A 115,343-nucleotide genomic window follows, 5' to 3' on the forward strand; every position below is an offset into this window, starting at 1 on the left:
GAGGCTGCCCAAACTTTCATTAGGACAGCCCTTGATTAGCCTTTTTTTCTGACTTCAGCGAGCTTCATCGCTTGCTTAATCAGCTTACCCGGACGAAAAATAGTTTTCAGGGAAGTTATACAGGAAGCATTTACTTCTTCTTCGGTATCTCTTCCCTGGCTGGAACCGCCTGCCTGGAGGGTAAAGTATTCCCCGACATACACGATCTTACCATCAGCCACATCATCAGCAATTTTAGAGAATGTACTTTCCAGCACAGCGAGAATATCAGCCTTGGAAACCGTTGAAACGCTGGAAGCATATTTGGCCAGGTCTTCAAAAGTAGTCTGGCCGTTTCCTACGATATCAGCGTAAAATTTTGGAGATTCACTAAGATCACGTGGGTTTTTTCTCGAAATAACATTAAATGTAATAGGCATTTTTTTTCATTTTAAAAAGTTAAACAATTTGTATTTTCAGTACGAATGTATAAAAAAAACAGATACCACAAAATGATAAATAAATAAAAAATGGCCTTTTTTATTTCCGGTTAAAAATATTCATCTGCATAACCTTGAAAATTTATCTGCATGATTTCGGAAATTTATCAAGGTAAGTTTGTCATTTTATCTTGATAATTTTTCAGATTTATCCTGATAAATTCTGTAAGGCTTTAGGAAAACATCAGAAAACATTCAGGTCAAACCCTCAAAACGCCCTTAAAAAGGCTGCTGTAAAGGTTTTTTATTTGAAACACAAGGAGACATCAGGTAAGAATGGTATCGGATCATTTATTTCTTGAAAAAAATATGAAAAAGAATGTCAATTTCTGACAAGCAATACTTTTATCCAATTTGATAATAAAGTGAAAACGATATCCTGATCTTATTAAAAAAAATTAAACACCTTTCAAAAACAGACTAAGAATTTATTCAAACGCAGATAAAATTATTAACCATTTTTACAATCTGACTGTACCATATTTCGTGAAAAATCATTAATTTGGTATTCTGTTCTAGCAATTGACTATTATGAAGTAATAAAAAGAAGCAGAATTATGGACACACCAAATTACAGAATGCCTTTTATTCCGTCTGCGTTAATGACGGAGGGGGGAAGCATCGACACCTGCGATATGGGCGAAAGTATTGCCCACAACATCATGCTGTTGATCACCACTAAAAAAGGCGAAAACCGATATGATGAAAACTACGGCAACGACGTCTGGAACCTGGAATTCGACAACGGCGTCACCAGTGCTGTCTGGGAAAACGTATTCATTAAAAGCCTCAGAAAACAGATCCAGGAGTACGAACCCAGGATCGTCAATCCACAGATCGATGCCCATGTTCAGATTGTGGAGCATACTTACGATACAAAAGAACATACCGAAATCAAAAAGAAGGTAAAAATCGCCATCAATGCGAAAATGGAAGCCACGGGAGAGCGTTTCAGCTTTTCAACGGAACTTTTCCTGAGCCCGATGTCGATTGACTAACCGCTTAAACTGTAACCAGAATCTATGAATTTAGACCAGAATATTTATTCCAAGGAATCTGTAAAAGCGAGAATGCTTCAGAACGCCACCAAAGTATGGGGACTGAAAAGCCCGCAGTCACTGGATCCTTTTGTGAAGCTGCTGATCGACGCTTTCAGCACCGAAGTATTTAAAGCCAATAACGAAATACAGACCGTTAATGCCAGGATCCTGGAAAAGCTGGCGAAACTGTTGACGCCATCTATTTATACCCATCCGGTTCCGGCGCATGCCATTGCTTTTACGTTACCTGACGAATCTTCGGAGATCCTGCTGGAGCATACCGAGTTTTTCTTCAGGAAACACATGACTTCCACGATAAAATCGGAATCCGACAAACAGATCAATATTCCGTTTACCCCTGTGGGAAATGTAAGGATCAATAAAATTCAGACTGCCGTGATGTTCGTGGGAAATACCTGCTACAGCATTGACGAACGGCTTAATAAAATCCCGATTGCCCGATTCCAGGGAAGACCGGAAGATTACCGAAAGGTGACCATCGGTATCGACGTCACCAAGTATTCGCAGGAAAACTTCCCGAAGTATGTCAGCATTTACTGCTCCAATCCGGCATTTGAGCATCTTGATTTTACGTACAAGCTGTTGCCGTACATTACCGTGACCAGCAATGGAAACCCTCTGTTTATCAAGGAAGGTTTAACGTATTATAAAAATAAAGAAACGGAAGGGTACGAGCAGATCTTTTACGAGCAGTCTATCCGGAATAAGATCATCGAAGACGTAAAGAGCATCTACAGCCATAAATTTATAGAAGTAAGCGGAATCTCAAATTCCCTGTTCTCGGAGCCGGGCGTATTGCCTGAAAACTTAAGTTTCGTCGATTACAAGGAAGAGATCATGAAACATATAGACGGCAAACGTTATCTGTGGCTTACTTTTGAATTTCCTCCGCAGTTTTCGGCAGAGATCCTGGATAATTTTTCTTTTGTTTTAAATGCTTTTCCGATCTATAACCGCGGCTGGAAAAAAACTGAATACAGCCTCGATATCATGGGAAACAACATTCCGCTGGTGACCGATGAAGGGGAGCATTTCCTGTATGTCGATGAAGTGCAGGACGGCGACGGAAGAAAGTATACAGAAATCCCTTTCACCCCGAACGATGATCTTAAAAAAGGATTATATACGGTAAGGAAAGGCGGCATGGAACGCTTCACCAACAGGAACGCCGTCGATATGATCGCCAATGTACTGGAACTTACCCGGGATGAAATTGCTGCTTTCTCATTGCTCAACAGGGATAATGTAAAAGGCTTGCTGAGTGAAATGTCCGATAAAATGAAATCGATGGTTCAGAAAGTAAACAACGCCAGAAGAACCGTGAAACAGGAACTCAACTATGTCATTATGGAACCTGTTGAAAAAACAGATCACACCTACGCATCATTCTGGATCACGCACTGCACACTGGCCAATCACATGCGCCCCGGAACAGAGCTGTCTAACCAGCTGAAATCGCAGGTTCTTGTCCTTCTTACGGAAACCATCGGCGGGGCCGAAGAGCAAAGAGGAACCGATAGCATCCAGGCTTATAAATACGCACTGACGACAAGAGATAAGATCATCTCTCTCGAAGATGTAAAAAATTACTGCAGAATGGTGCTGAAAGAAGAACTGAAAGAAGTTCGGGTAAAACGCGGAACCATGATCAGCAACAAACCTAAAGAAGGCTTCATCAGAACCGTGGAAGTCGAGATTATCCCGAACAATTATTCTTTCTATGGAAGGGTGTACTGGGAAAATATGGCTAATATTCTCCGCAATCAAATTATTTTAAAGGCTATCGACGGCATAGAATACCTGGTGAAGGTAACCAACGAAGACACCGATTTTTCCTGATAAATAAAACAGAAAAATACCAACTATATAATATGAGAAAAACAATGATGATCGCACTTGCCTTATCGGTAAGTGTGACGGCAGTAAGCTGCAAAAAAGGTCTTGATAAAATTGAAAACGCAGTAACAAAGGCGGGTGAGGACCAGTCCCAGGCTGTTATTGATTTTAACAACAACTTCCTGGAATCGTACAAAAGCAGCTCGCGGCATGTGGAGAATATCGTGCAATACGCTGAAGCCGCTGTAAAAAAATCGCAGGGAGAGACCGTTTACAGCATGCCACTGGTGATTAACTCAATGGATTATTCTTTAAGCAAAATCAAAGGCGTTCCTTCCGGTTTTGACAGTGAGCAAAAGCTGATAGAAACCGAGCTCAATACCTATAAAGCTAAAAAGGAAAGCCTTGAGAAAAAATATGAAGAACTGAAATCCTACATCACTTCCGAAGATTACAAAGACGATAAGGGCGCAAAAGCTCTGGCTTTACAGAAGGAAATCGAAACTGAAGCAAAAGCATTTTTTGCCACCGGTGAAAACATCCTGGCCAAGATAAAACCGGCCACCGAAGCCGCCGAAGAAGTGATCTTAAAAGACCATCCGCTGAAAGATTATATCGTATCTTCAAAATCGGTGATGAACGATCTCGATGCCGTAATGGATGTCCTTGACAAACAATACGCCAAAGGCTTTAATGAAGCGGAAGCACAGAAGAAGTACGACGAACTGGAGAAAGCAGTGGAGGCAAATACCAAAAAAGAATTTACAGCAAGCGGACAGCAATATGCATATAAGAAAAGCCTGTTTGAAAACTTCAATAAGAATGCAACCGAATTCCTTGATAAATACAGGAAACTGATCAGAGATTCGAAATCGACCAAACAGATCCCGGACAGCAACCTCCAGGAGATCAGTTCGGCTTACGACTCCGTTCTGAATTCTTACAATTCTTTTGTACAGTAATAAGTTTTATCTAAAATAACAGATGATATACCGGTGAATCCTTCGCCGGTATTTTTTTTGTAATAAAACTACTTTAAACTGAAATCACGCGACAAATACCGCAAATAATCTAACATTTTTTAGGACAGGAAATTCCATAAAAATTCCGTAATTTTGCACATCGTGATTTTCATGTAAAATCATCCCAAATTATGAGTAAATCAACAGAATATATTGAAGTTTACGGAGCCCGTGAGCACAATCTTAAAAACATCAATGTTAAAATTCCGCGCAATGAACTGGTCGTTATTACCGGACTTTCGGGAAGCGGGAAATCTTCACTTGCTTTTGATACTATTTTTGCGGAAGGCCAGCGTCGTTATATCGAAACGTTTTCGGCCTATGCCAGGCAATTCTTAGGCGGGCTGGAGCGTCCTGATGTGGATAAAATCGAGGGACTTTCACCGGTGATCGCCATTGAACAGAAAACGACCAACAAGAACCCACGGTCAACCGTAGGAACGGTTACAGAACTGTATGACTTCCTCCGTCTTCTATTTGCCCGGGTATCGGACGCCTATTCTCAGACGTCCGGGAAAAAGCTGGTAAGCTACACCGAAGAACAGATCCTGGAGACGATTAAAAAAAATTATAAAGGGGAGAAAATCATGCTGATGGCGCCGGTGGTAAGATCAAGAAAAGGGCATTACCACGAGCTTTTTGTGCAGATGGCTAAAAAAGGATACGGCCAGGCAAGAATCGACGGTGAGCTGCAGGATATTGAATACGACCTGAAACTTGACCGTTATAAAACCCACGATATCGACATCGTAATCGACCGCTGGATCATAGGGGAAAGCGCTTCAGAAGCAAGAATGGAAAAATCATTGCGCACCGCGATGGAAATGGGGGAAGGCCTCATCGGAATTCAGAAGCTGGGAAGCACGGATATTGAATATTTCTCCAAAAATCTCATGGATCCTGAAACCGGCCATTCACTTGCTTTACCCGAGCCTAATACGTTTTCATTCAACTCTCCGAAAGGCAGCTGCCCGAGCTGTAAAGGACTTGGAACGATCAAGAAGATCAACACCGATCACTTTGTTGAAAATCCGAAACTTTCCATCAACCAGGGTGGGTTGTTACCGCTGGAAGATATTAAGTCCAACAAATGGATCCTTTCCCAGATCAAAAACATTCTTGAGGTTTTCGGGCTTGGACTGGCCACTCCGTTTAAAGATATTCCTGAAGAAGCGCTGGATTACATTTACAACGGATGCAATAAAGAATTTAATAAAGACCTTAAATACGCAGGCATAACCAAAAAGATAAAGATCAGCTTCGACGGGCTTATTGCTTTTATGGAAGAGATCATCGAGGAGAGAGAGTCTTATGAAGCGATTTTGCTTGAAAGGCATTTCACCACTGAAGAAACCTGCCCGGAATGTAAAGGCACCCGTCTTCAGCCTTCAAGTTTAAGCTTTAAAATAGACGGTAAAAATATTGCGGAGGTCAATGCTTTAAGTTTAATTGATCTAAAAGACTGGCTTGCCGAAATCAAAGATAAGTTTTCTGAGAAAAACGCCATCATTGCTCATGAGATCTTAAAGGAAATCGAGACAAGGCTGCAGTTCCTGCTGGATGTCGGTCTGGATTACCTGAGCCTCAGCAGAAGTTCAAAAACACTTTCGGGAGGCGAATCCCAGAGGATCCGTCTGGCTACGCAGATCGGTTCGCAGCTGGTTAATGTCCTGTATATCTTGGATGAACCCAGTATCGGACTGCACCAAAGAGATAATGAGCGACTGATCAATTCATTAAAAAATCTTCGTGATATCGGGAATTCCGTTTTGGTGGTTGAGCATGACAAAGACATGATTATGGAAGCCGATGAGGTACTGGATATCGGTCCGAGAGCAGGGAAGTTCGGAGGGGAAATTCTCTGGCAGGGAAAGCCTAAGGATCTTTTGAAAGCAGATACCATCACGGCACAATATATTAACGGAAAAAGAAAAATCGAGATTCCAGCCGAAAGACGCAAAGGAAACGGAAAAAATATCGTTTTGAAAGGTGCTTCCGGAAATAATCTTAAAAATGTAAATCTCAATATTCCCTTAGGAAAGCTTGTTGTGGTAACCGGAATTTCCGGAAGCGGCAAATCTTCACTGATCAACGGAACATTGTATCCGATTCTGAATAAGCATTTTTACAGAGCGGTTCAGGAACCTTTGCCTTATAAAAAAATCGAAGGCCTTGAAAATATCGATAAAATTGTGGATGTAGACCAGACGCCGATCGGCAGAACCCCAAGATCGAATCCCGCCACCTACACCGGAATGTTTACGGATATCCGCAATCTTTTCGCAGAGCTTCCTGAAAGTAAGATCCGCGGCTACAAACCCGGAAGATTTTCGTTCAACGTTAAAGGCGGAAGATGTGAAACCTGCCAGGGAGGCGGTTTAAAGGTTATTGAAATGAATTTCCTGCCGGATGTTTATGTTCACTGCGAAACCTGCAACGGGAAACGCTTTAACCGAGAAACGCTTGAGGTCCGCTACAAAGGAAAATCGATCTCGGATGTTCTGGATATGACGATTGATGAAGCGGTAGAGTTCTTCCAGCCGATTCCTAAAATTTATGCCCGTGTGAAAACGCTGCACGATGTCGGTTTAGGATATATCACTCTCGGACAGCAGTCAACCACACTTTCCGGAGGGGAAGCACAGCGTATCAAGCTGGCTACAGAACTCGCCAAAAGACAAACCGGAAACACCTTATATATTCTTGACGAACCGACAACCGGGCTTCATTTTGAGGATGTAAAGATTCTTATGGATGCCATTAACCAATTGGTGGAATTAGGAAATTCTTTCATCATTATTGAACATAATATGGATGTCATTAAAATGGCCGACCACATCATCGACGTCGGTCCGGAAGGCGGAAAACATGGCGGACAGATCGTTGCCCAGGGAACACCGGAAGAAATCGTAAAGTCGAAGAAGAGCCTGACAGGAGAGTTTTTGAAAAGGGAATTGGAGTAAGAAATGAACAGATTAGAACAGAAAGACGGCCGAAACAAAAAATATTTTGAGATCCGGGAAGACGGAGTTTTTGTAAGAACATTATTTGCCAAAGAACTGAACGAATACAAAATTCATTTTAATGATATTCAGCTTGATGAATCGGTGTTCAGAAAAGCAAAAGATCCTATCCTGATCGGAATTGTAGTTTCCGTTCTTTTAAATTCTATTTTGCTGACCATTTTTATTAACGAAAGTTACAATCTGTCTTACACAACAGGAATGATTGTTTTCATTGTTACGATGATTCCTTGCTTAGTTATAACGGCTATATGCAATAATGAATTTAGAAGAGAAAACTCTAAAAGCCTTGCTGCCCCCAAACCTATCATTTTTTCTTACAATAAAAAACAGATGCCGGAAGTTGATTCCTTTATTTTAAAAATTAAAGAAGCCAGGAAAGACTATTATCTGAAAACATATTATAAAGTAGATAATTTAATTCCGTCACAGGTACAGATTTCGCGAATTCACTGGCTTTATGAAAATGATTATATTACGGAGAGCGACGCAAAATTTATTATTGAGGAGATTAACCATAAGAGGATTATTGAAGGATTATAATGGTTAAAAGTCCGGAAATAATATATGCTTTTATACTCAAACCCCGAAGGCTTATCATTTAAATCTCGAGAATAGGCCGAAAGACCAGATTTGTTTTAGTAACTTTGCAGCTCAATATAATTTTTATGCACAAAGCAGGATTTGTAAATATCGTCGGGAAGCCGAATGCCGGAAAATCAACCTTACTGAATCAGTTGATGGGAGAGAAGCTGGCCATTGTTACCCAGAAAGCACAGACCACACGCCACAGGATTTTTGGAATTTATAATGAAGAAGATTTACAGATTGTATTTTCTGACACACCGGGAGTTTTGGATCCCAAATACGGTTTGCAGGAAAAAATGATGGACTTCGTGAAAGATTCTCTTCAGGATGCCGATGTTTTCCTGTTTATTGTAGATGTTACCGACAAAGCCGAACCTTCAGAATTTTTAATTGATAAACTCAATAAAATCCCGGTACCGGTTTTATTGCTTCTGAACAAAGTAGACCAAACCAACCAGGAAGGTCTTGAAAAGCTGGTTGAGACCTGGCATGAGAGAATCCCAAAAGCGGAGATTCTTCCGATTTCGGCCCTAAATGCTTTTAATACAGACATTATTTTACCTAAGATAAAATCATTACTCCCTGAAAATCCGCCTTACTACGATAAAGATCAGTATACGGATAAGCCGGAAAGATTTTTTGTGAATGAAGCCATCCGCGAGAAAATCCTTTTGAATTACGAAAAAGAAATTCCGTATTCGGTAGAGGTTGTGACGGAGCAATTCAAGGAAAAAGAAGGAATTATTTTCATCGACTCTATCATTTATGTGGAAAGAGATACGCAGAAAGGAATCATTATTGGCCATAAAGGCGAGGCCATCAAAAAAGTAGGAACGGAATCCAGACTTGATCTTGAAAAGTTTTTCAACAAGAAAATTCACCTAAACCTTTTTGTGAAAGTAAAAAAAGACTGGCGAAAAAACGACAGAGATCTGAAGAATTTCGGCTACCGATAGACTAAATAACGCTGAAAAGCCGTTGTATTAAAAGATTTTCATTATATTTAATTTAAATTTTAACTTAATGAATTACTTGAACCGTACACATTCGAATTCAGTTTTTAAAGATATTATTTTATTGGCCGTGAGGGTATTTATCGGGTTTGCGATGTTATCTCACGGATTTCCTAAACTTCAAATGCTGCTCGAAGGCGGTGATATCAAATTCTATGATTTTTTAGGAATGGGACCGACTGTATCTTTAACGCTTACGGTTTTTGCAGAATTTGTGTGTTCAATTCTTCTTATTTTAGGACTTTTTACCAGATTAGCTTTAGGATTTCTGATCTTTACGATGATCATCGCAGGCTTTTTTGTTCACGGAGCCGATCCTTTTGAAAAACGCGAAATGAGCCTGGTCTACCTTTCGGTATATCTCCTTCTGATAGCCTTTGGAGCCGGAAAAATTTCTGTCGATTATATGATCGAAAAACGCAAAAGAGCCAGTGACTGGTAAATAATACATACAAGCAGCAGTTTTGCTGCTTTTTTCTTTGCCGTAATGATTTCACAAAAGATAAAAATTTCCCGAGTAAGATAAATGATCGAAAACGCGGTATTGATTGAATTCATAACAAGTTTAAATTAGATTTTGTAATTTCAGGATTCAAAATTAATCACCAAACCAAATCCTATGCTGAGAACCAATCCATCATTTTCAGACTATTTTGATAAGCTGTACCATAAGAAGTCTTACAAAGAAAATATTACGTTGACCGCTTACGGTAAAGGTGATAAAATCTTCATTCAAAATGAAATACCCAGTGAAATAATGCTCATCAGAACAGGTATTACCAAATGTTATTTTGTGGAAGAAAATAATAAGGAATACATTGTCGAGTTTCTCGGTAAAGGTGAAATAATCGGTGAAATTGAAGTCATAAAAAATATTCCATGCCTGTGTACCATAGAAGCCATGACGGAAGTGACCGTTTATTCTATGCCGGCACCGTATTTTAGGACTTTACTTAAAAATGAACTAAAGCTGAATCGTTTTCTGCTCGCTGTTTTTGCAGATCGTATCATAAATACTTCAAGCCGGGCGTCTTACCAGAAGCTCAGGAGTACGGAACATACGCACAGTCAATTTCTGGAATTAAAATCCAAAGAAATGGAAATCTCAAAAGAACACATGGCCGCTTATCTGGGAATTACGGTTAAAAATTTAAACAAAACCCTCGACAAAATCAAAGAAAACAACAGTGAAGAATAGAAAAATCTTTGGGTATATTTGCAAATAAATGCCGTCGCTTTATGGAAGAACTGTCATTCAGAAATGCATTACCTGAAGATTTGCCTAAAATCGTTGAAATTTACAATTCTACCATCCCTTCAAGAATGGTCACTGCCGATACTGAAGCCGTTTCCGTTGAAAGTAGAATCCCGTGGTTTAAAGAGCATCATCCTGAAACCCGACCGCTCTGGATGGTTGAAGATGCTGAAAAAAACGTTCTGGGTTGGGTAAGTTTTTCTTCATTTTACGGCCGCCCGGCATATAACGGTACGGTAGAAGTCAGCATTTATATGGACGAAAGCTGCCGCGGAAAAGGTTTCGGCAAGAAAGTTCTGCAATATTGCATTGAGAATGCGAATAATTTCGGTATTAAAACACTGCTGGGATTCATATTCCTGCACAATGAGCCGAGTTTAAAGCTTTTCAGGCATTTCGGATTTGAAGATTGGGGAATTTTCCCCGATGTTGCCGTTTTAGATGGAATAGAAAGAACTTTAATCATCCTGGGCAAAAAGATCAACTGATTATCTTGCTTTTTTAGCCTGTTCCACCAGACGTTTGATTCTGGAATCCAGGTCTTCGCTGGAAAGGGTCTGACGGAGGCTGTCTACCTTGATCGGGAAACTGAGCGGTGTAAATGAATTGGCCGATTTCAGAATAATTTTTGATTTTTCAATTCTTTTAAAAGCTTCCACAAGCCGCTGTTCCTGAAGCTGCATATTAAAAACCTCCGTGTAGGCCTGACGCACGAGAAAATTTTCCGGATCATAATCTTCCAGTACTTTAAAAATCAATCCTGCAGAACTCTGCAAAGATTTGTTGGACCTCTGCTGTCCCGGGAAATTCTGAATTACCATCCCGGAGATCACCGCAATATCCCGGAATTTCCTTCTGGCCATCTCTGCCGCATTGATGCTTGAAATAACATCCGTCATCAGATTCTCACGGGTCAAGATCTGTTCTAAATTATCTTCATAGAGCGGAATTTCTTTATCGCTGAAAAGTTCAAAACCATAATCATTCATCGCCATTGAAAATGAAATCGGGGCCAGTTTTGAAATCCTGTAAGCAATTAAAGCTGCCATCACCTCATGTACCAGACGTCCTTCGAAAGGATACATAAAAAGATGGTAGCCTTCGCGGTTTTTAATCAATTCCACCAAAAATTCATTTTCCTCAGGAATATGGGAACGTTCCTCCTGATTCGCGAGTAAGGGATGCAGAAATTTAAGTTCCTTTTCAGAAGACTTCGGATTGAGCGCACCGGATAATTTTTCTCTTAAAAACTGGCCGAGATTCGAACTCAGCGGAAGTCTTCCTCCCAGATAGCTTGGTGCAAAAGCTTTTCCCTTGGATGCTCTTACGAAAACGGTCATGTCTTTGATCATCGCTACTTCCAGGACACGGCCGGCAAGGATGAATTTATCTTCTTTCTTTAACCTTGATATAAAATATTCTTCCACCATCCCGATATAGCCTCCGGAAATAAATTTCACTTTCAGCATGGCATCACTTACAATCACTCCCATATTCATGCGGTGAAGCATGGCAATTCTGCGTGACGTCACTTTGTAGAGGCCATCTTCTCCGATGACGATTTTGTGAAATTCTTCATAGCTTTTTAATGCTTTTCCGCCAATCGTCAAAAAGTCCAGGATATTTTTCCATTCATCTTCAGTCATTTCCTGAAAAGCAAATGTTTCTTTAATTCTGGGATACATTTCTTCGGGATAAAACCCTTCTCCGATCGCCAGTGTCATCAGAAACTGCACAAGAACATCGAAGCACAAAATCTGAGGATCGCGGGGTTCAATGACATTATTTTTAACAGCTTCCTTCAATGCGGAAACCTCGATTAATTCTAATGAATGGGTAGGAACACAATAAATTTTGGACGTCTCAAAAGGGGAGTGTCCACTTCGCCCTGCCCGCTGCAGGAAACGCGCGACCCCTTTCGCAGAACCGATCTGAATAACGGTATCCACCGGCTTAAAATCAATACCAAGATCAAGAGATGAGGTAGATACTACAGCTTTCAGTTTACCGTTGCTGAGATTTTCTTCAATCCAGATCCTTAAATGCGCATCAATAGAGCTGTGATGAATGGCAATCTGACCTGCAAAATCCGGATACGCGTTCAGCAATAGCTGGTACCACATTTCACTCTGGCTTCTGGTATTGGTAAAAACAATGGTAGAATTTGAATTTAAAATGATAGGAACTACTTTATCGGCCAGCTTATGTCCGAGATGTCCTGCCCAGGGCAAAATTTCCACTTCATCCGGAAAGACGGAGAGAATATCGATCTTTTTCTTTTCCCTGGCGGTGATTTTTGTTTTTTTAATGTCATAGGGAATGAGAACCTCCATTGCTTCATCCAGATTACCAATGGTCGCAGTAATTCCCCATATTTTTATTTTAGGAACATATTTCCGGAGCTGGCAGATACCCAGCTCTACCATAACTCCTCTTTTTGACCCCAGTAATTCATGCCATTCGTCAATGATGATTGCCTGCAAACTTGTAAAAAACCGCTGGTGATTTTTCTGTCCGAGAAGAAGATGAAGGCTTTCAGGGGTCGCCACGAGAATATCGGGCATATTTTTCACCTGCTGCTGCCGGACTTTGGGATCCGTGTCGCCGTTCCTTACCCCGACTGCCCAATCGAGTCCGATCTCGTCAATAGCTTCCTGCATGGCTTTGGCAATATCTTTTGAAAGAGACCGAAGCGGCGTGATCCAGATCATTTTCAGGCCTTTTTTGTATTTTTCGGGATGGTTCAGAAAATCGGAAATCAGGGCTAAAAATACAGAATAGGTTTTCCCGAAACCTGTCGGTGCAACAACCATTCCGCTATAGCCGGTTCCAAATTTCCGCCATGTATCGATCTGAAATTTAAATGGTGAAATACCTTTATCCATCATCCAGTTCTGGATGATTTGATAGCCGTTGGTATTTTCGAATGCAGTCAAATTGATTTGAATTTAGATAAAAGCTAAATCGATCTTTAATTAAGAAAAATCTTACTGGTATATATCAATTTTTTAACCAAAACTTCTTACTGCAGAAATTTAAATCGAAAGAATTTTTGATGGTGAAATTGATTTAAGAAGCCGAATACAAGATGAATCAGATTAAAAATTATTGTATCAGTTTTTTAATCTCCTCAATATCATCGATCTCATCGACCGTTTTATCTTTTCGCCATCTTAAAATTCTGGGGAAACGAAGTGCCACACCGCTTTTATGACGATTGCTGAAGCCTATGCCTTCAAAAGCAATTTCAAAAACAAGTTCAGCTTTCACGGTACGAACCGGCCCGAATTTTTCGATAGCATTTTTATTGACGAATTTGCTGACTTCCATAATTTCTTTATCCGTTAATCCTGAATAAGCCTTGGCAATGGTGACCAGTTTATCTTCACTTTTTACCGCAAAAGTATAGTCAGTATAGTATGCACTGCGGCGTCCGCTGCCTTTTTGGGCATAAATGAGAACGGCATCAATGGTCAGAGGATTGATTTTCCATTTCCACCAGTCGCCTTTTTTTCTGCCGGAATGATATAGCGAGCTTTTCTGTTTTAGCATCAGCCCTTCACTGTTGATCGCTCTTGAATTTTCCCTGATCGCATCGAGCTCATTCCAATGGTTGAATTCAATGACGGTGGAGATTTTGATATTTTCAGTATTTTCATTTAACAACAATTCCTCAAGCATTGCCCGTCGTGCGGAGATCGGTTTTTCTCTCAGATCATTTCCCTCAAGCTCCAGCAGATCATAGGCAAAAACCTGGATCGGAATTTCTGAAAGCATTTTCTTCGTTAAAGTTTTCCTGTTCAGCCTTTTCTGTAACTCATTAAAATTTAAAACCTTATCATCCTTTACTGCAAGTATTTCTCCATCGATAACAAAGTTGCCTTTCATATTCTGAACGACATCTTTAATTTCCGGAAATTGTTCCGTAACCAGTTCTTCACCTCTTGACCAGATAAACACTTCATCATTTCTCCGGATGATCTGTCCGCGGATCCCGTCCCATTTGTATTCGATAAGCCATTCGTCCGGCTCGCCCAGTTCATCAAGCTCTTTTTCAAGCGGATACGCAAGGCAGAAAGGGTAGGGTTTTGAGTTGTCGGGGTTTATATTTTCAGCAGAAATCAGTTCGCGGAAAGAAGCTTCTTCCGGTTGCCATTTTCCCATAAGGCTGTGCATTAAAGTACTGGATTCCTGGTTGGTAAATTTGGTTAGAGCATTGATCAAAGTCTTATCTGAAACACCAATCCTGAAACTTCCGCCGAGTAATTTATTGAAAATCAAACGTTCCGTATAATCCAGCCCGTTCCATGAATGAAGTACGAAATCTTTTTTTTCAGCATCACTTTTACTTTTCAATCCAATAATTTCTTGCATCCATTCCGATAATGACCTTTCAATTTTCTGCACTGGCGGAGGAAGTATCAATGAAATGGTTTCACCCAGGTCGCCCACCGAAGAATAGCTCTCCTGAAACAGCCAGAAAGGAAGTCCGGTAATTTCCAGCGCCCACTCTTTCAGGTAATTGGTATTGACATTCCGCTTCGGTCTTTTCCCGGTGAAGAGAGCGATGAACCAAACTTTATCTTCGTCAGGCGCACGTTCAAGATAATCAATGATAGCATCGATTTTAGCATTGGTTTTGTTGGTGCTTTCCAGGGCGTTGATCAGTTCAGCAAAATGTTTCATAAATTTTCTGTAGCTTTTTTGGGCAGCTTATTCCGTCTTCCACTCCCGCTTCCTGGCCTGACTTTTCCCAAGGCATCAGGAGAGCTCCGTTCAAGCCGGGCTGCGTAGGACTGTGTTTCAAACAAAGTCGTCGTTATTGCTTTTCTTCCTTTATAATCTCTTTTTCGGTTTCCTCTTCGTCGTCATCTCCATAAAGTGTCTCCACTACATCCGACTGTATTCCTATTTCATTTAAATATTTAGAGAAAACTTCGGTCTGACCGTGGGTGACGTGTACCAATTCGGCCTCCGTGGCTTTTATGGCCTGCAGCAATCCTTTCCAGTCGGCATGATCACTCATGGCAAAGCCTGCATCAGCACTTCTCCATCTTCGTGCACCCCGCACCTGCATCCACCCGGAACAGATTGCGGTGGCAGCATTGGGGATTTTTTTTATCACATTGCTGTCGAGAAGCGCCGGCGGAACGATCACAATTTCATCCTGAAGATGTTTTACACTTTCCCTGAAATCGGGAACTTCGTAGTCAGGGAGGTCAATTCCCACATTTTCAAAAGCTTCATTCAGCTTACCGATCGAATAGTGAACATGGATTTTTCCCAGGCCTTCCACCGCCTTCATGATTCTTTGGGCTTTTCCTAAAGAATATCCGATGAATACCGATGTTTTCTGGTTTTCCTTGTTCCTCAGTACCCAATTCTGGAGATTTTTATTTAAATCATCCACTTCCAGCCAGTTATAAATAGGAAGACCGAAAGTGCTTTCCGTAACGAATTCATTACATTTTACCAGTTCAAAAGGGGTACTCAGTCCGTCATCCTGAACCTTGTAATCACCGGAAACCACACTTACGTATCCTTTGTATTCCAGACGGATCTGGGCAGAACCGATAATGTGGCCTGCCGGATGAAAAGATACTTTTACCCCATTGATATTGATAGTCTCACCGTATTCAACGCTCTGGCATTCGATATCCTCACTGATTCTTTTGTATAAGATAGGCTTGGTAAAGTGATGACAGAGATATTTTTTCATTCCCCAGCGGGCATGGTCGGCATGTCCATGGGTGATGACTGCGAGATCCACAGGCCTCCAGGGATCAATATAGAATTTTCCCCGGGGACAATATATTCCTTTGTTTGTAAATGTGATTAATTTCAATGGTGTAAGGATTTAACAGATATATTCAAAAATCCAACCAAAAATTTTTATCTCATTCAGAAATACTTTTACTGTGATATGAAAGAATTTCAACCGATTTTACCATTTCATCATGATTAAGATTTCCAAAACCTAACCGAATCGCTGTAAGATTACGGTTCTGATAAAGTAAGGTTTTCGGAATAAAAAGATTATCCTGAATACAGAGCCTGGAAAGCTGCATCAGGTTTACAGGAACTTTCCATTCTGTCCACACCGCTAATCCTCCGGAAGGGATTTTGAAATCTATAAATTCGCTTAAATGCTCCCGAAGCAGAGAAGAAAAATAATCCCGCCGTTCTTTGTAGATTTTAAGAGATTTCTTGAGATAGCGGTTGATTTCTCCTTCAGCGATCAATTCACCCAGTACATGTTCCATTAAAATATCGCCCTGACGGTCTATGATGCCTAGGTATTTTCGCATTTCAGCCATTATATTTTCAGGGGCCACGATAAAACCGGTACGAAACCCCGGGGCCAGGGACTTTCCAAAAGATCCTATATAAATCACCATTCCTTCGGTATCGGCGCTTGCGAGGGGCAGAATCGGGCTTTTATCATAATGGAAATCATAATCGTAATCATCTTCGAGAATGACAAATCCGTACTGTTCGGCAAGATTTAATAATTCAAGTCGTCTTGCTGCACTTAAAGTAACGGTGGTAGGATAGTGGTGATGAGGCGTAAGGTACAGCATCCTGATTTTCTGCCTTTCACAAATTTTCCGGACTTCATCAACGTTGATTCCGTCTTCATCAATGGGTACTGTTTTAATCTTAACGCCCGTCCGCTGAAAGATCATATTAACTGAAAAATAGCTAAGCTCACCCACCAAAACAGTGTCTCCCTGAGACAAAAGAATTTCAGAAACGATATAAATGCTCATCTCCGTACTTCTTGTGATAAGAAGATTATTTTTCGATATGGGCAAACCTCTTGATAAATTTAAATATTGTGAAAGATTTTGCTTAAAAAATTCACTTCCGTCGTGATTATACTGTCCGATTTTATGGGTTTTTCTTTTTAAAATAGAACTGTAAATCCGGGAATACTGATCAACCTGCGTCAGGCGGATATCCGGTGTTCCATCGTTGAAAATATATTCACACTGAGAATGTTCAAAAGGATTATCCAATATATTGGAGGTTTTAAAAGAAAATCCGGTCGCTTTTGGATAGTTTTCGAGATGAGTTTTTTTAAAATGTTTAATCTCAACAGATTGATTCTGATCTTTTCCGATAACGAATGTTCCTTTATTCGGAAAGCTTTCTACCCAGCCCTGAGCCAATAATTCATCATAAACGGATACAATGGTATTGCGGTGAACACTCAGGATCATGCTTAAAGCCCTGGTTCCCGGAAGCTTTGTTCCATACGGAAGAAATCCGCGCTGGATAGCATTAATCAACTGATTGGAAATCTGCATGTAAACAGGAACCTGAGAAGATCTGTCTATGATGATAAAACTTTGATAGGGAATTTTAACCGGACTATTCATTATCTTAAAACTGGCACCATACAACCATCCGGCAATATACTAATTTTGGATTAAAATAAATTAAATGACACTCCATAACCTCCTTGAAAAGATTATTCAGCATAATGAAACGCATGCCAAATGGCTCAATACCTTATCTTATATGGAAAATGCCGGAGCCCGGAAAATTTCTGCCTGCGAGCATCCTACTGAAGTAAGTCTGATTCAGCTAAAGCATGCTGCGGAAGAACACCGACACGCCTATTATCTTAAGAAACAAATCCTTAAGATTACTTCATATACTTGTGAAAATTACCGAAATGAAGAATTACTCGCATCTACTTCTACCAGGCATTATTTACATCACCTCGACATGAAAACTTGTAAATATTTACAGGAAAATTTTAATTTAAATAAAGAAGAGTTAAAATATGCTGCCTATCTTTTTGTAACCTATGCCATTGAAGTTCGCGCCGATGAATTATATCCTGTTTATCAGGAGGTTCTGACAAAGTATTCTTCAAGAATTATGGTAAAATCAATTATTCTTGAGGAAGAAGGCCATTTAGAGGAAATGATCAGTCAGCTTGATAAATTTTCACCGGATTGGAAAATCCACGCAAAGCAGATCCAGGATATTGAAAATGCGCTGAATGCACAATGGATCAAGTCTATTTTAAAAGAAGTTCTTCAGGAAAATTATGTGTAAAAATTTTCTGCCATTCGAAGAAGCGTTAGAAAAACGAAAGCTGAACGGAACCCTGAGGACTTTACAGACCAGACAAAAAGGTATTGATTTTTACTCCAACGATTATCTGGGATTTGCTGGAAACCAAGAATTTCAGAAGATGTTATTGGAAGCCGTTCAGGACAACCCTCGTTTACTGACCGGAAGCACAGGCTCACGATTAATCAGCGGAAACACGGAAATTATTACAGAAACCGAAAACTTTATCGCCAGAGAACATCAATATGAGTCAGCTCTTCTTTTTCCTTCAGGATACAACGCTAATTTAGCTTTATTTTCAGCACTTCCGCAGCGCCATGATTCGATTATTATTGACGAAAAAATTCATAGATCGATACATGATGCCTGCAAAATGTCCAACTGCAGGAAATTAAAATTCAAACATAATGATTGCGACCATCTGGAAAATATTCTAAAAAGACAACAAAGTAAAGTTTATATTGCTGTTGAGAGTTTGTATTCAATGGATGGAGATATTGCTCCATTAGCTGAAATTGCTAAACTCGCAGAAAAATACAACGCAGGACTTATTATAGATGAAGCACACGCTTTCGGAGTTTTCGGATATGGACTGGTCGACAGCCTTAAGCTTCAGAAAAAGGTTTTAGCGACGGTGGTAACTTATGGAAAAGCCCTTGGAACAAATGGTGCGGCAATTCTTACCCATACTGTAATAAAGTCATATCTCATCAATTTTGCTTCCCCTTTTATCTATACGACTTCATCACATGACTTTCAGTGGATGAGCATTTTTAAAGGATATCATTTTTTGAATGCAAACAGGAAATTATTAACTCAGCTTCAGGAAAATATTAAAATCTTTCGCGATCAGAATATAATATCTACCTCCCATGAAAACAGTCCGATACAAGCAATAATTATCCCTGATAATCAACAATTAAAAACATTAGAAAGCACACTGTCTGACAACGGTTTTTTAACTTATGCCATTTTCAGCCCAACGGTAAAAGAAGGAACGGAGAGACTAAGAATTTGTCTGCACAGCTTTAATAAAAAAGAAGAAATAACCGGTTTAACCAAGATTATTAAAGATTTTATTAAAATAAAAAACAGAACATGAGTTTACAAGACAAAAGATCAGAGACAGAAATCTCCGGACAACAAATACTTTTTGTGACCGGAATTGGTACTGAAATAGGGAAAACCGTCTGTTCCGCTGTATTAACAAAATATTTGAAAGCAGATTACTGGAAACCGGTGCAATCAGGTGATCTGGATTTTTCCGATACCATGAAAATACAAAAATGGACTGGTGAAAATACAGTCTGTCATCCTGAAACTTACCGATTGAAGCTGGCCGCATCACCTCATCAATCAGCTAAAGAAGAAGGGATTGAAATTGATTTAAATAATTTTAAAATTCCCGAAACCACCAACCATCTGATCATCGAAGGGGCAGGAGGACTAATGGTTCCATTAAATGACAACGAATTTATAATGGATTTGATTGAAAAACTCAAGGTCCCGGCAGCGCTTGTGGTGAAGAATTATTTAGGATGCATCAACCATACTTTACTATCGATGATGGCTTTACAGCAAAAAAAAATTAATCTAGAATATTTAATTTTTAATGGAAGTTTTCCACCAGACACCGAGAGAATTATTGTTAAAAATATTCATCAAAAGACAAAAATTATAAAAATTCCTCATCTCGAAGAGTTAACAGAAGAACAAATAGAAACCGTAACAGAACAACTGAAAAAATCATGAAAGATCATTCAACCTTAAGAAACGACTGGACAAAAAAAGAAATTGAGAAAATCTACGATCTCCCACTTCTTGAGCTTATATACAAAGCAGCCACTATACACCGTGAATGGCATAATCCCGAAGAAATACAGATGTCTACCTTATTGTCGATAAAAACCGGCGGATGTCCCGAAGACTGCTCGTATTGCGGACAGGCAGCACGATATCACACCGATATCAAAGTTCAGGCACTCCTGCCGACGGAAAAGGTTATTGAACATGCAAAAAAAGCAAAAGAAGGCGGTTCGTCCCGTTTCTGTATGGCCGCAGCGTGGAGAGAAGTCCGTAACAATCGTGATTTTGACCGCGTTATTGACATGGTAAAAGGAGTGAATGACCTAGGAATGGAAGTCTGCTGTACTTTAGGAATGCTGACGGAAGAACAGGCTATTCGTCTACAGGAAGCTGGTCTGTATGCCTATAATCACAATCTGGACACTTCAGAACAATATTATGAAGAGATCATTTCTACCCGGACTTTCGACAACAGAATCAACACCATCAACAACGTAAGAAAGGCAGGAATTACCGTCTGTTCCGGAGGAATTATCGGATTGGGAGAAACACATGGTGACAGGATTTCCATGCTTTTAACTTTGGCAACAATGCCGAAGCACCCGGAATCAGTCCCGATCAATGCTTTGGCAAGGGTAAAAGGAACTCCGCTGGAAAACAACCAGAAAACAGATACATGGGAAATGGTAAGAATGATTGCTGCAGCAAGGATTATCATGCCTTCTTCAATGATCCGTTTAAGTGCAGGAAGAATTGAAATGACAGAGTTTGAGCAGGGCTGGTGTTTCATGGCCGGAGCAAATTCCATCTTTACAGGTGAAAGGGAAACTTTACTTGTCACCCCAAATCCCGGAGTCTCTGAAGATCTGCATATGTTGAAAAATTTAGGACTTAAACCGATGGTGAAAGAAAAAACAATGGTGAATAGTTAATTTTTTTAAATACTTATGAATTTATTCCAACGGGACCAAGCGGTCAACTGGCATCCTTATACCCAGATGAAAACAGCCGATGATATTATTCCCATAGTGAGAGGAAAAGGTATTTATCTTTATGACGATAAAGGAAAGCATTATATTGATGCCGTTTCTTCATGGTGGGTAACTCTTCACGGCCATGCTCATCCGCATATTGCCAAAAGAGTCTCTGATCAGCTGAATACTCTGGAACAGGTTATTTTTGCGGGATTTACCCATAAGCCAGCCATAGAGCTTTCTGAAAACCTCCTGAATATTCTTCCGGAAAATCAAAAGAAAATCTTTTATTCAGACAACGGTTCAACAGCAGTAGAAGTTGCTTTAAAGATGTGTATTCAATTCGCTTATAATCAAAAACATAAAAAGACAAAAATTCTTGCTTTTAAAAATGCTTATCACGGCGACACTTTCGGAGCGATGTCGGTAAGCGGAAGAAATGCGTGGACAAATCCTTTCCGGGAAATGCTTTTTGAAGTGATATTCATTGACATTCCGACTGCAGAAAATCTTGACGATCTTAGAATTTTTATTGAAAATATTTCAGATGAGGTAGCCTGTTTCATTTATGAACCGCTCATCCAAGGCGCGGCAGGAATGCTGATGCATAGGCCGGAAGACCTGTCTGAATTAATGAAATTCTGCAGAGAACAGAAAATTCTGATGATCCAGGATGAGGTTTTTACCGGTTTCGGAAGGACAGGAAAACTCTTTGCCGCCAATCATCTTTCGGAACAGCCGGATATTATGTGTTTTTCTAAAGGACTTACCGGCGGCACAATGCCGATGGGTATTACCAGCTGTTCACAGGAAATTTTTGAAGCATTTCTATCAGACGATCGGTACAAAACATTGTTTCATGGTCATTCGTTTACAGCGAACCCGTTAGCCTGCACTGCCGCGCTGGCCAGCATGGAACTTTTATTGATACCCGAAACTCACGATAGAATTGATCTTATTGTTAAAAAACATTCAGCGTTTTCAGAAATTCTTGGGAGACATCCAAAAGCTGAAAATGTAAGACAAACCGGAACAATTTTAGCGTGGGAAGTGGTCAACAGCAGCCATACTTCTTATTTTAATGAAACCGGAAAAACACTATATAAAGAGTTTTTAAAAAGAGGAATTATTCTACGGCCCCTGGGAAACATCATGTACCTTGTTCCTCCGTACTGTATTACCGCCGAAGAACTTGATTACATTTATGATCATATTATAGAAGTGCTGGACCATTTTTAGAAAACGTACGGATATTCTTGGCTTGCTATTTGAATTTTCAAGCAAAATATTAAAATATGTTATCCATACTTCTTTTAAAATTTGACTGGAAAGAGCTTCTGCTCGGCCAGGAGGAATGGTCATTCCTTCTTGAAATTGCCCTCCGGACCATCATCATGTTTGTGACCATTATCATCGGGTTAAGGCTTTTGGGGAAAAGGGGAGTCAAGCAGCTCTCCCTGTTCGAGCTGGTGGTCATCATCGGACTGGGTTCCGCGGCAGGAGACCCTATGTTTTATAAAGAAGTCGGAGTAGTCTCGTCGATCCTCGTATTTGTTCTGATTATCCTGATGTACACCCTGATCACTTATCTCGTCGGAAAAAGTAAGAAGTTTGAAACCCTTTTAGAAGGCAAATCAATATGTCTCATTGAAAACGGAGAATTCTCTATTGAAAATTTTAAAAAAGAAAATCTCGGAAGTGACGAATTTTTCGCAGAACTGAGACTGAATAGCATCTCACATCTCGGCCAGATCGAGAAGGCCATTGAAGAAATCTCAGGAGAAATAAGTGTATTTTACTTTGAAGATGAAAATGTAAAATATGGTTTACCAATTATGCCGGATTCGTTAACACATGCTTTAAAGATTGTAAAGGAATCGGGATATTATGCCTGTACATTCTGCGGCCACACCGAAGAAAAAGATACCGGAAATGCCGGCAACTGCCCCAAGTGTAAAAAAGATGAATGGGTAAAAGCGAGCAACAGGAAACGCATCACTTAATCAAAAATAAAAAGGCCCCTAACGGAGCCTAAAAAAACACAAATGATGAAAAAAAATTATTTCGATTCACAAATATAATAAAAAATTATAAATGCAAAAACTAAATTCAAATTTATTTATAAAATCATGATTATCTGATCTTTATCCCGCATTCAGCTTTTGTGACGTCGTACAAAAACCAATAGCGAGCAATGCTAACACACTTACAGCGAAAACCTTTGCTGTTTTTTTTATTCCTCTTTCGTTCACTAATTTCTTTTTAAGAATATGAGGATCGCTTATTGCTTTCATGTATTAAAGTTACAAAATTTAAAATAAAATGATATTAATTCTCCACATCAGGATGATAACAAGATCATATCTCTTTCATTTTCATTTTTTAAATAAAAAAATCTCATTCCGAAAGGGAATGAGATCTTGTCTGATCAGTAAATAATATTCTTTAATCAATAAACAAACCTGCTATAGTTTGTGCCTGACTTCCCGTCAATATTTCATCATAAGCCGCAGAACCGGCCGCAGCTCCAAAAGCAGTGGAAGTATTAAACCCGGCCTGGCTAATATTGTCTTCTCCGGCATATACAGGATCGGTCGCAGAAGGCATACCGCCACCGTTTGCAAGTTCTATCCAGCCCTTATTTCCTCGCATTCTCCTGATCTGTGAGGCATGTCTCGCCTCTACAGAATGAATCTGCAATGCAGCCTGCAGAACCGATTTATTAGACATCACATTTAATGCCTGTCCCTTGTATGCGCGGACACCCGTGTCTTCGAAAGCTTGTGCTAATGTCAAAAACTGACTGTAGTCGGAAAAAGGTGAAAAAATTCCTCCTGCTGTAAAATCAAAGGTAGGCTTGGCTCCGGGAACAACATTTAGTGAGGTTAAAGTACTTTTCAGAAACGCTACATGAGCCGACTCATGTTTGGAGATCTGCATAATAACCGGCCTGTCATCACTGGAAATCAAACCGGAAGTAGAAAGTCCTATGGCATAATACTCGTCCTCAAGATATTCGAGAACTAAAGCCAGTTGGAGCGCGTCGGTTAAAGCGGTTTTAAATGTGTTATTATCATTGACAGGAGCTGCCTTTGCAGGAGTGGTCAATAACGCGCCCAATCCTAACGGAATGGAAGCCACAGCCGCTTTTTTACCAATCGAAGAAATGCCGGCAATAGTTTCTGATCTTGTAGCTTTCGATGTGAAAAATTTATCGTCAGAAAGCTTATCTAATAGTTTTAGAATGTTCATAATGTAGATTTTTGAAGTGAGTAATTATCCGATTCCCTGTTCTTTCCATGTGAAAGGCGTCTTTATAAAACCACCTGCTGTCATCACGATGTCTTTAGGTTCTTTCGCAAGATCCAGCCCGTTACTGTTAATGACATCATCACCTGAAAAATCTGCACTGCCCGGATTGATCAGGTTTCTGATGGCTGATGCGTGCCTCGCTTCCACAGAGACAATCTTTCCTGCAATGACCAGATAATCTCCATTGGTAATGTATTTTCCTGCGCCGTTATACGCGGCAACTCCCGTATCTTCAAGCGCTTTTGCCGTTGCCAGAACCGAATTCCTGTCGTTAAAGTTTACATTTGGATACTGAAACTCCAGGGTCGGCAGTACATTGGAAGTAGCACCGCTGATGGCCGCTTTAAAGAAGTCTCTGTGAATCACCTCATGATGGTAGAGATCTGTAAAAATTTCTTTTTCTACGCTGGAAATTCCGGAGTAAAAATTATTTACAACTTTAGTATAAAAATCAGCTTCCAGCTGCTCCAGGGCGTACGCATAATTCAGAATGCCTACATCGCCTTTGCCAAGATCAAAGACATTACTCTGCATGAAATCAAATTCATTATCGTCACAGCCGATTAGGGTAAGCCCTGCCATGGCAAGACCCACACCACTGAGCTTCAAAAAATTTCTTCTGCCGGCATCCAGAGTCGCTCCCTGGTTAGAAACATTGATAGTTTTTTTCATAATATTATTGTTTAAGTGTTATTTACTGAAAAAAAACAGCATAACTTGTATGCTGTTCCAATACTAACAAACCACTACGGCATCAAAACCGTATCTATTACATGAATCACTCCGTTCGACTGATTGACATCAGCGATCGTAACTTTTGCGTCATTCCCTTTCGAATCCCTTACATATAGATCTTTGCCCTTCGTCCAGAACGTAAGCTGTTCACCTTCTACCGTTTTCATCATGCTTTTACCGTTTCCTGCTTTTACCGCTGCCCAGATTTCTTTTGCGCTATATCTTCCCGGCAAAACATGGTAAGTAAGAATTTTAGTAAGCATAGCCTTATTTTCAGGCTTCACAAGATTTTCTACAGTTCCTTTTGGTAGTTTGGCGAAAGCCGCATCGGTAGGAGCCAATACGGTAAACGGACCCGATCCCTCTAAAGTTTCAACCAGGCCGGCAGCTTTTACGGCGGCAACCAGCGTCTTATGATCTTTGGAGTTTACAGCATTTTCAATAATATTCTTTGATGGGTACATGGGCGCACCGCCAACCATTACTGTTTTTTCTTTCATGCTCTGAGCAGCCGCATTACCACCGAATGCAAATGATAAGGCCACCATACTGAAAACTGCGATTTTGGATTTAGTGTTCATTTTTTTAATTTTTAAGTTAATAATGTGTTTGAATTAAAATTTTCCTCTGATTCCATTTACGAGGTAGGTTTCATTTCAGTTTTAGTTTTCATAAAAAAAATCACAAAACATTATAAACCAGCTACTTATTTTTAAATAAAAATCAAAAACGACAAAATAATTTCATTAAATATTAAATTATCTTTTAATAATATTGAAGAATATGAAAGGCTTCATTCATTTTATTAGGATTTTAAAAGATGGTTTGAGTATTGCTTGTTATTTGTTTTATTTTATTACATTTGGAAAGAAAAATATTCGCTATTAAGACACAGTATTCGGAAGAGCAGCTGATCGTTTTGCTAAAAGAGAAAAACGAAAATGGTTTTCATTATTTGTATGACCACTATTCCGGCGCACTCTATGGGGTTATCCTACGAATCGTTCAGTCAAAAGACTATACGGAAGAAATCATTCAGGATGTGTTTGTCAAAATCTGGAATTCAATCCATCAGTACGATCCATCCAAAGGAAGATTCTATACCTGGATGATCAATATTGCCAGAAACACAGCTATCGATTATTTAAAATCCAAAAGCTTCCGGAACGAGCTGAAAAACCAACCGTTACCGGATTTCGTATATAACTCTGCAGAACTTTCCACAACCAACGACACCTCCGATTTCATAGGGTTCAACAATGTGCTGGAAAGCCTGGAAACCGATAAAAAAGAGCTCATCGACCTGGCTTACTACCAGGGATATACCCAGAATGAAATATCAGAAAAACTGAAGATCCCCCTGGGAACGGTAAAAACCAAAATGCGGAATGCCCTTATGAAATTAAAAGATTTATTAAAAGATTATCGATAAATTGAACACTAAAGAATACATATCATCCGGAATTATAGAATCTTATATTCTAGGTCTTGCTTCTCCCGAGGAAGCAGGTATTTTGGAGTGTGTGATGAAGAATAATGCTGAAGTGAAAGCCGCTTTCGAAGAAGCACAGAAAACACTGGAAGATCTTGCCACAGCACAGGCTGTAGCACCTCCGGATGATTTGAAAACAAAGATCTGGAGTAAAATTCAAAAGGAACAGACTAAGGAAGAGATCATTCCCATCATATCCACAGATATTCCTGCCGTCCAGGATCAGGAACAGATAAAAATTCACGGAAACAGCAATTGGAAAACTTTTGCCATTGCCGCATCTCTGTTATTTCTGATCAGCGTAGCCGGCAATATTTTCTGGATGAGCGATCAGGAAAATACGAAGCAGGAATTGGCCAGAATGAATACTGAGAAGAAAAACCAGGAGCTTGCCATGCAGAAAATAAACCGTAAAATGGAGATGGTTTCCAATCCGGATATGAAAATGGTCATGCTGAAAGGCGTGGAAAAACACACAGACTCCAAAGCTATGGTCTTCTGGGATACCAAAACGAAGGAAGTCTACCTTAATGCAGACAAACTTCCTAAAGCTCCCGAGGGAATGCAGTATCAGCTTTGGGCCATTACAGACGGCAAACCGGTAAATGCCGGAATGTACACCGAGGATAAAGACAGCAGAATTGCATTGGCCAGTATTCCGAAAGCACAGGCATTTGCCATCACCCTGGAAAAGCAGGGCGGAAGTCCGGTTCCTACCATGCAAAACATGTATGTAATGGGAGAAATATAGAAATATCATTTTATAAAAAAATAAGGAAAGATCAGCAAATGCTGGTCTTTTTTCATTGATGAAAAATATATGGCGCATAGAGAACGTGATCTATTTAAAGGAGTAAAATTTGCTACCTTTATATACGATCTTAAAATATCATTATGAATAAACGAACAATTAAGAACACAGATTTACAGGTAGCTCCCATAAACTTCGGCGGAAATGTTTTCGGATGGACTTTAAATGAAAAAGAATCTTTTGATATTCTTGACAGGTTTACCGGTGAAGGATTTAATTTTATCGATACGGCAGACACCTATTCCTGGTGGGTGAACGGCAAAGGCGGGCAATCCGAAGAAATCATCGGCCGGTGGGTGAAAAGCCGGGCAAACAGGAACGATCTGGTGATCGCGACAAAAGTAGGCTCCGAAACCAAAGAGCACGGCTTTGACATCAGCAGAAAGCATATCCTGAAATCCGTCGATGAATCGCTGCAAAGACTTCAGACCGATCACATCGATCTTTACTATACCCATTTTGATGATAAAGTAACGCCCGTAGAAGAGACCCTGCAAGCTTATGATGAAATTATTAAAGCCGGAAAAGTGCGCTATATCGCCGCTTCCAACTTATCACCGGAACGGCTCAGGGAATCCCTGGAAACCGCAGAAAAGAACAATCTCCCGAAATATGTCGCCTTACAGCCGCATTATAATTTAATGGAAAGAGAAGGTTTTGAGAAAAACTATGCCCCCTTGGCAGAAGAATTCGACTTAAGTGTGTTTCCATACTGGTCGCTGGCTTCAGGATTCTTAACCGGTAAATACCGCAGCGAAGACGATCTGTCCAAGAGCCAGAGAGGCGAGGGTGCAAGAAAATATCTGAATCCGAAAGGAACGGAAGTTTTAAAAGCCCTTGACGAGATCAGCGCAAAACATCATGTAAAGCCCGCAACGGTAGCTTTGGCGTGGCTGCTTGCCCATCCTCTGATCACAGCACCGATTGTAAGTGCGACCAGCGGATCCCAACTGGAAACCTTATTCGCAGCCCCCAAACTTGAACTGGATAAAGCCGATATGGAAATGTTGAATAAAGCCAGCCAATAAAGCAGTTTATCCCAATAAAAAAACCGTTTAGTGTATCGACTAAACGGTTTTTTTATGTGTGAATGAGCAACAATTACTCAGAATATTCTTTCAGCAGCTGCCGGTAGCTCATCAGGATGGTCGATTTGGAAATAAAGCCGATAAACTTATTCTGGGCATCGACAACAGGCAGATTCCAGACGGCGGTATCATCAAACGTCTGAAGAATCTGCAAAGGCTGATCTTCCGGATGAATGACTGCCGGAGGAGCTTTCATAATCTGAGCTAAAGATGAAGAAACCTCATCATTCGTGAAAAGATAAGGACGAATATCGTCAAGCGTAAGGATTCCACGAAGGGTTTTATCATCATTGACCACTGCAAAAATGTTTTTGTTTCCGTTCTTTACCAGTTCAAATAATTCCGTAATGGGTGCCGTTTCATTGATAGCCTGTGAATATCGGTCAATGAAATCTTCCGTCTTTAGGGAAAACAGGATGTTTTTATCATGCTTATTGGTGAAGATCTTGCCCTGGTCAGCAAGAGACTTTAATTCCGGGGAGATGGGAGAGAACCATTTTGCAATAAGGTAAGACATAATGGAAGCAATCATTAACGGAATAAAAAGATCATATCCGAAGCTCGATTCCGCAATAAGGAAAATGGCAGTCAGCGGTGCATACATCACGCCGCTCATGGCTCCGGCCATCCCTACCAGTACCAGGTTGGTTACCGGAACATCAGCGAAACCGATCTGCTGGCAGATAAGGGCAAACAGGTAGCCCACCGTGCCACCGGCAAAAAGGGAAGGAGCGAAGTTTCCTCCGTTTCCTCCGCTGAAAATAGTGAATGACGTTGCAAAAGCCTTTAGCAACAAGACAAGAATCAGGAAAACGATAATCGTAAAATTGCCGATCTCGAAATACCGGAACAGGCTGTTCTCAATAATCCGGTGCATATCGCCATTGGTAAATGCCTTTACCGTTTCGTATCCTTCGCCGAACAGAGGCGGGAAAAGTACACACAGTAAAGACAGAACCGCGCCGCCGAACATCGCTTTTCGGAGCCTCGACATATTTAATTTCATGATGAAATGTTCCACTTTCTTAGAAATAATCACGAAGTATCTCGCATAAAGGCCGGTAACGATTCCTAAAATTAGATAATATGGAACATTCTTATAGTTAAAAGCTTCTCTGGTATAAAACCTGAAGAGCACATCTTCCTGAAGGAGGATTCTGGAAAGCAGACTTCCGCAGACCGCTGCTACCACAAGCGGGATAAAATCGGTAAATACCACTCCGGTCAGCAGAATTTCAAAAGCAAACATGATCCCGGCAATAGGAGCATTGAAGGCCGAAGCAATACCGGCGGTAGCACCGGCAGCCAGCAACAGCGTTCTCTCCTTATAGTTCAGGCGGTAAGTCTGGGCAAAATTGGAACCTATGGCTGCTCCGGTCACTGCGATCGGGCTTTCAAGACCCGCCGAACCTCCCAACCCGACGGTCACCGCACTCTGTACGATCTGTGAATACATTTTCACGGAAGACACGATGCTTGAGTTCTGCGCAATCTCATACAGGATCGCTCCGATCCCTTTCCGGTCCTGGCCTTTAAACAGCGTCAGAACAATACTTACCGTTAAAACAATTCCCAGGAAAGGAAAGATGATATAAAACAGGATCTGGTATTCGAAGTGAACTTTCGTCGTAATGAAATGATGGATCGCGTGAACGAGCGACTTCAGCAGAACACCCGCCAGCCCGGCAGTACAGCCCACAAGAATTCCCGAAAGCACCAGAAACTGATTCCTGCTTAATCTGTTGTTGAGCCAATGAAGAATGAGTTCGTAACTTCTTGCTTTTTCAAGTCCGTACTTTTGAAAGTCTCTTTTAAACTTAAGAAAGCTCAGAAACTTTTTCTTATGATGAATATTCACTGTTGAGATTTTATCCTGTAAAAGAATATTTACAGTCTGGTAAATTTATGAAATATATCATGAATATTAAAATCAGGAATGATCCGTGGCATCTCTTTTAGGCCTTAAAATAAGCCGGATCGACGGATTGTTGGTAATGAAAAGACGCAGCCAGTTGAATGCCAGACGCACTTTGCTGCTGAAACTCACCAATGGAATGATATGAATAAAAAGCCATGTAAGCCATGCTAAAAATCCTTTAAATGAAAACTTCGGCAAATCGACCACCGCATCAAATTTCGAAATGATGGCCATGCTTCCTTTATCGTTGTATTCAAAAGGAATGAGTACCTTTTCGTCTTCAATCCTTTTGAGATTCTTTCCTAAGTTTTTGGCGTGCTGAATAGCGACCTGCGCGAGTTGGGGGTGCCCCTTCGGATATTTTTCTTCGGTAAGCTGCAGGGCAATATCTCCCAGTGCAAAAATATTGGTGGTTCCGTTTACCTTATTATAGGCATCTACCAGCAGTCTTCTTCCTTTGCCTACACTCTCTTCGGGAATTCCCGGCACTTCCCGGCCAATGACTCCTGAGGTCCAGATCAGGGTTTCCGTTTCGATGGTCTGTCCGTCGCCAAGGATAACTTTGCAGTCTACGTAATCTTTTACTGCCGTATTGAGGATAATCTTTACCCCCAGCTTTTTAAGTCTTTCGTAAGCGGCTTCTTGGGCCATTTTGCTCATCGGGGAGAGCAGGGTAGGCAAAGCGTCGATCAGATAAATATTAGAAAGCCCAAGCTTTATTTCCGGGTATTCCTTTTCGGCAATATACGTTCCCATTTCGGCGATCATCCCCGCAAGCTCTACACCGGTGGGACCGCCTCCGGCGATCACAATGTTCTGGAGCTTCTGTGCTTCCTTTACATTTTTATTTCTTGCCGCTTCTTCAAGGGTCAGCAGCATATAGTTTCTGAGGTAAAGTGCTTCGTCAATCGTTTTCATCGGTAAGGCGCATTTCTTTACATTCTCCATTCCGAAAAAATTAGACTCGGTTCCCAGTGCCAGCACAAGATAGTCATACTTCAAAGCACCATGATCCGTTTCAAGGATATTGTTCTGATGATCTACTTTCACCAGGCTGCCCATGTGGAAATTCACGTTCTTATAATTGGAAATCAATTTCCGGAAAGGATAGCTGATATTGGATGCCTCGATAAATGAGGTCGCCACCTGATAAATAAGCGGTGGAAAAAAATGATAATTGTTTTTATCAACAAGCGTGATTCTGAAACGTTTGTCATTCACGAGAGATTTGGTCAGGTTCACCCCTGCAAAACCTCCGCCGACAATAACGATATGCTTTTTCATACTATTTTATATTGAAATGGTGCCTGAACCAGTCCAATAATAAAGCCAAAAACCAAGTCTGTGGTATTAATTCACGGAAGATTAATGCAATACCCGAGATCGTATTTCTCCTGTTGTTTTTATTTAAATAATATACTCTGAAAAAATCATATGATTTCATCAGTTTAAATGGCTTAAATATGTTCTGTTTTGAACAGGGTAAAAACGTCGAAACGTTTTCCCTAAAACATCGAAACCTTTTACTCAAAACGTCGAAGGGTTTTACCTAAAACCTTTCGACGTTTTTTGAAGAGGGAAAATATGCCGCGATCATCGGCATTCCGGTTAGCGTTTTAAAGATGATCTGCTGCTTTAAGATGATACTGATTAAAGGACGGTTTTCTTATCTTTCCATAAAACAAGCAGGGCACATAAACCGCTTATGGCTCCGAAAATATAAATTGACTGGTAGCTAAACCAACCCGCAATCAACCCGGCAACGGGACCGGCTACTCCTAAAGAAAGATCAAAAAATGCGGAATAGGCACCTAAGGCAGTTCCTCTCATTTGCGGCTGAACTTTTTTAATTGCCAACACTCCCAACGCCGGAAATACCAGAGAAAAACCGATTCCTGTAAACGCACACCCCAGGATGGCCATCCATCCAGACGTTGAAAACCCGATGAGCAATTGCCCGGTGATTTCAACAGCAAATGAAGCGATTGCTACTTTATACCCTCCGAATTTATCAGGATAAGAAGCAAAAAAAAGTCTCGTCACAATGTAAGACCCGCCAAAGCAGAGAAATCCCAATGAGGCGCCGCTCCAGTTTTTATCTGCAAAAAACAATCCTATAAACGAAGCAATGCAGGCAAAACCTATAGATGAAAAAGCCAGAGCAAATCCCTGATTCAGCACTTTGCCGACCACTTTGTAAAAGGGAATACGAACATGGGAAGGATCTGCTGCAACCACAGGCAATCTGCCGGTAAACAGCCCGCTTACGACCGATAAAAGAGCGATCAGGCCAAACTGAAATACAATCCCGGAAAGATCTTTAACCCATATACCCAGCGGTGCTCCCAACGCGATTCCCGCATACATCGCTATGCCGTTCCAGGTCATTACTTTTCCTGAATTCCCGACTCCGAGAAGGCCGATCCCCCAGGTCAAAGCTCCGGTAACCAACATACTTTCACCGATTCCGTGAACGATTCTTGAAATCATAAGCAGGCCTAAAGCCAGGTTTGGGAAATCTCCTGAAAAGCCGGCGGAAAGGTAAATTAATCCGGCTATAAAAATTAAAAAGACTCCGCGATGATGGCTTATTTTCGATCCCAGCGTATCGGTGATCTTCCCGGCATAAGCTCTCGTAAGCAGAGCAGCCAGCGACTGGAGACCGATTGTTATTCCAATGGCAAGGTTTCCGAATTGCAGATCGCTTTTGATGAATCCCGGTAATACTCCCAAAGAGATTCCCATCGTAAGATAAACTGCAAAGACCGAAAGGATCAATGGATAAAGAACGTTTACCAATGATTTTTTTGTCCGGATAATTTCTTTGCCGGAGGTTCCGGCTTGTTTTGTTTTCCTGTGTGTCATACCGTTTTTATTGATTATTTACGGTGACAAAATTATCGCGGGAAAGAAACGGAAGCGATGGCTATTTAAAGGGAATCCTTGGACAAATAATGTTTTTTAATCCTGAACTGAGAAGCGGTATGGCCCGTATTCTTTTTAAAGAATCTTGAAAAATAGGCATGATCGTCATAGCCTAACCGATCGGCGATCTGCTTAATATCCAGATCGGTGTAGTACAAAAGACGCTGCGCTTCCAGAATAATTTCTTATTTGATCCAGTGGCCCGCAGAAAAACCGGTTATTTCTTTTACCATTTCATTTAAATAAAGCGGCGTGATATTCAGTAGTTCCGCATATTCTTTTACCTGCTTGAATTTCCTGAAATGATGCTGAACGAGCTTTTTATATTCAACTGCTGTCTTATACTTCTGCCCGCCGATGACATTTTCCGGGTGCCGGTTTTGCAGGATATTCTGAATAAACATTCCCATGAGACCATCGGTAAGAGAAATTATTACCGAATCACTGAAAGCCTCTTTTGGTGTGTCAAGTATTGAAGTAAAGACTGAAACAAAACTGAAAATAAGATGGTCCGGTGAAATCGGGCAGGCCTGGTAAGCGTTGAGGGCCGTATTTAAAACTTCAAGATAAGGCCTGGTGACCAGAGAAGCTTCTACAAAAACAAGCCAGCCTTCATGATGGTCGTGATCGAGATACTGATGAACCTGCCCCGGAGCCACAAAACATAACGATGGTCCTGATAAGGTAACTTCACGGAAGTCCAGCTCCAGGCTGAAACTTCCTTTCTGCTGAATAATCAGCATAAAATGATCATCACGATGCGGAGCTTTATCTTTAAATTCAAGCCCATGCATACTAATAATTTCAATGCCTGTCGATTTCAGCTCATCCCTGTGAAAAAGTATTTCAGTCTTTGCCATTCCAGTTAAATAATGGTAAAAGTAAAGAATATTCTCTTTTACATGCTTATCTGCACAATGTTTGTACCGGATAAGAAACCAAATCATTAAATATTATCACATGAAATCAGACATTTTAACGGAAAAACACAGGTTAGGAATAGGCGGAGTCGCCATAGGAACCGCTTTCGAACCGCTTACCGACGGGCAGTCTTATGAAGTGCTGCAAAAAGCTTGGGACCTTGGGATACGGTATTACGATACATCGCCATGGTACGGACTTACGAAAAGCGAAAGGAGATTCGGAAATTTCCTGCACGGAATGAATCGCGATAAGTTTGTTCTTTCCACCAAAGTCGGACGATTATTTGTGGAAGTTCCGGAAGATGAGGTGCCACCGACCATGTGGCAGGATCCTCTTCATTTCGACTTCGAGCACAACTATACTGCCGATGCCATTAAAAGGTCGATTGAAGAAAGCCTGGAGCGGACAAGACTCAGCCATATTGATATTGTCTACGTTCACGATCTTTCGGAAGACCAGGTGGGCGACCGCTATCCGTATTTCCTGAAACAGGCGAGGGAAGGGGCATTTAAAGTATTATCGGAACTGAGAGATCAGGGCGTCATCAAGGCCTGGGGAATGGGAGTCAATAAAATAGAACCTATCCTCGATTGCATTGATTCTGCGGATCCTGACATTTGTTTATCGGCTACCCAGTATTCTATCCTTGAACATGAAGATGCGGTGGACAGGCTGCTTCCGGCGGTGAAGAAAGCAGGGGTAAAGCTTGTCTCAGGGGCAGGTTATAATTCAGGATTTATCAATGGAAGACCGAGATATAATTATAAAGACGTTATCCCGAAAGGCATGACTGAAAAGCGTGATAAAATCGAAGAGATCGCTAAAAGATACGATATTGATATTGTAGATGCTGCCCTGCAGTTTGTCCTGGCAGCCGACGAATTTGTTTCCATCATTCCCGGAGCTAGCAAACCGGAACAGGTAGAAGATAATATGAAAGCTCTCGGTAAAAATATCCCTTCCGACTTCTGGAAAGAGCTGAAATCGGAAGGCCTGATCTATGAGAAGGCGCAGGTTCCGGAATAACATACAACTGTTCTCCTGAAAGTCTCCCCAGCGGAGGCTTTTTTTATGAAAGGCCTATGAATAATTAAATGTTACAAAAAGCTTAAATAAAAATTAAAGCCATACAGCCGATAAACAGGGAGATTCATCAAATACAAAGAGGCTGGAATTAAAAAAATGAATTATCCAAACGAATGTTTTTAATTTTTTTTTAAGGAAATGTTAAGCATTATGTCATGTAATGTTATCTGTATATTAACAGGCTGCAACGTGACTTCAGAATACTTTTGTGGTACAAATTTGAAGTATAAAAAAATGAAAAAAGTAATCTGTGCTATTGCATTATTATCTTTCAGCCTTGTGTTTTCTCAGGAAACAAGTTCTAAGATCTTCGGGAGACTGCGGGGTACGAATTCCGAAATGACGATTAAAGTAATTCACGTTCCCACCAACAGTGTCTTCGAAACCAAATCGAATAAGAACGGGCAGTTCAGCCTGGACAACCTGCAGCCTGGCGGACCTTACTCAATTGAGATCAAAGACGGAAACACCACCGTTTATTCCAACACAAATGTGCAGCTTTCTCTGGGAAACAATGATCTTCCCGTGGTAGAGATCGGCAATAAGGAAAAGGTAATCGATGAGGTAAAGCTTACCTCCAAAAGGTCTACGACTGCCAAATTCGGAGTGGGCATCAGCCAGGCACAGATTTCAGGATTGCCGAATATCAACAGGGGAATCCAGGATGTAACGAAACTGGTTCCCCAAAGTGCCAACAACTCGTTCAACGGAACCAACTTCAGATACAATAATGTCACGATTGACGGTTCGATAAATAATGATGCCATCGGCTTCAGCCCTTCATTGGGCGGACAGACCGGAACTTCGGGAATGCCGGGAAGCAGCACGCGCTCCAACTCCATCAGTCTGGATGCCATCCAGGATGTACAGGTCTATATCGCGCCTTACGACGTGAAGCTGGGAAATTTTCTCGGAGGAAGCATTAACGCCGTAACAAGAAGCGGAAGCAACAATGTGGAAGGATCTCTTTATATGTACGGAAGAAATGCAGCCATTACCGGTAACAATCGTGTAGGAGACAATTCTAAAATGCCCAGATCATTCGAAGATTTCATCTATGGAGGAAGGGTAGGCCTGCCGGTTGTGAAGGATAAAGTATTCCTTTTCAGCAATCTTGAATACACCAAAAGAACGGATCCCGTATTCTACAACGCCGGAGATCAGGGATCTCTGGTAGGGACTGCCGTTGCCCAGCAGGTCGCCGACTTCGTTAAAAATAAATACGGTTTCAATGCCGGAACATTTGATCAGTACAACAACTTCTCCGAAAGTGCCAAGCTTTTCAATAAACTGGACTGGAAAATTAATGATAAGCACACTTTATCCATTAAAAACAACACGGTATTTTCCCAGGCTTCGAATCTTGAACGGGATGGCGCCAATTTCCGTTTCTCAAGCATGGATTTCGTTCAGAAAAATACGGCTTCCACCACAACGCTGGAATTGAAAAGCCGCTTTAACGACCGCTGGAACAACAATCTGGTTCTGGGTTATTCATCGATCCACGATTACCGGGACCCGACTTCCCAGAATGCCATGTTCCCACAGGTGGAAATTGCCTACAACGGCGGAACGATCTTGTTAGGAAACGACAGGGAAGCCACCGTCTTCAACATGAAGCAGAAAACCTTCGAGATTACGGACAACCTTACCTATAAAACAGGACATCACACCTTTTTACTGGGAACCCACAACGAATTGTACAATATCGATTACGGCTTTGTGAATGCCCTGAACGGAAGGATTTCCTATAAAAGCTTAAATGATTTTTATAATTCCAATCCGGCAAGAATCAGAGGGACTTATTCTTTTGACGGAGCAGACCGACAAAGCCTTTTTGATAATCCGTATGCTCATTATAAGGTTAATCTTTTATCCGCCTATCTTCAGGATGAAATCAACCTGGGAAGACTGAGACTGACCCCGGGAGTACGCGTCGATTACACCGATCTTCCGAACAAACCGGTCCTGAGCCCAAAAGTAACTTCTTCTCCCGCAGACCCGAATTATGGAAATACTTATACTTACACACCGCTTAGCCAGCTTACCAACGACTATCTTAATAAGCCTACACTTTCGCCAAGATTAGGCTTCAATTTAGATCTTACCCAGGACCGATCTGTTGTATTGCGTGGAGGTTCAGGTATTTTCGTGGGAAGAATTCCTTTTGCATGGCTGGGGTATGCCTACTATAATGATGGGGTAGGTTTCGGAAGCTACGATTATAATGCGCCTACCGCTGCTCAGCTGGCAGCCAACGGTGATCCCCTTACAAGCGGGAATTTCCCGAAATGGCAGAATTCTTCAAAAGTCCAGGTGGATTTAATTGACAATAATTTTAAAATGCCAAGAGTATGGAGAAGCTCTCTAGCTTTCGATTATATTCTGTCCGGATACAAACTTACCCTCGAAGGAATTTATACGAAAGTTCTTTATGATCTTAAATTCCAGCAGGTAAATAAGACGGATAATGTAACGTATTTCAGCTATGATACCAATCATGAGATGCCGATCTACACGACGAATATCAACAGCAATTTCTCCAATGCCTATATGCTTTCCAATACCAAAGAAGGCTACCGGTACAACCTGACGGCACAGCTTTCAAAGGCTTATAATTTCGGATTGAATTTCTTTGTAGCCTATACGTACGGGGACGCAAAAGATATCACCAACGGAATCAGAAACTCCATGGAAAGCAACTGGCAGATGAACCAGTCGCTTACCCCAAACGATCCGAAACTGTCGACATCTAATTTTGCGATCAAGAACAGGGTCGTAGCCAATCTGGGGTATAGCTTCCCGCTTTCTGAATCTAACAGATTATCGGCTAATGTTTACTTCAACGCACAGTCGGGAAATCCTTTTACCTGGGGATTTGTAAACAGTACGATCGCCAATACGGGACAGGCGGCAGGTCTGGCCTATATTTTTAAAGATGCAGCCGAAGCCGCGAAATATATCGTTCCCATAAAAGATGCTTCAGGAAATATCCTTGTTTCCGCAGCACAGCAGGTGGCCGACTATGAGAAATTCATCAGCAGCAATGAATACCTGAACAGCAGAAGAGGGAAATTTACCGAAAGAAACGGAGATTTCACGCCATGGAATATCCAGGCCGACTTCAGGATCATGGATGAGATCAGGCTGAGCCAGAAATCGAAGAATACGCTTCAGATCTCTTTAAGCATTATTAATCTTACCAACCTGCTGAATAAAGACTGGGGTAAAGTGTATTTCGTGCCCAATACCTTTAACTCTACATCAAGCGTAGGACTTACAAAAACAGGAAATATCGCAGCGGGGCAGCCTTCAGCAGGAGATCCGACGTATAATTTTACCACGCCGGGATTACCTTATACGATTGATCAGTTTGCTTCAAGGTTCCAGGCTCAACTGGGATTACGATATAATTTTTAATAATCTCTTTTTACGTTTATACTTTCAATAGAAGTCCGGGAACTATTCCGGGCTTCTTTTTAACAATATCACTAGGTGTTTAGTTATATTTATTATATTTGCTGAATTTTAAAAGATAAAAATTAAATATATTATTACAAGATGAAAAAGTTAATCACAACATTTTCGATAGCAGCAGTGCTTTTCCTGACCACCAATATGGCTAATGCACAGCAGAAGATCGGCCACGTAAATTCTGATGAAATTTTTGCCACTCTTCCTGAAGCAAAAACGGCAGAAGCCTCTCTTGACACATACACAAAAACAAAGCAGGCAGATATTGAAAAGATGATCGCAAGCTTCCAGACCAAGCTGAAAGCAGCACAGGATAAGGAAAAAACCATCAGTGAAGCGAATAAGGAAGCTGTTGTTAAGGAGCTTACTGCTGCACAGACGGAGCTTCAGACTTTGGGAAAAGGTATTGAAGAGGCAAGAACAAAAGCGGCACAGGATATTTCCAAAAAACAGACTGAGCTGTTTACACCGATCCAGCAAAAAGTAAACGGGATGATCTCAACAGTGGCCAAAGAAAAAGGACTGGCCTATGTATTTGACGTTGCAGCTTCACAAGGAAACAGCAATATTGCCTATATGGATGGCGGAGAAGATATCACATCTGCTGTAAAATCTAAGCTGGGCGCAACAGGTACTGCCAAAGCAGCAGGGAAATAATTCAGTTAAAATTATAAATAAAAAAAGCTGGAAATAATGACGTAAAGGTCTATTTCCAGCTTTTTATTTTCAGTTTTCTACTTAGATCTTAATCAAGGGGTCTTCTGCCTGATATCAGATTATAAAGAACAACAATGATTGCAATAACCAGCAATACATGAACTAAATATCCCGTATCCATTCCAGGTACGATACCCAACATTCCTAAAAGCCATACCACAATACAAATGACTGCGACTAACCATAATATACTTCTCATAACTAAATATTTTAAGTGATTCGATTAATTATATACACATATTGTGCCTTTTTATAAAAGATCCGTTAAAAACAGATACCACACAAAAAAATAATCAATTATTGAGAAGAATAATTTAATTTAAATCAAAGAATACCAAAATGGATGAGGGCAGATTCAATACCATGATTATCAACATCTTCAGTAATGTAATCTGCGACTTCCTTCACATGATCATTTGCATTTCCCATGGCTACACCGATCTGGGTAAATTTCAGCATTTCGATATCATTTCCGCCGTCTCCGAAAGCCATGGTTTTTGAAACATCAATATTAAAATACTCACAAAAGTGTTTAATCCCGGTACTTTTGGAAGTCCCTCCACGATTTACATCGGCAAATAAAGGCGTCCATCTCGAAGCCGAAGAATTGGGCATTATATTTTCCATAAAAGTTCTTTCATTCTCAGGTCTCAGGAAAATATTGGCCTGAAGCACATGATCCGTATCAATATTTTCTTTGTCATGAACAGGCGGAACAGGCAGATTAACGTGAGCATACATTCCCACAACCTCTGGCGTAGCATCATTGATCTCAACCTTGTCTTCATACATCAATGAATAACTCAACGGAAAATTCTGTGCATAGTTGACCAGATTCTTTACATCAGCGGAATCAATATATGTTTTATACATTACTTTTCCTTCAGTCGTTACACAGTAAGTACCATTAAATGTTATAAACCCGTCAAACGTAATATGCCTGATGTGATCTAAAGAATTAATGGAGCGTCCTGTGGCGACAATGACTTTAATTCCTTTTTCGCGAAGTCTTATGATGGCATTTTGCGTTGATTGCGGGATTTTGTTGGTTTTAAAACTGATCAGCGTGCCGTCTATATCAAGAAATACGGCTTTTATATTTAATTGATCTTTCATATCCAATTTTGTAATTCAGCACAAAAATACATACAATAAATTGGTTTTTGCTTTAATAATTGTTTATATGAGAAATCATCAGTTGTAAAGATGTGGTATCATGATTTATGGGCTGGGTATAATTCTTGTACCACCTTGGATACACCAAATTTATAATCTTATGAAAAATAAAGAAGAAGCATCAGTACTAAATGACCTGCTGCATATCACCAACGACAGAATTGAAGGTTTTGGCAAAGTGGAAGGGCAGGTCTGGGAAAATTATCCCGATGTAAAATCAGAGTATGCCCGTTTAAACTCGCTCTCAAAAGTGATGAAAAACGAACTGATCAATCTGATCCAGGATGATGGTGAAACACCGGAGGATTCACCTTCTGTCGCAGGAGCACTTCACAGAACATGGATCGATATTAAAAACTCTTTCACTTTGGGAAATAAGGAAGAATCGACCATTGAAAATGTAATCTTTGGAGAAAAAGCGGCGATTGATGCCTATCAGAATGCCATTGACAGCGGAAAACTAAGTCAGGAAAGCCTGGACATTGTTTCTGAGCATTTAAAACATATTAAAGATTCTTATCATCAGTTTGAAAACATGAGCAGATATAAATAATGTCAAGCGTGTACTAATTATACCTCTTAAACAATGCGGGCTGGTTCATTGAACCAGCCCGCATTGTTAATCAAATATTTAATTCATTTTAAAATATAAGCAACCTGTTTCGAAAAGATTATAGATTCCGTATTACTACTGAAAGTTGTTTTTGAGTAAAATCACTCTTGTTAAAATCTTATTTTCCGGTGTACATTTACACTAGCTAATAACCATGGAGACCAGATACCATAACAAACGGGGCGCATCCTGAAAAGCCATACGAGTAAGGAAAAAACCATCATTATGAATCACGTAAAGTACAGGGTGGGAAAATGGCTTCCCTCCGACAGAAATTTCCTGAACCGCTGGATTGAAAAGAAAATCGCCCAGGTAAATGCCAATCCTCTTTCTCTGAGTCCCGCTGTTGAAGACCTAAGAAATGCCATTTATAAGGATGCCGTGCTCTATATGAGCTTTACCAGCATGTATGATGAGATCCCTCAGGGATACAACGATCAGGTAAAAAACTTCGAGACCATGCTACAGATTATGAACCAGATCCTTCGAGAAGGGCCCTGCTACAGCCAGATAGAAGATCAGATCGGGCTGGTAGGATTTCCTATTAATGCTATTCTGGACTGGGCTATGGGAACGCAGGGAGGGTATTTGGCCTTTACCAATTCACTGGTGAATGAAAAACTGTACGCTATTCTGACTGAATGGAAAAATTTCCTTGAATCTCCTGATTCCCGATATGTATTGGTGGATGGTGCTATCGATCAGCCACAGCCAGACTATACTAATCCTGTCGGCTGGTTTTCACCGGTAGCACTCGAAGCTATTGCCAGCATGGATCCGCTAAGAGGACAGGGCAATGACCCTTACGATGCTTTAAAAAATTTCATTTACAATTATCAGTGCCAACCGGATCAGCCGTATTTTGGGTATAAAAGCTGGGACGATTTCTTCACGCGAGAATTCAATCCCGGAGTACGTGAAGTGAGTGTGGAGGATCAGGATCCATCGGTAATTGTGAATGCCTGCGAATCGGCACCTTACAACTGTGTAACCAATGCAATGATGAAGGACAAATTCTGGATGAAAGGCCAGCCTTATTCACTTCTCGACATTATGGACAATCATGATCTTGCGCGGGAATTCGGAGATAACAGTACTGTTTATCAGGCATTTTTGTGTGCCAAAACCTATCATCGGTGGAATAGTCCGGTAGATGGGAGAGTGGTTGCTATTGAAAATGTACCGGGAACCTATTATTCAGAAGCTCCGGCTGAGGGGTACGATCCGGCAGGCCCGAATGATTCCCAGGGATATATTGCTGAATTAGCCGCACGCGCACTGATTTTTATTCAATCTGATAACGATAAAATAGGCCTGATGTGCTTTGTAGCCATCGGAATGGCAGAAGTTTCCAGTTGTGAGATTACCGTTAATGTCGGGGATCACGTTAAAAAGGGAGATCCGATCGGTACATTTCATTTCGGAGGATCTACGCATTGCCTGATTTTCCGCCCGGAAGTGCATATAAATTTTGATTTCCACGGACAGACGCCGAGCCTGAATACGTACAATATTCCTGTGAAAGCCAGAATTGGTGTGGTACAATAACTGAAATCAGCCATAATCTATAATTTTTTTTAATTAAAATTTAAATAAATCTTAGATGAAAATTTCTGCAAAACTTTAGATCTTAAAAATAAAAGTAGTAAATCATTATACAAAGATTTGGAGACTTAATCCAAAGCAAAAGGCAGCTCAACACGAGTTGTCTTTTTAATTTTGATCCACGTTTTTTCAAAGCTTGAAATATCTCCGATTTAACATAATATAAATTATAGGACTTTTATAATTGCAACAAATGACCCTTAATATTACATCATATCTATCTCATTATAAGCCCGTAAACATAAATATTCTGCTTCACGAATCATGACTCGAAAAATATTTTTATATTTGAAAAAGGTATTTTTTCCATTCTTGGTTTTTGTAAAATTAAATGATACCCCATTTATACAAAACCATAAATGATGAAACATTCAGAACATACCGGAAAACATTTCGTTATTCAAAAAGGAAAAGCCATTTGCAATAAAGGCACCCATTTTCCCAACTTTAAAGTTACTAGCCTTCAAAAACATTATTGGAATCATTCAGACGAAAAAGTCGATTATTTAGCGGTCACCGAAGATTATGTACAATTTACACTTATAAATACTCCATTCGGAAACTGTTCCGTGAAAAACGGGCAGCCCTGTAGTTTCTCCCCGGTGGGAAAATGGATAAAAGCTTATGAAAAAGTAAAAGTAATGGGTAAAAGTTGTATCACTGAAGCGTCCGAACTACAATGCTCCATTGGTGGAATGATCAAAGTTTTAAAGCATGGACAAACTGTAGAAATCGGCAGGCAGAATCTTAAAAACGTAAATCCTTTAAAGATCAGCATAATGAATCCTCTTATTAATATTAAAGAGATTCTTAATGAAATTGAAGAGGAAGATTATATCTACGATTTTGAGTAAAATTAGAAAAAATACAAATGGAAAAATCAAAAAGGGGAATTTCGCAAATTAGCGGAAATACTGAAATTAAGCTTGGTGAAAAAACATTTTATAAGGTTAGCAGAATCTATCGGCTGGAAGACCATGAAAAAGTAAAAAATGCATTATGGAAAATTTTATGTCAAGGAAAATGGCTCCTGGAGAGAATTGAAATCTAATCCTTCTACTCCTCTTAAAAAAGGCGATGAAGTTTCATACACTATAACTAATCAAAAACTTGTCGGAAAAGAACTTCTGATTGAGGCTTATTTGTACGAACCCGAAATGAAGGCACCTCCGGGAATGAAAATAAAAGTAATCACAGGCGATTTAAAGAAAATTCGCCGGGTGGATCTTTTTATGGCTGATGATACTCCCATAACGGAAAATACAATTCTGAAGTATAATCAGTCTGTAAAAGTTAAAGTTTACAGGCAGAATATGCCGAAAAAGTTTTTGAAACTAACACTCTACGAAGATGATGCTAGCGGAGCCGGGCACAGTACACAAAATGATAAAAATAAAGTCGCAGAAGTAATCAAAATCACCAATGATAATGGATTTTTATGGCATGAATTTAAACTGAAAGCAGATTTTTCAAAAATAGCAAATGCCGTGATGGATGGAAGTTCTGACAAAATACATGAATATTATGTTTTGGTAGAAAGCGAAAAATATGGAAGCAGAAGCAGTGAAAACGTACATGTCGATAACCCTGATTATATTGTGCATCAGACTTATGAGAACGGAAAGGTAATTGATCATAAGAAAGTGTATGGTGAAACTTTGATAGAGGAAGTTGTCATAAAAGGTAAATACAAAAAGCAAATGGGTGCCGATCCTATTGTAAACACAGGGAGAAGTGTGAGTGTTGTAGGAGCTTCAACAGAAAAGCAAGAGGAACAAGAGAAATGCTTTTGCAATAGAGATTTTGAAGAAAAAGATGTTAGAAAATTTATTAAGCTCTTGAAAGGAAGTGAAACAATATGGGAAGGACAGGCTTTAAAAGGTGGTAAAAGAGCAGAATGTAATATAAATGATAAATCTTTTGCAGCTCTGACAAAAGAACTAAATACTACATTAAATAAATACAAAATTAATTCTTGTATTCAGAAAATACATTTTCTTGCACAGGTTTGTGAAGAAACAGGCACCTTTACATTGTCAGAAGAAACAAAAAGTAAATATGCTTCAAGTCAGAGTATCTATAAAGGAAGAGGAATTTTGCAATTAACTGGAATCAAAGAAAATAAGAATGACAAATTTTATAATGAACCTGGTCCCTACACGTCATATGCTGATTATAAAGGAGACCAAAAAATTATAAAAAACCCAGAAATTGTTGCAACTGATATTCACTATGCTATTATACAGCTTTGGATGGGCAAGATTAGAAGAAATGTATAATAATTAAAGAATAATGAAATATATACTACTCATCGTGACTCTGATGCTATCATGTATAAAACATGATTATAAACTTAAAAAAAATTTCAGAGAACATTCTGTTGGTAATAAATCGGTGATAAAAAAAGCGAGTAAAGAATATTTGGAAGAACTTCGTTTACCATATTGCTTCAAAGTAGACACATTACCGACCAGTAACTATTACCAAACGAATTTAGATACATTTTTAATTCATCATAATTTAAAAAGAGATAATGTTTTAAACATCAATAAAAAGTTTCATAAAAATACTGTAGATTTTATATCGGATAAGCAATCGAATTTTATGCACTATTTATATCACGGAAATGCATATGCTATTAAAAAATTAACTATAAATTCTGAGATTACTGCCATTCTCTATGGATACATATATGATTCAGAAATGATTCAACCCAGAATTGAAATTCAAACATTCGACAAAAAACAAAATAATATAGACAATCTGATCATTGCCTCTACTTTTAGCAGCGAATGTAGCGGATACAGAGACTTTTGTGTAAATAATGATAAAATTATTACTATAAATAATTATTACTATTGCAATGATATTAATACAGAATATAAAAATATTTACAAATTTAAAATAAACGATAAAGGCAGATTTATTTATGCTGAATAAATTTAAAAAGGAACTAAAGAAGATCATCAACACAATGCTCATTTACATTGTGGTTCTTCATATATTCAAATAATAGAAATAAAAGAGTAGATAAAATGAAAAAAATATTCTCTTTAAAATACATTCTACACAAACTTTCGTATTTTGGATTTTTAAAATAAAATCGATCAACCAACAATGAGTACTAAAAAACTATCTCCTGAAAAAAGCCTTGAATTCATTGAAATTCTGAAGATCCGATTCGAAAACAATCGACAAAGACATCAGAAAATTGAGTGGGAAAAAGTTCAGCAAAAACTAGAAGATCATCCTGATAAGCTCTGGTCCCTTCATGAAATGGAAATAACGGACGGTGAACCCGATGTTGTAGATTATAATAAGGCCACGGACGAATATCTTTTCTTCGACTGCTCTCCGGAAAGTCCGAAACGCAGAAGCCTTTGCTATGATTACCAGGCCTGGGCGTCAAGAAAAGCCAACAAACCCGAAGGTAATGTAATAGATAAAGCAGCTGAAATGGGTATCGAAATATTAACGGAAGATCAATACCGCCAACTTCAGCAATCAGGAAAATTTGATCTCAAAACATCAAGCTGGATCAGGACACCTGAGAAAATCAGGGAAATGGGAGGCGCTTTGTTTTGTGACAGAAGATACGATACGGTTTTTACCTACCATAACGGTGCAGAATCTTATTATGCAGCACGAGGCTTCAGAGGATGCATTAGAATTTAATATTTTCATCAGGCACCTATTTCTTGGACCATAAATTGATATGTTTACCGAAATTTAATTTCAGATCAAATAAAATTAAACTATTTTAACATCATAAAAGGGATATGAAAAAAGTAATCTTATTAAGCTCATTGTCAGTTCTTTTACTGAACTGCAACAAAAAGCCGGAAGCCCCTGTGGCCGATACACCACAGCCGGATACAGCTGCCACAACAGAGAAAGCAGTGGATACGCTTACAGCAAAGTCATTCTGCTATATGGGAGTTACAGGAAAAGATACCGTCTTTGTGAGCATTGACGATAACCTGGGAACCATTACCGGAAAAATGGCTACTAAAAACAGTGAAAAAGACAGTAATAAAGGTGAGTTATCCGGATTCAAATCAGGAGATACCCTGAAGCTTACTTACAATTTTGCCTCTGAAGGCAAAACAGGAAATAAGAATGACATCTATTTCCTCCAGACAAAAGAAGGCTTAAATGAAGGGATCGGAGACAGAGACCCCGAAACCGGAACCAAATATGCCAATGAGAAAAAAATTAAATATGCCGGAGGGAGAACCCTGAAAATCGCAGACTGCAGCCTCGTGGAAAAAGCACTGAAATAAGCATTGATTAAACAAAAACAGCCTCTCGTGAGGCTGTTTTTTATAGTTCTCTTTTAATGATTTCAATAAATTCGTTGACGGGCTTGTCATCTGTGTTCCATGAAGTGATCAGGCGGATGGCAGAAGATCTTTCGTCAATTTTTTTCCAGATGTAAAATTCAAATTTCCCGGATAACTTTTCGATAAGATCATGATCCAAAACAGGAAAAATCTGATTGGTAAAGGTCTCCGAAAGAAACTGTACTCCCCTTTCCTTCATGGCCATTTTCATTTTCATAGCCTGCTGATTGGCATGCTTTGCCAGTTCAAAATATAGATCGTTCTTCATCAGCTCAAGAAACTGAATCCCAAGAAGCCTCCCTTTAGCCAACAGGGCACCTTTTTGTTTGATATTAAAGGCAAAATCCTGCTGAAGATCTTTATGGTTGATGACGATGGCCTCTCCTATCAAAGCTCCGTTCTTGGTTCCTCCCAGATAAAAAATATCGGTAAGCGCTGCAACATCTTCGAGAGTCAGGTCACTGGTTTCGGCGGTGAGCCCATGTCCCAATCTTGCGCCGTCCATGAAAAGATAGAGATTATTTTCTTTACAGAATCCCGATAAATTTTCAAGCTCTTTCAGAGAATAAATCGTTCCCAACTCTGTTGAATTTGAAATATAGACCAGTTTCGGCATTACCTGATGCGGAACATTCCTGTGACTCTCCAGAACGGGAATAATATCCTCCGGAGCTAATTTTCCATCCTCTTTAGGAATACTTATAATTTTATGGCCCGTAGCCTCAATAGCTCCGGTTTCATTGTTCAGAATATGCCCCGTACCTGCAGAAACAACGCATTGGTAAGGTTTTAAAACAGAAGAAATAACAATCAGATTCGCCTGTGTTCCGCCGGAAACAAAGTAAACAGCTGAATCCCGATTATTGATTTTTTGTTTGATAAGTTCTTTGGCTTCCAACGAATACTGATCTTCTCCATAGCCTGCCTGCTGATCAAGATTAGAAGACACCAAGGCCTCTAAAATATTGGAATGACAACCTTCCGAGTAGTCGTTTTTGAATGAAAATTTCATGGGGTAAAATTAAAAAATCTAAAACGAACAAGCCTCTTTTATTCGCAATAATTTGTTAGATTTGTAATATAAAGCCTCTAACATTTGAAAACAACACTCACGGAAGAAAACTATCTTAAAGCTTTATTTCACTTGGTAGATGGTGAGAATAAAGTGACGATCAATGAACTCAGCAAATTTTTATCTGTAAAAATGCCGAGTGTCAATAACATGATGAAGAAGTTTGCCGACAAAAACTGGGTCATCTATGAAACCTACAAACCGCTTATCGTGACCGAAAAAGGCAGACGTGAAGCGGCTTTGGTCGTAAGGAAACACAGGCTTACCGAGATGTTTCTGGTAAAAAAAATGAATTTTGGCTGGGAAAATGTGCATGAAATTGCCGAGCAGCTCGAACATGTGCATTCTGCCCTATTTTTTGATAAGATGGATGAAATACTGGATTATCCGAAATTTGATCCTCATGGAGAGCCTATTCCGGACAAAGATGGAAATATCATCGCGCAGGATCTGCAGAAACTCAGTGCCTGTCAAGTCGGGGAAACCGTAACTTTTGCTTCCGTTACGCTTTCTGATGATGCTTTTCTAAACTATCTCACCGAAAGAAATCTGCTTTTAAACAAGAAAATAAAGATCATCAAGATTGAAAATTTTGACAAATCCATTACAGTGGAAGTGGATGGAAGGCAGGAAATTTTAAGCAGAAAGGCGACGGATAAAATTTTAGTTAAAAATAAGTGACAAAACTTATCCACAAAAAAATGTGGATAACCTGTGAATTTTAACATTTAGTTTATTGTTTATACAGATTTTTATTTCTAAATTTACTATGAAATACAACTGAAGTGATACATATTTTGCTTTTTTCACCTTTGAAATCGCAATTAAATTTATAAAAATTTAAGCACAGCATCGTCGGCTGTGCTTTTTTATTGTTGTCTAATTAAAAAAATGAGATGTTTTATCTACTGAATCCGTTCCTAAAGAGCGGATTCTTTCATTGATTTTAAATTTTTTTTAATACATTTGAAGACGGTCTCATAGTTCAACGGATAGAATAGAAGTTTCCTAAACTTTAGATCCAAGTTCGATTCTTGGTGAGACCACAAATACGTATAATATGCTAAAAACAAACCGGCAGAAAGTTCTGCCGGTTTTTAAAAACAAAAATTGATATGGATATGATTAAGATCTGTGTTCCCTGATGATCTCAGCGAAACTTTTACAAATCTACACTTATTTAGAATTGTTATAAATAATATACGGATGATATTTGTCAGCTCCTGCTTTAAATCCCTGGATCCCTTGTCAACTGATCCAATTTTTTCAAAAGTGTAGGAATTCTAAAGTTGCCGGCCATCTCTTCTACCCTTATTTTTACTTCATCGACATCAGCACCTTTAGCCGTAACAAAAAGAGGGGTCTTGCTGTCACCCCTGTAGACGGATCTTCGCTGATCATCCGGAGCACTGAAATTGTTTTTTGCAATTCCGATCACCGGAACAAAACCGTTCAGTGCTTCATACAGATACCCTCCGAGACCTATTTTACCATTATTGTCTAAAGTTACAAACCCGTCAACAATAATCAGATCATCACTATTTAAAGTGATTTGCTTCAGAAGACTTAAAATACAGGGTAGTTCCCGTTTATAAAAAGCACCGCTTTCGTAATCAGAAACAATGGCAGTTTTTTCGGTAAAAACTTCCTGTTCTTTTTCAGAATTCCAGTTTTTAAAGGCGATGCAGACGGTTTTTGCATACTCACCAAAATAGTACGTATCAAATGCGTAAATCATTCGTAAGCTGATGGCTATTTTTCAAAAAATTCCCCGAAATGCCAAAGAATCCCTGAAGGATCATGTACAAAACACTCTTTTCCCCACGGCATTGTTCTCACCGGAATTAATTTTACATCAGGATATTTTTGCGTAAGGTCGAGATCCTGTAGGTATTTCCAGAATTCATCCGTGTTTTCTACTTCCATAAAAAGCATCGTATTGTCTACCCAGTCTTTCACATAAGCATCCTGAAGGTAAAATGATAGATCCTTCCATCTGAATAAAGAAAGATTGGTTTCCAGAATCACTTCTTCGAAACCTAGATCTCTGTAGAATTCCCTGCTCACTGCAAATTTTTCTGATCCAATGAATGGACGAATTGATTTTATATGCATCGTTTTTTTTTAAAGGCAAACTGCTGACCAGTGTTCCTGTTATGTGTGATCTAAATTATTTTTTATCCACCACAATTCTGTCCGGTCTGTTGGCCAGCTCCCAGGCTGTTGCAAAAATCAGCTGAGTTCTTTTCGCCAGCAGATCATAATCGATTTTTTCCACGTCATCCGTAGGCTTGTGATAATCTTCATGGATACCGTCAAAAAAGAAAGCAACAGGAATATTGTTTTTGGCAAAATTATAATGGTCAGACCGGTAATATAATCTTTGCGGATCATTGGGATCATCATATTTATAATTCAGCTCCAGGTTGTTGGTTCTTTTGTTGGCTTCTTCGGTAATTACCTTCAATTGTGAGCTCAGCATTTCAGATCCTATTACATATACATACTGCTTGCCTCTGTTCTCAGGATCATCGCGCCCAATCATATCAATATTCAGGTCAGCCATTGTATTGGCAAAAGGAAATACGGGATTATCGGTATAATATTCAGATCCAAAAAGACCATGTTCTTCACCGGTTACATGAAGAAATAAAATCGATCTTTTAGGCCCTTTTCCTGATTTTTTTGCTTTCTGAAAAGCTTTTGCAATTTCCATGACAGCCACTGTCCCGCTTCCGTCGTCATCGGCACCGTTATAAACCACACCGTTTTTTGTTCCGACATGATCATAATGGGCAGAAATCACGATAATTTCACGAGGTTTTTCCGTGCCTTCAATAAAAGCAAGGATATTTTCCGAATCAGGAAGAACTTCACCCCCTCTTTTTTTCATAAAATCGGAAGGAACTTTCTGATAATAGGAATTCATTGCTTCAGGATGAGGAATTTTAAGCTTTTTATAATAATTCACTATATACTCTCCTGCTCTTTTCTGTCCCGGACTTCCTGTATCCCTTCCTTCCATCTCATCTGAAGCGATCACATATAAGTTTTTCTTTAAATCAGCGGCATTAATTTCCCTGTAGGCAGACAGAAAGGCTTTATTACCTTTGACCGTTGCTGAATTCTGAGAGGGCAATGCATCAGAAGCCGTTTTTGCCGTTTCACAGCTTACCAGTACAACCGCCGACCATATCGGAATTAATAACTTTCTCATTTATAAATTAATTTTTTTAAAAATAACAAAATTTAATTTAAATATCTGTGCATCTGTAAATTTCTTATATTTGATTTAAATGCAAAATATATGGAGAAAATTTACGGATTTACTCACTACTCTTTTTTTTCTGAAATGTCTGAGCTGGCTGTAAAAAACAACAGCTTTGATCTTTCATTGGGTCTTGCAGATTTTGAGATAGACCCGCACCTGAAAGAATATCTGAAAGAAGCAGCCGATTACTCAACCCACCATTATGAACCGCTTGCAGGAAATCCCCTTCTGATCGAAAGTATCATTCGTTATAATCTGAAAAGACCCAACAGCATTGTGCTGAATAATCAGCAGGTTACCATTACACCATGTGCAACCTTTACCTTGTATACCGCACTGAAATGCATTATCAATCAGGGAGATGAAGTGATTGTGGTGCAACCTTCGTATTATACCTACGGGCCTTCCATTGTATTAAATCATGGAATTCCGGTTTATTACGACCTTGATAGCGATTTCAGCATCAACTGGGAAAAACTGCAGAACTGCATTTCGGAAAAAACGAAAGCGATCATCATTAATTCTCCTCAAAATCCCACAGGAAAAGTATGGTCTCAAAATGACTGGAACCGGCTGTATGAAATGATAAAAAATCAGGAAATCTATCTTATCTCAGAAGAAATTTATGATACTTACTGCTACGATGAAACGGCGCATTACAGCTCTTTTATACATCCTGAGCTCAGGGACAGAACTTTCTGTATTTTTTCTTTTGGTAAAATGTTTCATTCTACCGGCTGGAAAGTGAGTTATCTGCTTTCCTCAGAAGTGCTTACTTCGAGATTCAGATGCCATCAGCAGTACATATCCTACAGTGCCAATGCTCCCTGCCAGTATGCCATCGCTAAATATCTTGACATATTTGATCCTTTCAAAAACCAGAAGATGATGCAGATGAAAAGAGATTTGTTCAATATACATATTAAAGAAACTCCTTTTACCGTGGAACACAAAACTGAAGGGGCAGTTTTCCAGGTGGTCAATTTCAGGAATATTTCACAAACAATGACGGATGTTGAGTTTTCAAAATGGCTCACTGTAGAGAAAAAAGTAGCCTGCCTTCCGCTTTCGGCTTTCTATAATTCAAGGAAAAATTCAGATTACGTGCGTTTCAGCTTTGCCAAAAATGATGATCTTATCATAAACGCTTTGGAACATCTCAGGAAAAATCTTTAACCTTAAAAAAAATAAGCACCGCTAATAGCAGTGCTTAATATTGATGATGACCAAAAGTTTAAAGGCTTAAAACCCTTACGTCAATTCTTCTGTTCTTGGCCATACATTCTTCTGTATCATTGGCTACACAAACCGGATGCTGGGAACCATAACCTTCTGCTTCTACTCTGTCGCCGGCAATTCCCAGTTCCAGTAATTTCAGTTTTGCAGTTTGAGCTCTCAAATTGGAAAGTTTCTGGTTGCTTTCTTCATTTCCTGTATTGTCGGTATAACCTCCGAGTTTTATTTTCATCTCAGGATAGGCGTTCATTATTTCCACCAGGTTCAGAAGCTGGGCATCGGCTCCGGTCTTCAGTTCGCTTGATCCGGTTTCAAAATAAAGATTTTCGATGGTAAACCATTTATTCGGATCCAGGACTGCCTGATCTTTGTTTTTAACCAGATTATACATGGTGTACAACTGGCTGTTTTCTCCGATGGAAATTTTCTTACCCTCTTTCAGCTGTATCTCTTTCGGAGTTCCTGTATCGTAAACAAAGTCACCGTTCTCATTCAGATAACCCTTTATTTCAGCGGGAACTACCGCAACGGAACCATTTCCTGAAACAGCGCCGGTACTTTTCATTCCGGTTAAGCTTTCGATCTTTGCTTTTCTGTTGGCTTCTATTTTATCTTTATGCAAAACGGCCAGTGTCGGTGCAATCACCAAGGAAACGATAGACATTAATTTAATCAGGATATTCATGGAAGGCCCTGAAGTATCTTTAAAAGGATCTCCTACCGTGTCACCTGTCACAGACGCTTTATGAGGTTCCGAACCTTTATAATAGGTCTGTCCATTGATATTAACACCTTTTTCAAAAGATTTTTTAGCATTATCCCATGCACCGCCGGCATTATTCTGGAACATTCCCATTAAAACACCGCTTACTGTTGCTCCCGCAAGAAATCCGCCCAGCACTTCAGGCCCGAAAATAAACCCGACCAGTAAAGGAGAGACAATGGCAATGGCACCGGGAAGCATCATTTTTCTAATAGAGGCATCGGTGGAAATAGCAACGCACTTTTCGTACTCGGGTTGTGCCTTTCCTTCAAGAATTCCGGGAATTTCACGAAACTGTCTTCTTACCTCTTCCACCATCGCCATCGCGGCCTGTCCTACTGCGGTGATGGCCAGTGAAGAGAATATAAAGGGGATCATACCGCCAACGAACAGTCCGGCTAAAACGTCCGCTCTGTAGATGTCAATTCCGTCGATGCCTGCAATTCCTACAAACGCTGCAAAGAGCGCAAGAGCCGTTAAAGCAGCTGATGCAATGGCAAATCCTTTTCCGGTAGCTGCCGTGGTATTTCCTACCGCATCAAGGATATCTGTTTTTTCACGGACTTCTTTGGGAAGTTCACTCATTTCCGCAATTCCTCCTGCGTTATCAGCAATAGGTCCGAAGGCATCGATCGCAAGCTGCATGGCTGTGGTGGCCATCATACCGGCTGCGGCAATCGCCACTCCATACAGTCCTGCACAAAGATAAGAACCATAAATTCCTCCGGCCAGAACAATGATGGGAAGAAGGGTCGATTCCATGCCGACGGAAAGCCCGCCGATGATGTTGGTGGCATGACCGGTGGAAGATTGTCTCACAATACTTGAAACAGGCCTTTTGCCCATTGCGGTGTAATATTCTGTGATAATACTCATGAGTGTTCCTACAACCAGTCCAACCATGATGGCTCCGAAAACGCCCATTTTTGAGAACTCGTGTCCACGGAGCACCATTTCATCAGGTAAAATATAATTCACCAGGAAATACGAAGATACCGCCGTTATAACGATACTTCCCCAGTTTCCCAGATTTAATGCATTCTGAACATTTGAAGTAGATGAATCTTCATTGTCGTTTATTCTTACAAACAGAGTTCCTATAATAGAAAATATAATTCCGGTTCCGGCAATAAGCATCGGCAAAAGAATCGGTGCAAAACCTCCGAAGGAATCTTCTGAAACGGTTTCCCTTCCCAGTACCATCGTAGCGAGAACTGTAGCTACGTAAGAGCCGAACAGGTCTGCTCCCATCCCGGCAACATCCCCAACATTATCCCCAACATTATCGGCAATCGTAGCAGGATTTCTAGGATCATCTTCCGGGATCCCGGCTTCAACCTTTCCTACAAGGTCGGCACCGACGTCTGCTGCTTTTGTATAAATACCGCCGCCTACTCTTGCAAATAAAGCAATAGACTCTGCTCCGAGCGAAAAGCCGGTAAGAATTTCGATGGTTCTTTCCATCTCATGAGAATCAACAGGTGCGTCGGGAGCAAAAATCTGTTTGATAATTAAAAACAAAGAACCCAGCCCCAAAACGGCAAGCCCCGCAACCCCCATTCCCATGACAGAGCCTCCGGTGAAGGAAACTTTTAATGCTTTTGAAAGAGATGTTTTGGCAGCCTCAGCAGTTCTTACGTTGGCTTTTGTTGCAATTTTCATCCCTATAAAGCCTGCCAGTGCGGAAAATACGGCTCCCATCACGAAGGCAAGCCCTATACTCCAGTGAGAATCAGCGTTGCTGGATCCCATAATAGCCAGCAAAATGGCTACGACGACGACGAAATAAGTTAAAATCTTGTACTCGGCTTTGAGAAAAGCCATGGCACCGTCAGCGATGTGGCCGCTGATTATTTTCATCTTTTCATTTCCGGCATTTTGCTTACTTACCCAATTGCTCTGAATAAAGGTATAGAGTAAGGCAATCACACCGAAAATGGGTACTAATACGAATAGATCCATAGTTTAATATTTTTTTGGTAATAGAGTAATAAATATAACGAATTATTCTTATCTATTTACTGAAAAATATCATACTTATTTAAAAATCAAAAAGTTAAACGGTTAAGCAAACATTCATCATAATTTTATCAACGAAGTACTTTCAGAACTAATTTGATAAAAAAAGGATAAACGAAAATTCGTTTATCCTTTTTTATTCAGAAGAGAAAATATTTACCCTCCGTAATTATTTGCGTAATCTTCCTGAGAAGCTCTGATCACTGTTTTGGCGTGCTCGGCTCCATATACTTCCTGGATTCTGCATTTTGCAGGCTCATCCGGTAAGTTCTTGTACGTCAGGAAATAGTGCATTAATCGTTTCACTTCGGCTTCAGGCAATTCTGAAATATCTCTGAAATGACCGAAAGCATGGTCGCCGATCATTACCGCAACAATTTTGTCGTCAGCTTCTCCACCATCGATCATTTTGAAACCACCAATCGGAATAGCCTCCATCAAAAGACCTCCTGCATGAATATTATGTGAACTTAAAACACAGATATCAAGCGGATCATGATCTCCCATAGTAACGTCGGTTGCACCTCTTTCGATTGCCAAGTTCATTACTCCTGTATCACAATAGGTTCTTGGAACAAAACCATACAATGCCGGAATAATGTTTGAGAACTTCTGAGGCCTGTCTACCTTTAAAAATCCTGTTTCTTTATCTACTTCGTATTTAATGGTATCTGAAGGAACGATCTCCACGAAAACATTGACAACGTTTGGCGCATCTTCTCCTGCAGAAATTCCGTGCCATGGATGTGCTTTAAAATTTGGAATCATTATTTAAATTAATTTATTTTTTAGTTAAGCTATTATTAAAATTTCTCTTTTCAGATCATCAATGGTAGCTGAAATATAGTCTTCCCCGTTGATAAAATTCATGATAAAAACCGTCTTGAATTCATCCAGGGTAGCTTCTCCGCTTATTTCACGATAAGTTTTATGAAGAAGCTCAATCACTGCATTTTTGGAATCGACTATATTTTTCCAGGAATTTTTTGTGATGTAAAGCTGCTGGGAAGAATTATAATCAAACTCTTCATTAATTGATTTTTCGGTAAGAAAGATAAATTCATGAACAGCAAGGTCTTTATCGAAACGCTGGATCAGATGGGAAGGTTTTATTCTTTCCATGAAAAGAGTCATCCTTTCATAAGACTGGGCCTTGTTTTCGGTATTTGATTTTACGGTAAGCAGTTTGATTTCCTGCTCTTTCAGTTTAATGTAGGTGAATACAAATTGTCTCAGCAACACCAAAAAAGGTATTGCAATAATCAATGCAAAAGCATACGGTAAATATCCTGAAAGACTAGCCATAATTTGAGGTAGCAAAATTACTGATAATTTTACAATAATTAATCAGTCTTTGGCATTATTTGATGTTTAGAATTCCGGTATGCGATCAGCGACAGGATGATAATGAGATAAAAACCGACCATCATCCTGTTGACGAGACTCGGAAACATAAAAAAACGAATAAAAACCGTAACATATATCGCTAGGTAAAGTGCTACATATTTCATGCTTCTTCTGTCTTTTTTCATCAGCAGTTTATAATCTAAAACCGTTACAATAAAAATTAAAAGCAGCAGAAAATAAGACGTATTGAATTCTATAAGTAATTTACTTTTAACATAAGCAAAATAGTCCGGAAAGCTGAAAGGGTCGGGATTTGAAATCGGATACAACTGAACTTTAGTAAACTGGTTCATAAAAAATACAGACCATGGAATCTGATTGAAATACTGTATCGTTCCGAAGGTGAGTGCGAAAAAAAGGAAAGAGCCCAGAATACTCTTTGCCTTCAGCGAAAAATCTTTTTTGAAAATGTATAATATGATTAATAAAAAAGTATAGAAAATAAAATACTCCGGCCGTGTCATGATGCACAAAATACCGAATACCGTAGCGGTCCGGTGATTTCTTTTCACGACGACAAAATAGAAGCTCAGCAGCAAAAGCAGGGTCGATAAACCGTCAGGCGTCGCATGTCGTGAAGTGTCTAAAAGAGGTTTGAATAAAGAGATTAAAATCGTTAGAATCAAAGCCAGATAATGATTTTTAATAATTCCAGACAAAAAAACAAAAACCATGATGACCATTAAAACATAGGAAATAAGCGTAATCAGAAACGTAGATGTTGATGCATCGAATCCAAGTTTAAAGAAAAGAGCATTGATGAAATTATACAATGGTTTTACAGTAAACAGCTGAAGTTCTTCTTCATACGCTTTAGGATTTTCCGATAAAACCTGATAATACGTGTTTTCTCCTTTGGCTTCTTCTTTGTGGGTAAGATCACTTTTACCGGTCCCGGGATTTTTAAGTTTTAGTTCATCATACACTTTTTTGTGAATTTCCTCAATGTTCATATCCGGAAAATTCGATTTGTAGACGATCCCCATGTAGGCTTCAATATCTGCATTGTAATATCTGTGAGTATACAGATAAAATGACATCAGGCATAGATAAAGTGATAAAATAAGAACACTGATACGATCACCTATTTTCAACATATAGTTTATTTTTAATTACGCCAATTTTTTCAGACCAGTATATTTAATTTTTATCTTAACGAAAATAAGTTTCGGATAATTTCTTTCTTGGAGTTTTCAACAACACAGTAAGGCTTCAGTTCAGGCCGGAAACCTCTGAAAAATTCTTCAATCGCCGGAACCTCACTTCCTTCAAAATCAAATATTTTTTTTTCGATATTCTCCTGTATCGCAGCATCAATAATCACGGAAGAGCCTGCAAGCTTTACATATTCTCTTTCATTAAATGTACCGAGTAATACTGATGTTTTTTCATCGTCGTATACTGCAATCGCATTAATTATTCTACTTTGGTACATAAAAGCGTAAACCGTAAGTGCCCCTGAATCACCAAGAGCCTGAAAAATTTTTAGAAATTCTTTTTTATCATTTTCATTTTTGGCTCCGATCATATTTTTAGAAATAAAAGAATAAGCGTCACCGATTTTCATTTTCCTGATCTCTGAAACATCTATTACGTCTGCATCGAGCCTCAGTTTTCTCTTTCTTTTGGGTGAATATCTCTGTCGAACATTTTCGTACTCATCAGGATAAATCAAAAAATTATTCCTTTTTTTCAACGGAGAACTAAAAGAATTTCCGTCATTAAAAGCATAGTACCAAACCTTATAATTTTTTTTTAAATAGGTAAGAAAAAGTTCGTTTTGAGTAGCATCGTCTTTCTTGGAAAATATTCCTAATTGCTGACAAAGCTTAGGATTAATAATCAACTTTACGCCAAATTTTTTCACAAAGGGAACCGGCATCACAACTTCATAATCACCCAAAACGAGAACTTCCCATTTTCTGCACGACGTAATATCGAGGAAAAGCCTGGATGCAGAGTATTTCCTCTGCTCAGAATTTTCTATGCAATTTGTATATTTTTCGAAATCAATTTCGTGATATTTCAGTCGTCTAATCATAATAATCCGTCGTCTGAGAAACTAAAATAGGAATTCTGTGTGATAATAAGATGATCCAAAAGCTGGATTCCCAGTATTTTCCCCGCTTCTTTTATTTTTTGTGTAATGTCTATATCTTCCCTGCTCGGTTTCAAATTCCCCGAAGGGTGGTTATGCGCAACAATAATTCCTGTTCCGAAGTGATCAAAGGCTGTTTTAAACAAAATCCTTATATCCACAATGGACTGACTGATTCCACCTTGTGTAAGCTGTGCCTTATGCACCACTTTATTGCTCTGATTCAGAAATATGGCCCAAAATTCTTCCGTCCGCAAATCAGACAGTTCATCTTTAAATAACAGGTAAGCATCATTGCTGTTCGAAATCTCTTTTTTCTCCGAGATTCCCTGCTTGGCCCTTCGTCTTCCAATCTCCAGTGCCGTTGCAATTGAAATGGCTTTTACTTCCCCCACCCCTTTGAATTTCATCAGATCTTTTACTGAAAGCAGACTTAGCTGGTTCCAATTGTGATTGACAGAAGACAGGATTCTTCTCGCCAGTTCTATGGCCGTTTCGTCCCTGTTTCCGCTTCCCATTATAATGGCTAACAACTCGGAATCTGACAGCGAGCTTCTGCCTTTAAGCAAAAATTTTTCTCTTGGCCGGTCGTCTTCAGCTAAAAATTTAATGGACATTTTGAGAGTTATGGTTAAAAATTAAAGATTTAAACTAAAAGAATTGCCTTAGTAAAACGCATACAAAATGATCGGCAATTTGGATTTGTCTATATATTTTGAGGTGGTATCAAAAGCATTTTTAGAAAGCATCGGACAGCCAAAACTCAGGCAGGCAGGATCCTGAGACTCTTTGTCCGGAACGCAGTAATAAGAGTGAAGAACGATCGCTCTGGATCTTGCATTGCTATTGGTTTCATCAAGACCATCAAGGCGGTAGGCCTTTCCAAACTTACCGGAATAATCCTCTCCGATCTTGTATTTACCCAGTGACGACTGGTGAGACCCTTCAGCATTACTGAATCGTAACGACTGGGAGTTTTTAATAACAGAACCGTCTCCATGGGCTACGATGGCTTTCTGTAGTATTTTATCATTCTTCAGGTCGTAGATAAAATACCGGTATTTTCCTGAATGAATTTTAAAATTAATAAAAATCGCAATCTCCTGATTATAATTTTTCTTTCTCAGGAAGTCTTTGATTTCTACAATTTTAGATTTTGGTAAATCGGAATATGTTTGAGCCTGGTACACAGAACAAAAACCGGAAAACAGTAAAAGAAATAAAAAAATAAAGTGTTTCATCATTTGTGGAGTTTTATTCGATAATCATTCCGTCTTTCATAATCAGCTTTCGGTCGGTGATTTCTGCCAGATTGGGATTATGGGTTACAATAACAAAGGTTTGGTTGTATTTATCCCTTAAATCAAAAAATAATCTGTGGAGGTCATCTGCATTTTTAGAGTCCAGATTCCCGGTAGGCTCATCGGCAAAAATAATCTTCGGTGAATTGATCAAAGCTCTTGCCACGGCTACTCTCTGCGCTTCACCACCGGAAAGCTGATTCGGTTTGTGATGTAATCTCTGTTCTATCTTTAAATCTTCAAATAAAGCGTAAGCCTTTTCAACAGCCTCTTTTTCATTGGCGCCTGCAATTTTTGTCGGCAAAAGTACATTTTCCAATGCTGTGAATTCCGGAAGCAGCTGATGAAACTGAAATACAAATCCTATATTCTGATTTCTGAATTTAGAGAGCTGCTTGTCGTTCATATTGATGAAAGATTCTCCCGCAATCGTAATTTCGGTATCGAATTTTGATGATGTGGTGGGCTGATCCAATGTTCCCAGAATCTGTAAAAGAGTAGATTTTCCGGCTCCGGATTCTCCAACGATAGAAACCACCTCACCTACTTTGATGTGAATATCAACACCTTTCAGCACTTCCAGCTTCCCATAAGATTTACGGATATTTCTTGCTTTAATCATAATTCAAAAATAGTGATTTGATTTGGAATCTGAAATGCAGAAAGAGAATTTTATATTGCCGATTTTAAGAAATCTGAGCCTTTTTTTCAATTCTGTTGGCGAGCCAGCTTACATAAAACAATTGGAAACTGTGATAGATCATGACCGGAAGCAGAAACAGTACTTTCTGATCTTCAGCGATACCGAGGACCATTACGAAGAGACTTCCGTGAACGAGCGATTTTTTTGATCCGCAGAATGTGGCCGTAATAACATCTTCTCTTTTAAAATTTAATTTTTTAGAAATCAGCTTCAGAATTTCGTATACTGAGAAAAACAGTACGACAATACCGGATGCAATAATGATAAAAACGACCAGAGGAACTGAAGCAAAAACATTTTGGGTGAAAGCCTCAGAAAAACTTTCATAGACAATTAAAAGAATGATCATTTTGTCGAATTCCGCGATAATTTTGCTGTACCTGGTCACAACATTTTTTAACAATGGATTCAGAAGTAATCCTAAAATAATCGGAAGCAAAACTTTGATCAAAAGCTGCTGGATAATTTCAGAATTATTAATATTCTCCTGGTCCGGCTGAACAAAAAAGCTCATTAATAAAGGTGTCATTACAATTCCGATAATTCCGGAAACGGATGCATTGAAGATCGCAGAAGTTACATTTCCTTTTGCAATAGAGACCATAACCACGGATGATGATACCGTAGAAGGTAGGCTGGCCAGGAAAAATATAGAAAGCCACGTTACATAGTACGAAGTGTCTTTGACAAGCGGATAAAAGCAAAAAACAAGCAGAGGAAATATGATAAAAGTTCCGCACTGTATTAAAAGATGCAGCTTCCAGTTGGAAATATCTTTTACAATCTCCTTAATCTTGAGCTTTAAGCCGTACAGTAAGAAAATGGCTGCAATGCCCCAATCTATAAAACCTGATAAATTAAAATATTGATTGTACTTATCCTGAAATGGTATCACTTTTCCGGCAATGACCATCGATATCAATAATAAAAGAAAAATATTCTGCTTGTCTAATTTTATAGTTTTTAAATTCATGTATTAAATATAGCAATCATCATTCTAAAACCAAAAAGGCATGATTAAAATTAGCTTAAATTCCATTTAAAAAAAAAGGTTTACCGCATTGCGGTAAACCCTTTTATATGATTTAAACATAAATATAAAATTACAGTAACAACGTCAAAGGATTTTCTAAGTATGTTTTTAAAGTCTGCAGGAACTGAGCTCCCGTAGCACCGTCTACCACTCTGTGGTCACAAGCCAATGAAAGCTTCATGATGTTTCCGACTACAATCTGTCCGTTTTTCACCACCGGTTTCTCGATGATGGCGCCTACGGAAAGAATGGCAGAGTTTGGCTGGTTGATGATGCTGGTAAAGGTTTCGATACCGAACATTCCCAGATTGGAAATTGAGAAAGTAGAACCTTCCATTTCATTAGCCTTAAGACCTTTATTTTTAGCTCTTGCAGCCATATCTTTTACTGCAGCCGAGATTTGAGTGTAGTTCATCTGGTCTGTATTCTTAAGTACAGGAACCACCAGTCCGTCAGGAATAGCTACTGCCACCCCGATGTTGATATTCCCTCTGTGGATGATTTTATCCCCTGCCCAGCTTGAATTCACCTGCGGATGCTTTCTCAATGCAACAGCCGTTGCCTTGATGATCATATCGTTGAAAGAAATTTTGGTATCCGGTAAAGAGTTGATTTCTTTTCTGGCCTCAATCGCTTTATCCATATTGATTTCTACCATCAGATAATAGTGAGGCGCAGAGAATTTACTTTCGGAAAGACGTTTTGCGATCACATTTCTTACCTGCGAGTTCTGGGTTTCCGTATCTTCACCCTGAACAAAACTTAATGCCACCTGAGCAGCAGGACTTGCCGACGGGGCCGAAGCAGCAGCTGGCTTAGCCGCAGAAGGCTGATAATTTTCAATATCTTTTTTAACGATTCTTCCGTTTTCACCTGAACCCTGGATACTGTTGATATCTACCCCTTTGTCCTGAGCCATTTTCTTGGCTAAAGGCGAGATTGCAACTCTGTCTGAAGAAGAAGCATTGGCAGCCGGAGCAGCTTTTTCATCTTCTTTGGATTCTGTTTTCTGCTCAGCAGGTTTTTCTGAAGATGATGCAGCTGCTTTTGGAGCACCAACTCCTGAAACGTCTGTACCTTCAGGCCCGATGATCGCTAACACTGAATCAACAGGCGCAGCACCGCCTTCTTCAACCCCCTGCTTCAGCAAAACTCCGTTGAATTCAGATTCAAAATCCTGAACGGCTTTATCGGTTTCGATTTCTGCAAGAAGATCACCCTCTTTTACGGTGTCTCCAACATTTTTATGCCATTTCGCTACTTTACCTTCCGTCATAGTATCGGAAAGTCTTGGCATGGTAATTACTTCCACTCCCGCGGGAACTTCAGTGGTGGTCTGCTCTATACTGGTAGCATTATTTTCTGTTTTGTGGTCTTCATCCACTTTTTTCTCTTCAGAATCATTGGATTTGGGAGCTTCGCCACCGGTTAATCCTGAGATATCCTCTCCTTCATTTCCGATAATGGCCAAAACAGAATCGACAGCGGCTGCACCGCCCTCTTCTACTCCTACATATAAAAGGGTTCCTTCTACTTCAGACTCAAAATCCTGAACCGCTTTATCGGTTTCGATTTCTGCTAAAATATCTCCTTCTTTTACTTTATCTCCTACTTTTTTATGCCATTTTGCCACCTTACCTTCCGTCATCGTATCGGAAAGACGTGGCATTGTAATTACTTCTGCCATAATTTATTTTAATTTGAAAATTTGGTAATTTGTTTATTTGAAAATTAAAAAAGATATGGATAATAAATCATTTTCAAATTTTCAAACTTTCAAATTGACTTATTATCTTTTAGTTTTCTAATTTGTCTAGGAATGGATAATCTTCCTGAGCATACACATACTCATAGATTTTTTCTGCATCAGGATATGGTGAATTCTCCATAAATTCGATGCATTCTTCCACGAACTCTCTCGATTTGTTATCCGTTGCTTCCAGTTCTTCTTCTGTAGCCCAATTATTAGCCAGAATTCTCTGTCTGATTAATTCAATCGGGTCATCATTTTTGTGTACCGCAACTTCTTCCTTAGATCTGTAAGGTTCCGCATCAGACATTGAGTGACCTCTGTAACGGTAAGTTCTGGCTTCAATGAAAGTTGGCCCGTCTCCTCTTCTCGCTCTTTCAATAGCTTCGTAAGCCGCTTCGGCTACTTTTTCAGGATCCATTGCATCTACGGCAAGACAAGGCATTTCGTATCCAAGACCTAATTTATAGATATCTTCGTGATTGGCTGTTCTTTTAACAGAAGTTCCCATCGCATACTGGTTGTTTTCCACAACGAAAACTACCGGAAGTTTCCAGTTCATGGCCATGTTAAACGTTTCATGTAACGAACCTTGTCTGGCAGCTCCATCCCCGAAGAAACAGATATTCACTGCTTTTCTGTCGAAATATTGGTCGGCAAAAGCGATTCCGGCTCCCAAAGGAATTTGTCCTCCCACGATACCGTGACCACCGTAAAACCTGTGCTCTTTGCTGAAAATGTGCATAGATCCACCCATACCTCCAGACGTACCTGTAGCTTTGCCACAAAGTTCAGCCATAATTCTTTTCGGATCTACTCCCATCGCCATAGGATGGATGTGGCATCTGTAAGCAGTGATCATACTATCTTTAGTTAAATCCATTGCATGGGTAAACCCTGCAGGAATAGCTTCCTGACCGTTGTACAAATGTAAAAAACCTCTGATTTTTTGTTTTAGATAAAGAGAACGGCATTTGTCTTCAAACCTTCTCCACATTGTCATATCTTCATACCACTTCAGGTATACCTCTTTAGAAAATTCTTTCATGTGTTGAGCTCTTGCTTATTTATTATGAAATAGTTGAGCAAAATTATAAAAAAAACTTTGTTTTTATTGTATACCTGCCTATTGTTTTTTGGTTATAATATTATATTTACACCTTCAAACTTAATTATGGAAGAAAAACAGCCTTCATTTGTTCATAAAACCTCAAGAATTATATCCGATTTTTTCAATCCGCTGATTTCCCTCGTCATCTTTTTTATTTATATGAGTATAAAAAATTACTCATTACATACTTCCCTGCTTTATTTTGTTCCGATATCACTGATGATTATCTTACCGATCATCATCTGGATTACTTGGAACGTAAAAACCGGAAGATATACCAATATGGATGTTTCCAATCGCCGGCAAAGGAAAAGTTTATATTTCTTTATTGCAGCATGTGTTATTTCTTATCTTCTTTTTAATTATTTCAGAAACGGTTATGTCGATTTTGTCATGCTTTTTATTCTTGTTTTGCTTTTTGTGATGCAGATCAGTAATTATTTCATTAAAAGTTCCATGCACACGGCTTTTAACCTATTTGTTGCCACTCTGTTTTTTGCCATGGATAAATGGATGGGACTGCTGTGGATGATCATTGCCATTCTTGTAGGCATCACAAGGATTATTTTAAAGAGGCATACGCCAAAAGAAGTTCTGATGGGCGCCGGAATTGCTTTTGTGGTATCTTTTCTATATCTTTATTGCAACATTCAGTTTCAACACTAAGAATTTTATATGAAAATAAACCATCTTACATCTGCGGAAGAAAATCTCATGAAACTATTGTGGAAACTCGGGTCATTTTATCTGAAAGACATCATGGAGCAGCATCCGGATCCGAAACCTCATCAGAATACGGTTTCCACCTATCTGAAAATACTGGCTGAAAAGGGATATTTGTCAACGGAAAAAGAAGGAAGGATATTCAGGTATCATGTTGGAGTTCCTTTTGAAGAATACAGGAAATTCTTATTATCCGAACTTGCTGATCATTTTTTCAATGGATCCGGAAAAGAAATTTTAAAATTCATGATCGATGAAAACCTGGTTTCGGTACAAGATCTTAAAGATTTCAATATTGATATAGCGCCGGTACAAAAGAAAACGCCGGATTTTGAATATGTAAATGAAATTCTTAATCCCAAAAAAGATAAAAAGAAGAGCAAGGATAAAAAGAAGAAAAAAAAGAAAGAGTAGGAATAATTTCTGCTTTCAGTCAAAAAAAAAGCGGCTTCAAATTGAAGCCGCTCGTATTTTTTACCAACGTTTTCCGCCGCCGCCGTTTCCGCCACGATCTCCACCGCCGTAACCGCCGCCGCTTCTGTTGTTACCTCCGTAACCACCGCCGCTTCTGTTGCCTCCTCCGAAACCACCGCCTCTGTTTCCACCAGCGCTGTTACCGAAAGTTCTTCTTGGCTTTTCCTCTCTTGGTTTAGCCTCAGAAACATTAAGTGTTTTTCCGTTGAATTCTTTCTGATTAAGAGCATCAACAGCCTGCTGACCTTCAGCGTCTTCCATTTCGATGAAACCGAAACCTCTAGAACGTCCAGTTTCTTTGTCTGTAATGATTTTTACTGAAGAAACTTCTCCAAATTCTGAAAATAGATCTTGCAACTCATAGTCTTTAGTTGCGTAATTGATGTTTGAAACAAAAATGTTCATCTGAATAAAAAAATTAAAAATGTTAAAAATGATTTGGTTTATAAAAGAAAAACAACATAAAGAATGAACAAATATTGATTCCAGATATAAGACAGGTGCAAGATACGATTAATAATTTCATATCAAAACGTTTTTTCAATTTTTTTTATTAAAATTTTCAATCAAAAGATAATTTTGTTAAAAAGTATTAATTCATCATCAAATATTTATGAATATTTATTAAAACCATAATTATTTTCAAATTTGTAAGAATTTTTAACATCATTATTTGTTCTTTATTCAAGATCATTGACCCAATAAATAATCCTGTTTCTGATTCTAAATTCAAATGACTTGAAGATGCCGGTTTTAAATCTTAAATTTGTACCGGAAACAGTTAGAATTATGAACTATCATACAAGAAAATGGGTAAAACCCGAGGATCTTAATCCAAACCAGTCATTATTCGGAGGCAGACTTTTGCAGTGGATCGATGAGGAAGCTGCTTTATATGCGGTTATTCAGCTGGAGAACAAAAAAGTGGTCACAAAATTTATTTCAGAAATCAATTTCGTAAGCTCCGCAAAACAAGGTGACATTATTGAGATCGGGATCGAAGTTTCTTCTTTCGGATCAACTTCTCTGACCCTGAGATGCGACGTAAGAAACAAAATGACCCACCAGACCATCATTACCGTAGAAAAAATAGTAATGGTAAATCTTGATGAACAGGGAAATCCTGCGCCTCACGGAAAGACCCAAGTTGAGTTTGTAAAAGACCGGTTAAACAACCAGAAACAGCAATGAAAATTTTCATAAAAAATATGGTATGCGGAAGGTGTATTGCGGCCGTTTCCCATATTTTTAACGAAACCCAAATAGAGGTCAGGAATATCAGCCTGGGTGAAGCAGAAACGGAAAATGAAGTAAGTGAAGAAAAACTCCAGGTGCTTGAAAGACTCCTGGAAGAGACGGGATTTGAGAGAATTAAGGATTTTTCACATCAGCTTATTGAAAAGATCAAAAACCTCATCATATTAAAAATCAGCGAACTGGATATTGAAGAAGATTTTCTGCTCTCCGATTTTTTAAGCAAAAGCTTACATAAAGATTACAGCATTCTTTCCAAAACGTTTTCCCAAAATGAAAATCTTACTTTGGAGCAGTTTTTTATCCTTCAGAAAATTGAAAAAGTAAAAGAGCTTCTTCTTTATAATGAATTTACCTTAACAGAAATTGCCGGAAAACTGGGCTACAGGAGCGTTCAGCATTTATCTTCCCAATTCCGCAATGTCACCGGGTTTACACCTACCGAATTTAAAAAGCTTAAAATTCATAACAGAAAACCCCTGGATCAGGTTGGAGGGTGATAGAGTGAGAGAGTTTCAAGGTTGGAGAGTATGAGAGTTTTTAGCGCATCAGAACTTTAATGACGAATGATTTAGACAACGAGAAGTATTTTTAAATCAAAAAATTAAACATACCGGAACGAAATCTCTTAATCAGAAAGGATCATCATTAACGAATCAGAATCAATAGTTTATTACTTCCCAACTCTCTTACACTCTAACTCTAAAAACTCTCAAACCAAGAAAAGATGCCAAATTTTATACATATTATCCTTAAATGTATAACAGCCTTCGGAATACATTTTGGAGATTTGTAGTATAATTAGAAGGATCATGGAACATCAGTATAAAATTCTCGGAATGACCTGTTCCGGCTGTCAGAAAAAAATCAGTGAAAAGCTCAATAGCCTGGAAGGCATTAAGGCCGAAATCAATTTAGAAAAAAACACGGCAACCATTATTTCCGACAGGGAAATAGAATTGAATGCTTTAAATAAATCACTCCAGGAAATCGGAAATTACAAACTCGAGGATCCGGCAACTCATGACACGGCTTTCGTAAAGCCACAGGACAGGGTTTCCCCGTCTTCCGTATATTACTGCCCGATGGAATGCGAAGGCGATAAAGTATACTTCCAGCAGGGTAAAAGATGCCCTGTCTGCAATATGTACCTGGTGCCAATCGAAGAAAAGCACGCAAAAGATCCTGATTATAAGCCGGCCTATTCTTCCGCTCATCTACCTGAAAGTTTTAGAGATAATATCGGAAAATACTACTGTCCGATGTTCTGTGAAGGCGATAAAATCTACCCTGAAAAAGGAGATTGTCCGGTTTGCCATATGCATTTGGAAGAAATTACGGAAGACCTTGTAAAAAATACAGAAAGCCATTCTCATCACGCTTCACATCAGCACCCTCATGAAGTTCCGAAAGTAACGGAAGAGATGGCCGGAAAATATTACTGCCCGATGTTCTGTGAGGGAGATAAAGTCTATGATTCCAATGTCGGATGCCCTGTCTGCGGGATGGATCTTGTGAAATATCCTGAAAAAAAGACCGCACAGTACACCTGCCCCATGCATCCTGAAATTATCCGTGATGAACCGGGAGACTGCCCGATCTGTGGAATGGACCTTGTAAAAATACCTGAAAAACAAGACCATGAAGAGGACGAAATTCTCAAAAGAAAATTCGCTGTTTCCCTGATTTTCACGGTTCCTGTTTTTATTCTTTCAATGGGCGGAATGTTTATCGATTTTCCGTTTTCACATCAGATTCAGGCCATTATTGAGTTGGCACTGACACTTCCCGTACTTTTTTATTCGGGATGGTTTCTCATGAAGAGAGGCTGGGTTTCATTCAAAACCTGGAACCTCAATATGTTCAGCCTTATTGCCCTGGGAGTTGCTGCTGCATTTATTTTCAGTACCGTTGCGCTTATTTTCCCGAATGCCATTCCTCATGAAATCCGGGGTCACAATCATGAAAGTCCGTTGTATTTTGAAGCGGTCTGTGTTATTTTAACATTGGTTATTTTAGGCCAACTGATGGAGGCTGCGGCACACAAAAAAACAGGAAATGCCATCCGCGAACTTATCAATCTTTCTCCTGATGAAGCCAATCTTGTGGTAAATGGAGAAGAGAAAAAAGTACTTCTGTCTAAAGTAAAAATCGGCGATCTGCTAAAAGTAAAGCCGGGAGAGAAAATACCTGTCGACGGAAAAATAACCGAAGGAAGTTCTTACATCGACGAAAGCATGATCACGGGAGAGCCGGTTCCGGTTGAGAAAAATGCAGATGATAAGGTGTCGTCAGGAACCATTAACGGAAATCAGGTTTTTATCATGAAAGCGGAAAAAGTGGGTGACGAAACGCTTTTATCCCAAATTATAAAGATGGTCAATGAAGCCAGCAGAAGCAAAGCACCTATTCAGAAATTAACGGATAAAGTTTCAAAAATATTTGTTCCTGCGGTAATTTTGGCAGCTGTTCTTACCTTTGTACTCTGGCAGTTTTTCGGTCCGGAGGGAAAGAAAAGTCTTTTTGCTTTCGTTAATGCTGTTGCCGTTTTAATTGTTGCGTGTCCCTGCGCCTTAGGCCTTGCCACGCCCATGTCTTTAATGGTAGGAATCGGTAAAGGTGCCAAAAACGGTATCTTGATTAAAAATGCCGAGGCTTTGGAACAGATGAATAAAGTCAATGTTTTAATTACTGATAAAACGGGAACTTTAACTGAAGGAAAGCCGTCTGTCGAACATATAGAAACCGCCGCAAGTGATGAAAATTTAATTTTAAAAATAGCCTATGCTTTGAATCAGAATTCCGAACACCCTTTATCGAATGCGGTCATCAGGAAAGCAAAAGAAAAAAATATTAAACCTGAAAAATTAGAAAATTTCGAGAACATATCCGGAAAAGGCGTCATAGGAAACATCGAAGGAAAAAGAGTCTCTATCGGAAACGAAAGCCTTCTGAGCACTTACAAAATTCCGGTTCCTGATGATCTGAGCAAAAAAGCGGCCAGAATACAGTCAAAAGCTCATACGGTATCTTATGTAGCCGAAGGTGAGAAGGTGTTGGGCTTCATCAGCTTTACCGATAAAATTAAAGAAAATGCTAAAAAAGCCGTTCAGCAATTAACAAATGAGGGTGTTCAGGTAATCATGATGACGGGAGACAATGAGCACACGGCCAAAGCAGTTGCAGACGAGCTTGGAATTACAAGTTTTAAAGCAAACTGCAAACCGGAAGACAAATTACAGGAAGTCAAAAGATTACAGCAACAGGGAAAAATCGTAGCCATGACGGGCGACGGTATCAACGACTCCCCTGCTCTGGCACAGGCCAATATAGGAATTGCCATGGGAACAGGAACCGATGTCGCCATTGAAAGCGCCGAAATAACTTTATTGAAAGGTGATATTTCGGGAGTCGCAAAATCCAGGCTGTTAAGTGAAAAGCTCCTTAAGAATATTAAGGAAAATTTATTCTTTGCCTTCATTTATAATGTCCTGGGTGTTCCGGTCGCGGCAGGATTATTGTATCCGTTCTTTGGAATACTGCTTTCCCCCATGATAGCAGCAGCGGCAATGAGTGTGAGCTCGCTTTCCGTGATCTTAAACTCACTGCGGTTGAATTCTGTTGATTTAAATAAAAAGTAATTTTCAATTTTTTGCAAGTTTAGAAGATCAGCCCCATGTTTTCGAAAATTTTTAATGATGAAAATCGACGGCACCTTCTAAATCTGTGAGAAAAATTATACCCGAATATGAAAAAGCAAAATCTATACATTGGATGCTCAGGTTTTTACAATAACGACTGGAAAGGATCACTATATCCCGAGGATGCCAAAAGTAAAGACTTTCTGACCTTATATGCCCGGGAATTCAACTGTGTAGAGATCAACTCGACATTTTACAGAAAACCTACTGCGAAAACGCTCATCAAATGGACAGATGAAACTCCTGATCATTTCAGATTTTTCATCAAAATTCCCAAAATGATTTCCCATGAAAAAAGAATGAAGGAATGCAAAGAAGAAATTCAGGCTTTTTGTGAACATATCCATTCCCATTTGAAAGAAAAGCTTTCAGGATTTCTTTACCAGTTTCCTCCATCATTCAGGAAGAGCCAGGAAAATATCGACTATATTATCAACAATATCGATCATCACTACTTAAACGTCATTGAATTCAGACATGAATCGTGGTGGGACGTAAAGATTTTTAGCATGCTGAAAGAAAACAATATTGTTTTTTCAGGAGTCAGTTTCCCCGGAAATCTTCCTGAAGACGTTATCATCAATCATCACGATATACTGTACTACCGGCTTCACGGAAAACCGGTGCTCTATAAATCTGAATACAGTCATGAATTCCTTGAAAATTTAGCAGAAGCGATAACAAAATCGCAACATAAAGCTTTTATATTTTTCAACAATACCTGGGGGACTTCCGCCATTAAAAATGCAGTATTCTTAAAGGATATCCTTAAATAAAACTAGTTCAAAAGTTTTTTATTAAAATAAAATTAAAAAGCAGAATTTAACAAAACAGGGCATATTTTTTGTTATGAAATATTCTGAATAATTAACAGTTTTTAACAATTTAATTCCATTTAATTTTATGACATTAAACTTTGCGGAAAAGTCTCTAAAGAAGACCTTTCCAGGGATGCTTGCATTGATGAGTGCAACTTTAATATTATGTAACAGCTGCCGACAGAACAACGACAGAAAAGAATCAGGAAAAACGATTCCGAAAGCCCATCCCGTCGCAAAAAATGTCCCCAAAATAATTGATGAACATGGTCCTTCCGACAAAAGAGTCATTTATCTTACCTTTGATGACGGCCCAAACCGCGGAACAGAAAACCTTCTCAGAATATTACATAAAAGGAATATCTGCGCTACCGCCTTTATCGTAGGAAAACATGCATACGGAAGTAAAAAACAGCAGGAAGATCTTCAGCTCCTAGGAGAAGATAAACTTATAGAGCTTGCCAACCATAGCTTTAGCCACGCCCACAATAAATACACCGATTTTTATAAAAACCCGGTGGCCGTGGTTCGTGATTTTGATACGGCTAAAGACAGCCTGAAATTGTATGATAAAATCGCAAGAACGCCGGGAAGAAATATATGGCGACTCAACAACATTACCGTTACTGATCTTAAAAGTTCTGCCGAAGCAGCAAACAGCCTTAAAAACGCAGGCTACAAAGTCGTAGGATGGGATCTCGAATGGAAACCCACCCAGAAAATGGAATTGAAAGGAAACCATGAAGCCATGCTGAAAAAAGTAGACAGCATTTTCTTCAATGATCTTGAAAAAACATCAAGACACCTCGTTTTTCTTACCCATGATCAATATTTAACGGATAGTGACTCCATCAATGAACTGGATCTTTTCATTGAAAAACTGCAGAAAAGCAACCGCTTTGTCTTCAGAAAAATATCGGAATATCCGGGAATCAATGAGGTTCTGAACTAAATATTTTTGACGAAGAACCATCCGCGAAAATTTCTGGGATCCGATGATATTTTAATTTAAATTTCAGAAATTTGCAGGTATGAGCATTCAGGAAAATTATAAAACTATAAAAGAGCAGCTGCCGGCCGGCGTTCAGTTGGTAGCTGTTTCCAAAACACATCCGGTTTCTGCCATTCAGGAGGTCTATGATCTCGGACAAAGGGTTTTCGGCGAAAATAAAGTCCAGGAACTTACCGAGAAATATCCGCTCCTGCCGAAAGATATCGAGTGGCACCTCATCGGGCACCTGCAAACCAATAAAGTAAAATATATTGCTGAATTTATCGACACCATTCAAAGTGCCGATTCGGAAAAACTGATCCGGGAAATCAATAAAGAAGCAGGAAAGCACCAGCGAAAAATCAAAGTGCTCCTCCAGGTAAAAATTGCGGAAGAAGAAACCAAGTTTGGCCTGGAATTTCAGGAAGCCAAAGAACTCTACCAAAAGTACCTTAACGGCGAATTTCCGAACATCAGCATCACGGGTTTGATGGGAATGGCCACTTTTACCGACCAGGAAAACCAGATAAAAAAGGAATTTTTAAACCTTAAAGCTCTTTTTGACGAATTAAATCAACAAAATACTTTGCAAACGTTATCCATGGGGATGAGTGACGACTTCCCCATTGCCATTGAATGCGGGGCGACCTCCGTACGCGTAGGATCGGCAATTTTCGGCAGAAGAGATTATTCAAAATAGACGATTAGGTATAGTTTTTGCTAATAATTCAATCAAAAAATTTAAATTTGCAACTATGCAAAAAATCCTTATTGTAGAAGACGAAAAAGCAATCTCAGGAGTACTCCAAAGTATCCTTTCCGATGAACTTAACGACTATGAATTTGTAATTGCCGAAGATGGCCTTGAAGGTTACAAGCAGGTAGAAAAAGAAGATTTCGCTCTGGTGATTTCAGATATCAAAATGCCTAAACTTTCAGGAACCGAACTTTTAAAACAAAGTTTATTAATAAAGCCGGAATCCACTTTTATCATGATCTCCGGACACGCAGATATTGATTCTGCAGTTTCCTGTCTCAGAGACGGAGCCTATGATTTCATCTCCAAACCTATCGATATCAACAGATTGATTACCAGTGTAAAAAATGCTTTGGCTAAAGAAAGCCTGAAGAAAGAGAACAAAAATCTTCAGACCGAAAACAAAACGCTGAAGAAAAAGGTAAACAAAAAATACCAGATGATCGGCGAATCGGCGGGTTTAAAGAAAATTCAGGATATGATCGAGAAAGTGGCCGTTTCTGATGCAAGGGTTTTGATCACAGGACCAAACGGTGCCGGAAAAGAGCTTGTAGCGCACGCCATCCACAATCAAAGTGAAAGAGCAAGAGGCCCGATGGTGGAAGTAAACTGTGCCGCCATTCCTTCCGAACTTATTGAATCTGAATTATTCGGACACGTGAAAGGTTCTTTTACAGGAGCAATCAAGGATAAACAGGGGAAATTCGAACAGGCCAACGGTGGTACCATTTTCCTTGATGAGATCGGTGATATGAGCCTTATAGCACAGGCAAAAGTTCTGAGAGCACTGCAGGAAAGTAAAGTATCCCCTGTAGGAAGCGACAAAGAAATAAAGGTTGATGTGAGAGTTCTTGCAGCTACCAATAAAAATATGCAGAAAGAAATCGAAGCCGGAAGATTCCGTGAAGACCTTTATCACAGACTTTCGGTGATCGAGATTTATGTCCCGCCATTGGATGAAAGAAAAGAAGACATCAGATCTTTGGTTGAACATTTTGCAGGAATCATCTCTGATGAACACGGAACCGCTCTGAAAAAATTTGATGATAAAGCCATCGATGCTTTAAAGGCACTTTCCTGGACAGGAAACATCAGAGAGTTGAGAAACGTTGTGGAAAGATTAATCATTTTAGGAGGAAACACCATTTCTGCCGAAGACGTTGCAAATTTTGTAAGGAAATAATGTAAGCATTACTTTAGATAAAATTATAAAATTGCAGTATCACATGTTACTGCAATTTTTTTTGAATAAAACTATATGAGCCATCAATAATTATGAACTTTTTAGACAAAAACTATACAAAAGAATGCCTTACACTGGCCCTTCCCGTCATGCTGACACAGGTCGGGCAGGTTTCGGTAAATCTTTTCGACAATATCATCGTAGGGAAATTGCTGGGTGCCGATGCACTGGCATCGGTTTCATTGGGAAATGCTGTATTTTTCTCAATGTTTGTTCTCGCTCTGGGATTTTCTTTTGCGATTCCGCCACTGGTTTCGCAAGCCCATTCCCAGAATGATCATCAGACGATCAATTCCGTTTTCAGTCATGGCTTTGTGATCAATATGACCGTGGGGGTTGTTTTAATGACCGTTCTGCTTTTAGGGATGCCGCTGCTCTATCATTCGGGGCAGCCTGGTAAAATCGTTCCGGATACAGTGGATTTCCTTACGGTCATGGCCATTAGCATTATTCCTTTCATGGCATTTCAGACGCTTCGGGAAGTTTCTGAGGGGCTTTCGTACACTATTGGGGTTACCAAGGCGACCATTATTGCCAATGTCATCAACATTGTACTGAATTATGTTTTTATAAAAGGGCTTTTCGGAATTCCGCCGATGGGTGTGAAAGGTTCTGCCCTTGCGAGTCTTATTGCCAGAATTTTCATGGTGGTTTTTCTTTATTTTGTGCTTTTAAAACAACATCAGACGAGGCGTTACATTAAAGATTTTTCTTTAAAGATCGAAGTTTTCTCCAGGAAGATGTTTGACAAAATGGTACGATTGGGATTGCCTACAGCACTGCAGATGTTCTTCGAAGTAACAGCTTTTGCCGGTGCCGCTTTCATCTGCGGACTGATCTCTGCCCATGATATTGCTTCCCATCAGATCGCCCTGAGCATGGCTTCTTTCACCTTTAATTTATGCATCGGGTTCAGTGTGGCTTCCATGGTGATGATCGGAAGAAAGCTTGGTGAACAGAATTTTACGGAGCTGAGGAAAGTGGGGATCAACAACCTGAAGATCGCTTTCATTTTTATGGCGATTTGCGGCGTTATATTTATTTTAGGAAGAAATATTCTTCCGACCTTTTTCACCAAAAAAGAAGAAGTTGAAGTCATTACACTGGCTGCGAAATTAATGATTATTGCAGCATTATTCCAGCTTTCGGACGGTATTCAGGTAACGGCTTTGGGTACTCTGAGAGGGATGCAGGATGTAAAAATTCCTTCCATTTATACATTTATTGCGTATTGGGTGATTACTATTCCATTGGGATATTTTCTTTGTGTGACGCTGGCGATGGGCGCTTTCGGGATGTGGATTGCACTGGGGCTGGGATTAACGATCTCTGCTTTGTTTCTCGTTAAAAGATTCCTTAATCTATCTGCCAAAAGAATCAGGAAAAATGCGGAAGCCAATATAAAAAGTTCCCTTTAAATACTTTACAAGGAATGAATGTACAGACAAAAAGTATACAGGTCGGCCAACAAAACTTTATCCTTACGAATCAAAGGGCTTTATTCTGGAGAGAGGAAAAAGCCCTTATCTTATCAGATCTACACATAGGAAAGACGGCACATTTCCGGAAAAACGGGATTGCCCTGGCCAATCAGATCATGAAAAACGATCTTGAGCGTCTTTCCATTCTTATAGAATATTTTAAACCTGAAAAATTCATTGTGGTGGGCGATCTTCTGCATGCGGGAGACAATTCGGATGTCGATGAATTCTGTACCTGGAGAAACCAATACAATGAGCTGCAGTTTCATCTCATAGAAGGCAACCACGATAAAATTTCCAAAAAGCTGGAATCTAAATTATGTTTAAATTTTAAATCTGAATCATTGGAGATCAATGATTTCCTCCTCATTCATGATTTTGACAAAAAACAGCTGAAGTTCCAGATTACAGGCCACATCCATCCGGGATTTGTGATTCATTCATCCGTAAAAAAAATAAAGCTACCCTGTTTTGTCGTGACAGAAAACCAGATCTTACTTCCGGCATTCAGTGAATTTACCGGTCTTGACACAAAAAATCTCCCTAAAAAAGGAAGATTCTATGTGTTTACCGACGCGGAAATCTATGAAATATAGCAGTATTATCCGAGAATTTTTTTCATCATCAGATCAGTCTGTTCCTCGCTTCCCAACCGGAAAATATGCTTATCAAATTCTTCAAAACCATTCTTCTTATAAAAGCTGACGGCTCTTTTATTTTCTTCCCAAACGCCTAACCAGATATATTTTTTTCCTTCTTCAGAAGCAATTTCCAAGGCTTTTTCGTATAACAGCTGACCAACTTTTTTTCCGTGGTGAGAACTTTTCACATAGATTCTTTCAATTTCCAGGGAGAAATCGTCCTGCAGCTCTGTTTGTGCTTTTCCGGTATTCACTTTGAGATATCCCACCGGGTTTTCCTCTTCCCAGGCAATAAAGAACCGGGATTCCGGAGTATTGATTTCTTTCGACATTTTTTCTGAAGAGAAACTTTCCTCCAGGTATTTCTGCATCTCTTCCTCCGAATTATGCATCGAAAACGTCTCGTAAAAAGTTTCCTTTCCTAACTGCTGAATGACTTCAAGATCATCTGCGGATGCTTTTTTTAAAACTATAAATAGCATAGGATTTACAAAAATAAAATTTTATTAAACGCTTCTGACGCAAGATGTACCTGTACCGCCCAGTCGTCTGCGGCATCACTTCCTGCATCATCTGAAATATATTTAAGACAAAGAAAAGGAATCTTTTCCTTCATTGCGATAAGGGCCAGCGGATAAGCTTCCATATCTACAATATTGTAATCTCCTTCAGAATGGTTCATCTCGAAACTGTCGCCACTGCCGCAGGTTCCTTCAGGAAGCCCTTCTTTCTTAAGGCCATATTTCAGGACCGCAGGAATTCCTGACAGTGGAGTTTCATACAGGCCAAAACCAAGACCTCTGACGTCCATATCACGCTGGATAAATTTTGTACAGCAAACCACATCTCCTTTATGAAAACCTTTGCTTCCTGCAGAACCGAGATTGACGATCAGTTCCGGTCTTCTCCGGTGGATTTCTTTGGTAAGCTCCACAGCAGCATTTACTTTTCCGATCCCGGTGATCAGCTTGTTTTTATCGTTGAAAACTTGTCCGGCTTCAGAGTCTAATGCAAAAACAAAGACGGTTTTATCCAAAGGAAAATGAAGAAATTCATTTATTTTAATCATGAAAAATCGATTATTAAATTGGTGAATACTTAATTAAATGCTGCAACCATCGGTATCACAGGAGTTTTCGCCGGACGACAGGTCTTTCAGGGGAGAAACCGTCTCATCATAAGTCTGCTGAAGGGCATTAACAAAAAACTCAACAGGCTGGGCTCCTGACACAGAATATTTCCCGTTCAGTATAAAAAACGGCACTCCGGAAATGCCGTGATTCCGGGCTTCCGAAAAATCCTTCTGCACGTCGTCGTTATATTTCTCTGAAGTTAAAACTTCTTCAGCTTCACTTTTATCAATTCCTAAAGATCCGGCAATAGCGATAAGGGTTTCAGAATCTCCCACGTTCTTCCCTTCGATAAAATGAGCAATAAACAGCGCTTCTTCCATCTTATCGGCGACATTGTTTTTTTCAGCTAAATGTAGCAGTTTATGTGCAGAAAAAGTATTGGTGATCAAAGCTTTTTCAAAATTGAAATCAATCCCTGCCGTTTTCCCCATCGCTGCCACCTGCCCGATCATCTGTTTAGCCTGCGCTTCCGGAAAACCCTTTTTCTCTTTAAAATATTCAAAAGTAGTTTTCGTTTCGTCCGGACTTAAAGTCGGATCAAGCTGGAAACTTTTCCATTCTACGTTCACTTTATCTTTAAACGGTAACTTTTCGAGTGCTTTTTCAAAATTATTTTTCCCGATATAACAAAACGGACACATGACGTCCGACCAGATTTCTATTTTCATATGATTCTTTTTAATTTAAATTTATCTAATTTTTCACCTTTCTGCTGAATATCAGATGAGCGGTCAAAGCTAAAATTCCCATTGAGACTCCGACAAAACAAACGCCTCCCCACTGTGCATATTGCCAGGCGATTGAAGCCAGCCACGTTCCCAAAGACCCGCCAATAAAATACGATACCATGTATACTGTATTAAGCCTGTTCACGGCACTTGAACGGATGAGGAAATAATTGGTCTGGTTCATGATGTGGCTCGACTGCACTCCCAAATCTACCAAAATTACACCTACGATCAGTCCCCAGTATGTTTCTCCCGCAAAATAGGTAAAGGTCCAACTTATCAGAACCACCAGCAAGGCATACAAAATAATCCTGTTGAGATCGAGTATTTTCTGCAGCTTCCCCACTCTTGCAGCAGCCAGGGCACCAACGGCTCCGGCCAGTCCGAAACTTCCGACTACCGATGAACCGGCATTAAAAGGAGGTTTTTCCATGTGAAAGACCAGGGTGGTAAACAAAGCGCACATCGATCCGAAAGCCATTGCTCCCCGAAAGGAAGCTAATCTTAAAACGGGCTGCGTCTTAGCAAGGTGAAATACAGATTTCATCAATTCTCCATAACTCCCCCTGAAATTCGGATGAACTTCCGGCAGCCATAAATATACTGCTGTCCAGACGAAGATCATCATTCCTGAAGCGATTCCGAACATGGTTCTCCAGCCCCACATTTCTCCCACGATTCCTCCAATGAAACGGGATAAAAGTATTCCGAGAAGCAATCCCGACATCACTAGCCCGATATTCGACGATTTTTCTTTATCTGAAGATAATTCGGCGGCCATAGGAACAAAAAGCTGGGGAATTACCGATGTTGCTCCGATAAGTAAGCTGGCGGTGTACAGCATCCACAATTCTTTAGCAAAGGTCATCCATAGCAAAGATAAAAATACAAGAAGAAGATCGATAAGGATCAGCTTTTTACGGAAAAGTTTATCACCCAGCGGTACAATCAGTAAAAGTCCGGCTGCATAGCCAAGCTGTGTGAGTACCGAAATTTTACTGGCGGCCGCTTCTGAGACCTTTACATCTTCAGAAATAAGCGACAACAAAGGCTGGTTATAATAGATATTCGCTACAACAAGTCCGGAAATAACAGTCATCAACCAGATCACAGAACGTGAAATACCGCCCGAAGAATTCAAATGCATAGATTTTATTTAAGAATTGCGAATTTTGCTTTACAAAAATACTTATTTCAAAAGGAATTAAATTGATAATTTTATCGGTTTTAACGATCTTTTAAATTGACGGAAAACTAAGTATCGAACATAATTTTTCCTGAACTTTGGATCATGAAAATCATACCATTAAAAGAAGGAAATTTTTCCACGAATAAAACAAAAGATTTCACATTACTCACAGAGGAAAATTCTGCTTCGATACAGGGAATTAAAATGTCTGTCACTCCCTTTCTTATCATTACGGAAAATGATGTTATTCTTCTTGATGCCGGAATAGGCTGGAAAGATGATGACGGAAAAACGGTAATCTCCAAACTGTTGGAAAAAGAAAACGTAAAACCTGAGCAGGTCACCAAGATATTGCTTTCACACCTTCATAAAGATCATATTGAAAATACGATAACGCGTACAGAGAATGGATTTAAATCTACATTTCCTATGGCTGAAATTTATATCCAGAAACGCGAACTCGATTTTGCCCTGAACAATCGTGGGAATCATTCTTTCGATTTCGACACGCTGGAAAAGCTTATACAACTCGATCAAATCGTATGGATGGAGGAAGAAAGCGGATCTATCACAAATGAAATCTACTTCGAGGTCGTTGGAGGCCACACTCCTTTTATGCAGGTTTTTACCATCACGGAAAACGACGACATTGTATTTTATGGTGCGGACGATCTGCCGCAGGAATCTTATTTAAAGTATCATCTGGCCTATAAAAGTGATTTTGACGGAAGAAAAGCAATGGAACTGAGACAGAAATGGCAAAAGGAGGCCATCGAAAACCACTGGAAAATTCTGTTGTACCACGATCTGGATACTTCTGTTCTTCAGTTATAAAAAGAACAAAATGGTTTAAATTTCATTAAACCATTTATAAATATCAACTGTTGATGCAATATCCAATTTTTTTCTCAGTCTGTTTTTTCTGTTTTGAATCGCTTTGGGAGTAACAAATGTATAGGTTGCAATTTCCTTTGTCGTTAAATTAAGCTTCAGATAAATACAGAAAATAAGTTCAGAATTTTTCAAATTCGGCTGAATATCAGACAATTTCTTAAAAAAGTCAGGATCCACTAATCTGAATTTGCTCAACAGACGCGGAGAATTTTCTTTGGCCAGTGCCAAAATTTCATCCTGAACAAAAATCTTTTGGTTTACATCTTCTAAATTGAATTCAGTCTTTTCGTTTTTCATAATATTTTCTCATCTCTACTAATTCCTGTTGCTTTTTTTAAAAGCTTCAGCATTACATTCTTCGCATCTGCTTCAGTAAGAACTTATCGTCTTTTTTTGAAGTTTTTTTTTTATGCTTGATATTTCTCTTTTCTGAAATTGGCCTGCTTTTAGTAGTAATTACGTTTTTCTTGCTATTGTTTTTGTTATTAAATATTTCCACTGATCTGTGATAATATTTTTAGATAAAGACAAAGAAAGAAAAAATGATTAAAATTTTCCTTAATTAAAATACCACATACATACCACGCCAGTTTTTCCAATGCTGCCTTTTATCCTTTACATCAGGATGTTTATAATATTTCAATAATCTTAAGAACAAAACTAGAGTTTTAAAAATTTGTTTTTTATGATTATAATCAATAGGGGTGAAAAATGTGAGTTACATTTATTATGAAATGCATAACGTATTATCATTCAGCATAAAAAGGCATTTCCTATGGTATAGTTATGGTACTGGAACATCCTGTTTATTTTACGTAAATCTTTCCTCCGTAAATAGAAAAAGAGGCTATAAATTCGAAAATTTAAATATTTGATAATGAGAGCGAGATAATCAGGAACAAAAGAGCTAATTCTTCTCGAATACCTTTAAAATCTTCTCAAAAGTATTGATATTCCTGCTGGTCAATTGATCTTTAAGGTTCTTTCTTCCTAAAATTTTTCCAAATGCCGAATCCAAAGTATTTCCCTTCTGAACCTGCCAGTAGAAAATATTGTTTACGATGTCAGCCTCTTCATTTTCTGTTTTCAATACTTTTTTAAACTCTTCCATTAAAATGTTTTCAATACCGTCATTTCCTACAAAAGCATAACAATGAAGATGATCTTTTTTCCCGAAAGGATTTCCGGACCAGAAGCTTTCCGTTTCCTTATCGGTTTTTATGAAGAGAAAAGCATCATAAGAAAAATGATCCGACATGGCTTTTTCAAGTATCGGCTTTAATTCTTCGGACCTTTTACCGGATGAAAAAACGATGTTTCCGGAAGCTAAAACCGATTTCACATCGTTCATACCTGCCTCTGTAAAAACCTGGCATACTTCAGCCATTTTCATATTAGTTCCATTAACATTGACGCCGCGAAGAAATGCACAGTATTTCATTTTTATATAGAGTTAAATTTAGCTGGATTTAAACATCATTGCATTTCATTCAAAATTAATCAATTCTTTCATACAAATTATAATCTGATCCGGAAGGCTTCAGAAAATAAATTTTTTCAATAATCTTATACCTGCTTTTAAGATGGTTTTTAACCCTAAATTCCTTTATTAACTTATAATGTTTTGTGAAATATACAGAATCTTTGGTTTGATACAGATCGTTGTAGGAAAGTATATATTTCGGTTTTCTTTTCCTGATGGTATTGATGCGGAAATTCACTTTATCTTTTTGAATTTCATGCTGAACATCTTTGTCTACCAGCCCTACTTCATCAATGGTTTTCAAACCGGAAAAATATGGAACATAGCCGGCCGGTTCAAGGAAAATCCACTGGTTTTTATCCTTTTCGTAACTCTTTAAAAATAAACCTATATTCCTTCTGTAGTTCCATTCTCCATTGCCTGTCGCAATAGCATGTACCGTCTGGAAAAGAAGCATGGGAAAAATGTAAAAAATAATGAACACTGCCAGCCAGAGATTCTTCCTGACTTTCTGCTCTAAAATAAAAACCAACACCGGAACAAAAAGAACAATCTGAGGCACCCAGTAGTACCAGTCGAAAAGACTTCTCTGGGAAATAAAAATCAGCTGTTTGGCCCATCCGAAAATGAATATTATCCAGAGGAAATAATTTCTTTTATTTCCCTGGCGGGTTAAGTAAATGAAGCATAACAATTCAAAAACCAAAACGATCACTGTCACTGTGTTGAAGTTTCCGGGCAGTTTCAGCATCCCCCAGAAATTCCCGAAATTACAGGCAAAATATTCGATATGCTGGGCAACTGTAAAATGATTGTCATAGGCTACTTTTTTAGCCACAATCGTATTGTTGATGAGCTCTCCGAAATAAAACCAATTGAAACTGAATACTGATAAAATCCCCAATGTGCCTCCAAGAATAAACAGCCCGTTTATTCTTTTATTCCAAAATATATCTACTAGAAAAACGATCGCCAGGAAAATAACGGTATCGATCCTGGTAAATAAAATGAAAACCGGTAAAACGATCAGTGCCCATTTTCTGTTTTTATGAAAACCATAATACAGCAATGCCATCTCCAGGAAGAAAAGGAGTCCGTATTCCATTCCAAGGATGGAAATTTTGATGGCCGGCGGTAAAATTCCGATTAAAAAAATAAACATTGCTTTATGCCGGATGTTCTTCAGAAGCAAATGTGATAGAAAAAAACTTCCAATGGTAAAAAGAATGGAATTGAAAATTAAAAGCGGGACGATAAAATTTTCTTTCCCGAAAATCACATTAAAAATATAGGAAATAAAAACATACAGATGTGTGGTGGAAGCAGATATTCTGGTTGCTCCATTAAAGCCTACGACTCCGTAATCCAGAAGATTTTGGGCCACCCGCCAGGTAATGAATGCATCTTCCTGGATATAATGGGTGCATAGAAACAACAGCTTAAAAACAACCGTAAACAATACGGCGTACAGCGGGATTTTTTGATTTTTTATTTCAGACATTGTGCTTTTTTGATTCAGCAAATATAATATTTAAACTTTTGAATCCCAACATAAAAAAAACGGAACCGAAGTCCCGTTTTGATTTTATTGTGTTGCCTTGATAATGGCGTTTGTAATCTGAGTTTCTTTTTCCTTAGAGTAAGTGGAATCGAAAGGTTCCATTACATCGAACAGGTACTGGTAGAAAGGCGTGATCTTCTGTACATCTTCGGAAGCATTCATTGCTTTCTCTTTGCCCATTTCCTTAAGATTTTCAACGAAGGTGTTGAATTTCTTGTCGATCGGTTCAAGAGATTTTACCAGGTAATCATACGCTTTATCTTTCTTGCCGATTGTTGTGTAACCATCGGTAACGGCTGAAACAACTAAAGAATATTCCATCGGTTTTGTTCTGATCTGTCTTCTCAGATAATTCTGATCTGCTTTGCTGAGGCTCATATAGTAATCGTATTCTTCAAAAATACCTTTCTTCAGAACTTCTGCCAGCTTAATTCCCTTGGCTTCCTGTCCCGAAACAATGTATCCGTAGACCATTGAGCTTAGTGAACGTGGATCGTTGTATTTCTCCGCAGGAATTTCTTTCGATGCCAAATCAAGCAATTCCAAAGCTTTTCCTTTCTGCCCGATGGTAGCCAAAGCGGCTGCTGCTCTGCTTGCTGACGCTCTGTAGCTCATGATGTTGGAAGTAGCCGTTTCGTCAAAATGAGTATTAAGGTCTTTAAAATTACCCCACCTGAAATTCTTAACCACATTGTATAAAGAATTAGGATCTACTCTACCCATTTCACCATCCGGTGTCTGCGGCGTGTGGATCGGGATCAGTCGGTAACTGAATCCGTCAAACTGAAGATATTCATCAAGATAGAAAATATTTTCGCTGTCATAAATTCCTCCTGAAGAGAAGCTGATCGGCTTTTTCCAGTCAAAGTTGGCCAGGATATCAAGCATGATCAGGTTATTTTTATACAGCGTATTGGCTTTATACGTAATCATGATCTGGTTTACTGTATTCGGAAGGTCTACTGCATTGATGATTCCTGATTTTACGGCATTTTCCTTATTAACAGGAAGAATGAATTTATTAACCGGGATAATATTATATTTCTCATATTTTTCCTCTCCGAAATACATCTTAAGAAGTTCGTTTTTCGCCGGAGAAGAATATTTAAGGAAGCTTATAGCCTGCTTCATGGTCATTGAATCCTGGGTAAGGTATTTTTTGAATTCGGCAAACTCTGTGTCAGGAGCACCCTGTTCTTTAAGCATGGAGAAAATCCCTTCCCAGTCTGATTTTTTCATCAGATAGATCTGGTCATTCACGCCATCTCTGTAATCATCGTGAGTCAATACTCCCGGAACCGGTGCGGCATTGTAGGTTCTTCTTTTGATCTGATCAATATTCCACGGTGTTGAAGCCAGGGTAAAGTTGACCACTTTCACATCATCTCTCAATTGTTCCGTTTCCTGAATCGCCCAAACCGGGTAAGTATCATTGTCACCGTAAACGAAAAGAATATCATTTTTAGGCAATGATTTCAGAACAGAATATCCGTAGTCATAAGAAGTGTACCGGTTGTGTCTGTTGTGTACGTTATAATTCTGGAATCCCATCATAAAAGGAACACCCAGTAAAACCACACCGGCAATAATGTTGGCGGCATTCGATTTCACTTTAGACTGCAGGAACCAGAGAATGGCACCTGCGCCAAGACCGATCCAAATCGCAAACACATAGAATGAGCCGACCATCGCATAGTCTCTTTCTCTCGGTTCAAAAGGTTTTACTCCTGTGTAGAAAATAATTCCCACACTCATCAGTACAAAAATCGACAGCATGGCGTAGAATCTTCCGAAGTCTCTGTTTAATTGGAAAAAGAATCCGATAAGTCCTAAAAGTAGAGGTAAAAAGAAGAATTTCACCGTGCTTTCATTTTTGAATTTAGCAGGCATTTTCTCCTGATTTCCCCAAAGTGCATTATCGATAAAAGTAATTCCGGAAATCCAGTTTCCTCTTGTGATTTCCATATTTCCTTCAAGGTCGTTCTGACGACCTACAAAATTCCACATCAGGTATCTTACAAAATAATAACCGTTCTGGAAAGTGATGAAATAATCTAAATTCTGGCCTAAAGAAGGTCTCTGGACATTTAGAAGATTGTAAGGACGTACTTTGAGGTAATCAGAAGCGGTAATGGTTCCGTCTTCATATTTTTTTCTCAGTTCATCAAAAATCTGTTTAGCTTCAGGGCTGTCTGCAACATCCTCGTTTGAATAATTAAAGGTAAAATCAGGTGCACCGTACATCGAAATGTAGTTGGACATCACATCTTTATCCTCATTAAACATCCTTGGCATAAAGCCCACATGTGCTTTATTGAATACATAATTGAATCGGTCACCGGTTTTTCTGTATGTGCCGGTTTTTTCATCTTTTTCGTAGATTTCACCGGTTTTCTGCGTTTTAAAACTTCCGTCTTCATTTTTTTCAATCCCGTTCGCATCAAGATAAGCCGTGTAATTCTGTCCGTAAATAGTTGGCCAGTCACCATACTGTTCTCTGTTATAGTAATCCAGCATTCCGATGGCGTTATCAGGATCGTTAAGGTTCATCGGAGGATTTGCATTGGCCCTTATAGGAATAACCATCCAGCATGAAAAACCGATCATCATGAACACTACGGATAATGCAATGGTCTGATATACATTCTTTTTCATTTTTCTGGTATACGAAATCAGGAAATAGCAGATGGCGATCATCAGGATAAACGCAACAATAGTTCCTGAATGAAAAGGAAGACCTAATCCGTTGACAAAGAAAATCTCAAGCTTCCCGAACATGGTCATAATCAAAGGGAAAATTCCTTTAAAAACAATAGCTAAGATCACCAGAGTAATGACATTTGCCCAAAGGAAATTCTTCCAGGTAAACGTATATTTTCTTGCATAATATACAAGGCACACTGCCGGAATGGCCAGCATACACATCATGTGAACCCCCACAGAAAGTCCGAGAATAAAGAAAATTAAAATAATCCACCTTTCATTATCAGCAGCCAAGTATTCGTTTTCCCACTTAGTGATCAGCCAGACCAAAAGTGCAATAAACATAGAGGCCATGGAGTACACCTCTCCTTCTACCGCAGAAAACCAGAACGTATCTGAGAAGGTGAAGCACAAAGCACCTACCACGCCCGCAAAGAGAATAGAAATTTCCTGATGTTTGGTAATATCATCAAAATCTTTGTTTAAAAGTCTTCTTACGAAGTGTGTAATCGTCCAAAACAAGAACAAAATCGTAAAAGCACTGAATAATGCGGACATCGCGTTGATCACGATAGAATAATTTTCGCCTTTCCCTAAAGCAAAAATGGCTGCCACAGCACCCACAATCTGGAATAAAGCCGCTCCCGGAGCATGCGTTACTTCAAGTTTTACCGCCGAGGAAATGTACTCGCCACAATCCCAGAAACTGAAATTCGGTTCTATGGTGGACAAGTACGTAATAAATGCAATGGCGAAAATCACCCATCCGAGAACGGTGTTCCATTGCCTGAAAGCCCAATTTTTCATAGTATTAAATCAATTACGCGAAAATAGTGCTTTTATATGATTTTAGAGGGTTTTTAACAAAATTTAAAGGTTTTGGCTCACTTTTTGAAAACTTTCATCTTTGGATAGTGACTGAGAAATAATTTTTATCTATTTTAGAGGTTAGAAATCAAAACAAAAGTTTAGAAATAAATTTATTTTTTTGTATTTTTGCCGACAGATTTTTATTGAAAAATAACAAATAATGAGTAATGTTTACGATAATATACTTGGCCTAATAGGAAATACTCCTATGGTGAAGCTTAACACTGTGACGAAAGATATTCCTGCAACCGTTTACGCCAAGTTAGAATCATATAATCCTGGACATTCCACTAAAGACAGAATCGCACTTCATATTATAGAAAACGCTGAAAAAAAAGGTTTATTAAGAGAAGATTCGGTAGTTGTAGAAACTACTTCCGGGAATACAGGATTTTCAATTGCAATGGTTTGCATTATCAAAGGATACAAATGTATTCTTGCGGTAAGTGACAAAACAAAGCCGGAGAAAATCGCCTATCTGAAGGCCCTTGGCGCTACCGTTTATATCTGCCCGGCGAATGTACCGGCGAACGATCCGAGATCTTATTATGAAGTGGCGAAAAGAATTGCCCTGGAAACACCAAATTCCATTTATATCAATCAATATTTTAATGAACTGAATGTGGACGCCCACTACCAGAGCACCGGCCCAGAAATATGGGAGCAGACGCAAGGTAAAGTTACTCATCTTTTTGCATGTACGGGAACTGGTGGAACATTATCCGGCTCCGCAAAATTCCTGAAAGAGAAAAATCCTGATATTAAAATTATAGGGGTAGATGCAGACGGATCTATTCTTAAAAGCTATCATGAAACCGGAGAGATCCACAAGGAAGATGTTCATCCTTATCAGATTGAAGGAATGGGAAAAAATCTTATCCCTTCTGCCCTTCTTTTTGATAAAGTCGATGAATTTGTAAGGGTAAATGATGAGATGTCTGCCTACAGAACCCGTGAAATTGCTTTAAAAGAAGCTATCATGGGCGGTTATACGACCGGAGCGGTGACACAGGCTCTTATTCAGTACGCACAATCTCACGAATTCTCAGAAAATGATGTAGTGGTACTTATCTATCCGGATCACGGCTCAAGATACATCACAAAGGTATACAGTGACAAATGGATGGAGGAACAAGGTTTTATCAACAACTGTGTTCACAACTACGATGAAGTTTTTAAAACGGAATTCATAAAGTAACAGACAAACAATTTATACAAATCAAGCCTTTTGTAATCATAAAAGGCTTTTTTACTTAAAAATATTAATAAAAATGTTGGATATTTTTGACAGAATAAAAGAAAATCCAGGACCTCTTGGACAATTTGCGGATTATGGAGAAGGGTATTTTATTTTCCCTCGATTAGAAGGGCCAATCGGACCGAGAATGAGGTTCCAGGGAAGAGAAGTAATTTTCTGGAGTGCTAATGATTATCTTGGAATGTGTAATCACCCGGAAGTTCTGGAAGCCGATGCAAAAGCGGCAGCAGAATTCGGAATGTTTTACCCGATGGGCGCAAGAGCCATGTCCGGGGAAACAGAACAGCATCTGCAACTGGAAAAGGAACTGGCTGATTTTGTACAGAAAGAATCTGCATATTTATTAAACTTCGGATACCAGGGAATGGTTTCTACCATTGATGCACTGGTTGGAAGAAACGACGTAATCGTTTATGATGTAGACTCCCACGCATGTATCGTTGACGGGGTAAGACTTCATGCCGGAAAAAGATTTACTTACCGACACAATGATATTGCCAGCCTTGAAAAAAACCTTGAAAGAGCGACCAAAGTAGCAGAAGAAACCGGAGGCGGCATCCTTGTGATTACGGAAGGAGTTTTCGGGATGAGAGGACAGCAGGGGAAACTGAAAGAAATCTGCGATCTGAAATCCAGATTCAAATTCAGATTATTGGTAGATGATGCACACGGATTCGGAACATTGGGAAAAACCGGGGCTGGAGCTGGAGAACAGCAAGGCTGCCAGGATCAGATTGATGTTTATTTCTCTACTTTTGCAAAATCAATGGCAGGTTTCGGAGCATTTATCGCCGGTGACAAAGAAATCATCCGATACCTGAAATTCAATTTGAGATCTCAGATTTTTGCTAAATCTCTAACGATGCCTATGGTAATCGGAGGTTTAAAAAGACTTGAACTTCTTAGAACAAGACCTGAGATTAAAGCTAAACTTTGGGAAAATACAAACAAACTGCAAAGCGGTTTAAAAGAAAGAGGTTTCAACATTGGTGATACGAATACTTGCGTTACTCCGGTGATGATGCAGGGAACTCCGGTAGAAGCAACACTCTTAGTGAAAGACTTGAGAGAAAACTACGGAATATTCACATCTGTAGTCGTTTACCCTGTAATACCTAAAGGAATGATTCTACTAAGATTGATTCCTACTGCATCTCATACGGATTCTGAAATTAATGAAACGCTTGCTGCTTTTGAAGCTATTCATGACAAACTCGTAAGCGGTCACTATAAAGATCAGGAACAAAAACTGCTGGCTGAGCAAGGTTTAAGTTTCAAAGAAATTTAAAAATTATAAATAGGAAACCACTGATCACTCAGTGGTTTTTTTGAAATTATATATTTTGAAAACCTTAACTTTGCAAAAATTTTACTGTTGAAAGACCTTCTCCTTATCACTCCGCCTTTTACACAACTTAATACTCCATATCCGGCAACGGCCTACATCAAAGGTTTTCTCAATACCAAAAATATTTCAAGTTATCAGACTGATTTGGGAATTGAAGTGATCCTGGAGTTATTTTCTAAAGAAGGTATTAAAAGAATTTTCGATAAGCAGATTGATATTCACACAATTTCTGACAACTCACAAAGGATTTTTACTTTGAAAGAAGAATATATCAAAACCATCAATCTGGTTATCTCTTTTCTTCAGGGTAAAATGCCAACCTTGGCAAGACAAATATGTTCCATGAATTTTCTTCCGGAGGCTTCACGATTCAATCAATTGGATGACATGGAATTTGCCTTTGGTAATATGGGCCTTCAGGATAAGGCTAAACATTTGGCTACTTTATACTTAGAAGATTTATCCGATTATATTATTGAAAATATTGATTCGGATTTCGGTTTCAGCAGGTATGCTGAGCGGTTGGGTAAAAGTGCCAATTCGTTTGATGAATTATATTTAAAATTACACAGAGAGCAAACATTTATTGATGATTTCACTTTAAAAATTCTTGATAAAAAATTAGAATCTGTTAAACCTAGGTTGGTATGTTTTTCCGTTCCTTTTCCTGGAAATTTATACTCGGCTTTCCGCTGTGCCAAATTTATTAAAGAAAATTACCCTCACATCAAAACGGCAATGGGTGGCGGATTTCCCAATACCGAATTGCGGGAATTAAAAGATAAAAGAGTCTTCGAATTTTTCGATTTTATTACCTTGGATGACGGAGAACTTCCCTTAGAACTGCTTTATGAAAATATTTGCCTTACCGAAGAAGGCAGAGAATCCCAATATAAAAGAACCTTTTTAGTTGAAAATCAGGAAGTTGTTTACAAAAACAATACTGCAAGACACGATTATAAGCAGGCTTACGTAGGAACCCCAGATTACTCTGATTTACAGTTAGATAAATACATTTCAGTCATTGAAATCGCCAACCCGATGCACAGTTTATGGAGCGACGGAAGATGGAATAAATTAACCATGGCCCACGGATGCTATTGGGGAAAGTGTACTTTCTGTGATATTTCTTTAGATTATATTAAAATTTACGAACCGATTTCCGCAAAAATCATGGTGGATCGCATGGAAGAAATTATCAGCGTAACAGGAGAAACAGGATTTCATTTTGTCGACGAAGCAGCTCCCCCAGCCCTGATGCGAGAAGTTGCTTTGGAAATTTTACGGAGAGATCTGGTCGTAACCTGGTGGACGAATATCCGTTTTGAGAAAAGCTTCACCCGTGATTTATGTTTTCTTTTAAAACTTTCGGGATGTGTCGCCGTTTCGGGTGGACTTGAAGTAGCGAGTGACCGTCTTCTAAAATTAATCGATAAAGGAATTTCTGTTGAACAGGTTGCTAAAGTTACCCGAAATTTCACGGAAGCAGGAATTATGATTCATGCTTATCTGATGTATGGTTACCCTACGCAGACCATACAGGAAACGGTTGACTCTTTGGAAATGGTACGCCAACTTTTTGAGATGGGAATTTTACAGAGTGGATTCTGGCACCAGTTTGCCATGACCGCACACTCACCGGTCGGACTGAATCCGGAAGAGTTTGGAGTAACTCCTGTTAAACGGGAAATTTTATTTGCCAATAATGATATAGATTTTACCGACCAAACAGGAATTGATCATGACAAGTTTAGCTTTGGACTAAAGAAATCGCTGTTCAATTATATGCACGGAATTAATTTTGAACTTTCTTTACAGGAATGGTTTGATTTTAAAATTCCCAAAACAACCATTCATCCCGATTACATTCATGATGCTTTGCTGGAAGATGACGAACTCAAACTTAAAATAAATTCCAGAGTAGTTTTTCTAACCAAAAACGTAATCGCTGAGAATCGCGTAAAAACAAAAAAGCAATATCAATATCCGTACAAAAGAATTACAATACACTTAAAAACCAATATTGTTACCATTGATTTGGACCATGAACATGCAGAATGGCTGATTGAGTGTTTTAATACATATCCTGTACAAAGTTCACAGAAGCTTACACTTCAACAACTTAAGAATGATTTTGAACAAAGATTTGAAAATTTCGAATTATTCTGGTTTTCAAAACCGATACAACAGCTTAGAGAAAACGGCGTAATTTTAAGTCTTTAAATCTTAAAAATTATTTATGAAAAAGAAAAAACTCCGGAATTTCTCCGGAGTTTTTGTTATTTAGCTAAAGACATTTCCTATTTTATCCATCGACTTATCATTTCTGAACACCATCTTTCGTGACTTCCCCTACAATTACTTTTTCCTGAAATTTAATAAAATTCGGATCCAGAATCGCCATTCTTTCTGCAATGGCTTTATAAGTCGGAAATTTCAGAATAGATGCGCGGCCGGACATTTCCCTATATAAAGTAAAAGTTTTTCCTCCGGCAGTTTTGATCTGTTTAGTCGTTGTAATGTACTTGCCGATATATTTGCTGTTGGCATCGTAGATTTCGATATCCACAAAAGTTTTATCGGTAATGGTATCATCCGATCCGAAACTGGAAGGCAAATTGGTAAAGTAACCTACTGGTTTTCCATTACTTAATATTTCTCCCACCGTATTTACCGTTATATTTAATCTGTCGATTTTACTCCTGATGTTATAGGCATCTTTGGTTTTGGTATCCAATTTCCTTTTGGGAGCATTTTTGAAAAGTTCATCCAAATTCTTGATATTGATTCCTCTTTCGTCAATAATTTTAAGGCTTTTAACGCAGGTGTAGGCGGCAGATTTTTCTTCACCCGAAAACGCAGATGGTGAAATATAATCCAGTTCAAGTGTTTTCTCTTTGTTGTAAATCCTGTTTAATTTGATATAACTATCTCTTACAGAATCAACTATACTTTTATCTACGAATTCTACGGTATAGATCGGAGTTTCTTTAAGATCCATGAAGGTATATACATTAGACTTATTCGAAACTTTGGCGACGTGTACGCCCTCAAGAGTTACAATCCCTCTTTTGATCTTGACCGTTTGAGCATTCAACAAAAATCCCAGAATTGTAAGTACGATAATTAAACTCTTCTTCATAAAACCAGACTTTTATATAGCATAAAAAAAGTGTAACCAAAGTTACACTTTCTTGAAAATATATTTAGCTTTTCATTTAATTATTCACAAAGGATGATTCCTTTATTATGATTAAATTCTACAACACCGCTTTTGATAGGATAAGAGAAAACGGAATCTTTCTCATTTTCTTTGGTAAAATACTTATTATACGCATTATCTACAGACTTTGTGTATAATTTCACTTTACCACCGATTAAAGAAGAAACAATTCCTGCGTGATTTTTCATGATGTGGAATTCACCATTTTTTCCAGGCAGCAATACCGAGTCTACTTCTCCTTCAAAAACTACGTATTCTGGTGTTAAAATTTTTATATTCATTTTAATTTAGATTTGAAGATTTCAGATTTCAGATTTCAGACAACTTTAAAGTCTCATGTCTATCATCTAATATCTTTATGTCTAATTAAGCGTTATCAGCTAACATTTTTTGTCCGGCTTCAATAGCTTCTTCGATGGTTCCTTTAAGGTTGAAAGCAGCTTCCGGTAAATGATCCAACTCACCGTCGATGATCATGTTGAACCCTTTGATGGTATCTTTAATATCCACTAAAGATCCAGGGATCCCTGTAAACTGTTCTGCCACGTGGAAAGGCTGAGACAAGAATCTCTGAACTTTTCTGGCACGGTAAACTACGGATTTATCTTCTTCAGAAAGTTCTTCCATACCAAGGATGGCGATGATATCCTGAAGTGCTTTGTATCTCTGAAGGATCTCTTTTACTCTCTGTGCACAGTTGTAATGTTCTTCACCGATGATTTCAGGAGCAAGGATTCTTGAAGTAGAAGCCAAAGGATCTACCGCAGGATAAATACCCAATGAAGCAATCTTTCTGTCCAATACCGTCGTAGCATCCAAGTGGGCAAACGTAGTTGCCGGAGCCGGGTCAGTTAAGTCATCCGCAGGTACGTAAACCGCCTGTACGGAAGTAATGGAACCATTTTTAGTAGATGTAATTCTTTCCTGCATCGCCCCCATTTCAGAAGCAAGTGTAGGCTGGTAACCTACCGCAGAAGGCATACGGCCAAGAAGTGCAGACACCTCAGAACCTGCCTGTGTGAAACGGAAGATGTTGTCTACGAAGAAAAGTACGTCTCTACCCTGTCCGCTTTCACCACCGTCTCTATAATACTCAGCCAGTGTAAGACCGGAAAGTGCTACTCTCGCTCTTGCACCAGGTGGCTCGTTCATCTGTCCGAAAACGAATGCTGCTTTTGAATCTTTCATAGCTTCCAAATCTACTTTGGAAAGATCCCAACCTCCGTTTTCCATAGAGTGCATGAAATCTTCACCATACTTGATGATTCCTGATTCAAGCATCTCTCTTAAAAGGTCATTTCCTTCTCTCGTTCTTTCACCTACTCCGGCGAAAACTGAAAGACCTCCGTGTCCTTTTGCAATATTATTAATCAACTCCTGGATCAATACTGTTTTACCTACACCGGCACCTCCAAACAAACCGATTTTACCTCCTTTTGCATAAGGTTCAACCAGGTCGATTACTTTAATACCAGTAAATAAAACTTCTGCAGAAGTTGAAAGCTGATCAAATTTTGGAGCTTCTCTGTGGATAGGAAGGCCTCCCTCCTTAGAAATATTCTGAAGCCCGTCGATAGCATCACCAACAACGTTGAAAAGTCTTCCGTTTACAGCCTCACCGATTGGCATGGTAATAGGATTTCCGTATCCGATTACGTCCTGCCCTCTCTTAAGACCATCAGTAGCGTCCATTGCGATACATCTTACCGTATCCTCTCCAATATGCTGTTCTACCTCTAAAACTACTTTTTCACCGTTATCCTTTGTAATTTCTAACGCGTCGTAAATGCTTGGAACTGCTTCCACATCAGTAAAGACAACGTCGATTACCGGACCAATAATTTGAGAAATTTTACCTTTAATTTGGTTTGCCATTGCTAAATTTTTTCTTGGTGCAAATATAATGATTCTTGCTTAACCCGCAATTGGTAAAAAACAGATTTTTATCATACTTTTCAAGGAATATAACAATACAGCAATTTAACAATATAACAATAGATACTATTAAAATTATTGATACACTGTTATATTGATAGATTGTTACATTATATCTATATTTGCAGTCAAATTTTTTTCATTTGAAAGTTTTCAGGAATTTTAACGATTATACTTCTCAGAAGCCTTTAGCATTATCTTTAGGAATGTTTGACGGGGTACATCTCGGACATAAAAGTATTATTGATGAATTAATAAAAATAGGTTCGGAGAATAATCTTGAAACTGCCATTCTCACTTTCTGGCCGCATCCGAGATTTATTTTCAACCCGAATGAAGACTTAAAGCTGCTCAATACGCTGGAAGAGAAAAAATTCTTAATGGAAAAATATGGGATCGATACTTTATTTTTAAAAGAATTTGACGAAGAATTCAGAAATCTTACCGGCGAGGAATTCGTAAGACAGATTTTAATTGAAAAATTAAACGTAAAATACTTAATCATCGGGTACGATCACTCTTTCGGAAAAAATAAAAGCGGAAATTTCGAATTGCTCCAGAAGCTTTCTAAAGAATTAAATTTTGAAGTCGAACAGATGGAAGCCATCAACATCCACGAAAACAACATCAGCTCTACCAAAGTACGGAATGCACTATTATCAGGAAACATCGTGGAGGCCAATGAAATGCTGGGATACTCCTACTCTGTATCCGGAACGGTGGTTCACGGAAAAAAAATAGGCAGAACCATCGGATACCCTACAGCAAATATCGAAACGGATTCCATCAAACTTTTACCGAAAAAAGGAGCTTATATTGTTGAAGTTTTTGTGAAAGGTCAGCAATATAAAGGAATGCTGAGCATCGGAACAAATCCTACCGTAAACGGAGAAAAATTAACCGTAGAAGTCTACATCCTTGATTTTAAAGGCGATATCTACGACGAAAAAATTACCGTCAAATTCAGAGATTTTCTTCACGACGAAATTAAATTTGAAGGTCTTGAGAAATTAATTGAAAGACTGGATGAAGATAAAAGATTAACGGAAGAATTTCAGTTTTAACTAAAAAATGCTTACAGAATTTGTAAGCATTTTTTAGTTTTAAATTTATTTATAGCCCAAAATCTGGTTATCTGCATTAATTGCTTCCTCCACAAACTTTTTGAATTCAGCATACCGGGAAGCTTTAATATTATCCCAAGGCGTATCTGCAGTCCGGGTAATTTTTAATTTATTGTTTTTCACCAGTTCATAGTTGATTGAATAGGTAAAATTGTTGTAGGCCAGCTTTTTATTTTCAGGAATCTCAATAAACTTCATGGTTTCGGGAATGTTCAGATATATTTCTTCATGATATCTGTTTTCCTTTTCATATTTGGTGTACTGAATATCTGTTGTTCTATTTTCCGTTGCTACTACTTCTTTCGTAAAAGGTTTTGTAACAAAAGGAATTTTCATGATTTTCAGGCTTCCTACCGACTGCGGTTTATCATTAATATTAAACTGAACTTCATACGCTAATGGTTTTGAAGTAAGATCCTTTCCTTCAATAAGCTTCACAGATTTCACGCTGATCACTTTATCCAGAGTCGAACCGTATTCTTCTTCCACACTTTTCTTTCGGGATTTATCGGTTTGCGAATCCTGAAAGAAATCATTGTAATAGCTTTTTGCCTCCCCCATCACATATTGCTTAGTAAAGAAGTTTTGATCGTCTCCGTCTACATTTACTTCGCTTATTGTTTTGAAGACAGTCTTCGTATTATTGTCGATCGGGATTTCAATTAGATCCGTGGATCCTGTGGTTTTATCCGTATTGATGACCAAACCTTTTGCTTTATAATTTCCTTTCACCACGGAATTGAACGGCAAAAATTTATCCGTCATTTCAAGGAATGTTTCTTTACCGTCAAGACTTACTTTTACAATGCAATGATTAAAGCTTAAATTTGGCAATATCAAACGCTGCACAGAATTGTTATTCGTTTGAACCAGAACCAGGTTGGATTTCAAGCCTGCCTGATTTCCGAGAATAACGAATAGGGTTGAAAGGTCTTTACAGTCTCCCAGTTTTGTAGCTAAAGTTTTTGATGGTTTCTGAGGAATGTAACCGCTTTGCCGGAAATCTACCGAGCTGTACGTTACATTTTTTTCAATATAATTATAAATTTTTTCAGCCTTTTCCGTATCGGTTAGACCGGAAGTACCGTTCGGAAAGATTTCTTTAAAAGCTTTTTCTACAACTTTATCAGAAATCAGACTTTTTTTTGTAAGATCGGCATACCAATTGGCAATTTCTTGCCATGTCTTAATAGAATTTGCCGTTACGGAAATGGTTGCATCGTAAAAGCTTGGCCCATAATATTCGTCAAGATTTACTTCATCCAGATGATCAAGCTTCCAGGTCTGATATAACTTTCCTGCTATCTCTTTCTTCGTTGAAGCAACTTCTCTATTGTTGCTTTTCACCTGGTAATTCATATCTTCCGGCGTGATTACGGTAAAAATAGATTCTGCCACAGGATAATCCGAATTAAAGTAAGAACTCAGATTAAAATCTTTATAAAATCTTCCACTGTTTCTTTCCAGGCTTTCTTTCTGGATTAAAATAACATCTCCTACAGCAAGATTTGTAAAAACGATCTCTTCTGAAGATTTTTCACCGGGAATGATACTTCCGTCGGGTTTTACAATCTCAGATTTTAATACATTATCATAATAATTTATTCCGTATTCCTTTAATTCTTCAATTCCGCTTTCAGAAGTAATTTCATAAGCATATGTACTTCTTTTTTTGAAACCGCCTTCAGGATAAACATTTACAATATATTCATCCAAAAGCGTTGTTACCCCTTTTTTGCCTTTGGCAGATTTTGTTCTTCTTTCCCGTACTAATTTATAAAGATCCTTAATGCTTACCTGATCAATTTCATCCTGCGTATGATCCAGATCCCGTACAAGCTTATGCATCTGTTCATTCTCCGTATTATGAGAAAGAGAAAGTTTTGCAAACTGTACTGCCTCATCTTTTTTATGAAGCTTTGCAAGATATTCCGCTTTTTCTGCCAGTAAAGAATAAGAATAAGGGAAATTTGCCAAAGCATCTTCAAGCTCGGCCCCATATTCGGAATTCTGAACATCATCATCCAAAAGATTGATATATTGTGTTCTGAAAGAATTCCTGGAAGGATATAATTCCACATACTTTTTCAGAATCTTCTTCTGATCTTCTACCCTGTTCGCTTTCTGATACAGGCTGAAGAGCGTATTCATTACATCATGACTGTTTTTCTGTGCATACACCTCTTCAAATTTCTTAATGGTGGAACTCTGATCTTTTTTATCAAAATCTTCCAACGTCGTGAAAATAGCAAAAAACCTTTCATTATTGGCAAAACTTTTCTTGATATTAGCAATATGTGCTTTCGCCTTATCCATATCGCGGTTCCTCATGGCAATAACTACATCGAAAAATTCGCCGATTGCCTTAGCCTTGGTTTTATTTAAAATATCTCTGTTCTTTTCCAACTCCTGAATAGACATATTCTGAAACTTTTCACTATCTATCATGTTCAGAAGGGGTACAAAAAAATATTCGGAATCGTTGATCTCTATATTTTTGAAAACCTCATTTACCTTTTCCTTATCTTCAATATTTAAATAGTAAGCAGCTAAAAGCCCTTGAACCAAAGAAGCTTTAGGATAAGATTTATACAAGTCATCAATAATTTCCTTGGCCTGATCATTCTGATGGTTGTTGAGATAACCTGTTACCAATAAATATTTGTAAAAGATGCTGTTAGGATTTTGCAGTACTTTTTCTTTCAGTACTTTTTCAAACTTTAACGGCAGTTCTTTTGCCTGCAATTGAACTGCGGAACTTTTCTGATAATCCTTATACGTATCAAAATATTTCAAATCTGTGATCTTCTGAAAACCGGTATCAAAAGGAACTACCATAAAAGCATTTTTAGTGTCTTTCATATCAAACTTCAGCAAAAATCTGTTCATTCCTTTCGGAAGTGTAACTTCCACCAGATGAGATCCGAGATTAGAATATCCTTCGCTCGTGCTGGACAAAATTTCCGAATCATTAATAAATAATCTGAATTCTGCATTTGTATCCACCTCAAAAAGAATTTTTCTTTCTACGGGATTCTCTATAAAGCTCTGTGCATATACGATTCCTCTTCCGTACTCGTTCTCATTGTCGAAAAATTCGAAGCCGTCATTCGAGGAAAATTTTCTATTATACCATCCTACATTTCCAAAACTGTTTGCGTTGAAAAGCTTATCATTTTTTGCATAGGTTTCAGGTTCGTATTCATTATAAAGCCCGCTTCCGTTGAGATTTTCAAATACGCCGGCAAACTGCCATTTATCAATTCTTTTGATCTTGGCAAGATATTCGTCTGCGCTTTTAGGATTATTTCTCAACCTGTCAAGCATCGATTTATATTCAATTACAGAATTATTTTGCCCATAGACAGGATCCTGTGCTAGAAAATCTACTTTTTTGTAGGAATTATCATCTAGTCCGTTCGTATCAGTATCGCCTATCATGAAACCTTTTCTGTAGATCGGGTACAAATAAGACTCATCAACTTTAAGACTGGCAAAATTTTTAACAAACGTATCATCAAAGATCATTTCGCCCATTTCTTCATCTATCAATGCATCCAGGAAAAGATTCTCAAAGTCTTTGGTCTTATCTGCCTTTAAATTTTTATCATAAAAGTTTCTTGCTTCTGCCCTTTTATTGTTCAGCAAAAGTTCCCAGGTTTTCGTTTGCTCTTTTGACTGCGCAAATGCACTTACTGACAAAAAGTAAGCAGCCGAAATTAATACTTTCCTCATGTTTTCGGTTTAGTTTTATTAAGGATTAATAATTGTATTTTGAATTTTTTTAGATAACGATTTAAAGACAAGATCATACGAATGATCAATCAGCTCTAAAATCAGGTCTCTTTTTAAACCGTCTATCGATACGGAATTCCAGTGGGTTTTGTTCATGTGATAAGCTCCGTTAATCTGCGGATGTTGCTCACGAAGTTCAAGGCTCCACTCAGGGTCTGTCTTTACGCTTATTTCCAAAGGATGCTTTTCCAGAGACATCAGCAGAAACATTTTTGTTCCAACTTTCATTACAAGCGTTTCATTATCAAAGGGAAAACTTTCTGTAACTCCTTTTTTTGCAAGACAATAATCTAAAATTCCGTTGGCATCCATTTTTAAGAGTAATAAATAATTGGTAATGAGTATTTTTGTACTAACGATTAATGATGATTGATAAATGTTGCTTATATAAAGTTATCTTTTATCTTTTATCTTTTATCTTTTATTGCTCCAAATTTAGTAAATTTAAGAAGCAAACAACAACATCACAAACGAGATTATTATGAAAGCTTTAGTCATTGGTGCCACGGGCGCTACGGGAAAGGATCTGGTCAATCAGCTTTTGCTGGATAAAGATTTTGAAGAGGTTAATATTTTTGTAAGAAAACCTGTTGATATCCGGAATGAAAAGCTGAAAGTACATATTGTCAACTTTGACAATCCGGAAGAGTGGAAAACTAAAGTAAAAGGTGATGTTGCTTTTTCCTGTCTGGGAACCACGCTGAAGGCCGCAGGAAGCAAGGAAGCACAGCGAAAAGTTGATTTTGATTACCAGTACGAATTTGCCAAAGCAGCTAAAGAAAATAACGTCGACGACTATATTCTGGTATCTTCTTATGGAGCCCATCCCAAGTCCAAAATTTTTTACTCAAAAATGAAAGGCGAACTGGAAGAAGCTGTTAAAAATCTGCACTTTGAAAAAATTACGATTTTCAAGCCGGGAATGCTGGAAAGAAAAGATTCTGACAGAACCGGTGAAGTTTTGGGAAGCCGGATCATAAAATTTGCCAATAAATTAGGTCTTTTGGAAAGTCAGAAACCGTTACCGACAAGTGTTCTAGCAAAAGCTATGATCAATTCCTCAAAGATAAAAAGCAATGGATATTCCAGTATTGAATTGGGAAATATTTTTTACTTCGCCGAGAAATAATATATAAGTGTAACAATGTAGAAATATAACAGTATAACAATTCTAGAATTGGTACACTGTTACATTGTTACATTGTTATATTGTTATATTGTTATATTGTTATATTAAATCATTTATTTATTTCAGGTATTTTGTAATCGCTTCATCCGTCGGTTTTGTCGTGCTTACGAAAGAATCGATCAGCTTTCCGTTTTCATCAATCAGGAATTTGGTGAAGTTCCAAAGGATGGTCGTATTTTTTACGCCGTTAAGATCTTTTTCAGTTAAATATTTAAAGATTGGTGCCGTATCCTCTCCTTTCACAGAAACTTTTGCAGCCATTGGGAACGTCACGCCGTAGTTTTTCTGGCAGAAAGCACCGATTTCTTTGTTGGTACCCGGCTCCTGCCCTCCGAAATTGTTGGCAGGAAATCCTACAACGACCAGTTTATCTTTATATTCCTGAGAAACCTTTTCAAGATCGGCATACTGAGGGGTAAATCCGCACTCTGAAGCGGTATTGACAACCAGGATTTTTTTTCCTTTAAAATCTGCAAAGTTGATTTGTTTCCCTTCTTCCAGGGCATCAACTTTAAAATCATAAATCGATTTTCCCATAAGTTCTTTGGTTTTGGCTTTGGATGCATCACTTTTTTTCTGTGCACAGCTGTTGAAAAATGCGACAAAAGATAGCAGCAATAAAAATATTTTTTTCATAATAATTAAACTTTATTTAAACTTAAATGTATTGGCAGGGAATACTTTGTTGATATCGACTCTGCTGATCAGCATGACATAATCGCCGTCTTTTTTAGCGGTCGAAGATTCAATCCTGAAAGGCATAAACAAATTCCCGACCTTTTTATAATCGGAGTACACCAGAGTTTCATCTTTTTTAATTTCTTTTAACAACATATAATTGTTTGTATCGAAATAGTAGATGTTTTTGTTTACGTTTTTCGTTAATTCTACTTTATGACAGTAAATATTTCCGATTTTTTCTTTTCCGAGATATTTTGCTTCAAAACCTTTGCTTTCCCAGTCGATAAAATCGTTATCAAAACTTTCGGAAACGTAATCCGGATACTCCTGGACCTTGTTGGTTGCATAGTTCATGGCATATCCTTTTGTTCCGTCATACCCTTCAATAGCGGTGTCTTTTCCTCCGATGGTAATGACGGTTTTGGTAAGGTTTGGCCGCTGCTGATAAATTTTTATCGGATATTCATCTTTTATTCCTAAGATCACTTTCCCTTGCAGCAATACGGAATTTAAAAGTTTCCAGTTGGTTAATCCTCCGGACAATTCGATGTTTTTATCAATAATTTCCTTTGCAGTCTGTGCAAAAATTGAATGTGAAAATACCAGGACGAAAACTAAAAGTAACTTCTTCATTAATTTTTTTTATAAATTCAAATATAAGGTTTTTTTAATTTGAAAGCGGCAAGTGAGACAATTTGAAACATAAGAGTTTCTTTAAATTCCTCAATAATTTTTAGACCTTTACTCAATGTGACTATAAATAAACAAAGTTTATTCTTAATTTTCAACATTAAGAAGTTGAGTTGAATAATGCTAATATGAGATTAAGAAATCAATATGTTGATTTAAAATAAGTTAATTAAGAAAATAACTCTTAATTCCTTAATATTAAAAATATATTTTCAAATTACCGGATCAGCAAATTTTCAGATTAATTTCCTTGCTTTCTCCAGATCTTCCGGGGTGTCAATTCCCACGCCGACAAAATTGGTTTCTATCATTTTGATTTTCATGCCATATTCGAGATAACGGATGCATTCTATTTTTTCTGAAATTTCCAGCGGCTTCATCTCGAGCTTTGAGAATTGCAGAAGCGCATGTTTTCTGAAAGCGTAAACGCCGATATGTTTAAAATAATCCACATCAAAAGAAATTTCCCGGTGAAAGGGAATCACGGAACGGCTGAAATATAAGGCAAAACCATTATTGTCCGTAATGACCTTTACATTATTTGGATTTTCAACTTCTTCTTTTTCAGTGAGTTTTATTTTTAAGGAAGCCAAAGAAATCTTCTGGTTTTCATCTTTATGAAAAACTTCAATCAGTTGTTTTAAGGGTTCCAATTTAAGAAACGGTTCATCTCCCTGGACATTGATCACAATATCACAATCAATGTTTTGCACGGCCTCTGCAATTCTGTCGCTTCCGGTTTCGTGTTGCCCGGTCATTACTGCTTTTCCGCCATTTTCAGTAATTTCATTAAAGATAATTTCCGAATCGGTAGCCACAAAAACTTCATCAAACAAACCTGTTTCCACAACATTCTGATAGGTTGTCATAATAACGGTTTTCTCGCCCAGCATCTGCATAAGCTTGGCGGGAAAACGACTGGCTTCATAACGTGCGGGAATAACTGCGATGATTTTCATAGGTCAATGTAACAGTTTAAAAATCTAACAGTGTAGCAATTGGTAAACTGCTAAACTGCTAAATGGGTATATTATAATATTATTTTAAAGCGTTCAAAGCATTTTCCAGCTTCGGCATCATCACTTCAATTTCGTCGATGGCCAAACCACCTACAGAGGCTCTGAACCAAGGCTCGGATTTTTCTTCTCCAAAAGCAGAGAAAGGAACTAAAGCAACTCCGGCATCATTAATCAGGTAAAATACCAGATCAGAAGAGTTTCCGATTACCATTCCGTCGGGTTTTGTTTTCCCGATATAATCTAATTTGATGGTAAGATAAAGGGCTCCCATCGGCTCGATGCTGTCTACGGCAAGGCCTTTTCCTTTAAGATCCTGGATTCCTGCATGGAGAACTTTTAAGCTGGCTTCTAATTTTCCTTTGAAATCTTCAACAAAAGCATTAACCTCTTCAGGATTTTCATAATACTTTGCGGTGGCTTCCTGCTCCGGTTTTGGTGCCCATGCTCCAACGTGGGTTAGAAGGGCTTTCATTTTATCCATAATATGAGCCGGGCCAAATCCCCAGCCTACACGAACTCCGGTCGCCGCAAGGCACTTGGAAATCCCATCGATGTATACCGTATACTCCTTCATTTCAGGGAAAAGAGACACCGGATCTACGTGTTCAGCTCCAAAAGTAAGGTTAGAATAAATCTGATCATACATTAAATATAATGGCTTCTCATCTTCACCTCTTTTTTTGTTCTCCGCTAAAACCAGTTCGCAGATCTCTGAAAGCTGTTCTTTGGTGAACATTGTTCCTGTTGGATTTAATGGCGAACAAAGAGCCAATAAAACGGTCCTTTCCAAATGTGGTCTCAGATCATCAGCTGTAGGAAGGAAATTGTTTTCAGGAGTTGTTTTTACCTCTACCGCATTTGCAGAAGTAAGGTATGCATAGTGGTTATTATTCCAGGAAGGAATCGGGTACACCACTTTATCACCTTCGTCAACGATTGTTTTATACACTGCATAAATCAAAGGCCTGGAACCTGCGGTAATAAGAATGTCGTTTGGAGAATAATCCAGGTTCCATCTCGATTTAAGGTCTTTGGAAACTTCTTTTCTTAAAGATAAAAGTCCGTTAGCAGGCGGATAATTTGTCAGATTATTCTGATACGCTTTCTGAATCTCCTCCTTCAGCTTTGCAGGGATAGGATAAATATTAGAATTAAGATCACCAATCGTAAGGTTGGCAATCTCCGCTCCTTTTGCCTTTAAATCGTTTACTTCATTACCAATTTTTACAATTTCAGAACCAATCAGGTTCGCCGCTAATTTTGAAACTTTCACTTTATTTTTATTTAAATTTATTTACTATTTTTCTTCAATAGCTATTCTTTTACGAATCTCTTCATCAGGAACTTTTGCATCAAGCATATTCATTAATGCTTTTGCTTTTTCAGCCACATAAGAATCCGGATATGTCCTGATGATTCTATTGAATTCTTTCCTGTTTTCATCATACAATTTGCCATCTGCATGCTCATAGGTTGGTGTGTTATCCATACCAAATAGATAATCGGTCAGATAATTATCATATATTTTCTTCACTCGCGGAATTAAGGGACTTTGATGATATTTTTTTATAAAATTTTCCCAGAAAACCGTCCGGTCACCCAGCTCCTTCCAGGAAATCACTATTCCTGCATCGGCACTGTAAATATCCCTGCTTTCTTTGGCCAGCTGTTGGATATAGCTGTTATAATCCGGTGTAACCTTATTTTTAAATATTGAAAAATAATGGTGGGGTACAGACCAGATCTCCGTATAGCCTTCTCCTACTTCCCTGAACTCAAGATCTCCTGTTTTAAGCTGAGCTCTCAGTTTTCTCACATTTTCCGGAAACTTGTAGCTGTTGGTTTCAGGATCATAATAATTAACATAATCTATCAAAATCTTCATTAAGTTTTCACTTAAACAAAGAATATATTTTTCACGAATTTTGATATAATCTTCATATAATTTATTATTGTGTTCCTGCGAATTAAGCGCAGCTTCCTTTACTGTTTTATTTTCATACCAATTAACAGCCTTAATATAATCTTCCGTTGTATGTGAAGTCAGGCATACCGTATCAACGGGTTTCAATAATTCTTTTTTAATTTCTGCTTTCGAAACCGTATCATTTTTTATTTTCTTTTCAGAAACTTTTAATGTCTCTTTTTTACATGAAAAAATAGAAACCAAAAGAATAAAAGCTGCTAAACTTTTTTGTATCATGAATAATTCTGAAAATTAATCTAATTTCAAGTCTTTTCTTACTTCCTGGATTTTTGCTTCCAGCGATTTTAATTTGTCCCTGAAATCCGCTTCAGAAGCCACCGAATCTTTCACGGAAATATAAAATTTGATCTTCGGCTCGGTTCCGGAAGGTCTTACGCAGACTTTTGTTCCATCCTGAGTGTAATAAATCAACACATTCGATTTCGGAATATCGTTCATCACCTGTTTTTCATTTTTTGAAATGATGAAATTCGTCTGTTCCTTAAAGTCTTTCACTTCTTCCACAGGCGAACCTGCCAGTTCTTTCGGAGGATTTTCACGGAAGTTTTTCATCATATTCTGGATTTCTTCTGCGCCGTCTCTCCCCTTTCTTACGAGGTTTACAAGTCCTTCATAGTACATTCCGGTTTCCTGGTAAATTTCGATAAGGTATTGATACATGGTTTTTCCGTTGGCTTTGCACCAGGCCGCAATTTCACACGCAAGAACGATACTTCCGCAAGAATCTTTATCCCTCACAAAATCCCCGGTCATAAAGCCAAAGCTTTCCTCACCACCACAGATAAACTTTTCTTTTCCTTCCACGTCACGGATCATTTTTCCGATCCATTTGAAACCTGTCAATCCAACTTTACACTGAACCCCGAATTTTTGGGCAATGTCAAAGAAAATATCTGAAGTAACAATCGTTGAGCCGATGAATTCTTTTCCGGTAATTCGATTCTGCTTTCTCCATTCGTTTAGAATGTAATACGTTAAGATTGTATTACACTGATTTCCATTTAATAACTGAATTTCACCATCAAGATTTCTTACTGCAATGCCCAGTCGGTCGCCATCCGGATCTGTACCGATCACGATGTCTGCATTGGTAATTTTAGCCAAATCCAGAGCCATTTCCAACGCTGCAGGTTCTTCAGGGTTCGGAGAATCTACGGTCGGAAAGTTTCCGCTCGGGATCATCTGTTCCTTCACAAGATCAATTTTTTTGAAACCTGCTTTTTCCAGGGCTTTCGGAACCGTAGTGTATGTTGTCCCGTGAATGGATGTGAAAACGATATTTAAATTTTCTTTTCCAACGTTCTGATAGGTAGAATTTTCAATGCAGGCATCGATGTAGACATCATCCTGCTCTTCCCCGATCCATTCGATGAGATCATCATTTCCGTTGAATTTAATTTCTTCAAATTTTACCGAAAGAACTTCTGCGATAATGGCTTCATCATGTGGCGGAACAATTTGTGCACCGTCGTTCCAATACACCTTATATCCGTTGTATTCCGGTGGGTTGTGGGAAGCTGTCAAAACAATTCCTCCGTGACATTTTTTATCTCTTACGGTGAATGACAATTCCGGAGTCGGCCTGTGATCTTTGAAAAGCAATACTTTAATTCCGTTTGCCGTCAAAACATCCGCAACCAGTTTTCCGAATTCTTTTGAATTATTTCTTACATCATAAGCAATCGCCACTTTAATTTCTTCATTGGGAAATTGCTTTAACATATAATTCGCAAGTCCCTGTGTAGCTTGCCCTAACGTATATTTATTTAAACGATTGGTTCCAACCCCCATAATTCCTCTCATTCCTCCTGTTCCGAATTCCAGCTCTCTGTAAAAAGAGTCTTCAAGATCCGGTGAGTTGCCTTCAATTAATAATTGTACAGCATTTCTCGTTTCCTCATCAAATGATTCGTGTAACCAAAGTTTTGCTTTTTCTAATGTTGTCATATCTGTATTTCGTGTGTTTTTGGGCCGGAAGTTAGAAGATGGAAGTAAGAAGTATTCCAGCTTCAAGTTCATACTTCAGCCTATTTATTATTTTTTTTTGTTTTCTAAGCTTCTTAAACTTAGAATTTTTATCACATGTTTGTATTCGAATAGTGCTTAAAACAACTTACATGATCGGAGTAATAACAAACTTCCATCATCCATCATTATCCAGCATCTACTCCAGCTTCTTATTCTCCACCCTTGCGTCTTTATCTATTTTAAAAGCCCGGATCGGATCATTGTAATATATAAATTTCGCCGTGTTCTGAATATGTCCTTTTAAAGAATCTTTCACATTTACTTCTGCATAATTCCCGTTTTTGGAATCAATATTCAGGTTTTCGATTTTCCAGTAAGGAGCGATCAGACTGGCTGTATCGGAGATTTTGATCACCGCATATTTGGTTTGTCCTAAAAAGTTGGCCCTGCTGCGGTTCAGCATTTCTACTTCTGCTCTTCTTGTATTTACCGAACCCATAAATGTAGCAAAATTCTTTAAATTCAGCCTAAAATTATCGGTCTTAATTTCACTGGAGATATTCATTTCTACCGAATCCGAAATAGCAACTTTCTCCAGATTATACTTTGAGTAAATGGTTATATTATAAAAATCCACACCCTTAGTTCCACGCTTTTCTTTGATCGTTAAGGTTTTATCCTTTACGTCAACATCAAGATTACCAGCTACATTGGGATAAGTTTCAATTTCCACAAAATTTTTCGCTCCTCTTGCATAAAAAACCCGGAATTTTCCTTCGAGATCAAGATTTACAAACTCCTCAACATCAACATCTTTTGTTTCTATATTTCCTTTTGGAGAAACCTTGCCACAGGAAACTACCGCTACTAAAATGAATGTGTAAAATATATTCTTCATATTTAATTTAAAATATTTCATACAAGACTAAACCTATAACCGAACTTTCAATTCCCATTAAAATATAAAGGACTACTACTCGCCAGGCTATGCCCAGTTTTGTATAGGAGCTTTTAAAGGCATTCCAATAGGTCACTGCCGGGAAAAGAACAGAAAGTCCGAATATGATTTTGTCAATGACGAAAAAAACCTTTGAAACAGGTTTCCACAAGCCGATCAGACTTACCATATCATCCAGCAAAAATAAGATTAAAATTCCTAAAAGGCTTACAGTTCCAATGATAAAATGCTCGGCAATATTTAATTTTATTCTCCTGAAAATAAAGTAACCATTAGCAGCCAGCATCGGAATGATCACGAATAAAATCGCCTTGGAATATTTTGAAAGAAAATCCTTCACTCCAGAATCTTCGGCTAACGTTTCAGGAGAAGCAAATTTTTCATAATAATGCAGTCCCAATACATTAAAACTGAAAAGAACCAGTAACAATGGGATAAAATTGTTGTACCTGATTCTTTTTCCTGAAATATAATTCATGGCCGTATTTCCAGGTCTGAATAAAATATTTTTTAAAGTGTAGAAAAATTTGGCTTCAAAATGCCAGACTGATCCCAGAATATCATTTCTGATCAAAGAATGTGGAGTTATTCTTGCTGTGTCGGTTTTCTGTCCGCAATGAGGGCAAAACTCATCGGAAACTGAATGACCACAGTTCAAACAACTCTTTTTATTCATTTTTAAATCACCTCGTCAATATTATAGTTTTTATGTTCTCTATTGGTTCTGATGATCATTTCTCCTAAAAACCCTGCCACGAAAAGCAACGTTCCCATAAGCATCATCGTCAAAGCAATATAAAACCATGGATTATCGGTAATTAAATGTCCGTAAATTCCTCTTGCAACATCAATCAGTTTTGAAACCCCTAACCAAAGTGCCGAAAGAAATCCGACAATAAACATCAAAGTTCCAACCGCACCGAAAAAGTGCATCGGTCTGCCGCCGAAACGACTTACAAACCAAAGAGTTACCAAATCCAGAAAACCTCTGATAAATCTTTCGGTCCCGAATTTTGAAGTTCCGTACGGTCTTGCCTGATGCTGAACTTCTTTTTCCGTAATTCTTCTGAAACCTGCATTGGCAGCCAATACCGGAATATAACGGTGCATATCTCCATACACGTCGATGGTTTTTACCACCTGCTTTTTGTATGCTTTCAGTCCGCAGTTGAAATCATGAAGGTATACTCCTGAAACTTTTCTTGCCGCAGCATTGAAGAGTTTTGACGGCACATTTTTCGTCATCACGTTGTCAAAACGCTTCTTTTTCCAGCCGGAAACGATATCGTAGTTTTCATTCACCACCATGGAATATAATTCCGGTATTTCTTCCGGAAAGTCCTGAAGATCGGCATCCATGGTAATAATGACGTCACCGTTGGTTCTTTCAAACGCAGCGTGAAGCGCCTGGGATTTTCCGTAATTTTTAGAAAATTTAATGGCATGGATCTGCGGGTGCTGAACTTTCATGTTTTCAATAATGCTCCATGACAAGTCTGTACTTCCGTCATCTACAAACCAGATTTCGTATGACAAACCATTGGTTTTACATACATTATCAATCCGGGAAAAAAGCTCTTCCAGAGACGCTTCTTCGTTTAATAACGGAATAACTATAGATAAATTCATTTAATTCTGATAAAAAATTATTCTTTGATTTCTGTTTCCTGGTAGATGGTTTTCGTTCTGAAAAACGCTCCGAAAAACAACGACAAAACTACGTAAAATATAAGTATCGCAGCAAAATATCCCGAAAAATGACTTGCCGTAAGCATATCTTTTCCTTTAACGGCTTCAGGGGTAAAGCTTTGAATCCTTTCCTTGTATTTCTGGTCGAGCTCATCGATATCTTTCTGATGCTTTAAAATTTTTCTGGCAGAAGTATATTCTTTGTCCAGCTCAGATTTCTGTCTTGTTACATACTGGTAATTTAACAGCTTTTTAGCATCGGTATCGACAAAATTCAGAAATGCATAAATACTTAAAATGGATAAAACTCCACCGATAAACATAGGAACAAAAGCTCTGTTGAAAGCTTCTTTGAAACTTACCACTTTGTGGCTGCTCCAATATGTTTTTACTGACCAAAAAGCTGCTCCGGCATAAATAATGGGCAATATGAAAGCATTGGCTTTCAATGAAATATCAAAATATTCAACTCCTGAAAAGAAGTAATACACTACGAAAAAAACGATCATCGTAGCTCCAAATAATAAAATTCCTAATGTGGAAGGGCTTTTTGTCATATCTAAATTTTTAGAAAATTTCTTAAAAATTATTGCTCTTAATGTCAGCAATTTAGCACTGCCAGAGCTTTTTTTCAACTAATTTTCTTTAATAACACTTTTAATTTTATAAAATATTCCTATCTTTGCAACGGCAAGTCCTAAACAACCAGCTCCTGAGAATCCTCCAGGGTGGGAACGCAGCAAAGGTAATCGGTCGTAGCGGTGTGATTTAGGTAGCTTGCCATTTTTTTTTGGTTTAAGTTGAAGAGAGGTAATTTGAAAATTATCTTTTTTTGTTTTTAAATCATTCAGCATTTTCATTCTGATCTTCAAATTACCTTTCAATATTTATTTAAAATTCGAACTCCTCGCCCAGTTTAGGTAAAACAAGTTCTACATTTTTATCTGCAAAATGCTTCATGGCACTTTCATGATTGATCTCAATCGCAGGAAAAGTATCGAAATGACACCCGATTACTTTAGGCGTTTTCAACAATTCTGCTGCGGCAAAAGATGCTTTTCTTGCACACATCGTGTAGTGGCTGCCAACCGGAAGGATAGAAAGATCCAGTTTGCCGTACAATCTCGGGAATAGCTCCATATCTGCCATTACGCCGGTATCGCCTGCCATATAAAGGTTTTTACCTTCAGGAAGCCTGAAAATATAGCCTACCGGAACACCGCCATAGCTTCCGTCCGGAAATGAGCTGGTGTGGTGAGCCGGAACCATAGAAATTTTCAGATCATCGATTTTTGCCGATCCTCCTAAATTAACATCGTCCTTATTTTTAGCGCTTTTAAAATAGCCACAGATTTCAGGGACCGCAATAATAGTTGCTTCAGGGTGATGCTGTAAAACCTCCTCTACATCGGCGATATGGTCTCCGTGTGCATGGGTCAACAGGATATAATCGATTTTCTGAGCAGAAATATCGAATCCTGATTCCGCTTTTTTGTAATTGTAAAAAGGATCCGATAAAATCGTTTTGTCTTTATAGGTGAACAAAAAACAGTTTTGTCCTAAATATTGTATTTTCATTTTAATTTATTTTGAATGTTTAATAGAGTATATAGGCAGGTTCAGCACAATAATGCTAAAGCAATTTTCTTTTAATGAAAAAAATTAAGTCCCAGAGCGGTAAGCACAGCCATCATGAAAGTCATGATCCCCACCTGTTTTAAAAACGGATCGAGCTCTCTCGGATTTTTAACCGCCATGATCTGTCTTCTGATTTTCATTAACGGAAGCATCAGAACCATAACGATGAAAACATAGTAATTCTGAGTCTGAAAGAACCCGTTCACGGCTAAAAACATCAACATGAGAAGTAAAGGAAGCTGTAACAGAATCATCTCGTAGATCATCGCATTTTTAAACCCGATTCTCAGCGCAAAACTGTTTTTCCCGGATAATTTATCACTTTCGATATCCCTCATGTTATTAAGGTTTAAAACCGCCATACTCATCATTCCTACCGCTGTTCCCGGCAAAAGCATATCCCAGCTGAATGATTTTGTAAATAAGAAATAACTTCCGCAGACAGAAACCAATCCGAAGAAAACGAAGACGAAAATATCTCCCAATCCCATATAACCATACGGCTTTTTTCCAACCGTGTAGCCGATGGCCGCCAGGATACTCGCAACACCCAGGCCTATAAAAATGTAAAATTCATTCATATAATCCGGAATGAAAGCCACATACAGTAAAGCGACCGTTGCTGCAAAAGATAAAACCGAAAGCAGAATCACTGCATTTTTCATCTGTTTTGCCGTGATCTTTCCTGAAGCCACTGCCCTTGCTTCGGCTTCCGTCGCTCTTTTGGCGTCGGTACCTTTTACCCCGTCCCCGTAATCATTTGCATAGTTTGATAAAACCTGATACAACAAGGTCACTAAAAGTGCCAGTGCAAAAATTTTCCAGTCCCATGTTCTGCCCTCGCCATACAGTCGCCATTTGGCAATGAAAGCGCCCATGATAATTCCACTTAAAGAAAGCGGTAATGTTCTAAGCCTTGCGGCTTTTATCCAATCAGTCATAATTTATAATTGATAAGCGATAACTGATAAATGATAATCAATCATCATCTATCAATGATCATTTATATTTTTACGATATCCATTGATCTTCCCCGAAATTTGGTTTTCTTTTTTCAAGAAAAGCATTCCGTCCTTCTTTGGCCTCTTCTGTCATGTACGCAAGGCGGGTCGCTTCTCCTGCAAATACCTGCTGGCCAACCATTCCGTCATCCGTAAGGTTCATGGCAAATTTCAGCATTCTGATCGAAGTCGGAGATTTGGCTAAAATTTCCTGCGCCCATTCGTAAGCGGTATCTTCAAGCTCTGCGTGAGGAACTACTTTATTGACCATTCCCATTTCGAAAGCTTCCTGAGCGGAATAATTTCTTCCTAAAAAGAAAATCTCACGGGCTTTCTTCTGCCCTACCATTTTGGCAAGATATGCGGAACCGTAACCGCCATCGAAGCTTGTTACATCGGCATCGGTCTGTTTAAAGATAGCATGTTCTTCACTGGCTAAAGTTAAATCACAAACGACATGAAGCGAGTGTCCTCCACCGACAGCCCATCCCGGAACCACGGCAATCACAACCTTCGGCATAAAGCGGATGAGACGCTGAACTTCCAGAATATTCAGACGGTGTCTTCCATCTTCTCCCACATATCCCTGGTGTCCCCTTGCTTTTTGATCGCCTCCGCTGCAGAAAGCCCAGCCTCCGTCTTTAGGACTCGGTCCTTCACCGGACAGCAGGACAACCCCTATAGAAGGATCTTCATAAGCATCATAAAAAGCATCGTACAATTCTGAAGTTGTTTTCGGCCTGAAAGCATTACGGACTTCAGGTCTGTTGAAAGCTATTCTTGCGACACCATTGGATTTTTTATACGTAATATCTTCGTATTCTTTGGCGGTTTTCCACTCGATCATTGTTGTAAAATTTTTCCCAAAGATACGGAATTGCATAGAATTTTAACCTTGATTTCTGACGATAATGATGGGAAAAAGTACAGTTTTGAAGATAAAAAATTAAATTAAATACATTTTAGGATTAAAGCTGAAATTAAATTGAACAAGCAGAATTTAAAGCTAAAATCCGGGCATAAAAAAAGACGCTCATCCTGCGCCTTCTTTATTTATAAATACTTCAATTAAAGCATTTTAAGATTGTTTACTTCCAATTCTGTAAGGATTCTCCAGTGTCCTCTCTTGATATTTTTCTTGGTAAGCCCGGCAAACATCACCCGGTCAAGCGCTTCCACTTCATATCCTAATCTCTGGAAAATCCTTCTGATCACACGGTTCCACCCTATGTGGATCTCTATTCCGACTTCATTTTTAGGTTTTCCTTCAATAAAAGAAATCTGGTCTACTACCGCTACGCCTTCATCCAGACGGATACCTTCGGCTATAAGCTTCATATCTTCATGGGTAAGCTTTTTATCTAATGTTACATGATAAATCTTCTTCGCATCAAAAGACGGATGCGTAAGCTTTTTGGTCATGTGCCCGTCATTTGTTAAAAGAATAACGCCTGTTGTGGAACGATCCAGCCTTCCTACAGGAAATAAACGGTAAGGTGAGGCGTTTGCCACAAGATCCATTACTGTTTTTCTTGCTTTATCGTCTTTAGTGGTAGAAATATAACCTTTTGGCTTATTTAAAAGAACATATACCGGCTTCTCAGGAGTGATACTTTGTCCGTCGAATACCACTTTATCGGTTTTCTGAACCTGGTATCCCATTTCGGTCACTACTTTTCCGTTTACCTCAACAAGTCCCTGTATAATAAGATCATCGGCTTCTCTTCGGCTGCAGATCCCTGAATTGGCGATATACTTATTCAGACGGATTGTGTCTTTATGTACGTCTTTCTCAATTTTGCTCAATCTTCTTTTCTGTACAAAAGATTTGTTTTTATCTTCCCGGTTTTCGGTTCCCGGTCTCTTTCCGTATTTCAGGCTGCCTCTTTCGTATTTATCTCTGGTATCGAAATTATTGGGTCTGCTTCCTCCTCTTTTCGGTGCAGATTTCCCAAAAGATTTCTTTGCTTCTCCTGCACTGGTTATAAAAGGTTCCTGCTCAGTTTTTCCAAATTTCTTATCCATTCGAGCCTGGTAACTGGTGTCACCGCTTCTTCTCGATTCTGAA

Annotated in this window: 107 protein-coding genes, 1 tRNA gene and 1 other RNA gene (1 of these 109 cut by a window edge); 50 read left to right on the forward strand and 59 right to left on the reverse strand. The window is 38.8% G+C overall.

The features are described 5' to 3' along the window. Nucleotides 1-35 precede the first annotated feature (35 nt). Nucleotides 36-419, reverse strand: coding sequence for an HU family DNA-binding protein (locus AC0N32_RS06960; RefSeq protein ID WP_476393133.1), 384 nt, complete (start codon nucleotides 417-419; stop codon nucleotides 36-38). Between the two features lie 617 nt (nucleotides 420-1,036). Between AC0N32_RS06960 and AC0N32_RS06965 the strand changes: the two genes are divergently transcribed. The 9 genes from AC0N32_RS06965 to AC0N32_RS07005 all read left to right on the forward strand — a co-directional run bounded on the left by AC0N32_RS06965 (nucleotide 1,037) and on the right by AC0N32_RS07005 (nucleotide 10,765). Further along, entirely contained in the window at nucleotides 1,037-1,477 is a 441-nt protein-coding gene (locus AC0N32_RS06965) for a GPW/gp25 family protein (RefSeq protein WP_476393134.1), read from the forward strand. 24 nt (nucleotides 1,478-1,501) lie between these two features. Next, on the forward strand, nucleotides 1,502-3,379 hold the full coding sequence (locus tag AC0N32_RS06970; RefSeq protein ID WP_476393135.1) for a type VI secretion system baseplate subunit TssF: 1,878 nt from the start codon (nucleotides 1,502-1,504) through the stop codon (nucleotides 3,377-3,379). 32 nt (nucleotides 3,380-3,411) lie between these two features. After that, the gene (locus AC0N32_RS06975) at nucleotides 3,412-4,338 is read left to right on the forward strand and encodes a DUF3829 domain-containing protein (RefSeq protein ID WP_476393136.1); all 927 of its coding nucleotides are present in this window, start codon (nucleotides 3,412-3,414) and stop codon (nucleotides 4,336-4,338) included. A 191-nt stretch (nucleotides 4,339-4,529) separates the two neighbouring features. Continuing rightward, nucleotides 4,530-7,361: an excinuclease ABC subunit UvrA gene (gene uvrA / locus AC0N32_RS06980; RefSeq protein ID WP_476393137.1), complete on the forward strand. Its 2,832-nt coding sequence runs from the start codon at nucleotides 4,530-4,532 to the stop codon at nucleotides 7,359-7,361. Nucleotides 7,362-7,364: 3 nt separating this feature from the next. Then, entirely contained in the window at nucleotides 7,365-7,964 is a 600-nt protein-coding gene (locus tag AC0N32_RS06985; protein ID WP_476393138.1) for a hypothetical protein, read from the forward strand. A gap of 125 nt (nucleotides 7,965-8,089) precedes the next feature. Continuing rightward, entirely contained in the window at nucleotides 8,090-8,965 is an 876-nt protein-coding gene (era, locus tag AC0N32_RS06990) for a GTPase Era (protein ID WP_294200278.1), read from the forward strand. Nucleotides 8,966-9,032: 67 nt separating this feature from the next. After that, nucleotides 9,033-9,464: a DoxX family protein gene (locus AC0N32_RS06995; RefSeq protein ID WP_476393139.1), complete on the forward strand. Its 432-nt coding sequence runs from the start codon at nucleotides 9,033-9,035 to the stop codon at nucleotides 9,462-9,464. Nucleotides 9,465-9,641: 177 nt separating this feature from the next. Further along, nucleotides 9,642-10,220 (forward strand): Crp/Fnr family transcriptional regulator, encoded by a 579-nt coding sequence (locus AC0N32_RS07000; RefSeq protein WP_476393140.1) that lies wholly within the window; start codon nucleotides 9,642-9,644, stop codon nucleotides 10,218-10,220. A gap of 41 nt (nucleotides 10,221-10,261) precedes the next feature. Beyond that, nucleotides 10,262-10,765 carry an N-acetyltransferase family protein gene (locus AC0N32_RS07005; RefSeq protein WP_476393141.1) on the forward strand — a complete coding sequence of 168 codons (504 nt, stop codon included), beginning with the start codon at nucleotides 10,262-10,264 and terminating at the stop codon, nucleotides 10,763-10,765. Here the strand turns inward: AC0N32_RS07005 and AC0N32_RS07010 are convergent, their stop codons facing one another. The 4 genes from AC0N32_RS07010 to pdxR all read right to left on the reverse strand — a co-directional run bounded on the left by AC0N32_RS07010 (nucleotide 10,766) and on the right by pdxR (nucleotide 17,659). Continuing rightward, complete coding sequence (locus AC0N32_RS07010) at nucleotides 10,766-13,213, reverse strand: ligase-associated DNA damage response DEXH box helicase (protein ID WP_476393142.1); 2,448 nt, start codon at nucleotides 13,211-13,213, stop codon at nucleotides 10,766-10,768. 169 nt (nucleotides 13,214-13,382) lie between these two features. Then, the gene (locus tag AC0N32_RS07015) at nucleotides 13,383-14,963 is read right to left on the reverse strand and encodes an ATP-dependent DNA ligase (RefSeq protein WP_476393143.1); all 1,581 of its coding nucleotides are present in this window, start codon (nucleotides 14,961-14,963) and stop codon (nucleotides 13,383-13,385) included. A gap of 133 nt (nucleotides 14,964-15,096) precedes the next feature. Further along, nucleotides 15,097-16,122 (reverse strand): ligase-associated DNA damage response exonuclease, encoded by a 1,026-nt coding sequence (locus tag AC0N32_RS07020; RefSeq protein ID WP_476393144.1) that lies wholly within the window; start codon nucleotides 16,120-16,122, stop codon nucleotides 15,097-15,099. 52 nt (nucleotides 16,123-16,174) lie between these two features. Then, a complete protein-coding gene (pdxR, locus tag AC0N32_RS07025; RefSeq protein ID WP_476393145.1) occupies nucleotides 16,175-17,659 on the reverse strand; it encodes a MocR-like pyridoxine biosynthesis transcription factor PdxR in 1,485 nt (494 codons plus the stop codon). 64 nt (nucleotides 17,660-17,723) lie between these two features. Here pdxR and AC0N32_RS07030 point away from each other — a divergent pair, with 64 nt between their 5' ends. Genes AC0N32_RS07030 through AC0N32_RS07055 form a run of 6 tightly spaced genes read left to right on the forward strand, consistent with a single transcriptional unit; the run spans nucleotide 17,724 to nucleotide 23,148 of the window. Then, nucleotides 17,724-18,347, forward strand: coding sequence for a hypothetical protein (locus tag AC0N32_RS07030; protein ID WP_476393146.1), 624 nt, complete (start codon nucleotides 17,724-17,726; stop codon nucleotides 18,345-18,347). Beyond that, on the forward strand, nucleotides 18,340-19,467 hold the full coding sequence (locus AC0N32_RS07035) for an aminotransferase class I/II-fold pyridoxal phosphate-dependent enzyme (RefSeq protein WP_476393147.1): 1,128 nt from the start codon (nucleotides 18,340-18,342) through the stop codon (nucleotides 19,465-19,467). Before AC0N32_RS07030 ends, AC0N32_RS07035 begins: the two co-directional genes overlap by 8 nt. Next, on the forward strand, nucleotides 19,464-20,117 hold the full coding sequence (bioD, locus tag AC0N32_RS07040; RefSeq protein ID WP_476393148.1) for a dethiobiotin synthase: 654 nt from the start codon (nucleotides 19,464-19,466) through the stop codon (nucleotides 20,115-20,117). The genes AC0N32_RS07035 and bioD overlap by 4 nt, the downstream gene beginning before the upstream one ends. Continuing rightward, a complete protein-coding gene (gene bioB / locus AC0N32_RS07045) occupies nucleotides 20,114-21,103 on the forward strand; it encodes a biotin synthase BioB (protein ID WP_476393149.1) in 990 nt (329 codons plus the stop codon). The genes bioD and bioB overlap by 4 nt, the downstream gene beginning before the upstream one ends. A 15-nt stretch (nucleotides 21,104-21,118) precedes the next feature. Further along, nucleotides 21,119-22,384, forward strand: a complete 1,266-nt coding sequence (bioA, locus tag AC0N32_RS07050) for an adenosylmethionine--8-amino-7-oxononanoate transaminase (RefSeq protein WP_476393150.1) — start codon at nucleotides 21,119-21,121, stop codon at nucleotides 22,382-22,384. A gap of 56 nt (nucleotides 22,385-22,440) precedes the next feature. After that, nucleotides 22,441-23,148, forward strand: coding sequence for a DUF421 domain-containing protein (locus AC0N32_RS07055; RefSeq protein ID WP_476393151.1), 708 nt, complete (start codon nucleotides 22,441-22,443; stop codon nucleotides 23,146-23,148). Nucleotides 23,149-23,289: 141 nt separating this feature from the next. Here the strand turns inward: AC0N32_RS07055 and AC0N32_RS07060 are convergent, their stop codons facing one another. From AC0N32_RS07060 to AC0N32_RS07075, 4 genes are all read right to left on the reverse strand, one after another. Continuing rightward, entirely contained in the window at nucleotides 23,290-23,439 is a 150-nt protein-coding gene (locus AC0N32_RS07060) for a hypothetical protein (protein WP_476393152.1), read from the reverse strand. Nucleotides 23,440-23,590: 151 nt separating this feature from the next. Then, the gene (locus AC0N32_RS07065) at nucleotides 23,591-24,397 is read right to left on the reverse strand and encodes a ferritin-like domain-containing protein (protein ID WP_476393153.1); all 807 of its coding nucleotides are present in this window, start codon (nucleotides 24,395-24,397) and stop codon (nucleotides 23,591-23,593) included. Between the two features lie 24 nt (nucleotides 24,398-24,421). After that, on the reverse strand, nucleotides 24,422-25,129 hold the full coding sequence (locus AC0N32_RS07070; RefSeq protein WP_476393154.1) for a ferritin-like domain-containing protein: 708 nt from the start codon (nucleotides 25,127-25,129) through the stop codon (nucleotides 24,422-24,424). A gap of 74 nt (nucleotides 25,130-25,203) precedes the next feature. After that, nucleotides 25,204-25,773 (reverse strand): fasciclin domain-containing protein, encoded by a 570-nt coding sequence (locus AC0N32_RS07075; RefSeq protein ID WP_476393155.1) that lies wholly within the window; start codon nucleotides 25,771-25,773, stop codon nucleotides 25,204-25,206. A 281-nt stretch (nucleotides 25,774-26,054) separates the two neighbouring features. Between AC0N32_RS07075 and AC0N32_RS07080 the strand changes: the two genes are divergently transcribed. From AC0N32_RS07080 to AC0N32_RS07090, 3 genes are all read left to right on the forward strand, one after another. Beyond that, complete coding sequence (locus tag AC0N32_RS07080; RefSeq protein WP_476393156.1) at nucleotides 26,055-26,624, forward strand: RNA polymerase sigma factor; 570 nt, start codon at nucleotides 26,055-26,057, stop codon at nucleotides 26,622-26,624. A gap of 1 nt (nucleotide 26,625) precedes the next feature. Continuing rightward, entirely contained in the window at nucleotides 26,626-27,435 is an 810-nt protein-coding gene (locus tag AC0N32_RS07085; protein ID WP_476393157.1) for an anti-sigma factor, read from the forward strand. A gap of 143 nt (nucleotides 27,436-27,578) precedes the next feature. Continuing rightward, entirely contained in the window at nucleotides 27,579-28,523 is a 945-nt protein-coding gene (locus tag AC0N32_RS07090) for an aldo/keto reductase (RefSeq protein WP_476393158.1), read from the forward strand. Between the two features lie 73 nt (nucleotides 28,524-28,596). On the opposite strand, the gene AC0N32_RS07095 is transcribed toward AC0N32_RS07090, so the two are convergent. The 5 genes from AC0N32_RS07095 to AC0N32_RS07115 form a co-directional block, all read right to left on the reverse strand. Then, nucleotides 28,597-30,441, reverse strand: a complete 1,845-nt coding sequence (locus AC0N32_RS07095) for a chloride channel protein (RefSeq protein WP_476393159.1) — start codon at nucleotides 30,439-30,441, stop codon at nucleotides 28,597-28,599. 72 nt (nucleotides 30,442-30,513) lie between these two features. Next, a complete protein-coding gene (locus tag AC0N32_RS07100; RefSeq protein ID WP_476393160.1) occupies nucleotides 30,514-31,785 on the reverse strand; it encodes an NAD(P)/FAD-dependent oxidoreductase in 1,272 nt (423 codons plus the stop codon). Between the two features lie 366 nt (nucleotides 31,786-32,151). Continuing rightward, the gene (locus AC0N32_RS07105; RefSeq protein WP_476393161.1) at nucleotides 32,152-33,366 is read right to left on the reverse strand and encodes an MFS transporter; all 1,215 of its coding nucleotides are present in this window, start codon (nucleotides 33,364-33,366) and stop codon (nucleotides 32,152-32,154) included. Between the two features lie 65 nt (nucleotides 33,367-33,431). After that, nucleotides 33,432-33,608: a helix-turn-helix domain-containing protein gene (locus AC0N32_RS07110; protein WP_476393345.1), complete on the reverse strand. Its 177-nt coding sequence runs from the start codon at nucleotides 33,606-33,608 to the stop codon at nucleotides 33,432-33,434. Between the two features lie 3 nt (nucleotides 33,609-33,611). Beyond that, nucleotides 33,612-34,286, reverse strand: coding sequence for an AraC family ligand binding domain-containing protein (locus AC0N32_RS07115; RefSeq protein ID WP_476393162.1), 675 nt, complete (start codon nucleotides 34,284-34,286; stop codon nucleotides 33,612-33,614). A 100-nt stretch (nucleotides 34,287-34,386) separates the two neighbouring features. Here AC0N32_RS07115 and AC0N32_RS07120 point away from each other — a divergent pair, with 100 nt between their 5' ends. The 3 genes from AC0N32_RS07120 (at nucleotide 34,387) to AC0N32_RS07130 (ending at nucleotide 39,567) form a co-directional block, all read left to right on the forward strand. Beyond that, nucleotides 34,387-35,376: an aldo/keto reductase gene (locus tag AC0N32_RS07120; protein ID WP_476393163.1), complete on the forward strand. Its 990-nt coding sequence runs from the start codon at nucleotides 34,387-34,389 to the stop codon at nucleotides 35,374-35,376. Between the two features lie 294 nt (nucleotides 35,377-35,670). Then, nucleotides 35,671-38,856, forward strand: coding sequence for a TonB-dependent receptor (locus tag AC0N32_RS07125; protein WP_476393164.1), 3,186 nt, complete (start codon nucleotides 35,671-35,673; stop codon nucleotides 38,854-38,856). 141 nt (nucleotides 38,857-38,997) lie between these two features. Then, nucleotides 38,998-39,567, forward strand: a complete 570-nt coding sequence (locus AC0N32_RS07130) for an OmpH/Skp family outer membrane protein (protein ID WP_476393165.1) — start codon at nucleotides 38,998-39,000, stop codon at nucleotides 39,565-39,567. 88 nt (nucleotides 39,568-39,655) lie between these two features. Here the strand turns inward: AC0N32_RS07130 and AC0N32_RS07135 are convergent, their stop codons facing one another. After that, nucleotides 39,656-39,826, reverse strand: a complete 171-nt coding sequence (locus tag AC0N32_RS07135; protein WP_283422814.1) for a lmo0937 family membrane protein — start codon at nucleotides 39,824-39,826, stop codon at nucleotides 39,656-39,658. A gap of 125 nt (nucleotides 39,827-39,951) precedes the next feature. Beyond that, complete coding sequence (locus tag AC0N32_RS07140; protein WP_476393166.1) at nucleotides 39,952-40,743, reverse strand: Cof-type HAD-IIB family hydrolase; 792 nt, start codon at nucleotides 40,741-40,743, stop codon at nucleotides 39,952-39,954. A gap of 160 nt (nucleotides 40,744-40,903) precedes the next feature. On the opposite strand from AC0N32_RS07140, the gene AC0N32_RS07145 reads away from it, so the two are divergent. The 8 genes from AC0N32_RS07145 to AC0N32_RS07180 all read left to right on the forward strand — a co-directional run bounded on the left by AC0N32_RS07145 (nucleotide 40,904) and on the right by AC0N32_RS07180 (nucleotide 47,304). Continuing rightward, nucleotides 40,904-41,356, forward strand: a complete 453-nt coding sequence (locus tag AC0N32_RS07145) for a PA2169 family four-helix-bundle protein (protein WP_476393167.1) — start codon at nucleotides 40,904-40,906, stop codon at nucleotides 41,354-41,356. 285 nt (nucleotides 41,357-41,641) lie between these two features. Beyond that, nucleotides 41,642-42,964: a phophatidylserine decarboxylase associated domain-containing protein gene (locus tag AC0N32_RS07150; RefSeq protein WP_476393168.1), complete on the forward strand. Its 1,323-nt coding sequence runs from the start codon at nucleotides 41,642-41,644 to the stop codon at nucleotides 42,962-42,964. A gap of 416 nt (nucleotides 42,965-43,380) precedes the next feature. Further along, nucleotides 43,381-43,875 carry a DUF4280 domain-containing protein gene (locus AC0N32_RS07155; RefSeq protein ID WP_476393169.1) on the forward strand — a complete coding sequence of 165 codons (495 nt, stop codon included), beginning with the start codon at nucleotides 43,381-43,383 and terminating at the stop codon, nucleotides 43,873-43,875. A 17-nt stretch (nucleotides 43,876-43,892) separates the two neighbouring features. Then, the gene (locus AC0N32_RS07160) at nucleotides 43,893-44,072 is read left to right on the forward strand and encodes a hypothetical protein (protein ID WP_476393170.1); all 180 of its coding nucleotides are present in this window, start codon (nucleotides 43,893-43,895) and stop codon (nucleotides 44,070-44,072) included. Next, nucleotides 44,014-45,300, forward strand: coding sequence for a hypothetical protein (locus tag AC0N32_RS07165; RefSeq protein WP_476393171.1), 1,287 nt, complete (start codon nucleotides 44,014-44,016; stop codon nucleotides 45,298-45,300). Before AC0N32_RS07160 ends, AC0N32_RS07165 begins: the two co-directional genes overlap by 59 nt. Before the next feature lie 13 nt (nucleotides 45,301-45,313). Further along, complete coding sequence (locus tag AC0N32_RS07170; RefSeq protein ID WP_476393172.1) at nucleotides 45,314-45,961, forward strand: hypothetical protein; 648 nt, start codon at nucleotides 45,314-45,316, stop codon at nucleotides 45,959-45,961. 177 nt (nucleotides 45,962-46,138) lie between these two features. After that, the gene (locus AC0N32_RS07175; RefSeq protein WP_476393173.1) at nucleotides 46,139-46,696 is read left to right on the forward strand and encodes a DUF4256 domain-containing protein; all 558 of its coding nucleotides are present in this window, start codon (nucleotides 46,139-46,141) and stop codon (nucleotides 46,694-46,696) included. Nucleotides 46,697-46,800: 104 nt separating this feature from the next. Then, a complete protein-coding gene (locus tag AC0N32_RS07180; protein ID WP_476393174.1) occupies nucleotides 46,801-47,304 on the forward strand; it encodes a hypothetical protein in 504 nt (167 codons plus the stop codon). Between the two features lie 40 nt (nucleotides 47,305-47,344). Here the strand turns inward: AC0N32_RS07180 and AC0N32_RS07185 are convergent, their stop codons facing one another. Continuing rightward, the gene (locus AC0N32_RS07185; RefSeq protein ID WP_476393175.1) at nucleotides 47,345-48,376 is read right to left on the reverse strand and encodes a threonine aldolase family protein; all 1,032 of its coding nucleotides are present in this window, start codon (nucleotides 48,374-48,376) and stop codon (nucleotides 47,345-47,347) included. An 84-nt stretch (nucleotides 48,377-48,460) separates the two neighbouring features. On the opposite strand from AC0N32_RS07185, the gene AC0N32_RS07190 reads away from it, so the two are divergent. Together AC0N32_RS07190 and AC0N32_RS07195 are read left to right on the forward strand one after the other, a co-directional pair. Next, the gene (locus tag AC0N32_RS07190; protein ID WP_476393176.1) at nucleotides 48,461-49,117 is read left to right on the forward strand and encodes a metal-dependent transcriptional regulator; all 657 of its coding nucleotides are present in this window, start codon (nucleotides 48,461-48,463) and stop codon (nucleotides 49,115-49,117) included. Nucleotides 49,118-49,410: 293 nt separating this feature from the next. Then, nucleotides 49,411-49,482: transfer RNA gene (locus AC0N32_RS07195), tRNA-Arg, on the forward strand. A gap of 182 nt (nucleotides 49,483-49,664) precedes the next feature. Here AC0N32_RS07195 and AC0N32_RS07200 read toward each other — a convergent pair. From AC0N32_RS07200 to AC0N32_RS07210, 3 genes are read right to left on the reverse strand one after another with little or no spacing between them, the layout of a single operon-like run. Beyond that, nucleotides 49,665-50,174 (reverse strand): endonuclease V, encoded by a 510-nt coding sequence (locus AC0N32_RS07200; RefSeq protein ID WP_476393177.1) that lies wholly within the window; start codon nucleotides 50,172-50,174, stop codon nucleotides 49,665-49,667. Nucleotides 50,175-50,188: 14 nt separating this feature from the next. After that, on the reverse strand, nucleotides 50,189-50,551 hold the full coding sequence (locus tag AC0N32_RS07205; RefSeq protein ID WP_476393178.1) for a VOC family protein: 363 nt from the start codon (nucleotides 50,549-50,551) through the stop codon (nucleotides 50,189-50,191). 55 nt (nucleotides 50,552-50,606) lie between these two features. Next, complete coding sequence (locus tag AC0N32_RS07210; protein ID WP_476393179.1) at nucleotides 50,607-51,653, reverse strand: M28 family metallopeptidase; 1,047 nt, start codon at nucleotides 51,651-51,653, stop codon at nucleotides 50,607-50,609. Nucleotides 51,654-51,743: 90 nt separating this feature from the next. On the opposite strand from AC0N32_RS07210, the gene AC0N32_RS07215 reads away from it, so the two are divergent. Further along, complete coding sequence (locus AC0N32_RS07215; RefSeq protein WP_476393180.1) at nucleotides 51,744-52,883, forward strand: aminotransferase class I/II-fold pyridoxal phosphate-dependent enzyme; 1,140 nt, start codon at nucleotides 51,744-51,746, stop codon at nucleotides 52,881-52,883. A 58-nt stretch (nucleotides 52,884-52,941) separates the two neighbouring features. On the opposite strand, the gene AC0N32_RS07220 is transcribed toward AC0N32_RS07215, so the two are convergent. From AC0N32_RS07220 to pdhA, 11 genes are all read right to left on the reverse strand, one after another. Continuing rightward, nucleotides 52,942-55,668, reverse strand: coding sequence for a sodium-translocating pyrophosphatase (locus AC0N32_RS07220; protein ID WP_476393181.1), 2,727 nt, complete (start codon nucleotides 55,666-55,668; stop codon nucleotides 52,942-52,944). Nucleotides 55,669-55,881: 213 nt separating this feature from the next. Beyond that, complete coding sequence (locus tag AC0N32_RS07225; RefSeq protein ID WP_476393182.1) at nucleotides 55,882-56,493, reverse strand: inorganic pyrophosphatase; 612 nt, start codon at nucleotides 56,491-56,493, stop codon at nucleotides 55,882-55,884. A 24-nt stretch (nucleotides 56,494-56,517) separates the two neighbouring features. After that, the gene (locus AC0N32_RS07230) at nucleotides 56,518-57,030 is read right to left on the reverse strand and encodes a DUF7935 family protein (RefSeq protein ID WP_476393183.1); all 513 of its coding nucleotides are present in this window, start codon (nucleotides 57,028-57,030) and stop codon (nucleotides 56,518-56,520) included. A 38-nt stretch (nucleotides 57,031-57,068) separates the two neighbouring features. Further along, on the reverse strand, nucleotides 57,069-58,229 hold the full coding sequence (locus tag AC0N32_RS07235) for a hypothetical protein (RefSeq protein WP_476393184.1): 1,161 nt from the start codon (nucleotides 58,227-58,229) through the stop codon (nucleotides 57,069-57,071). Between the two features lie 50 nt (nucleotides 58,230-58,279). Next, a complete protein-coding gene (locus AC0N32_RS07240) occupies nucleotides 58,280-59,173 on the reverse strand; it encodes a hypothetical protein (protein WP_476393185.1) in 894 nt (297 codons plus the stop codon). Next, nucleotides 59,170-59,847 (reverse strand): RadC family protein, encoded by a 678-nt coding sequence (gene radC / locus AC0N32_RS07245; protein WP_476393186.1) that lies wholly within the window; start codon nucleotides 59,845-59,847, stop codon nucleotides 59,170-59,172. The genes AC0N32_RS07240 and radC overlap by 4 nt, the downstream gene beginning before the upstream one ends. A gap of 48 nt (nucleotides 59,848-59,895) precedes the next feature. Continuing rightward, nucleotides 59,896-60,474 (reverse strand): murein L,D-transpeptidase catalytic domain-containing protein, encoded by a 579-nt coding sequence (locus tag AC0N32_RS07250; RefSeq protein ID WP_476393187.1) that lies wholly within the window; start codon nucleotides 60,472-60,474, stop codon nucleotides 59,896-59,898. Between the two features lie 10 nt (nucleotides 60,475-60,484). Continuing rightward, on the reverse strand, nucleotides 60,485-61,153 hold the full coding sequence (locus tag AC0N32_RS07255) for an ABC transporter ATP-binding protein (protein ID WP_476393188.1): 669 nt from the start codon (nucleotides 61,151-61,153) through the stop codon (nucleotides 60,485-60,487). Between the two features lie 64 nt (nucleotides 61,154-61,217). Further along, nucleotides 61,218-62,207: a bile acid:sodium symporter gene (locus tag AC0N32_RS07260; RefSeq protein WP_476393189.1), complete on the reverse strand. Its 990-nt coding sequence runs from the start codon at nucleotides 62,205-62,207 to the stop codon at nucleotides 61,218-61,220. 130 nt (nucleotides 62,208-62,337) lie between these two features. Next, nucleotides 62,338-63,954 (reverse strand): 2-oxo acid dehydrogenase subunit E2, encoded by a 1,617-nt coding sequence (locus AC0N32_RS07265; RefSeq protein WP_476393190.1) that lies wholly within the window; start codon nucleotides 63,952-63,954, stop codon nucleotides 62,338-62,340. A 109-nt stretch (nucleotides 63,955-64,063) separates the two neighbouring features. After that, nucleotides 64,064-65,065, reverse strand: a complete 1,002-nt coding sequence (gene pdhA, locus AC0N32_RS07270) for a pyruvate dehydrogenase (acetyl-transferring) E1 component subunit alpha (protein WP_476393191.1) — start codon at nucleotides 65,063-65,065, stop codon at nucleotides 64,064-64,066. Between the two features lie 126 nt (nucleotides 65,066-65,191). Here pdhA and AC0N32_RS07275 point away from each other — a divergent pair, with 126 nt between their 5' ends. Both AC0N32_RS07275 and AC0N32_RS07280 read left to right on the forward strand, forming a co-directional pair. Next, complete coding sequence (locus AC0N32_RS07275; protein WP_476393192.1) at nucleotides 65,192-65,794, forward strand: phosphatase PAP2 family protein; 603 nt, start codon at nucleotides 65,192-65,194, stop codon at nucleotides 65,792-65,794. A 9-nt stretch (nucleotides 65,795-65,803) separates the two neighbouring features. Next, nucleotides 65,804-66,265 carry a BlaI/MecI/CopY family transcriptional regulator gene (locus tag AC0N32_RS07280; protein ID WP_476393193.1) on the forward strand — a complete coding sequence of 154 codons (462 nt, stop codon included), beginning with the start codon at nucleotides 65,804-65,806 and terminating at the stop codon, nucleotides 66,263-66,265. Nucleotides 66,266-66,325: 60 nt separating this feature from the next. Here the strand turns inward: AC0N32_RS07280 and AC0N32_RS07285 are convergent, their stop codons facing one another. Next, nucleotides 66,326-66,730, reverse strand: coding sequence for an RNA recognition motif domain-containing protein (locus tag AC0N32_RS07285; protein ID WP_476393194.1), 405 nt, complete (start codon nucleotides 66,728-66,730; stop codon nucleotides 66,326-66,328). A 384-nt stretch (nucleotides 66,731-67,114) separates the two neighbouring features. Here AC0N32_RS07285 and AC0N32_RS07290 point away from each other — a divergent pair, with 384 nt between their 5' ends. From AC0N32_RS07290 to pdeM, 9 genes are all read left to right on the forward strand, one after another. Then, on the forward strand, nucleotides 67,115-67,516 hold the full coding sequence (locus AC0N32_RS07290) for an acyl-CoA thioesterase (RefSeq protein ID WP_476393195.1): 402 nt from the start codon (nucleotides 67,115-67,117) through the stop codon (nucleotides 67,514-67,516). After that, on the forward strand, nucleotides 67,513-68,079 hold the full coding sequence (locus AC0N32_RS07295; RefSeq protein WP_476393196.1) for a helix-turn-helix domain-containing protein: 567 nt from the start codon (nucleotides 67,513-67,515) through the stop codon (nucleotides 68,077-68,079). Before AC0N32_RS07290 ends, AC0N32_RS07295 begins: the two co-directional genes overlap by 4 nt. Before the next feature lie 312 nt (nucleotides 68,080-68,391). Next, on the forward strand, nucleotides 68,392-71,220 hold the full coding sequence (locus AC0N32_RS07300) for a heavy metal translocating P-type ATPase (protein WP_476393197.1): 2,829 nt from the start codon (nucleotides 68,392-68,394) through the stop codon (nucleotides 71,218-71,220). 107 nt (nucleotides 71,221-71,327) lie between these two features. After that, on the forward strand, nucleotides 71,328-72,056 hold the full coding sequence (locus tag AC0N32_RS07305) for a DUF72 domain-containing protein (RefSeq protein WP_476393198.1): 729 nt from the start codon (nucleotides 71,328-71,330) through the stop codon (nucleotides 72,054-72,056). 127 nt (nucleotides 72,057-72,183) lie between these two features. After that, nucleotides 72,184-73,050 (forward strand): polysaccharide deacetylase family protein, encoded by an 867-nt coding sequence (locus tag AC0N32_RS07310; protein ID WP_476393199.1) that lies wholly within the window; start codon nucleotides 72,184-72,186, stop codon nucleotides 73,048-73,050. Between the two features lie 79 nt (nucleotides 73,051-73,129). Further along, nucleotides 73,130-73,789 carry a YggS family pyridoxal phosphate-dependent enzyme gene (locus AC0N32_RS07315; RefSeq protein WP_476393200.1) on the forward strand — a complete coding sequence of 220 codons (660 nt, stop codon included), beginning with the start codon at nucleotides 73,130-73,132 and terminating at the stop codon, nucleotides 73,787-73,789. A 55-nt stretch (nucleotides 73,790-73,844) separates the two neighbouring features. Further along, nucleotides 73,845-75,029, forward strand: coding sequence for a sigma-54-dependent transcriptional regulator (locus tag AC0N32_RS07320; RefSeq protein ID WP_476393201.1), 1,185 nt, complete (start codon nucleotides 73,845-73,847; stop codon nucleotides 75,027-75,029). 92 nt (nucleotides 75,030-75,121) lie between these two features. Then, nucleotides 75,122-76,507: an MATE family efflux transporter gene (locus AC0N32_RS07325; RefSeq protein WP_476393202.1), complete on the forward strand. Its 1,386-nt coding sequence runs from the start codon at nucleotides 75,122-75,124 to the stop codon at nucleotides 76,505-76,507. A 14-nt stretch (nucleotides 76,508-76,521) separates the two neighbouring features. Then, nucleotides 76,522-77,166, forward strand: a complete 645-nt coding sequence (gene pdeM, locus AC0N32_RS07330; protein WP_476393203.1) for a ligase-associated DNA damage response endonuclease PdeM — start codon at nucleotides 76,522-76,524, stop codon at nucleotides 77,164-77,166. Between the two features lie 5 nt (nucleotides 77,167-77,171). Here pdeM and AC0N32_RS07335 read toward each other — a convergent pair whose 3' ends face one another. Genes AC0N32_RS07335 through AC0N32_RS07350 form a run of 4 tightly spaced genes read right to left on the reverse strand, consistent with a single transcriptional unit; the run spans nucleotide 77,172 to nucleotide 80,219 of the window. Then, on the reverse strand, nucleotides 77,172-77,693 hold the full coding sequence (locus AC0N32_RS07335) for an N-acetyltransferase family protein (RefSeq protein WP_476393204.1): 522 nt from the start codon (nucleotides 77,691-77,693) through the stop codon (nucleotides 77,172-77,174). 5 nt (nucleotides 77,694-77,698) lie between these two features. Further along, entirely contained in the window at nucleotides 77,699-78,280 is a 582-nt protein-coding gene (locus tag AC0N32_RS07340; RefSeq protein ID WP_476393205.1) for a 5'-methylthioadenosine/S-adenosylhomocysteine nucleosidase family protein, read from the reverse strand. Nucleotides 78,281-78,313: 33 nt separating this feature from the next. Beyond that, a complete protein-coding gene (locus AC0N32_RS07345; protein ID WP_476393206.1) occupies nucleotides 78,314-79,012 on the reverse strand; it encodes a DsbA family oxidoreductase in 699 nt (232 codons plus the stop codon). 25 nt (nucleotides 79,013-79,037) lie between these two features. Beyond that, the gene (locus tag AC0N32_RS07350; RefSeq protein ID WP_476393207.1) at nucleotides 79,038-80,219 is read right to left on the reverse strand and encodes an MFS transporter; all 1,182 of its coding nucleotides are present in this window, start codon (nucleotides 80,217-80,219) and stop codon (nucleotides 79,038-79,040) included. Between the two features lie 144 nt (nucleotides 80,220-80,363). On the opposite strand from AC0N32_RS07350, the gene AC0N32_RS07355 reads away from it, so the two are divergent. Beyond that, a complete protein-coding gene (locus tag AC0N32_RS07355) occupies nucleotides 80,364-81,095 on the forward strand; it encodes an MBL fold metallo-hydrolase (protein ID WP_476393208.1) in 732 nt (243 codons plus the stop codon). Nucleotides 81,096-81,110: 15 nt separating this feature from the next. Here the strand turns inward: AC0N32_RS07355 and AC0N32_RS07360 are convergent, their stop codons facing one another. The 4 genes from AC0N32_RS07360 to AC0N32_RS07375 all read right to left on the reverse strand — a co-directional run bounded on the left by AC0N32_RS07360 (nucleotide 81,111) and on the right by AC0N32_RS07375 (nucleotide 87,709). Further along, nucleotides 81,111-81,452 (reverse strand): helix-turn-helix transcriptional regulator, encoded by a 342-nt coding sequence (locus AC0N32_RS07360; RefSeq protein ID WP_476393209.1) that lies wholly within the window; start codon nucleotides 81,450-81,452, stop codon nucleotides 81,111-81,113. Nucleotides 81,453-82,062: 610 nt separating this feature from the next. Continuing rightward, complete coding sequence (locus AC0N32_RS07365) at nucleotides 82,063-82,596, reverse strand: DUF1697 domain-containing protein (RefSeq protein WP_476393210.1); 534 nt, start codon at nucleotides 82,594-82,596, stop codon at nucleotides 82,063-82,065. Between the two features lie 55 nt (nucleotides 82,597-82,651). Beyond that, nucleotides 82,652-84,139, reverse strand: a complete 1,488-nt coding sequence (locus AC0N32_RS07370) for a hypothetical protein (protein WP_476393211.1) — start codon at nucleotides 84,137-84,139, stop codon at nucleotides 82,652-82,654. 84 nt (nucleotides 84,140-84,223) lie between these two features. After that, the gene (locus tag AC0N32_RS07375) at nucleotides 84,224-87,709 is read right to left on the reverse strand and encodes a glycosyltransferase family 117 protein (RefSeq protein ID WP_476393212.1); all 3,486 of its coding nucleotides are present in this window, start codon (nucleotides 87,707-87,709) and stop codon (nucleotides 84,224-84,226) included. A gap of 223 nt (nucleotides 87,710-87,932) precedes the next feature. On the opposite strand from AC0N32_RS07375, the gene AC0N32_RS07380 reads away from it, so the two are divergent. The 3 genes from AC0N32_RS07380 (at nucleotide 87,933) to AC0N32_RS07390 (ending at nucleotide 92,601) form a co-directional block, all read left to right on the forward strand. Continuing rightward, the gene (locus tag AC0N32_RS07380; RefSeq protein WP_476393213.1) at nucleotides 87,933-88,970 is read left to right on the forward strand and encodes a PLP-dependent cysteine synthase family protein; all 1,038 of its coding nucleotides are present in this window, start codon (nucleotides 87,933-87,935) and stop codon (nucleotides 88,968-88,970) included. A gap of 76 nt (nucleotides 88,971-89,046) precedes the next feature. Then, entirely contained in the window at nucleotides 89,047-90,318 is a 1,272-nt protein-coding gene (locus AC0N32_RS07385) for an aminotransferase class I/II-fold pyridoxal phosphate-dependent enzyme (RefSeq protein WP_476393346.1), read from the forward strand. Nucleotides 90,319-90,405: 87 nt separating this feature from the next. Next, a complete protein-coding gene (locus AC0N32_RS07390; RefSeq protein ID WP_476393214.1) occupies nucleotides 90,406-92,601 on the forward strand; it encodes a B12-binding domain-containing radical SAM protein in 2,196 nt (731 codons plus the stop codon). Nucleotides 92,602-92,698: 97 nt separating this feature from the next. On the opposite strand, the gene AC0N32_RS07395 is transcribed toward AC0N32_RS07390, so the two are convergent. The 3 genes from AC0N32_RS07395 to atpD all read right to left on the reverse strand — a co-directional run bounded on the left by AC0N32_RS07395 (nucleotide 92,699) and on the right by atpD (nucleotide 95,476). After that, on the reverse strand, nucleotides 92,699-93,520 hold the full coding sequence (locus AC0N32_RS07395) for a hypothetical protein (protein ID WP_476393215.1): 822 nt from the start codon (nucleotides 93,518-93,520) through the stop codon (nucleotides 92,699-92,701). Between the two features lie 80 nt (nucleotides 93,521-93,600). After that, complete coding sequence (locus AC0N32_RS07400; RefSeq protein WP_476393216.1) at nucleotides 93,601-93,882, reverse strand: FoF1 ATP synthase subunit delta/epsilon; 282 nt, start codon at nucleotides 93,880-93,882, stop codon at nucleotides 93,601-93,603. 85 nt (nucleotides 93,883-93,967) lie between these two features. Continuing rightward, nucleotides 93,968-95,476, reverse strand: a complete 1,509-nt coding sequence (gene atpD / locus AC0N32_RS07405; protein ID WP_476393217.1) for a F0F1 ATP synthase subunit beta — start codon at nucleotides 95,474-95,476, stop codon at nucleotides 93,968-93,970. A gap of 203 nt (nucleotides 95,477-95,679) precedes the next feature. Here atpD and AC0N32_RS07410 point away from each other — a divergent pair, with 203 nt between their 5' ends. Then, nucleotides 95,680-96,600, forward strand: a complete 921-nt coding sequence (locus tag AC0N32_RS07410; protein WP_476393218.1) for a bifunctional riboflavin kinase/FAD synthetase — start codon at nucleotides 95,680-95,682, stop codon at nucleotides 96,598-96,600. Between the two features lie 45 nt (nucleotides 96,601-96,645). Here the strand turns inward: AC0N32_RS07410 and AC0N32_RS07415 are convergent, their stop codons facing one another. Together AC0N32_RS07415 and AC0N32_RS07420 are read right to left on the reverse strand one after the other, a co-directional pair. After that, the gene (locus AC0N32_RS07415; protein WP_476393219.1) at nucleotides 96,646-100,395 is read right to left on the reverse strand and encodes a transglutaminase domain-containing protein; all 3,750 of its coding nucleotides are present in this window, start codon (nucleotides 100,393-100,395) and stop codon (nucleotides 96,646-96,648) included. An 18-nt stretch (nucleotides 100,396-100,413) separates the two neighbouring features. Continuing rightward, nucleotides 100,414-100,767, reverse strand: coding sequence for an MmcQ/YjbR family DNA-binding protein (locus tag AC0N32_RS07420; RefSeq protein ID WP_476393220.1), 354 nt, complete (start codon nucleotides 100,765-100,767; stop codon nucleotides 100,414-100,416). Between the two features lie 169 nt (nucleotides 100,768-100,936). On the opposite strand from AC0N32_RS07420, the gene AC0N32_RS07425 reads away from it, so the two are divergent. Beyond that, entirely contained in the window at nucleotides 100,937-101,584 is a 648-nt protein-coding gene (locus AC0N32_RS07425) for an NAD(P)H-binding protein (RefSeq protein WP_476393221.1), read from the forward strand. A gap of 117 nt (nucleotides 101,585-101,701) precedes the next feature. On the opposite strand, the gene AC0N32_RS07430 is transcribed toward AC0N32_RS07425, so the two are convergent. The 10 genes from AC0N32_RS07430 to AC0N32_RS07475 form a co-directional block, all read right to left on the reverse strand. After that, complete coding sequence (locus AC0N32_RS07430; RefSeq protein WP_476393222.1) at nucleotides 101,702-102,280, reverse strand: glutathione peroxidase; 579 nt, start codon at nucleotides 102,278-102,280, stop codon at nucleotides 101,702-101,704. A gap of 12 nt (nucleotides 102,281-102,292) precedes the next feature. After that, nucleotides 102,293-102,958 (reverse strand): histidine kinase, encoded by a 666-nt coding sequence (locus tag AC0N32_RS07435; RefSeq protein WP_476393223.1) that lies wholly within the window; start codon nucleotides 102,956-102,958, stop codon nucleotides 102,293-102,295. A gap of 293 nt (nucleotides 102,959-103,251) precedes the next feature. Next, entirely contained in the window at nucleotides 103,252-103,974 is a 723-nt protein-coding gene (kdsB, locus tag AC0N32_RS07440; RefSeq protein WP_476393224.1) for a 3-deoxy-manno-octulosonate cytidylyltransferase, read from the reverse strand. Nucleotides 103,975-104,053: 79 nt separating this feature from the next. Next, the gene (locus tag AC0N32_RS07445; protein ID WP_476393225.1) at nucleotides 104,054-105,307 is read right to left on the reverse strand and encodes a pyridoxal phosphate-dependent aminotransferase; all 1,254 of its coding nucleotides are present in this window, start codon (nucleotides 105,305-105,307) and stop codon (nucleotides 104,054-104,056) included. A gap of 24 nt (nucleotides 105,308-105,331) precedes the next feature. After that, nucleotides 105,332-106,237: a hypothetical protein gene (locus tag AC0N32_RS07450; protein WP_476393226.1), complete on the reverse strand. Its 906-nt coding sequence runs from the start codon at nucleotides 106,235-106,237 to the stop codon at nucleotides 105,332-105,334. A gap of 15 nt (nucleotides 106,238-106,252) precedes the next feature. After that, nucleotides 106,253-107,968 carry a phospho-sugar mutase gene (locus AC0N32_RS07455; RefSeq protein WP_476393227.1) on the reverse strand — a complete coding sequence of 572 codons (1,716 nt, stop codon included), beginning with the start codon at nucleotides 107,966-107,968 and terminating at the stop codon, nucleotides 106,253-106,255. 217 nt (nucleotides 107,969-108,185) lie between these two features. Continuing rightward, nucleotides 108,186-108,887: a GIN domain-containing protein gene (locus tag AC0N32_RS07460; protein ID WP_476393228.1), complete on the reverse strand. Its 702-nt coding sequence runs from the start codon at nucleotides 108,885-108,887 to the stop codon at nucleotides 108,186-108,188. 7 nt (nucleotides 108,888-108,894) lie between these two features. After that, nucleotides 108,895-109,623 (reverse strand): DUF3667 domain-containing protein, encoded by a 729-nt coding sequence (locus tag AC0N32_RS07465; RefSeq protein WP_476393229.1) that lies wholly within the window; start codon nucleotides 109,621-109,623, stop codon nucleotides 108,895-108,897. 2 nt (nucleotides 109,624-109,625) lie between these two features. After that, nucleotides 109,626-110,576 carry a glycosyltransferase family 2 protein gene (locus AC0N32_RS07470; protein ID WP_476393230.1) on the reverse strand — a complete coding sequence of 317 codons (951 nt, stop codon included), beginning with the start codon at nucleotides 110,574-110,576 and terminating at the stop codon, nucleotides 109,626-109,628. A 17-nt stretch (nucleotides 110,577-110,593) separates the two neighbouring features. Further along, nucleotides 110,594-111,193, reverse strand: a complete 600-nt coding sequence (locus AC0N32_RS07475; RefSeq protein WP_476393231.1) for a DUF4199 domain-containing protein — start codon at nucleotides 111,191-111,193, stop codon at nucleotides 110,594-110,596. A gap of 131 nt (nucleotides 111,194-111,324) precedes the next feature. Between AC0N32_RS07475 and ffs the strand changes: the two genes are divergently transcribed. Beyond that, nucleotides 111,325-111,422: signal recognition particle sRNA small type (gene ffs, locus AC0N32_RS07480), an RNA gene on the forward strand. A gap of 105 nt (nucleotides 111,423-111,527) precedes the next feature. Here the strand turns inward: ffs and AC0N32_RS07485 are convergent. From AC0N32_RS07485 to AC0N32_RS07500, 4 genes are all read right to left on the reverse strand, one after another. After that, nucleotides 111,528-112,214: a metal-dependent hydrolase gene (locus AC0N32_RS07485; RefSeq protein WP_476393232.1), complete on the reverse strand. Its 687-nt coding sequence runs from the start codon at nucleotides 112,212-112,214 to the stop codon at nucleotides 111,528-111,530. 71 nt (nucleotides 112,215-112,285) lie between these two features. Then, nucleotides 112,286-113,215, reverse strand: a complete 930-nt coding sequence (gene menA / locus AC0N32_RS07490) for a 1,4-dihydroxy-2-naphthoate octaprenyltransferase (RefSeq protein WP_476393233.1) — start codon at nucleotides 113,213-113,215, stop codon at nucleotides 112,286-112,288. 70 nt (nucleotides 113,216-113,285) lie between these two features. Next, entirely contained in the window at nucleotides 113,286-114,122 is an 837-nt protein-coding gene (locus AC0N32_RS07495) for a 1,4-dihydroxy-2-naphthoyl-CoA synthase (protein WP_072882452.1), read from the reverse strand. A gap of 221 nt (nucleotides 114,123-114,343) precedes the next feature. Then, nucleotides 114,344-115,343 carry the 3' portion of a pseudouridine synthase gene (locus tag AC0N32_RS07500; protein WP_476393234.1) on the reverse strand. The gene runs 149 nt beyond the window's last position, so only the last 1,000 of its 1,149 coding nucleotides appear in the window; the start codon falls outside the window, past its right edge; it ends in the stop codon at nucleotides 114,344-114,346.

The organism is Chryseobacterium endophyticum (assembly GCF_056333165.1).

Bases quoted from the DNA above. Each gene is read 5' to 3' on its own strand.
- AC0N32_RS06960 (WP_476393133.1), bottom strand. From the start codon at position 419: ATGCCTATTACATTTAATGTTATTTCGAGAAAAAACCCACGTGATCTT.
- AC0N32_RS06965 (WP_476393134.1), top strand. From the start codon at position 1,037: ATGGACACACCAAATTACAGAATGCCTTTTATTCCGTCTGCGTTAATG.
- AC0N32_RS06970 (WP_476393135.1), top strand. From the start codon at position 1,502: ATGAATTTAGACCAGAATATTTATTCCAAGGAATCTGTAAAAGCGAGA.
- AC0N32_RS06975 (WP_476393136.1), top strand. From the start codon at position 3,412: ATGAGAAAAACAATGATGATCGCACTTGCCTTATCGGTAAGTGTGACG.
- uvrA (WP_476393137.1), top strand. From the start codon at position 4,530: ATGAGTAAATCAACAGAATATATTGAAGTTTACGGAGCCCGTGAGCAC.
- AC0N32_RS06985 (WP_476393138.1), top strand. From the start codon at position 7,365: ATGAACAGATTAGAACAGAAAGACGGCCGAAACAAAAAATATTTTGAG.
- era (WP_294200278.1), top strand. From the start codon at position 8,090: ATGCACAAAGCAGGATTTGTAAATATCGTCGGGAAGCCGAATGCCGGA.
- AC0N32_RS06995 (WP_476393139.1), top strand. From the start codon at position 9,033: ATGAATTACTTGAACCGTACACATTCGAATTCAGTTTTTAAAGATATT.
- AC0N32_RS07000 (WP_476393140.1), top strand. From the start codon at position 9,642: ATGCTGAGAACCAATCCATCATTTTCAGACTATTTTGATAAGCTGTAC.
- AC0N32_RS07005 (WP_476393141.1), top strand. From the start codon at position 10,262: ATGGAAGAACTGTCATTCAGAAATGCATTACCTGAAGATTTGCCTAAA.
- AC0N32_RS07015 (WP_476393143.1), bottom strand. From the start codon at position 14,963: ATGAAACATTTTGCTGAACTGATCAACGCCCTGGAAAGCACCAACAAA.
- pdxR (WP_476393145.1), bottom strand. From the start codon at position 17,659: ATGAATAGTCCGGTTAAAATTCCCTATCAAAGTTTTATCATCATAGAC.
- AC0N32_RS07030 (WP_476393146.1), top strand. From the start codon at position 17,724: ATGACACTCCATAACCTCCTTGAAAAGATTATTCAGCATAATGAAACG.
- AC0N32_RS07035 (WP_476393147.1), top strand. From the start codon at position 18,340: ATGTGTAAAAATTTTCTGCCATTCGAAGAAGCGTTAGAAAAACGAAAG.
- bioD (WP_476393148.1), top strand. From the start codon at position 19,464: ATGAGTTTACAAGACAAAAGATCAGAGACAGAAATCTCCGGACAACAA.
- bioB (WP_476393149.1), top strand. From the start codon at position 20,114: ATGAAAGATCATTCAACCTTAAGAAACGACTGGACAAAAAAAGAAATT.
- bioA (WP_476393150.1), top strand. From the start codon at position 21,119: ATGAATTTATTCCAACGGGACCAAGCGGTCAACTGGCATCCTTATACC.
- AC0N32_RS07055 (WP_476393151.1), top strand. From the start codon at position 22,441: ATGTTATCCATACTTCTTTTAAAATTTGACTGGAAAGAGCTTCTGCTC.
- AC0N32_RS07060 (WP_476393152.1), bottom strand. From the start codon at position 23,439: ATGAAAGCAATAAGCGATCCTCATATTCTTAAAAAGAAATTAGTGAAC.
- AC0N32_RS07065 (WP_476393153.1), bottom strand. From the start codon at position 24,397: ATGAACATTCTAAAACTATTAGATAAGCTTTCTGACGATAAATTTTTC.
- AC0N32_RS07070 (WP_476393154.1), bottom strand. From the start codon at position 25,129: ATGAAAAAAACTATCAATGTTTCTAACCAGGGAGCGACTCTGGATGCC.
- AC0N32_RS07075 (WP_476393155.1), bottom strand. From the start codon at position 25,773: ATGAACACTAAATCCAAAATCGCAGTTTTCAGTATGGTGGCCTTATCA.
- AC0N32_RS07090 (WP_476393158.1), top strand. From the start codon at position 27,579: ATGAATAAACGAACAATTAAGAACACAGATTTACAGGTAGCTCCCATA.
- AC0N32_RS07100 (WP_476393160.1), bottom strand. From the start codon at position 31,785: ATGAAAAAGCATATCGTTATTGTCGGCGGAGGTTTTGCAGGGGTGAAC.
- AC0N32_RS07105 (WP_476393161.1), bottom strand. From the start codon at position 33,366: ATGACACACAGGAAAACAAAACAAGCCGGAACCTCCGGCAAAGAAATT.
- AC0N32_RS07115 (WP_476393162.1), bottom strand. From the start codon at position 34,286: ATGGCAAAGACTGAAATACTTTTTCACAGGGATGAGCTGAAATCGACA.
- AC0N32_RS07120 (WP_476393163.1), top strand. From the start codon at position 34,387: ATGAAATCAGACATTTTAACGGAAAAACACAGGTTAGGAATAGGCGGA.
- AC0N32_RS07125 (WP_476393164.1), top strand. From the start codon at position 35,671: ATGAAAAAAGTAATCTGTGCTATTGCATTATTATCTTTCAGCCTTGTG.
- AC0N32_RS07130 (WP_476393165.1), top strand. From the start codon at position 38,998: ATGAAAAAGTTAATCACAACATTTTCGATAGCAGCAGTGCTTTTCCTG.
- AC0N32_RS07135 (WP_283422814.1), bottom strand. From the start codon at position 39,826: ATGAGAAGTATATTATGGTTAGTCGCAGTCATTTGTATTGTGGTATGG.
- AC0N32_RS07140 (WP_476393166.1), bottom strand. From the start codon at position 40,743: ATGAAAGATCAATTAAATATAAAAGCCGTATTTCTTGATATAGACGGC.
- AC0N32_RS07145 (WP_476393167.1), top strand. From the start codon at position 40,904: ATGAAAAATAAAGAAGAAGCATCAGTACTAAATGACCTGCTGCATATC.
- AC0N32_RS07150 (WP_476393168.1), top strand. From the start codon at position 41,642: ATGAATCACGTAAAGTACAGGGTGGGAAAATGGCTTCCCTCCGACAGA.
- AC0N32_RS07155 (WP_476393169.1), top strand. From the start codon at position 43,381: ATGATGAAACATTCAGAACATACCGGAAAACATTTCGTTATTCAAAAA.
- AC0N32_RS07160 (WP_476393170.1), top strand. From the start codon at position 43,893: ATGGAAAAATCAAAAAGGGGAATTTCGCAAATTAGCGGAAATACTGAA.
- AC0N32_RS07165 (WP_476393171.1), top strand. From the start codon at position 44,014: ATGCATTATGGAAAATTTTATGTCAAGGAAAATGGCTCCTGGAGAGAA.
- AC0N32_RS07170 (WP_476393172.1), top strand. From the start codon at position 45,314: ATGAAATATATACTACTCATCGTGACTCTGATGCTATCATGTATAAAA.
- AC0N32_RS07175 (WP_476393173.1), top strand. From the start codon at position 46,139: ATGAGTACTAAAAAACTATCTCCTGAAAAAAGCCTTGAATTCATTGAA.
- AC0N32_RS07180 (WP_476393174.1), top strand. From the start codon at position 46,801: ATGAAAAAAGTAATCTTATTAAGCTCATTGTCAGTTCTTTTACTGAAC.
- AC0N32_RS07185 (WP_476393175.1), bottom strand. From the start codon at position 48,376: ATGAAATTTTCATTCAAAAACGACTACTCGGAAGGTTGTCATTCCAAT.
- AC0N32_RS07200 (WP_476393177.1), bottom strand. From the start codon at position 50,174: ATGATTTACGCATTTGATACGTACTATTTTGGTGAGTATGCAAAAACC.
- AC0N32_RS07205 (WP_476393178.1), bottom strand. From the start codon at position 50,551: ATGCATATAAAATCAATTCGTCCATTCATTGGATCAGAAAAATTTGCA.
- AC0N32_RS07210 (WP_476393179.1), bottom strand. From the start codon at position 51,653: ATGAGAAAGTTATTAATTCCGATATGGTCGGCGGTTGTACTGGTAAGC.
- AC0N32_RS07215 (WP_476393180.1), top strand. From the start codon at position 51,744: ATGGAGAAAATTTACGGATTTACTCACTACTCTTTTTTTTCTGAAATG.
- AC0N32_RS07220 (WP_476393181.1), bottom strand. From the start codon at position 55,668: ATGGATCTATTCGTATTAGTACCCATTTTCGGTGTGATTGCCTTACTC.
- AC0N32_RS07225 (WP_476393182.1), bottom strand. From the start codon at position 56,493: ATGATTCCAAATTTTAAAGCACATCCATGGCACGGAATTTCTGCAGGA.
- AC0N32_RS07230 (WP_476393183.1), bottom strand. From the start codon at position 57,030: ATGGCTAGTCTTTCAGGATATTTACCGTATGCTTTTGCATTGATTATT.
- AC0N32_RS07235 (WP_476393184.1), bottom strand. From the start codon at position 58,229: ATGTTGAAAATAGGTGATCGTATCAGTGTTCTTATTTTATCACTTTAT.
- AC0N32_RS07240 (WP_476393185.1), bottom strand. From the start codon at position 59,173: ATGATTAGACGACTGAAATATCACGAAATTGATTTCGAAAAATATACA.
- radC (WP_476393186.1), bottom strand. From the start codon at position 59,847: ATGTCCATTAAATTTTTAGCTGAAGACGACCGGCCAAGAGAAAAATTT.
- AC0N32_RS07250 (WP_476393187.1), bottom strand. From the start codon at position 60,474: ATGATGAAACACTTTATTTTTTTATTTCTTTTACTGTTTTCCGGTTTT.
- AC0N32_RS07255 (WP_476393188.1), bottom strand. From the start codon at position 61,153: ATGATTAAAGCAAGAAATATCCGTAAATCTTATGGGAAGCTGGAAGTG.
- AC0N32_RS07260 (WP_476393189.1), bottom strand. From the start codon at position 62,207: ATGAATTTAAAAACTATAAAATTAGACAAGCAGAATATTTTTCTTTTA.
- AC0N32_RS07265 (WP_476393190.1), bottom strand. From the start codon at position 63,954: ATGGCAGAAGTAATTACAATGCCACGTCTTTCCGATACGATGACGGAA.
- pdhA (WP_476393191.1), bottom strand. From the start codon at position 65,065: ATGAAAGAATTTTCTAAAGAGGTATACCTGAAGTGGTATGAAGATATG.
- AC0N32_RS07275 (WP_476393192.1), top strand. From the start codon at position 65,192: ATGGAAGAAAAACAGCCTTCATTTGTTCATAAAACCTCAAGAATTATA.
- AC0N32_RS07280 (WP_476393193.1), top strand. From the start codon at position 65,804: ATGAAAATAAACCATCTTACATCTGCGGAAGAAAATCTCATGAAACTA.
- AC0N32_RS07285 (WP_476393194.1), bottom strand. From the start codon at position 66,730: ATGAACATTTTTGTTTCAAACATCAATTACGCAACTAAAGACTATGAG.
- AC0N32_RS07290 (WP_476393195.1), top strand. From the start codon at position 67,115: ATGAACTATCATACAAGAAAATGGGTAAAACCCGAGGATCTTAATCCA.
- AC0N32_RS07295 (WP_476393196.1), top strand. From the start codon at position 67,513: ATGAAAATTTTCATAAAAAATATGGTATGCGGAAGGTGTATTGCGGCC.
- AC0N32_RS07300 (WP_476393197.1), top strand. From the start codon at position 68,392: ATGGAACATCAGTATAAAATTCTCGGAATGACCTGTTCCGGCTGTCAG.
- AC0N32_RS07305 (WP_476393198.1), top strand. From the start codon at position 71,328: ATGAAAAAGCAAAATCTATACATTGGATGCTCAGGTTTTTACAATAAC.
- AC0N32_RS07310 (WP_476393199.1), top strand. From the start codon at position 72,184: ATGACATTAAACTTTGCGGAAAAGTCTCTAAAGAAGACCTTTCCAGGG.
- AC0N32_RS07315 (WP_476393200.1), top strand. From the start codon at position 73,130: ATGAGCATTCAGGAAAATTATAAAACTATAAAAGAGCAGCTGCCGGCC.
- AC0N32_RS07320 (WP_476393201.1), top strand. From the start codon at position 73,845: ATGCAAAAAATCCTTATTGTAGAAGACGAAAAAGCAATCTCAGGAGTA.
- AC0N32_RS07325 (WP_476393202.1), top strand. From the start codon at position 75,122: ATGAACTTTTTAGACAAAAACTATACAAAAGAATGCCTTACACTGGCC.
- pdeM (WP_476393203.1), top strand. From the start codon at position 76,522: ATGAATGTACAGACAAAAAGTATACAGGTCGGCCAACAAAACTTTATC.
- AC0N32_RS07335 (WP_476393204.1), bottom strand. From the start codon at position 77,693: ATGCTATTTATAGTTTTAAAAAAAGCATCCGCAGATGATCTTGAAGTC.
- AC0N32_RS07340 (WP_476393205.1), bottom strand. From the start codon at position 78,280: ATGATTAAAATAAATGAATTTCTTCATTTTCCTTTGGATAAAACCGTC.
- AC0N32_RS07345 (WP_476393206.1), bottom strand. From the start codon at position 79,012: ATGAAAATAGAAATCTGGTCGGACGTCATGTGTCCGTTTTGTTATATC.
- AC0N32_RS07350 (WP_476393207.1), bottom strand. From the start codon at position 80,219: ATGCATTTGAATTCTTCGGGCGGTATTTCACGTTCTGTGATCTGGTTG.
- AC0N32_RS07355 (WP_476393208.1), top strand. From the start codon at position 80,364: ATGAAAATCATACCATTAAAAGAAGGAAATTTTTCCACGAATAAAACA.
- AC0N32_RS07360 (WP_476393209.1), bottom strand. From the start codon at position 81,452: ATGAAAAACGAAAAGACTGAATTCAATTTAGAAGATGTAAACCAAAAG.
- AC0N32_RS07365 (WP_476393210.1), bottom strand. From the start codon at position 82,596: ATGAAATACTGTGCATTTCTTCGCGGCGTCAATGTTAATGGAACTAAT.
- AC0N32_RS07370 (WP_476393211.1), bottom strand. From the start codon at position 84,139: ATGTCTGAAATAAAAAATCAAAAAATCCCGCTGTACGCCGTATTGTTT.
- AC0N32_RS07375 (WP_476393212.1), bottom strand. From the start codon at position 87,709: ATGAAAAATTGGGCTTTCAGGCAATGGAACACCGTTCTCGGATGGGTG.
- AC0N32_RS07380 (WP_476393213.1), top strand. From the start codon at position 87,933: ATGAGTAATGTTTACGATAATATACTTGGCCTAATAGGAAATACTCCT.
- AC0N32_RS07395 (WP_476393215.1), bottom strand. From the start codon at position 93,520: ATGAAGAAGAGTTTAATTATCGTACTTACAATTCTGGGATTTTTGTTG.
- AC0N32_RS07400 (WP_476393216.1), bottom strand. From the start codon at position 93,882: ATGAATATAAAAATTTTAACACCAGAATACGTAGTTTTTGAAGGAGAA.
- atpD (WP_476393217.1), bottom strand. From the start codon at position 95,476: ATGGCAAACCAAATTAAAGGTAAAATTTCTCAAATTATTGGTCCGGTA.
- AC0N32_RS07415 (WP_476393219.1), bottom strand. From the start codon at position 100,395: ATGAGGAAAGTATTAATTTCGGCTGCTTACTTTTTGTCAGTAAGTGCA.
- AC0N32_RS07420 (WP_476393220.1), bottom strand. From the start codon at position 100,767: ATGGATGCCAACGGAATTTTAGATTATTGTCTTGCAAAAAAAGGAGTT.
- AC0N32_RS07425 (WP_476393221.1), top strand. From the start codon at position 100,937: ATGAAAGCTTTAGTCATTGGTGCCACGGGCGCTACGGGAAAGGATCTG.
- AC0N32_RS07430 (WP_476393222.1), bottom strand. From the start codon at position 102,280: ATGAAAAAAATATTTTTATTGCTGCTATCTTTTGTCGCATTTTTCAAC.
- AC0N32_RS07435 (WP_476393223.1), bottom strand. From the start codon at position 102,958: ATGAAGAAGTTACTTTTAGTTTTCGTCCTGGTATTTTCACATTCAATT.
- kdsB (WP_476393224.1), bottom strand. From the start codon at position 103,974: ATGAAAATCATCGCAGTTATTCCCGCACGTTATGAAGCCAGTCGTTTT.
- AC0N32_RS07450 (WP_476393226.1), bottom strand. From the start codon at position 106,237: ATGATACAAAAAAGTTTAGCAGCTTTTATTCTTTTGGTTTCTATTTTT.
- AC0N32_RS07455 (WP_476393227.1), bottom strand. From the start codon at position 107,968: ATGACAACATTAGAAAAAGCAAAACTTTGGTTACACGAATCATTTGAT.
- AC0N32_RS07460 (WP_476393228.1), bottom strand. From the start codon at position 108,887: ATGAAGAATATATTTTACACATTCATTTTAGTAGCGGTAGTTTCCTGT.
- AC0N32_RS07465 (WP_476393229.1), bottom strand. From the start codon at position 109,623: ATGAATAAAAAGAGTTGTTTGAACTGTGGTCATTCAGTTTCCGATGAG.
- AC0N32_RS07470 (WP_476393230.1), bottom strand. From the start codon at position 110,576: ATGAATTTATCTATAGTTATTCCGTTATTAAACGAAGAAGCGTCTCTG.
- AC0N32_RS07475 (WP_476393231.1), bottom strand. From the start codon at position 111,193: ATGACAAAAAGCCCTTCCACATTAGGAATTTTATTATTTGGAGCTACG.
- AC0N32_RS07485 (WP_476393232.1), bottom strand. From the start codon at position 112,214: ATGAAAATACAATATTTAGGACAAAACTGTTTTTTGTTCACCTATAAA.
- menA (WP_476393233.1), bottom strand. From the start codon at position 113,215: ATGACTGATTGGATAAAAGCCGCAAGGCTTAGAACATTACCGCTTTCT.
- AC0N32_RS07495 (WP_072882452.1), bottom strand. From the start codon at position 114,122: ATGATCGAGTGGAAAACCGCCAAAGAATACGAAGATATTACGTATAAA.